A 115,343-nucleotide genomic window follows, 5' to 3' on the forward strand; every position below is an offset into this window, starting at 1 on the left:
ATGGCAACAATGAAAGACATCGCTCGGGTTGCAAAGGTTTCAACGTCTACCGTGAGCCATGTGATGAACAAATCACGTTTTGTCAGTGAAGAGATTGCTGAGCGTGTAAACAGTGCGGCCAAAGAACTCAACTACGCGCCGTCTGCATTAGCTCGCAGCTTAAAAATGAAGCAAACCAAAACCTTGGGCATGCTGGTTACCACCTCTACCAACCCATTCTTTGGTGAAGTAGTGAAAGGTGTTGAGCGTCGTTGCTACGAAAAAGGCTACAACCTCATCCTATGCAACACCGAAGGCGATAGCGAACGCATGAAATCCTCTATCGATACCTTGCTGCAAAAGCGTGTCGATGGCTTGATGCTGATGTGTTCAACGCTTGAAGGTCAGCATATCGATGTGTTCGAGCGCTATCCAGAGTTGCCTGTCGTGGTAATGGACTGGGGGCCAATGCTGTTCGCAAGTGATAAAATCCAAGACAACTCGCATCAAGGTGGCTACATGGCAACCAAACACCTGATCGACAATGGTCACTCGGATATTGGCTGTATTACTGGCCCACTGCATCGCAACCAAGCCTCTTCTCGTTATCAAGGCTATAAACAAGCAATGGAAGAAGCGAATTTAGAGATCAACCCTAAGTGGATTGTTGAATCAAACTTCGAATGCGATGGTGGCTTTGATTCTTACCAAACATTAAAAGCCCGTGGTCAAATGCCTTCGGCCTTGTTCGTCAGTAACGACATGATGGCGATGGGTGTTATTCATGCGGCAGCTCAAGATGGCACATTGATTCCAAATGACCTGTCTATCATTGGCTACGATGACATCCACTTATCTAAGTACATGACACCCGCTTTAAGCACAATCCACCAGCCAAAGCACCGTTTAGGCAAAGCGGCGGTCGATACCCTGCTAAGCCGACTACAAACGCCAGACGCCTACCCGCAAGTCGTTGAACTAGAACCGACTCTTGTAGAGCGAAGCAGCGTAAAAGCGATTTAGGGCTCAACCTGCCCATGATACAATTGAAAGCTAGCTTTTTCGGGCTAGCTTTTTTGTCTTTGGCACATAATTACGACTTTTAGTTGCTCCATAAATACCCTTTATATGCAGGACTTACACCCCCAACATGTGCATTTGCGCGCTTAGTAACTATTTACGCACTTAGCTACTATTTACGCACTTAGCTACTGATTATCATCTACACTAACAATGAAATGACATCGACATGGAGAGCGCTGTTTTATGATCGCGGGTTGGTTTGACAACATATCCCTACAGAAGAAGCTATTGGTTAGCTTTTTTATTCCTATCGCTTTGATGCTTATCGTTGCTTTTTCTGTTCACGACAACACCCGAAATATTGTGAAAGACAATAATTGGGTCGTTCATACACACAAAGCCATCGCTCGGGCTCAAGAACTTCTCAGCTTAACAGTAGACATGGAAACGGCTCAGCGTGGCTATCTGGTCTCCGGTGACCTCGTTTTTTTAGAACCCTACTACTTGGCACTTGATGTGTGGCCTCAAAAAATTCAAACCCTTGCGACTCAAGTGAGTGACAACCCACCTCAAGTCGAACGCCTTAATCGAATTGATGCTATCCACAACACATGGCTAGAAAAATCAGGAGAGAAAGAGATCATGCAGCGCAACCTCGTGAACAGAGGTGAAGCTGAAATGCAGAGTGTTGTCTATCTCACTCAGCAGCAAACCGGAAAAAAACTGATTGATGAGGTACGTCAAGAGATTGCTCAATTTATTGAAATTGAACAACAACTTATCAGTGTCAGAGTCGCCAAGTCCGAAAGCTCAGCCAATCAAACCAGTTATGTACTCATTCTGGGAACACTGTTTTCGGTGTTTATCTCACTCCTTGTCGCTACGTGGTCGTCCAAGCGAATTAAACGAAGATTACACACTCTACTTCAAGCAGCGAACCAAGTTGCCGCTGGCCATTTGAAACAAGGCGCTGCGACTCTCGAACTTGGTTCAAAGAACGACAGTCAAGACGAAGTGGCTCTCCTCACACAAAGCTTTCAAAAAATGACAACAAACCTCGTAAAAAATGACAGCGAAATGCGAGAGAAAAATCAGGAGTTAGTCGAAGAAAGAACCAAAGCAGAAGCGGCGGTAAAGGCTAAGAGCGAGTTTCTGTCGACTATGAGCCACGAGATTCGAACGCCAATGAATGGAGTACTTGGTATCTCCCAGATCATTGCCAGCCAAACCCAAGAGCCGGAAACAAAAGAGAACATCGATCTCATTCTCGATTCTGGCCATCATTTAATGACGATACTCAACGACATATTAGATTTCTCGAAAGTGGAAGAAAATAAGCTTGAGTTAGACTTTGCACCCTTTAATTTTGTCCAAGTAATACAACCTGTACGTAGCGCGCTTAAACCTTTGGCCGATGAAAAAGGCATTCGCCTGTTAATCGAAAATAATATACCAACAAGCATCCAGCTGATCGGAGACTGTGCAAGATTACGTCAGATCATGTTCAACTTGGGCGGTAATGCGACCAAATTTACCAAAGAAGGTCACGTGTCCATTCAAGCGGATCTCAACAGACCAAACAACCAACTTATTCTCACGGTAACAGACACGGGTATTGGCATTCCAAAGGACAAACACGAGCAAATTTTTAATTCGTTTGCACAAGCTGACACTTCAACCACAAGAAAGTTTGGCGGGACGGGGCTTGGCCTCGCGATCGTTAAGAATCTAGTCAACTTGATGAATGGTGAAATAACACTGACGAGCGCTGTCGGGCTTGGCACAAAATTCCAAGTTTCTCTGCCTATCGCATGGCAAGAAGGAAAAACAGGGGATATCGTCACACCAGTAATCAATACAGAAAACCTGACTTGTGATTCATTGCGTATTTTATTGGTGGAAGACAATCGTATTAATGCGATCGTTGCACAAGGCTTCTGTGAAAAGCTCGGCCATCATGTTGATCTTTCGGAGAATGGTAAATTGGCGATTGAACGCCTCAAAACCAATCAATACGATCTGATCTTGATGGACAATCACATGCCGGAAATGAACGGGATCGAGACCACTCAGTACATCCGCGAGAAACTAAAACTCGACACCTTGATATTCGCCTACACGGCCGATGTTTTCCGTGAAGCTCATGACAACTTTATTCAAGCCGGTGTCGACCATATTCTGACTAAACCTCTGCAACAAGAGAGCTTTTTCGATGCCCTGCAACAATTTTCGAATCGATTACCTAAGCAAATAAAAACCGAAGGCTCGACTGACATCAAAAATATCGTCGAACTTCATCGCAAGCCAATTGAAACACTGAGATTAACAGAAGAAGAAATAAGTCAGTCAGAAGTGATACGCATACTTAAAGACGACACGGAAGGATTCAGCTTACTTATCGATTCGACCATTATTGAGTTCGAACAGTCTGTTGATCGAGTCATCGAATACTATTTAGCGAAGGAGTTAGAGCCACTATGTCGCACCTTGCACTCCATTAAAGGTATGTCGCTAAACTTAGGTCTCAACATGCTTTCTAAGCAGGCATTAGAGCTAGAACGGCAAGCAAAAGACCAGCAACTGCCTGATATTGAACTGCTGCAAAAGCTGCTCAATCGACTTACGGTCAACATACATCAAGCTCAGCGGATGAAAGCGGTTAATTCGATTGAGCGCCAGACTCAAATGAATGATAAAACTTAAAAAAATTCACTCTCAAACCAAAGCGCAAGGTTTCATCACTTTGCGCTTTTCGATCTTATGTCGCCTTAATCTTTGTTCTAACGATTTAACGGTTTAACAGAGCGGTTATTTGCTGGATCTCATCTTCGACATCAATACCATTGTATTGCGGCGCAATCGAGAGATCTTGAATAATCACAGTTTCTACAGATTGCTTGTCGTTGAGCTGAAGCATTAAGTCTCCCTTTGGTGAATAGGTTCTACTGCTACCACAATAAGTCGCGGTAAACGCATCAACCACATCCTGCCCAACGCGATTACACGTCACGACATGACACCCCTCTTCTAAAGCTCTCGCTTGAGCAATAGCAAAGCTGTGGTGACCACCAAAGTTGGCCGGGTGCAGAATAACGTCGACCGACTGATACGCTCTCATGATCTCCGGGACCCAAATATCAAAGCAAATCGCAACACCAAACTTTAAGCCCTTGAACTCAAATGTAAGGAGCTCACACCCACGTGAAAAATACTGTTTGTCGAATTTGGTTTGACTGACTTTTCTGTATTTATGAAGTAAACCTGAACCATCAACCACCACGACGCTATTGTAATATTGGCCGCTATCTTTCTCGGCAATACCAGCAACAATCAAGGTGTGATGCTTCGCTGCCATCTGAGTTAACGAATCAATAGTAGTACTGTCGTTGAAGTCTTCAGCCAGTTCATGAATTTCTTCAGCATCGTTAAAAATATATCCTGTAGTGAACAATTCAGGCAACAGAGTGATATCCCCGACTGTCGATTCCGCTTCCAAAAGATCAGAGACCGACTCAATGTTCTTTTGTTTGTTTTTATATTCAACTTCAAGCTGAACAAGGGTGACGCTGACATTATTCAAGATCGAATCCTTGCTAGGTAATACTTCAAACTGTAACGCTTCAAGCTTTAATACTTCAAACTAGAAACTAAGAACGACAGAGTAAGACAACCCCCTATCGCTTTCTTATTAGCACTCCAAAGGTTGAAGCAGGAGCACAGTCCTGTACACATTTCAAATCTGCCTACGGCGCTAATTTAGGCTCTGACAAAACTGGTGGAGTGCTGTCCATATAGGTTAAGAAATTTGCCCACACTTCATGCGTACGCTGCTTGGTTAACGTTGTCTTGCAGGAAAGCGCCATAAGGCCTCGTATTGAACCATCACGCCATTGGGTGTACACAGAGTTACAATGAGCCGACATGTACGCCTGCCAGCTCTCCTGAGCCTTCTTAATTGACGCCACCAGCTCAGCATCATGAGCATTGTGCTCAAAGCTGGCTGTAAGGTATTTATCCAGTTCCGCTTGTGCGGATTCCAACTCAATTGCAGCACAGTGATTAATCTCTAACGTGTTCATAGCATTCTCGCAATCGACTGTCTTTTCAACAGCGAGCACAGAGCACGAGAAGTAAGCCAAACCGAACAGTGTTATCACTCTTTTCATAAAAATCCTTGATTCTGTCATCAATAAATTTGCGACATGTTTCGATTAACTGAAACACAGGTTATTGAGTCAATTTCCTTCAATATCCCAATCGTATATAACTCTAGTCTTTATAGGGTTATAAATATCTTTTATTCGTATTAGTACGGCAAAGCCAAGTAAAATCCACAAAGAAAAATCGGATAAACATCAATATGTTACTGGTAAAATCGAAAAAACATTATCTTTATCAATAATTCATGCGTTCATTCACAATATTTATTATTTTCCTTGCTACCTAATCGTTAAATTTATAAATTAACTTGAATGCTCACCCAAACCGGTAACGCTTCTCCAACTATGGATATCAAGTACCAACATTTTGCCAAGACTTCGTTCTACTTTGCCATTTCTTTCTTTTTTTCTATGGCATTGCTTATCCCTTTTACACCGTCTCACTACCAGAATTTAACGGAAGACACATCGAGGCTTGTCGAAACAAGGCTTGAGAGCATTCAATCAAGGTTTGACCTTTTTCTATCAAGCATCACACCGGACCACACTTGCGACTCGATGGTTAGGCAACTTCGCCAAAACGTTTTTGATGCCGATTGGGTAAAAGAAGCGGCGGTATTCAATAAAGACGATCGTTTTTACTGCTCGACTACCGATGGCGAAGTCTCATTTCGCCTGTACAGCACCATCAGACAAAGGCTCAATGACGCCCCGAACTTAACAACCTTGTCGTATTCAAATTCAGCGATCACTCAAGTGCAATCCATCATGCTGATTTTCTCTAACAAGGAAGAAGCAGGAGTGAGCCTGATGATCCCACCACATTTCATCTATGACATTGTAGAAACAAACCTGAGCAAGCACGGAATTCAGGCCAAAGTTGAGGTGATTAAAAAAGATATTCACCCTTCTGATACAGCACCGTCTATTGCCAAAGTACGAATACAATCGAACGCTTACCCGCTGACCATCACGTCATATATTGGCTATCAGTATTATTGGAACTTCCTGTTGAACTATTTATGGTTTGGCTTTCTGATGGCCGGAATCACCACCATTATTATCCTTTCCATCAAACATAAGAAGCAAAGCCAGCGTAGCTTAGAATACTCACTGTCTAGCGCACTCAAAAACAAACACTTACATGTTCATATGCAGCCTATCGTCAACCAAAACACAACTGAAATTGTAGGCTGCGAGTCGCTGCTCAGGTGGAATGATCCTATTGAAGGCAATGTATCCCCTGCTATTTTCATTCCGCTTGCTGAAAGCTTAGGGTTAATAGAAGACCTCACGTACTTCGTGTTACGTGAAGTATTAGCCATGATCAACAGCAACCAACACCTGTTTCAATCAAGGTATGTCAGCGTCAACATAAGCCGGAATGTGCTATCAAATAGCAACTTCGCAAGCAAGGTGCGTCATATATACAAGAAGAACCCAGACATTCTCAAACAGGTGGTTTTTGAAGTAACCGAAGATGGTGAATGTTCTGATGCCGACATGGTCAAAATCAGAGGCAACCTAACCAAACTATCGAATATGGGCGTAAGAGTCGCGATTGATGATTTTGGTACGGGCTATGCGGGCTTAGACTTTGTGAGACAATTCCCGTTCAGCATTCTCAAAATCGATCGCGTGTTTGTGAAAAACATATCCGACGAATCAAGCCTTGGTATCCCTTTGCTGGAGTCCATGCTTCAGTTGTCCCGAACCTTAGGTATGCAAGTGATCGTCGAAGGGGTTGAGTACGAATCCCAAGTGAACATCTTGTCTAAACTGGGCGTCGACTATATCCAAGGCTTCTATTTTTATAAACCGATGCCAATAAGCCTGACGATTAGTTTGCTCAGACAGCAACATATGGCTGCAGATAATGAAGACAAACTCTCATCCACCTCAACGCCAGAATGGGAACAAGTCTAAGCAGACTCATTGAGGGCAGCCTGCCTCACAATATTTTTACATCTAGTTAGGACTCTCGGAGCGTTTCCAATGAACATAAGAGCGTTGTTCGCGTCCCTAAAATACATGCGTGGTATCTAGATACCACGCATGTGTCTGAGAGTGAGCGGTTTCTTTCAATGTTACGCTTCACTGTTTACTCATAATCAAAACATTGCTGTTTGAGCCAATGGCCTAACGTTCTGATTTCAAACTGCTTAGCTCTCGACTTTTTGTAGACAAAGTACATATTGTCGCCAGTCGGCAAATCGTGCATTGGGATACGAACCAAGTTTTGTTGAAGATCTTGGTCGTTAAGAAAGTAGTCGTTCAGGAATGCAATACCTTGATGATATTTCACGGCCTCAGCGGCCAATACCATGTGGCTGAATTGGCTAATTTTCACATCCTTTGGCAAGCTGAAACCACCCCGTTCACACCACTGAATCCAGTCTTTCGCTTCACCGCCTTCCTTGAAGATTGAATTTACTGAAAGTAACTGCTGATCCCATAGTGCCTCTGGCAAAGGTTTATCTTCGATTCTCTGCCACACCTTTTGGCTACAAAACGGATATAGCTGCTCTTTATATAGGAAGTCACTAACGTAGTTTTTCTTTGGCGGATTAGCAGTGATAAAGCAGTCGGCAACTTGATCCGAGAACTCAGGCTCATCGGCCACCATACTTAACGTTAAGTCGATTTCTGGATGCTGTTGGCGTAAGTTTTCGAGCCTAGGCACCAACCATTTAACGGCCAAAGAACTGTACATTGCAATCCGAATTTTCCCACTTTCACCCTCACGGATTTGGTAGCTGGCTTGCGCGATATTCTGCAATGAATGAGACACCTCCTCGTAGTAACGCTCTCCTATCGGGGTGAGCGATAAACGCCTTCCCTGACGCACAAACAAGGTTTCACCTAAGTAGTCCTCCAGTAAGCGAACCTGATGACTCACTGCACTTTGAGTAACATGAAGCGCTATAGCCGCCTGAGAAAAGCTATTAAAACGAGCGACCGACTCGAAACATTGTATTGCTCTTAAAGGTGGTAATTTCATTATTAGCTCAGCTCATACTAAGTGAATTTTTATCATTATATATGAAACGATTTTATACATTAAGATTACGCCATCACACTTCTTCATTTTCTCTTTAACTCACACTGAACACGCGTCAGTCAATGATAGGAGCTTCATCATGCCTTCAATGTCTGTTGGAATGGCAATGAGTTTACTCATTGTCGGTAATCTAATTGCGGTTTTCTCTGATGCCTTAATTAAAACCTTGGGCGAAGACATTGCTGTGTTTCAATTTGTCTTCTTCAGACAGCTAACTGCCGTGTTAATCCTTTTGCCTTTTTGTTTTGGTGTGAGTAAAAAGAGCTTCACCGACGGGCTGAAATGGCATGCCCTGCGCGCGCATATCTGGTTGCTGGGTGCAATCTTTATGGTGTTTGCCATCAATGCCATGCCATTGGCCACCGCCAACGCGATTTTTTACGCCGCACCTTTGATGATGCTGCCGTTAGCCTTGGTATTTTTCAAAGAACAACTCAGCCGCTACTCCATTGCTGCTGGAATATTCGGCTTCATGGGCGTTCTTGTCATCATTCGCCCAACAGAGATCGATTGGGCGGCCATTGCAGCGCTTATCGTGGCGTTAACCATCGCCAGCAATAACTTGTTGATCCGTAAACTCCCAAAGCACCAAACTGTGGCACAAACATTGTTGTTAACCAACTTAGCAGGAGTTCCGGCATCACTTGGACTCGCCATTTGGGAAGGCCGTGAATGGGATTGGACGCCACTTATCACTGCCGCAGGTTCAAGCAGTTTTATCCTCATATACGCGGCGATATGTGTCGTCACTTACCGATCGGCAGAAAGCAATAAAATCGCCAGTGCTGAATACAGCGGCTTACTCGGAACGGTCGGAGTCGGGTTGATCTGGTTTGGTGAAATGCCTGATATTGCAATGGCGATTGGCACAGCGATGATCATACTGCCACTCATCTGGCTGGCTCGAAATGAGAAGAAGCAAAGCTAACAAAGTTTATTGATACCAGACCCTGAATACCAAGCGAAATAAGTAAAATATCACTTCAGACAAGAGCTTCAATTAATATGAACAATGTGAAGCCGTAACTGTAAAAGTAACGGCTTCACATCTTTGTCTCTTGGTCTCTTGGTCTCTTCGAGCTGAGCTTAAAGAGAAATAGAAAGCGAACAAAGGGATGAGTTAGTCAGCGAATTAGACTAGTTCGTCGCTTTTGAATCGGATGAATTTGCCGCTTTCGTCGCTTCTTCGGCGGTTTTCTTACCAAATACCGTATCCATCATAAAACCAATACGCTTAGATGCATCACCGAACTTGTTCGGGTTAGCCGTATATGGAACTTTAAACTCTACTTCACCTACTCTTTGCCCGTTTTGATAAGCATTGATCTCCGCTTGCTTTAAGAACAACGCTAAGTCCCAGCTCCAATGGCCTTCATACTCCAATGTTAGCTTATCAAGATCGTGCTTCGACTTATCAGGTACGACGGTGTAGGTATAATCGTTATCTTGCAGCCACGTTTCCATGGTATTTAAAAACCCTTCACGTGTTTCAGCGTCTTTAACAATAACAACATCCACTTCAGTCGTAGATTCTGGAATCGCGCTCCCAGTGTAACTAGGGGCTCCACAACCAGCCAAAATTAAAACCGAAAGCGATAATAGTAGGTATTTTTTCACGTTATATATCCATTAACAATTAACTGCGTAAATGATACCACATCAAAAAAATGACATATTATATAAGCAAAGGTTAACCAGACATTCCTTGTTACATAAGACACTCAAAAATAACGAAAGAAAACTCGAATACGATGGGTCTTCTTTGAAGAATATTTAATTTCATCGCATCGTTGAGTGCACTAAAAGGGATATCATGGAAAAGAAACTTCAAACCAAACTGGCTATTAGCCTACTGCTGTTGAGAATCGGCATTTTTATCGTCTTCTTGTTCTGGGGCTTGGATAAGATCCTTGTACCTGAGCATGCAACAAAAGTACTGTCTGGCTTTTACGGAATCGACATCTCGGATAATGCAATAATGGCTATGGGTGTCGCGCAGCTAGGGTTCTTAGGCGCGTTTGTTGTCGGCATGTGGAAAAAGTATACCTATGGCGCAATTTTAATCTTGCACGCAGGTTCCACCTTCGCCTCTTTTGGTAAATATATGGACCCGTTCAACAACCTACTGTTCTTTGCCTCTTGGCCAATGCTCGCAGCTTGTATTGCACTCTTCTTACTGCGCGACTACGACACTTACAGCGTTACCAACTAACACAAAGGGCGCCTGTTATTGGCGCCCTGTTTGGTTGGGTTGATTCTTAAACGTTTGTTATAGCGCTATAGCCTAAGATTTAATACTAACTATCAGTGCAATTACCGACACTACTAATGAAAGCATTGAGATAATAATTGCCAAACCTGGGTTTCTATTTAGCCACTTAAGCAAACGCCCCAATCGTGATTCAGTTCCAACTTCATAACCGAGTTCAGTTAATGAAAATTCCTGATTTGAATATGTAATATAACGATTGCTTTCCAAAATCCGGAGAATCGAATCCATTTCCATTAGCAAACCATTTTTTTCAAAGAAACTGGCTAACTCGCCTTGAGCGAACACAAAAGCATCAAAACGATAAGATTCTATCGTTAAAGCTTCTGTCTTTTTTCTAGCCTTGAAGTCTTTACAAATCATAGCTAGAACTTTTTGGATAAGTTTCTCATTCATACTCTAAATTCTGTCCTGCGCTATAACGCTTAAGTATTTATCCGTTGTCGTAGCACAATGGATAAATACCTGTTGGACTTGGCCGCTTCTATCTATGGAATTTGCTTTTTAGGACTGACTTGCGTTCTACTCTTATCATTAAGACCGGTACCCTGCCAGCCGTCCATTTTCCACTTCTAGCCGCCAATTTATCTACAGCGACTATACCCGTTGCATAATCTTTTTAAAAGCGAACAATGCCCCTCTCTCGCCATAACACAACGATAATTTTATTCATTATAATCAGACAACTAGGTCAGTCGGTGCTCTGAAACGACTATCCTAGGTCTAATATTGATGCACACGAGTACCATGCTGTTGCTATGGCAGTTCGGACAACAAGGTTTCTCTTTCAGCACTTCCGATTTCTCTACGGTTCGCTTTCGTAAGCTTTGCCTAATTTCCGCTATCGCTTTTACCCGTACAGCATTAGCTAAAAAGCCATAGTAGCGTATTCGCATTAGCCCTTTAGGCAACACATGTAAAAGTAAGCGTCGAAGTAACTCGCCCGCATTACAACACATTCTTTGCGTCCCATTGGTTCGGTAGTCTTTGTAACTCATCGTGATACGGCCATCCACGTTATAACTTAATTGGTTGGGATTTAATCCGATACGATTGCAATACCGAGATAGATAACCCACTACAGCTGTAGGCTCGTGGAGTACAGGTTTACTGTACACAACCCATCTCTTACTAGCGACTTCCTCTAATAAATTACTGTGCGTTGCTATCAACTCGCTTACTCGACATAACATCTCTTTCTTAAAGCGAACGGATAAAGCTTTAACCGGAAGCAGGTAACTCTCTTTTCTTGTCGGTTGCCATTGCCGATCTTTTGTAAGCACCCCACTCGGTAACAGGCAATGAATATGAGTATGTTGACTCAGATTTCTTCCCCAAGTGTGAAGAACCATCAATGCACCAAGTTGACCAACAAGATGATGCCGCTCATTAGCAAACGCGCATAACGTTGCCCACACTGAGTGAAACAAGCATTGATAAACCACCTTAGAATGCGCTTTAACCAAAGCATTGAACTCGTGAGGTAAGGTAAAAACCATATGATGGTAGGCCACAGGTAAAATATCTTGGCTTCGCTTTGTTAGCCATTGCTGTCTCATCTGCTCTTGGCAATTGGGGCAATGACGGTCTCGACAAGAGCAGTACCAACGCGTTTCATGACCACATTGCTGACAACGCCAGTCGTAGCTGCCCATACGCTCGGTCCGGCAGTCTCTTAAATGGTTAAGCACCTGCCACTGTCTCGGTGTGACTTTGCTTTTATCAAGCTCTTCTAAGCCTTGTGTTAATACGGCTTGGTAAGGAGATAATGCGTTCATTCGCTCTCCTCCCATAGTTGAGCAACTAAGTCGAACTTACTTCCGTCCGAGCTTTCGTTGTGATGACCTATCCAATGGGTGTACCTCAATGTCGTTTTGATATTCGAATGTCCGAGGTAACGCTGCAGAACATTCAAAGGCATGCCCGATTCAAGCTGATGTGTCGCATAAGCGTGCCTCAAGGCGTGTATTCCTCCTAATTTTCTGACGTTTGCCTCAACTTTTGCTGCTTTGAAGCACTTCTGCAAAGAACTAATACCCAATGGCTTTTCGGGCTCTAGGCTGGGAAACAGCACTACGGTTGGGTGATAATGACGCCAGTAATTTCGAAGATGATTCAGTTGGCTATCACCCAGTGGAACAAAGCGATCTTTTTTACCTTTACCACAATGAATGTGCAGTCGTTTCGCCGTACCATCGATGTCTTTCACGTACAAGCCGACGACCTCACTGACACGTAGGCCACACCCGTAACACATTTCAAGTGCGGTCTGATATTTAAGACTTCGACAATGACTAATGATACTTCTTACTTCCTCGAGATTAAGCAGCTCCGGTATTTTACTGGCACGTTTAATCGGAGGAACCAGTCGCTCTTCAAATTCTCTATTCAAAACGGCACGATAAAAGAACAAGATGGCATTCAAAGCTTGAGCACAAGTACTACTACTTAAGCTCCGCTCTGTGGTGAGCGTACGTAAATACGTACCAATCTGTTGATCGGTGAGTAAATCAGGGGACAGTTCGTAAGTAGTAGATAGATCTTTAACCCAACGTAAATAGCTTGCATGGGTTTTCGGAGAAAAACGGCGAACCGCCATTTCATCGATAAGTTGTTGTCTTAATGGGCTCATGATGTATTCCTTAATCTATGGATACATCATAAGTTTCGTCTATCGGGTAAGTGAGAGGAAAGTCCTCCGCGAAGCGGCTTAGTTCAACAGCTATATTAGACAGAATAATTCTGCATTCTGTACCTGTAACATTTCTGTCTAGTAATCTAAACCGTGCAAGCTCCGTCTAATAACCCATTTAATAACATAATCTTACCTACTTATCTTCACATCAAACATGACGAAAAGCAGAAATTTTCCATATAGTTTCTGCAAAATGCAGAAAACACCTCAATGTGTGAGTTAATCGTTACCTTATTCGGTTGTTTACTGACCAAGTCCTAGGCAGTTTTGACCTAAGTTTTTGGGTTGAATGATGATTGAACCGCAGTTCAGGCAATGAATTGACACGGATTGGGGAGCTGTACACTCAAACAAAAACGCCGACATGATTATCGGCGTTTACGCTATTGGTATGGATGAATGTGAGGTAGTAACTACTTCGCCATGGTACTCAAAAACTCGGCTTCGAATTCTTCATCGGCTTCTCGGGTTAGGCATTCCACCAGCCAGTTGATGCTTTCATGATCTAGGTTACTGTTCACCACGAACGCTTGTTTCACGCCAAACTCACCAAGCTTGGCTGAACCATAGTTCTTGAACGATTTATTGCCGTGATAATGGAGTGATTTAACCGCCTCTGCGTTGGGTTCAGGTAATTCATCCAGTGTGTTGGCAAGCTGAATCACTAGCTCCATCGGATTCTTAGATGACGAGATACGATACAGAAAACCGCCCTCCACTTTCTGCCTAACCCAGTAATCAAAGCTGCTGTAATCCATCACCTTATCACTGACCAGTGCCGCTTCGCTGCGATAAGCACATGCTTCTAACATCACAGGTGTGTGTTTAAATTCTGGCTGTCCTGAATTGGAATCGGTGTTAGGTAAAATCAGGTCACACGGCTTGCTGTCTTTGGCCGTGGTGCCGTTCCAGTGGATCGGCATAAACACCTGCTCTTTACGCATCTCTTGGGTTAATACCAAACGCGCTTGAGACTCACCTTGAGCACTTTTCACTTTAACAACCTGGTTGGTTTGGTTTGTGCTCGTTTCCAATCCAAATTTCCTGGCGGTTTCAGGGTGAACAGCAATGAACGGTTCGGGAGTGTGGTCTCCAAGTGATGAGGCAAGCCCTGTTCTACTCATAGTGTGCCATTGATCGCGCACTCGTCCGCTGTTCATAATAAGCGGATAGTCTGGTGAAGACGTCGTTAATGGCAAAGCATGTTCAACCGCAACAAATTGGGCTTTTCCTGACTTAGTGAAAAACTCGCCATCAGTGAACATTCGTTTATTTACGATATCTTGCTGTAATTCTAATACGGGCCATTGCTGGGGTTTTAGCTCGCTATAACCTTTATCGTCCAATTTGGTTAGACCAATTAAACACAGGTCTCGCGTTTTACCGTCAGTATTATCAAGACCCGTCATTTGACAGTATTCTTCAAATATCTGCCCTTCATGACGATAATCAAAGGCATGTTGATGACCCATTTTCTGCGCCACTTCTTTAATCATCCACCAATCAGGTTTAGCTTCACCTGGGCTTGGCAATATGCGGCGCTGCCTTGATATACGGCGCTCGGAGTTGGTCACGGTACCCGATTTTTCACTCCAACCTTGCGCAGGCAACACAACATCGGCCAAGCGTGTGGTTTCAGTATCGGCAATGCAATCTGACACCACCACAAATGGACAGTTTTCTAGCGCTGCTTTCACTCTCGCACTGTCTGGAAGGCTCACCACAGGGTTGGTCGCCATAATCCACACCGCTTTGATCTTGCCTTCAAGCATGTCGTCAAACAACTCGACTGCTTTCAAGCCGGGTTTGGTTGCTAAGTTATCGGTTTGCCAAAAGTTACTCACCGTTTGGTGTGATTTCTCATCCCCAAACTCAAAGTGCGCCGCTAGCGTATTCGCTAAACCACCCACTTCGCGACCGCCCATTGCGTTGGGCTGCCCGGTCACAGAGAAAGGCCCCATACCTGCTTGTCCGATTTTTCCGGTGGCTAAATGACAGTTGAGAATAGCGTTCACTTTGTCACAACCTTGGCTCGACTGATTCACACCCTGAGAATAAATGGTGACGACTTTTTGTTTAGAAGCGAACGCGCGATAGAAGCGCTCAACCTCTTGTTCCGCTAACCCGGTCAGTTGGCTGACGCTTTGCTCTGAATTGATGCTTGAATCAGCGTGGTAAACATACTTCTTTGCTGACTTGATCGCTTGTTGGAAGCCTTCTGTATGTTTGCTTATGTAGGCTTCATCAAGTGCATCATTATCCGCTAAGTATGAAAGTAACCCGTTAAACAAGGCCACGTCAGAGCCCGATTCAATCGCTAAATGTTGATCTGCTATTTCACATGTGTCGGTATAACGAGGATCTATGACGATCACTTGCAGTTTGGGATTCACTTGCTTAGCTGCTCTTAACCTTTGAAAAAGAACCGGATGACACCATGCTAAGTTTGAGCCAGTTATCACGACCAAGTCGGTGTGCTCTAAATCTTCATAACAAATAGGCACCGTGTCGCTACCAAATGCACGCTTGTGTCCAACAACACTCGATGCCATGCAAAGCCTTGAGTTGCTGTCGATGTTTCCGCTGCCAATAAAGCCTTTCATCAGCTTATTGGAAACGTAATAGTCTTCTGTTAACAGTTGACCAGAGACATAGAACGCAACCGAATCAGGACCGAACTCTTCAATGGTTTGGTTAAACCTATCAGCGATCAATTGAGTGGCGTCATCCCATACGAGTTCGTGTTTTTGTTGATTCTGAATATGAGTAGGCTGAGTAAGACGACCTAAAGGTGTTACGGTTTCACCTAGAGCAATGCCTTTAGTACATAACTTTCCATAATTCGACGGATGTTCTTTGTCACCGCGCACTTCAAGCTTACCTAATGCAGTGGGCCTCGCTTCTATTCCGCAGCCAACACCACAATAGGCACATGTCGATTTTATCCAGCCACTATTTGAATCACTCATCCGTTTCTCGCTCAATTATCCATAATTGTATTTATTTAGATCAAGCAAATAACACGCCATTAAATCAAAGAATCACGAACATAACAAAACACAAATAAAAACAACAACTTAATAAAACAAAAACAATTAAAACTCAGTTACCAAGAAATGCTTGATATGAAAAACTTATTTTTTGCACCATCTTGCTGAATGTTGCACCACAAACGCTCATTTCCATAAATTTAACAAAAAAATTACATACCACTTTAGGGGTAATTGCGTGCCACCCGAAAATCTTAATTGATTGAAAAATATGAATTAAATTTTATTTATTTTGCTAAATTATAATTTGGCATCCTCCTTGCTCCACTAGAAACCAAGAGTTAGAAAAACAATTTTTGTTTTCTTGATAATGATGAATTGAGTGGAATCTCAACCCGGTATTCATTTGTTAACCATTAGAAGTTAAACGCTATAAACGTTAACGCTATAAACAATGAAGCCGAGAATAAGGAATGGATTATGAGCAAGAAGAAGATCGTCGTCGTTGGTAACGGTATGGTTGGACACAAATTTATCGACAACATATTGCAGTCAGAAAGTGATGAGTTTGATGTGATTACTTTCAGTGAAGAGCCAAGGTTGGCTTACGACCGAGTTCAGTTAACGGCGTACTTCAAACGCGGAAATGCTGATGATTTGGCATTAACCAGCGAAGAGTATTACCAAAGCAATGGTGTCAATTACCTTTTAAACTCGAAAGTCGCTCAACTAGATACTGACAATAAATGCGTTGTGACGGAATCGGGACATATCGAAAGTTATGACACTTTGATTCTGGCGACCGGTTCATTCCCTTTTGTTCCCCCTATTCCCGGTAACGACCGAGAACACTGTCACGTTTATCGCACCATCGAAGATCTAGACGCCATTGAATTATCTAGCAAAGGCAGTAAATCGGGCGTGGTGATTGGTGGCGGCCTGCTTGGCTTAGAAGCCGCAAACGCAGTCAAAAACCTTGGCTTGGAAACCCATGTTGTAGAGTTCGCGCCTCGCCTAATGGCCGTTCAATTAGATGACGGTGGCGGTGCGCTTTTACGCAGAAAAATTGAAGACCTTGGCGTCCAAGTTCACACCGAGAAGGCAACCTCTGAGATAGTTGCGGGTGAAAACGCTCGCTACAGAATGAACTTTGCAGACGGCACCCACCTTGAAACCGATATGATTGTGTTCTCTGCGGGTATTCGTCCTCAAGATGCCCTAGCTCGTAGCTCTGATATTGCCATTGGTGAACGTGGCGGTATCGTGATTAACGATCATTGCCAAACCAACATCGAGAACGTGTATGCGATTGGTGAATGTGCACTTTGGGACAACAAGATCTTCGGCTTAGTGGCGCCTGGCTATTCAATGGCGAAAGTCGCCGCAGCGCATATCATCTCTGATGGAGCGAGCGACGCTTCGTTTACTGGTGCCGACATGAGCACCAAGCTCAAACTGCTTGGTGTTGATGTAGCCAGTATTGGCGAAGTACACGGCCAAACAGAAGGCGCTCAATCGTATACTTATAACGACGAAATCGAGCAAGTTTATAAGCGCCTTATCATCTCAGCGGACGGTAAAAAGATTGTTGGTGCAGTATTGGTGGGCGACGCCGAGGCTTACGGGTCACTACTGCAAATCAAACAAAACGATATGCCTCTTCCTGAAAATCCATCCGTGCTTATTCTGCCAAACCTCGCGGACGATTCTGGCTCAGCAATGGGCGTTGAAGCTCTGCCTGATAGCGCCGTGATTTGTTCGTGTTTTGATGTGACCAAAGGCGATATCAAAGACGCCGTATCTGCAGGCTGCACCACCATGGCTGCATTGAAAGAAACAACCAATGCTTCAACAGGTTGTGGGGGTTGTTCTGCGCTTGCCAAACAGGTTCTCGATAGCGAGCTGAGTAACTTAGGTGTGGAAGTCTCAAACGATATCTGTGAGCACTTTGCCTATTCTCGTCAAGAACTTACCGACATTATCCGCGTCAACAAAATCAAGACATTCGATGAGCTATTGGATTCTCATGGCAATGGATTGGGCTGTACCGTCTGTAAACCGGCTGTCGGTTCTATTCTGGCTTCTTACTGGAACGATTACATCCTAGAAGATCAGCACATTGAACTGCAAGACACCAACGATATCTACCTAGGCAACATGCAAAAAGACGGCACTTATTCAGTTGTGCCACGTATTGCAGGCGGGGAAATCACCCCTGACAAATTGATCGTGCTTGGCGAGGTCGCGAAAGAGTTCGACCTTTACACCAAAATCACCGGTGGTCAGCGTGTCGATTTGTTTGGTGCACAGCTCAACGAACTGCCTATCATCTGGAAAAAGCTGATTGATGCAGGTTTCGAAACAGGCCACGCCTACGGTAAGTCGGTTCGTACTGTTAAGTCGTGTGTGGGTAGCACTTGGTGCCGATACGGTATCGACGACAGCGTAGGCTTAGCGATTCGACTAGAGAACCGCTACAAAGGGCTGCGCTCGCCACATAAAACCAAGTTTGCAGTTTCTGGCTGTACTCGTGAATGTGCAGAAGCGCAATCGAAAGACTTCGGCATTATCGCAACCGACAAAGGTTGGAACCTCTACATCTGTGGTAACGGCGGTATGCGCCCTCGCCATGGTGACCTTTTCGCTACCGACCTTGATGAAACCACCCTTCTGCAATACATAGACCGCATTCTGATGTTCTACACACGTACCGCAGATCGCCTACAACGTACATCAGTATGGATGGAAAACCTTGAAGGCGGCATTGAATACCTCAAACAAGTCGTGATTGAAGACAAACTCAATGTTGTTGAAGAACTTGAAGCCGATATCGCCCTCAATATCGAAAAATATCAGTGTGAGTGGAAAACCACCATCGAAAACCCTGAAAAGATGAAGCGCTTCCAGCATTACATCAACAGCGAAGAAATGGACACTAGCCTTTCATTCATCAAAGAACGAGAGCAGCGTTTTCCTAAGCCGAGCTTGAGCGATTCATCTGAGAAAGTTCGAAATGAAGCCCTCGCCAATTCTGAACAAATTGAAGTTACCGAAGTGTCGTAGATGCCTTTCGTCTGTGATCGCCACTACGCCACTTAACCGAATAATGATTATAAAGCTCATCTTTTGACTAGGAGAAAGTCATGAAAAATTGGACAACCGTATGCAGCACTAAAGATTTAACCCCAAATGGTGGCATTTGCGCCAAAGTTGAAGATAACCAAGTGGCTATTTTTTACTGTAAGCGCAGCGACACGCTTTATGGGCTCTCTAATTACGACCCTGTCGGCAAAGCGAATGTGATGTCACGTGGTATCATTGGTTCATTAAGCGGTGAGCCTTACGTAGCTTCGCCCTTATACAAGCAGCATTACCACTTAGAAACTGGCGCGTGCCTTGAACAACCCGATCTCAAGCTCGTGAAATTTGAAGTTCGCAAGCAAGGAGAGCAAGTACAGGTTCTCGCACCGCTTGCTATCGCCAGTTAACTAAACGCCGACATCATCATGTAAACGCTTTATCAGCGTGAGCAATTTCGGCATAGGGTTTAGCCACATGAATGCGTTCGAATTTCGGAAGTAACGCACGAGCTAAAACCGGGTAATTTTCCAGATTTAAAGGATTTAAACCATGGATAACACAAAATTTTCGCTGCTTTCATTTACGGGTAAGATGAAAACCTTACACCTAAGTTGGATGGCCTTTTTTATCACCTTTGTTGTGTGGTTCAACTTTGCCCCGCTACTGCAAATGGTAAAAACCTCACTTGGTCTTTCCACTGAAGAGATCAAAACACTCCTGATCCTCAACGTTGCGTTAACCATTCCTGCTCGTGTCGCAGTGGGTATGTTAACCGACAGATACGGCCCAAGATTGGTCTACTCTTCGCTACTCGCAATCTGTTCAATCCCTTGTTTTATGTTTGCGATGGCAGACTCTTTCATTCAAGCGGCGATTGCACGTTTCCTATTAGGTTTCATTGGCGCAGGCTTCGTTGTTGGTATTCGCCTTGTGTCTGAGTGGTTTCCACACAATGAACTGGGTACAGCAGAAGGTATTTACGGCGGTTGGGGTAACTTCGGTTCAGCAGCGGCAGCATTCACTCTTCCAACTCTAGCTCTAGCATTTGGTGGCGAAAACGGTTGGCGTTATGCGGTTGGTATTACTGGCGTAATGAGCTTAGCGTTCTCGTTTGTGTTCTACAAAAACGTAACGGATACACCAAAAGGTTCGACTTACTTCAAGCCTGCTCAAGTAACAGCGATGGAAGTAACATCAAAGGGTGACTTTTTCTTCTTACTTATTATGAAGATCCCAATGTATGCCGCTCTTGCACTACTGACATGGAAACTATCGCCAACCAACATCAACATGCTGTCTGACATGGCGGTTTACTCGGTTTACGCAGGTTTAGCCGCACTTTACGTATACGAAGTGTCACAAGTTTGGAAAGTGAACAAGAACGTATTTAAAGAAGAAGTGCCAGAGATTCACCAGTACAAATTCAAGCAAGTTGCGGTACTTAACGTACTGTACTTCGCGACATTTGGTTCTGAACTGGCTGTTGTTTCTATGCTGCCACTGTTCTTCTCTGAAACTTTTGAATTAACACCCGTTCTTGCCGGTATGGTTGCATCGGCTTATGCCTTTATGAACCTAATGTCTCGCCCTGGTGGCGGTTGGATTTCAGATAAATTTGGCCGTAAACCAACACTGCTTATTCTAACGATTGGTCTTGCTGTGGGTTACTTCGCAATGGGTCAAGTCGACAGCACATGGCCAGTATGGCTAGCGGTTGTAGCAGCCATGGCGTGTTCTTTCTTCGTTCAAGCGGGTGAAGGTGCGGTATTTGCGACAGTTCCTCTAATCAAACGACGCATGACAGGTCAGATTGCCGGTATGACGGGTGCTTACGGTAATGTTGGTGCAGTAGTTTACTTAACAGTGCTGTCTTTCGTGAGCTACCAAACCTTCTTCTTAGTGATTGCTGCGACCGCCATACTTGGCTTTGTGACTCTACTGTTCATGGAAGAGCCTAACGGTCAAATTGCCGAAGTGAACGACGATGGCAGTGTCACGTTGATTAATGTTTCAAACTAGTCTCAGTACTATGAAGCATTGATATTATTGAATCGGGAGAAGCACCTTAGCAGATACATCAACGCTAGGTGCTTCGTTCAAAGGCTCTAAGTTCACTAGAGCTTTTGTTCTTCCTAGGATGTTATCTCAAGCAAATCCAGAAGAAGACAGTTTAGAAGACGGCAGTTAAGAAGAAGACCAGTTATGACAATTTCATTCAGCCAAGGACAAGTCACCACGCCAGAGTCAAACAACCAAATGACGCTGAAGTTTGGTGGTTACTCAAATAAAGGCATTCGTGATGAAAACCAAGATGCCATCATTGTAAAACACCCAAAAACTCGCGCTGAGCAAGAGTTAAAAGGCAGTGTTGCCTGCATAGCCGATGGTGCGAGTTGCAGTGAACATGGCCAAAAAGCCAGCCATACCAGCGTGATGCAGTTTATTGATGACTACTACGCCACTCCAAAAAGCTGGAGCATTCAGCGCTCAGCACAAAAGGTCTTAACTTCCCTCAATTCTTGGCTATTCAACACGTCTGTTTCTAATATTCATCCCGCACAACAAGTGAACCACAATGCGCTCGTTTCCACTTTTAGCAGCGTCATTCTAAAATCCAACACCGCGCATATATTCCATGTGGGTGACAGTCGTATTTACCTATTGAGAGATGGCGAATTACGACAGCTTACTCGCGACCATACCCGCAAGAATATGGGACAGAAACACTATCTGACGCGAGCTTTAGGCATGGATAATAAGCTCAACGTTGACTATCAAACGCTTCCTATTAAGAAAGATGACTGCTTTATCCTGACATCTGACGGCGTACACGAGTTTGTCTCGCCCAACACATTCAAGGATCACATCGACAAACCAGGAGCGGATTTCGAATACGCCGCACAAACGATCTGTAACACCGCTTTAAGCCACAATAGCTCAGACAACGTGAGCTGCTTAATAGTCCAAGTCAGTCACCTTCCTAAACCATCACTTATTGAATTCCATGAAAAGCTTGCCAAGCGCGCTATCCCACCCGCTTTAAAGCTTGGGCAAAGTATCGACAACTATATGGTACTCGAGGTGTTGTATGCAGGTTCAAGAAGCCATGTATATCGAGTGATGCAGAAAGAGACACAAACCGAATTCGTCTTGAAAGTACCGTCGGTTCAATACCACGATAGCCCCGCACAATTGAGCACCTTTTTTAACGAACAATGGGCAGGGATCCTGCTAAACAACAAGAAAGTAATGAAGGTCTACCCAACGCCAGAACACTCGCAATTCCTATATCAAATCTGCGAATGGGTAGAAGGCATCACGCTGAGACAGTGGATGTACGACAATCCAAAACCTTCACTCAAACAGGTGCGCGATATACTCGATAAAATCACACAAGGTATCCGAGTGCTACAACGTGCGGATATGGTGCACAGAGACTTAAAACCTGAAAACATCATGATTCAACGTGATGGCGAAATTAAAATCATCGACCTTGGGGCTGTATTGGTAAGAGGTATTGAAGAAGGAAGTAAATCAGAGCAAGACTCGGTACCGTTGGGGGCCGTTAATTACATTGCCCCGGAAACCATAAAGCACAATACCGCGACCACAAGTTCGGATCTGTTCTCTATCGCGGTCATCGGGTATGAAATGCTCACAGGCGAACTGCCCTATCCTGAGATGTCTGCACAATCGCTTAAGCAATCTCGTCACCATCAATGGGAATACCAACCGCTGACTCAAAAGCGCACTGACATACCAGCTTGGGTCGATTTGGTTTTGCAAAAAGCCTGTGCCGAATCGCCAAACGAACGCCATCAAGTGTTAGGGGATTTTGTGGCAGACCTTTACACACCAAACCAAAGCTTGGTGAAAAGCAAAGCCAAGCAACCTTTGATAAACCGAAACCCAATCCAGTTTTGGAAGGTGTTGGCTTTGTTGCTCGGCGTTGTTGCCATTGTAGAGTTGGGCTTATTACTGAGTTCAAGCTAGGCGTCCAAGTTCGAGTTAATTCCAAGCTCGATCTAAGTGTCCAAGTCTAACCTAGCTTATATAAACTAACTGGAATTAGCCTCGTTTCACTAAGCTTCTTGGCACGAGTTCAATACCCGCTTGGTAACGCTTGGCCGATGCATTTAGCGCCAAAGCAAAAGCACTATCAGCAATCACTTCGAATTGCTGTGGCAGTGAATGGACTTTAAAAGGCAAGAAGTCGAGCAGTCGGTTATCACCAAAGGTTGCCAGTTTTACTTGATTGATCAGCTCTGGCTTTTCAACCATCACATCCAACACGCCCTCTAACAAGGTGTAAGACATAGTGACGATCGCATCTGGAACGGTGCCCTTCGCAATCCACTCTTCAAAAACCTCGCGTCCAGATTCTCTATCAAAGTGCTCACCATAACCCACAACCATCGGCTTATTTTCTGCTAACCCTGTTTGTTGAGTATGTGCTTTGTTTGCGGCTTCAAAACCTAACTGACGTTCACGTGAGATATTTAAATCAGGCAGTGCGCCTATCAAGCCAACACTATGAATACTGTCATCAAGGATTGAATGCGTCAGTTCAAATGCGGCTTCGAAATCTTCACTGATCACACAAGCAAAATGCTCATCGTCTAACGGACGGTCAATTGCAATCACAGGCGTTCCTGAGTTTTGCAGTTTCAAGTAGAACTCATTGGCGTCTGGCATGGAGCTCGCCACCAGTAAGGCATCGATACGACGACTTACCAAAGCTTCAGCAACCTTGCGTTCAGTTTCAGCATCATCATCAGAACAGCCAATCAAAATCTGGTAGCCCACTTTACGTGAGTTCTGCTCTATCAATTTTGCTAAACGCGCGTAACTGCTGTTTTCCAGATCAGGAATAATCAAACCAAATGAACGGCTATTACCAGCACGCAGCGACGAAGCAGCATGGTCTGGTCGGTAGTTATATTCTTCCACAACCGCCATGACTTTCTGCTGAGTCTTTTCACTGATTCTGTATTTCTGCGCCTTGCCGTTGATGACATAACTGGCTGTGGTTTTCGATACACCAGCCAATTTAGCAATTTCATCAAGTGTCATATGGGTGACCTGTATTTTGTGCGTAGGATCATATAACCAATGATCTGATCCTCGGATTAGTTGAATTATATGCTGAATCGATTCAGTATAAAAGCTGAAAGGATTCAGCAAAATCTGAAAAGTGACTTCAATCATCCTTTTGTATGGATTGAGCGTCATTTGTTGTGATTCAACTTCTCGTTATTAACGAAACTGAAATTACGACGCGCAGCAAAACTATTTTGAAAACCAAAATCGGCTTTGCTGAATTTTTTTACACTGAATGCTGAACCGATTCAGCAAGCATAAGGCAAAGAGTTAAGCTCCATAAATCTTGCTCTAAACTGAATCGTAGCGATACACAAATTCTCAAGCGATACGCTAAAGAGGCACCATGCTTAAATTATCAAAATCTGACATCACTCTTGGTCAAACGGCCGATGACAAATTCAAAGCTATCCAGAACATTGCTGGCGACCTAACCGCGAAAGGCTTAGTTGACTCTGGCTACGTTGAAGGAATGCTGAACCGTGAAAACCAGAACTCTACGTTCTTAGGTAACGGCATCGCGATTCCTCACGGCACCACTGACACTCGTGGCCTAGTGAAAGAGACAGGCGTTGCGGTACACCACTTCCCTGAAGGTATTGATTGGGCAGACGGCAATCGTGTTTACGTAGCAATTGGTATTGCGGCGAAATCAGACGAGCACTTAGGCATCCTTAAGCAGCTAACGAAAGTGCTAGCAGCAGACGGTGTTGAAGAGAAATTAAAGCAAGCTAAATCAGAAGACGAAATCATCGCCCTACTTAACGGCGAAGTTCAGCTAGAAGCCGACCTAGACGCTTCTTTAGTTCAGCTACTGTTCCCTGCAAGCGACATGGTTCAAATGTCGGCAGTGGCAGGCGGCCTACTTAAGAACACAGGTTGTACAGACAACGCATTCGTTGCTGACCTAGTAACAAAAACACCGACTCACCTAGGCCAAGGCCTGTGGTTGTTGGGCAGCGATAAAGGCGTAACACGTACTGGCGTATCTTTCGTTTCAACAACGAACCATTGTGAATACGATGGCACACCAGTGAAAGCATTGGTAGCATTCGCCGCTTGTAACAGCGCACACCAATCTATTCTAGTAAACCTAAGCAAGATGGTTTTCGAAGGTAAACAGCAACAACTGTTAACCGCTGATGCCGCACAAGTGATTGGCCTTCTGAAAGGTGAAGCGGTTTCTACAGCATCTCAAGACGATGACAACTGCGCAGTATTCAAAATCAAAAACGCGCACGGCCTACACGCTCGTCCAGGTGCAATGCTGGTTGCTGAAGCGAAGAAATTCGAATCAACGATCCGCGTTTCAAACCTAGATGGCGACGGAAAAGAAGTGAACGCGAAGAGCTTGATGAAAGTAATCGCACTTGGCGTTAAACACGGCCATCAGCTTCAGTTTGTTGCTGAAGGTGAAGATGCAGCACAAGCTCTTGAATCGATTGGCAAAGCTATCGCTTCAGGCCTTGGTGAAGGTTAAGGAATCGATATGTCTGATAAACAAATCAAAGCCGTTACCGTTACGCTAAACCCTGCTCTAGACCTGACTGGCGCTATCGACGCACTTAACGTGGGTTCAGTCAGCCTAGTGAACAAAGGCTCTCTACATGCAGCAGGCAAAGGTGTAAACGTAGCAAAAGTACTTTCAGAGCTTGGCGCGAAGGTTACCGTAACTGGTTTCCTTGGTCGTAATAATGAAGAAGCATTCTGCCAACTGTTCGAACAGATGGGCGCAACTGACCGCTTCATCCGTGTCGACGGCGCGACTCGCATCAACGTGAAATTAGTAGAGAACTCAGGCCAAGTTAGCGACATCAACTTCCCAGGTGTTCCTGTTGATGCTGACGCTATCAAAGCGTTTGAAGAAACTTTGTTAGAGCTGGCTGAAACACACGATTACTTCGTGATTGCAGGCAGCTTGCCACAAGGCGTATCACCAGAGCTTTGCGCTTCTTGGGTACAACGCTTGCGTGACCTAGGTAAAAAGGTGCTGTTCGACAGCAGCCGTGACGCACTTAAAGCCGGTATCAATACACAGCCTTGGTTGATTAAGCCAAATGATGAAGAGCTGTCTCAGCTTTTCAATGCAGAACTAACCACACGCGACCAATGCCAACACGCAGGCCAAGCCCTCAGTGAAAAAGGCATCGAGAACATCGTGGTGTCACTTGGCGCTGAAGGCGTGATGTGGCTAAACCAAGGTGAATGGCTACATGCTCAACCGCCGCGCATGCAAGTGGTAAGCACGGTTGGCGCAGGCGACACATTAGTCGCTGGCCTATGTTGGGGTCACATGCAACAGATGCCAAAACCAGAACTCATTAAATTCGCAACCGCCTTATCTGCTCTAGCAGTTTCACAGGTAGGCGTGGGCATTACCAGCCAACAAGAGCTGGATTCAGTACTACAAAATATCCAATTACAGTCGCTTAGTGCTCCAACTAGCCAGTTAGACACAAGCAAATAGGACAAAAGGTTTATTATGAATATTACCATTATCACAGCTTGCCCTAGTGGCGTAGCAAACAGCATCATCGCCGCAGGCTTGTTAGAGCAAGCGACAAAAGCACTGGGTTGGAACGCCGCTATTGAATGTCAATCAAGCGTGCTACCAGACTCAACCGTATCGCAAGACACTATCGACAGCAGCGACGTTGTCGTTATCGCAGCCAACACCAACGTTGATAAAGCGCGCTTTGTCGGTAAGAAAGTGTACCAAGCAGCTATCTCTGAGTGCACAGCGGATGCAAAAGCATTTCTTGAGAAAGCGACAGCAGAAGCAACAGTATTAGACGCTTCTCAAATCTCTGACGAATTAGTTGAAAAAACGGTTGCGGTTACTGGCACTTCACCAGCGACGGGCAGCAAGAAGATCGTAGCGATTACCGCTTGCCCAACTGGTGTTGCACACACCTTTATGGCAGCTGAAGCGCTTGAAGCAGAAGGCAAACGCCTAGGTCACCAAATCAAAGTGGAAACTCGCGGCTCTGTAGGTGCGAAGAACCAACTGACAGACCAAGAAATCGCAGACGCTGACCTTGTTATCATCGCAGCCGACATTGACGTTCCACTGGATCGTTTTAACGGCAAAGCGCTATACAAAACAACAACAAGTCCTGCTTTGAAGAAAACAAAGCAAGAAATGGAAAAAGCGTTCGCAGAAGCTAAACCATACCAACATACAGCATCTTCAAATTCAGCGCCTGCTGACGAGAAGAAAGGCGTGTACAAGCACCTAATGACAGGTGTATCGCACATGCTTCCTGTAGTTGTTGCGGGTGGTTTGATCATCGCACTCTCTTTCGTATTCGGTATCGAAGCGTTTAAAGAAGAAGGCACACTGGCAGCAGCATTGATGACTATCGGTGGTGGTTCTGCGTTCGCACTGATGATTCCTGTTCTTGCTGGTTTCATTGCATTCTCGATTGCTGACCGTCCGGGTCTGGCTCCAGGTCTAATCGGCGGTATGTTGGCGAGCTCAACAGGCGCAGGTTTCCTTGGTGGTATCGCAGCGGGTTTCATTGCCGGTTACGCAGCGAAATTCATTGCCGACAAGGTTCAACTTCCACAATCCATGGAAGCCCTCAAGCCAATCCTGATCATTCCGTTTATCGCGAGTTTGTTCACTGGTCTTGTGATGGTTTACATCGTGGGTGGCCCTGTTTCTGGCGTGATGAGCGCAATGACGACTTTCCTAAACAACATGGGAACGTCTAACGCGATTCTTCTGGGTGTGATTCTAGGCGCAATGATGTGTTTCGACCTTGGTGGTCCAGTAAACAAAGCAGCTTACACGTTCGGTGTTGGTCTACTGGCTTCGCAAACTTACGCACCAATGGCAGCAATCATGGCAGCAGGTATGGTTCCAGCTCTAGGTATGGGCCTTGCGACTTTCCTAGTGAAAGACAAGTTTGAAGCAGGCGAGCGTGAAGCGGGTAAAGCATCATTCGTTCTTGGTCTATGTTTCATCTCTGAAGGTGCAATCCCATTCGCAGCGAAAGATCCAATGCGTGTTATCCCAGCTTGTATGGCAGGTGGTGCACTAACTGGCGCACTATCAATGATGTTTGGTGCTCAGCTAATGGCTCCACACGGCGGTCTATTCGTACTACTGATTCCTGGTGCTATCTCTCCAGTACTTATGTACCTAGTGGCGATTGCAGCGGGTACAGCTGTAACTGGTTTCGGTTACGCTGCGCTTAAAAAGATGAGCGACTCTAAGGCAACAGCAGAGGCTTAATCCCCCTACTCTGGTTAACGGTTCAGCCCGATAACCAGAGGCTCTTGATAACCGGTTTCTTGGTAAAACGGCTCCCTAAAACAAAGGCTCCTCATTTGAGGAGCCTTTTTATTGTTCATGTATTTTCCGGTCGGAATGAGTTAAGTGCAATATTGGTATATTTGATTAGCTAGTCAGCGTATCTTCAAACACACCTAGCTCACGACCAAGCCAAATCGCACGTACTGTGTGGTCTAGCGTTTCTTCACCGCCTGTTACTGGGTGAATAAGCACCGACATATCGCCGCGCTCTTGATCAAGCCACTCAACAATACCCGACTCTTTGTTTGCAAAGTGAATCTCAAACATCGGCATCTTATGCGGGCCAACCAAACGCTGTATTAGTGGGAAAGTCTCTAACACATCTTTACGTTCTGATAGAATTTTCTGACGCAGTGTTTCTGCTTGCTCTGCAAAGCGCAGAGGGAAATAGATATGACCGTGGTACATGGCACCATCCTTTAGAATTATGATAGGCGCAGTTTAACCTGCTTTTTCGCATAGATCTCTTTTATGGCTGTAAAAACGCCACACTAAAGTGAAGTGTGGCGTTTAATTCAAGCAATAGGCAGTGTAAACAAAGGTTGTCCCTATTAGATAGAGTCGATCTTCAAAGGACTATTCTTGGGCTTCTGCAAGTTTAATTGCTCTACCAAACTACGACCTTTATCGCTGATGCCTCCACTGTAAGACTTTGAACCGTCAGCATTAGTCATGGAGGTTTCACCTACGTTCCAAGCAACAAAGAAGTCACTTAAATCATAGTTCGAAACATAAGAAGCACACACCATCATTAGGTCTCCACCAGAAAGCCCAGTCTCGCTAGCGCTACAATAGTTAGTATTCGAGTCGCCTTTTCTGTCTCCTCGCGCTTTGCGATGCATAAACTTGAACATGTTCCAGCCTTCATCATCACCATACACATCAGATTGGCTTGCGCCGCGTGTATACCAATCATCAATTGCAAAGTTCGATTTCGCCCAGATTTTTAGCTGACCAAACATAACTAATCGTAAACCTGCATCACCATGTGACCACGCATGTTCATTATTAAGCTCCAACCATTTAGGTGCTTTCTTAATATCCGATTTAATGCGATCCATTTCAGGGTTTGAATTGCGACCCTCTAATTCCTGCATATACAACGCAAGAAGGTTATTGGTGACTTCCGTACTACCAGTCGCTAAGAAAGGAGCTGATGCTAAGTTATGACCAACTTCATGCCACAACAGCCAGTCGTTCACAGGGTTGGTTGGAATGTGTGTTCGATTTGCATTAAAGCTTGAGTTCATCACTGGGTAGCCAGAATGAGCCGCACCAATCGAAATCTGCACGTCATTCACAAAACGATGGCGGAACGCCTTCAGTTCTGGATAAGTGAACCTACGGTGTAAACCATCGTTTTGTATCTCATCACGTCCGTAGAAGTTACTTGCAGCTTCAGCAAATCGATTCATATCTGTTGCGAATTGGTTCAAATCAGCGGATTCTAGATTCCTGATTGGTGTCGTATAAATAAATGAACCCGTATCGACTTCCGCAATAGGCCCCTCTGCCGATTGAACTGGGTTAATCCACTCACCCTCTTTCCACCAAGCCGCTTTTAACGCGCCATCAATGCTAAACGAGACTTCACCAAACTCTTTTACTTTCGGTTGAATGTAAATAAGGCCGCCATATGGAACCTTGAAGGTTAAGTTTGAACCGTCGTACGCATAGTTAATTTGCATACGCGGAGGGCGCTTCAAACTGGTTTCATGATTCGGCTTACCTGTAAGGTCATCCGCCATCATCACAGTGATCGTTGCAGCTACACCATCACTAATAGTTACATCTTGAAGCTGAGGAGCCCATAAACCTGTCGATTGATTGTTCCCAGCCGAATACGTGACGCCCTTGCCATCTGTTTGGATAAGAACCGAACTTGACGAAGATGCTCCTGAAGTTCGACCGGGATACATTGTGGTATCAACAACGATTTCATGATCCCAAAAAGAGCGCCCCAACATAATGCGAGTCAGAGGTTTCTCCATGTAATTTAATGGATAGCTCGGATTCAACTGTCCCGATAACTCACCTTCGCCATGAATCATTCCATTAGCGACTAACGACGCTTTTAGGTCAACAGGACACTGTGCATCAATTGTGTCTGTTTGATGTAAGTCTTCGGTATAACAGTTTAGGAACTGAACAGCCTGCTTGAACCCCAACTCATCTTGTATGTCTGTTTCAAAACGGTATGCGTTGTCATTCCACATCCAAACAGACAGGTTATCAAACGCTTGATTCAATTCGCTGTTAGACAGACGCTTACCTTTAGTGCCCTTCGTGCGATAGTAAATCTCGTGCTCGTAAAGCGCTGTAAAGTTAGAACCCAAGTTTGCTGCTTTCACCATACTGTCGACAACGGTTTTACTCACCTCATAGCGGTCGAAATCGGCTCTATGATAAGCACCACGAACAGTGATGCCGTCTCCAGAACGAGTCTCTATACAGTTAAATTCGTATTCATACTCGTTCTTACAAAGCTCAGTGCTAACGAATGCCGACTGCAGTTCTTTGATTGCCGCTTCACGCTCTTCTGCCGATTCAACAAAGATACGTGCGGATTTTGTCTCCATGACTGGTACGCCAGACTCATCAAGCACTGGTTTCCCTTCAGCGTCTAACTTAGTAACCTCATAAGTCGGGATTTCAAACTTGATTTTGGATTCATCTTTGATCCACTCAACCGTACCATCTTGATTTACCGTGAATGGAGGTTCTCCTTGGTTATCTTGAAAACGCTCAAGAACCACCATTTCCTTTTCGCTCTTCACGTGAAGATTTGGATACGGCGCTTGGCAATAATAAGAGCTACCGCAGAAAGCTTGGTTTGTCGGCGTAACGTTTTCACCACCTAGTGAAACACCAGCGGCATCCGCCAAGCGTCCAATAGGTTCAGGGTTTGTCGTTTGAATCGCATCCATAAACAAGATATTGCCACCGTTATTAACATAGTTGATAAGAGCGGTAATATCGTCTTGGCTTAAGTTCGGGTTATCCAAGTCAGCAACAAACTGATTAGTCATACCATCTTGAACCAACTTAGGGGGATATGCCTGAAGGATCAAAATCGGCGTAGTGCTCATATCCAAACCATCAAAGTCACCTGAACCACGCTTTTCTACTGATGCAAAACCATACTGAGGACTAACAAAAAACGTGTACTGCTTACCCATTGTGGAGTGGTGATAAGCCGAATAAGCTTGGTCAATATTGGTGACTGCATTCATCCCTGCAATAGGCAGACCATTATTGAACCACTCAAACAAGTTCGAGAAAAACAAGCTCATGCTGCCTTGGTCATCATGCAGTAGGTTTTCGAACTTCGAAACAGTGCACTGTTGTTTGTTGCTATCGATATACAATGTTCGATTGGCCCAATAATTTTCAGGGCATGACAGAATACTTGGATATAAGCCATTACCCATGAACACGACTTTACCTTTGCCTATCTCGCCTGCTGTAACGAATGGAAAACCATAAGTCGCGTTGTCTTCAGAGACTAAAGGAATCGGAGGCATCGAGATACTTGGGTGTTGTGCGATGTAAGGTTTGCCTTCACGAGTCCAAGCCTGCTTCTCACCAAAATAAAGCTGACGGTTTTTATCAGTTCTTGGCATCATCACAGGGAATGCTCTGTTCGATATGTTCAGAGCTCGCATACCACGGGTATACCCCGTCGCACCGTAAAAACTACCATTGTCATTGAAAACATGGAATGTGGTGACGTTGTGGAAGATTTGCTGCAGAGACTCCGTAACATACTGACCAGAATCCATAGATAAAACGGCAGGTTGACGAACATAATCCATAAACTGAGGCGTTTGGCGCAGCTGCTCATCGATTACTGCCGTTAACCCTTGGCTAAACTGACCAACAAACTCATTAGGAAGTTCAAAGTCTGTACCCTCTATTAATCCCCCATTTGGCAGAGTTAGGTTGATCAGTTCATTTATAACGTTAGGGTACTTTGAAAAGGTACCTTGGACTTCTTCAGATATCTCATAATGACTTACATGATCAAGCGCGTAGCGCTCTAGTAATGACTGGATATTCGCTTTCTCAACCACATTATTGGTCACATCAGACAATTTATAAGCAATCTGATTACCCGTAATGGAGCCAAACTCAAACGTATCAATACCAAAAACGATTCTGTCGCCCCACAGGTACTCAAAGATTCCCTCTTCATCCGTCACGCCCGTCGCGTTAGCCGAAAAGAAACTGATCCCAGAAATCGCTTTACCATTAGCGTCTGTAAGCTTACTGCGAGTTAACACCTTACCTTCAACACTTGGCTTATAAGCATAGGTAGACTCTGCGTCTGCAGAAACAAAACCAGCGTTAAGGTTATTGTCCGCATTAGGGTCAACCGCAGGAACAACTGTTGTGTCTACGTGTGAACTAGGAGCCTTACCTACTTCATCTGTAGACTCTTCTTCTTTCGATGAAAAGTACGCATCGACAGCATCTTGATCATCAAGTTGCGAGAACACACCTTCAATATCAAAAGCATCCAGTTCTTTTAAACAGATAGCACTTTCAGTCTCACAAACATCAATTGATTCGAGTACCTTAGTAACGTTGTCTCCATGTAATTCTGTCAACTCAAATGCCGCATGAAGCGCATCATTTGAAATCGTGCTTTCTGTAACTTCAGGGAAAGGAGCAGTGAAATCACCTAAAGTAAGGTGACCCAAGGTACAACTAAAACTCACGCCTTGTTTAACACTGAACGTTCCGTTTTCAAGATGAACGCCGTCACAGTATACATCTCCAGACACAAACGCCCCACTCGACAACAGTGAACCTATGTAAGTTGTTGGGGGGATAATATCTGTTGGTGGAATAATGTCAGTCGGCGGAAGAATATCCGTTGGTGGAACAATATCTGTCGGTGGAACAATATCCGTTGGTGGAATAATGTCTGTTGGAGGAACCGTATCAGGGCCGTCACTATAGCTTAGTGAATCGTGATTACACCCGGAAAGAGCCGCGGATATGATAGCCAGCGCAATTAAGTTTTTTTTCATTGAGCGAAGTTGATCGTAATTTTAAGTGGACCGTTATCTTATAGATTTACTCCATCTCGATGACTATTGTTTTTTGTCTTAACCACAAAGACCATTTCTCATAAGCGATTGAATAAGATAAACAAAATGATAATTGAGACTCTCATTCCAATTGCAAAACCTCTCCCTACCTTAAAATGGAAAAACGCCATATCTCGATTGAGATATGGCGTTTCTACTCAATAGCTCTTAGCCAATTTAGTATCACGTTAGTATCGGCGCAACTGCATCACAATATTAAACATCACCCCCACCAAAAACAGCGTGATGACAATACTCGCGCCACTCGGTAAATCGTAGTAAGCCGACATCGCTAAGCCCGATAAAATGCCAACGGTACCAATCCCAATACTCGCGATAAAGAAGCGAACGCCTTTATACGCAGCTGCACATAACGCAGGTATCACCAGTAACGCAAACTCCAAATATATCCCAGTCAGCTTTACCGTGATCGGCATCAATATAGCGAAGATAAGATAAAAGCCACTACCCTGCATAAATTCAGGCTTTACGCTAATCAACACCAACATCGCGGTCGTGATTATTGCCAATGGCCAGACATCATCCCAGGTAGACCACAACAGCTGCCCGTTGAGAATGCCTTGAATAAAGTCGGCGCCATGCGGATCTTTGCTAACCAATAGAATAGCCAACGAAGCAGACACCACAAACAAACTACCTATCATTGGTTCTAAGTGTTCTTTGTAATGCTTTTCCATGAGTGCGATTAATCCGCAAAGCAGTAATGACATAACCCACGGGCCAATCATCTCTGCAAACCAAGAACCGCTAAACAGTGCATATCGGCTCAACCAATACTGACTCAAAGCAGCGCCAAGGGCAGCCACTTGCGCGACAGCGAGATCAATAAAGATGATCTGGCGCTTGAGGACTTGCTCTCCAAGCACGATGTTCCCGACTAATGCAATTAATCCACACAATACCGCAGGTGCTAGCCAACCATATTCATTCAACATTACGATCTCGTTAATGTTTCTGGGTTAACGAGCGTTCTCAGCAACTCATCAATGACTTGATCGTACATTTGCTCAAGGCTCTGACCTTCTGCAACCGTCAATGGTAGCTGTATCGTAGGCTTGTTGATTTGCTGGTTAAGCCAATGAGCAGGACGCTGGTCTTGGTGTGATGAATACACAATCGCATCAAACGAAGCAGGATCCAACTTGGTCAATGACTGTAAATGTGACGTAGTCGGTGATATCCCAGGCTTAGGTTCTAAATCAGCAATTTGCGCCATATCTAACCAGTCAAAGAGGTAACGATATGTAGCATGATACCCGACCACTTTTTTACCTTGTAACGGCTCTGCTTTCGTTTCCCACTCTGCCAATTTATTACGCCAGTTGGCACGAAACTTCATACCATTTCGCATGTAGATATGTGCATTGTCAGGATCAACCAGTTGTAGACGCTTGGTGACTTCTCTAGAGATAGGAATCATATACTCAGCAGCAAACTGAACATGAGGATTACCATGGGCGTGGATATCTCCCATGCTTCGATCTACATGAGCATGAGTATCGAGCATACCCACCAAATCACTCGCGTATAACATGCCTGATGAGCTATTTTGAACCACAGGGTTACCGCTGCGTGCTTGCAGCATTGGCAGCCATCCTACTTCCAGTTCTGAGCCAGAGCACATCACCATATCAGCCTGTCGCATCTTGGCAATCAGTGAAGGTCGAGCTTGCACATAGTGAGGATCTTGCTTCGCAGTGGTGGCTGAGTAGATCTTAGCGTCAGGAGCATGGCTATGGATAAGTGCTTGCCACTCAGGCTCACACACGAAGATGTTCAACGCCATCGCAGGCGAAGATACAATTATAGATGAAGATACAATGGCAACACCTGCTGCCATTGTAAGTCGGAGTTTCCTAGAATGCATGAGCACCGTGCGCCCCAAAGGTCATCACATACTGAAGGGTAAATACGTTATCTGTCTCTTTACTTTGGTTTTCAACGCGAGAGTATTGCGCTCTAACTGTACCAAAATGAGATGAATCCCAAGCGATCATTGCATCTGCTTCTTTGTCGTTCATTGCAGTAAAGTGCATGTGGTCACCATGTGCGTGTCCATCATAGCTTTCCGCTTCACCGTAGCGCAGGCCTGCTGACCAGTTTGGGCTAAATCGGTAAACACCCGATACATAATAGCCTGCTAGCGCATCTGGTGATTCTGCGTCATTTTTGTACTTATCATCAACGATGCCGTCTAACAGCATGTACTCAGCTGCAAGCGTGAAGTTTTGGTATTTGTAGTTACCGTTCGGAGCCCACTTCCATACAAAATCAGCACCGTATAAGTTTGAGCCCGTTACCGCCGCGCCGTGGCTATGATCGTGGTCATGGTCATGCCCGTGATCATGATCTCCAAACTCACGAACTTTACCGTTTTCATTGCGTAAGTAGCTCAAACCAAACTGCCAGCTTGATGACTCTGAAAAGTCGTCACCCAGCTTAAGAGTTGTAGTGTAAACACCAACGTCAGAGCCATCATCAACAGAAGACATCTTGCTACCACTTAGCGCTTCAACACCGAACTTCACATACAGATCTGTAGGAAGAACGATGTTCGCACGAACACCATCATCGTAATAATGGGAGCCTAAAAATGTACGGTAAGCGGCAGGACGCTCAACAAAGCTATCGGTATGCATATGTTGGTTATTTAGGTAGCCGAAATCAGACAAGAAACGACCACCTCGAATGCTTAAACCGTAAGGCATCGTCAGTGTTTCAATGAAAGCTTCTTCGAGTAGTAATTCAGTCTCATCATCGTGAGTTTCAATAACCGTAGTCAAAGAGCCATGGAACTTATCATCAATATTCGCCGACATGTTAAGTTCTGTATGACCAAGACCAAAACCTTCGCCGCGCTCTGAGTTATTACGTTGACCGTCTTGATAATACCCATCAAGAACGACACCGATTTGAGGGTTCGACAACGTGTCGGCAAAAACAGGGGAAACGAGAATGCTACCAACCGCTAGAGAAACCAATTTTTTATTCACAACTTTTTCCTTTCTAAGATACATCACCAATTAATTTATTGTTATGTTATAACATTGCAATAAATAATTAATCGTTGAAATGTAACAAAGTATGAAACAACTCTAATAGCAGGGCTATTAAGTAGGGTAAAAATCATTAATATTCAATTACATAAACAAAAGCAGCAATTGACAAGTGAAAGCGAATATTAACTGTATTTATCGAAAGACTGATATAAGGAAGGAATGATTCGATGGAACAAAAAACTAGAGTTTGAGTTAACGTTGGCCGCTAAAACAAACTCTAGAGATACTGGTGGCGACTATCGCTTTAAAATCACTACGGGCGTAGCTTTAAAACTCTGTCAATGTCTTCCGCGGAATGGCGCTCTGGAACTTGCTCCCACTCTTCGCCAAATGAACGGTTCACTACTCGACCGCGCTGAAAACCTTCACGCGCTTCAAGTTGCTTCGCCCAACGAACAACATTGGTGAAAGACTCAACTTGTAAGAACTCTGCTGCGTCGTAAATTTTGCCAAGTACTAAGTTACCGTACCAAGGCCAAATTGCGATATCTGCAATAGTCAGCTCTTCTCCCGCAACAAAAGTGTTATTCGCTAACTGTTTGTCTAACACGTCTAGCTGGCGCTTCGCTTCCATCGCAAAACGGTTAATTGGGTACTCTTGCTTTTCATCAGCGTAAGCGTAGAAGTGACCAAAGCCACCACCTAGGAATGGTGCTGAGCCTTGAGCCCAGAACAACCAGTTAATGGTTTGTGTTCTCGCTGCCCCTTGTTTTGGCAAGAAGTGACCAAACTTTTCAGCTAAGTGCATCAAGATAGACGCAGATTCAAAAACATTGACATCTTCATCGCCAGATTTATCAACAAGAGCTGGAATCTTCGAGTTTGGGTTTACGCCAACAAAGCCAGAAGAAAACTGGTCCGACTCACCAATATTGATCAAGTACGCATCATATTCAGCTTCTTTAACACCCGCAGCTAACAACTCTTCCAGCAAGATGGTGACTTTTTGACCGTTAGGTGTACCAAGGGAATACAATTGAAAAGCATGATCACCAACAGGAAGCTCTTTATCAAAGCGAGCGCCAGATTCAGGACTATTGATATTTGCCCACTTGTTACCACCATCAGTATCGTTAACCCAAACTTTTGGCGGTGTGTATTGTTCTGACATGATATTTCCTTATTAATATAGGGTAGCTTTAACTGATATTAGGTCACACTCCCTTGGTTAAAACCCCTAAATACAATTTCTTTTCAAACTGTTAAGCATGGCTTATTCCAGAAAGACATAACCTGCTTTCAAAGGAGTCTTATGCAAAAGGTAAGTGAGCGCTCAAAACCCTACTCAAATGTTGGTTAGTACAAAGCTTGATTTAGTGACGACATTTCTACAGCTTCAAGAAAGCTGTGATAAAATCGGCGTATTACAATAAATAGGAATTTGACAATGTCTTCAGATTTTACAGGATCGAGTGCAGCGTACGCTCGCCAAGAGAAAGGCTACCGCGAAAAGGCTCTAAAACTGTACCCATGGGTTTGTGGTAAATGTGCACGTGAATTTGTTTACTCAAACTTGAGAGAGTTAACCGTCCACCACGTGGATCACGACCATACAAACAACCCTGAAGATGGCAGCAACTGGGAACTACTGTGCTTGTACTGTCACGATCATGAGCACTCAAAATACACGGATCATGACCGTTACGGTGTTGATGCAAAAGCCCGTTTAGACGACCATCAATCAGCAACGCACAATCCCTTTGCCGATCTAGCGAAGTTGATGAGGAAGTAACACGCGTTAAGGACTGTATTTGCTAGATGATAGCGGCTAGATATCAGATAAATAACAAGAAACCCCAGTATGTCACCATACTGGGGTTTCTTTTATCTGCCTTATAGCTAGAGTTCACTCGAGTTAAGGCCAGATCAAAAAGAGCCTTCCGAAGAAGGCTCTTTTTAGAATTCTGTATTAGGTCTGCAATTATGCAGCCGCTTGCTTGCGGGACTCTTCTACCTGCTTAGCGCGTTTTTTTAGCGTCAACTTATCGCGGTATGCAAACCAAACGTAAGACACAACCACTAAGAAGAACAGGTATGACAATGAGAAAATGAACGGCGATTGAATGATATCGTTCGAGATCCCCCAAGAAACACCGACAACTGTCACTGCAATTTTCGCGAAGAAGCCACACATTAATAGCATCAAAGCCAACGGTGGGAAGCGTGTGCTGCGGAATGCAAGCCAGTAACAACTACCCACCGCTAACGCAGCGATATAGAAGCCGAATAAGAAAGAGTGAATATGGTCAGCTGCCGCTAAACCACCAGAAATTGACATCAATAGAATTAAAAACAGTTTCATAATACTCGCCTCACCATAAGTTGGAAACGCATCCTTTCAAATTTGGAATCTTTGTTTGCGTACTATTTTCCCACTTTTCACGGACAACACAACCCCTCAAATCGAACAAAATGTAAGCAAAGGTGCTAACAAAAACCAACCGTAACAACTGGTTAACATTTTGTTTTTAATAGAACTCCGTTACTCCTTGTCTCATATGGATAAAGCTCCACTTCGATTTATTTTGTTACACAAAATTAACCTTAGAAAATAATTAAAATAATTCGTAACTCTGTGATATCCGCACGGAATACGTGGTAATTCAGAAATACTTATCGAAGAACACCTTAAAAAATAGGCTCGCCACGTTAAAAAGAACAAAACAGAAAGGTATTAAACACAATTGCAAAACCAATAAAAAACAACTCATTAACAAGTTTGAGTTTATTTACCAAAAATGGAAAAAGAGATTCCAATCACATTTTTATTGGTTATAATCCGCGCTCTTTTGCGCCGTCTGTTGATAAACGCAAACTAATTTTGAAGAAACAATCACAATAACCCGTCTTTAGTTAAGTGGCTCACCACTAACCAACGACAAAACTGAGAATAAAAATGAGCAAGATTGATAAAGCATCACGTATCCTGCTAGCAGGCTTCTGTATCAACCTTTGTCTTGGCATCCTGTATGCTTGGAGTGTATTTAACAAGGCGCTAGTCACCGAAGCTGGCTGGAGTGCTGCTGAAGCATCTGCACCTTACGCTATTGCAACTATCACATTCTCTGTTTGTCTTCTTGTTGCGGGCATCCTACAAGACCGTATGGGTCCACGTAAGATCCTTATCTTAGGTACAGCGCTTACTGGCCTCGGTATGATTGCTTCTGGTTTCGCTACGACTCCTATGATGCTAAATCTAACGTTTGGTGTGATGACAGGTGCTGGTATCGGCTTTGGCTACGCATGTCTTTCGCCATCAGCAATGAAATGGTTCCATTCTTCTAAGAAAGGTATGGTTAACGGTCTAATCGCTGCAGGTTTTGGTCTTGCTGCTATTTACCTAGCACCACTCACTTCTGCGCTAATCGACAGCATGGGTATTCAAACAAGCTTTATGATTCTTGGTGCCGGCGTGCTTGCGATTGCAGTACCTCTAGCAGCAACAATCAACAACCCACCAGCGGATTACACGCCAGCTGAGCCTAAAGTAAAAGCAGGCCAAGCACCTAAGGCAGTTAAGAAGACTGAAGACCTAACGTGGAAAGTAATGCTGAAGACTCCTCAGTTCTACTCTCTATGGATCATGTACGCATTTGCAGCTTCTGTTGGTCTTATGATCATCGGTAACATCACTACGATTGCTAGCGTTCAAGCGAACCTACCAAACGCAGTTTACCTAGCGTCTATCCTTGCTGTATTCAACTCAGGCGGCCGTGTTGCTGCAGGTATGCTTGCAGATAAAATCGGTGGCGTACGTACTCTACTTCTAGCGTTCATCCTTCAAGGCGCGAACATGGCTCTATTCGCTACGTTCAACTCTGAATTCACGCTAATCATTGGCACGGCTATCGCAGCTGTTGGTTACGGTACGCTTCTAGCAGTATTCCCAACACTTACTGCTGAGTTCTACGGCCTGAAAAACTACGGTACTAACTACGGCGTGCTTTACACTGCATGGGGTATCGGCGGCGCTATCGGTGCAGCAGTTGTTGGTTACTCAATGACAAACGGCGAAGGTTACGGCCTAGCTTACACAATCTCTGCAGCTATGATGGCAGTGTGTATTGTTCTTGCAATCGTCACCAAGCCAATCTCTGAAGCTAAAGTTTCTGAACTAAAAGCATCTCAAGCTTAATCGTCAGAAAAGATTGAATTTGTTACTGAAGAGCTTAACCTTAGGGTTAGGCTCTTTTTGTATCAAGCGACTACCCATTGACGATAGAAACCACTCTTCAGCTCCCCCCTACTTATTATCTCGACAACTTCAATCGGTTGGTTGAACACGCTCAAACGCTCTACCCCGACCTTCTGAGTAACGACGAATGTCGTTGGTTATCTGAATACACACGTCTTTCTGAACCTAGCCAATGTTTGATGGTTCGTTTACTTTCTCGTAAAGGCCGTTGGTTTCGCAGCGATAAACTCAACTATGTTGAGATTTCTGATTTGAATACCGCACTACAAGAGCTAAGCACCGCAGGCTTTATTGCGTTGAGTCATCCCGCCGAGCGACATGACCTTGTCGTTAGCAATGTCGAACTCGGATTGCACTTGCTCACCAAACCAGAGCTGTTGAATGTATTCCCTGCCTTTAAGAGCAACAAAACCGCGAAGAAAGACGAACTCTTGGCGTTGCTCGATCACCAACCTTTTGATCAGTTCCAAAGCCTAGCATTCGATTGTATTTACGTTGTCGAATCTGAAGTTATTGATGTCTTGCTGTTACTGTTTTTTGCTAATACTTATCAAGACTTAAGCCAATTCGTCTTAAGCGACCTTGGGCTCAATACCTTCGAAAACTACACATTAAGCAAGCAACGCCGCTTTTTTACCTCTAGAGAACAACTCAACCAGCTACTCCAAATGCGCGATGTACAACGCTTGTATTTTGAGGGCGATCGTAAAGACTCTGAGTTTCTTGAACATCTTTTACAGTCGATACCCGCTGAATCGGATCACAAAAGCATAGCCAGAAAAAGATCTCGTTTGATCAACGATATTGCACGCGATCTTGAAAGGCTTAACCAAAACGACAAAGCTGTCTTTTGGTTCAAACAATCTGTACTTCCTCCGAGCAGAGAGCGACTTGCACGCATCTATGACAAGCAAGACGAGTTAGACTCAATGTGTGACATTGTCACGCAAATGCAAACTACTCCATCGGATGTGTTAGAGTTGGAGGTCGCTGTTAAGCTTGAAGACAGGCTACTACGGAAACAGGGGCACAAAGTTTCACGAACCATAAAACCGATCTGCAAAGAGATAAAACTGGAATTAGACCTCAGCCAAACGCGAGTTGAGCTTGCGGTAAAGCAACACTTTGAAAGCCAAGGATGGGATGTTTACTTCTCTGAGAACAGTTTTCTATGTGGCTTATTTGGTTTAGCCTTTTGGGAGGTCATTTTTGCAGATGTTGAAGGCGCGTTTATCAACCGTTACCAGCATCGACCACAGGATCTATACCATTCCGATTTCGTAGACAAACGAGCCGAACAGGTCGAAGCGGTGTTTCAGACTATATCCAAGCATGGGCTGAACCACGTATTGGATATCTACGACCACAAGCACGGTATTGCCAATCCATTTGTCCATTGGAACTACTTCCACAGATCACTCGTCGAGCACAGCATGGAGGCCATTCCCAACGGCTTGATTGTTGATCTTTTCAAAGTGATATTGAGTGACTTAAAGTTATTTAGAACTGGGATGCCGGATTTGATTGCGTTCAAGGACGATGAATTTCATTGGATTGAGGTCAAAGGGCCAGGAGATAAACTGCAAGACAACCAGTGGCGATGGATCAAAGAGTTTGAGCGACTGTCTGTTCCATTCTCGGTTTGTTACGTCAATCAATATTAAGCCTAGCTAAGCTTTCTAAACCCTGAGCTGAGTCAAGGGTTGACGTAATAAGCTATCCTCTCCTATCGATATCTTGTCTACAAAATTTTCAGAACATGAGCATTTTCAAATATTTTTGATATAATTAGAGGAATTAACCAATATTTAAATACGTATGAATCTTAAAAAAATCTTCATTTTAGCTTTTGTCAGTCTATTCTCAGGCTGTGCCGTCTACGCGGGGTTACACTTCGACCAACTGTTCGGCGAACAACAAGTACGTGATCGCCAAGCCCCTATTCACTCGGCTCAAGCACAACATTTCATTGATGAAGTGAAGCCCATCATTGATAACCGATGTGTGGTTTGTCACGCTTGCTATGACGCACCTTGTCAGCTCAAAATGTCTTCCGTGGAAGGTATAGACAGAGGCGGTAGCAAAGAGCTCATTTACCACGGAAACCGTTTAACAGCGTCTACTCCCTCTCGTTTATTCGAGGACGCAATAACCACACAAGAGTGGCGCGATGCGGATTTTCACCCTGTGCTTAACGAGCGTATGCAAAATTCAACGGCAAACCTTGATGCAGGCCTTGTCTCTCGCATGTTGATGCAGAAAGAAAATCACCCTCTTCCAAATCAAACTCAATTAGAAGGCTTCGACTTTTCGACAGATCGCGATCAACAATGTCCAACTATTGAAGAATATGCTGAATATGAAAGAGATTATCCTACTTGGGGAATGCCTTATGGTATGCCTAACTTAGATAAATCCGAGTACGCTACCTTAATGAGCTGGCTGGAAAATGGCGCACAGATGACTGAACATGTTCCTCTCAATGATAGCGAACAAAAACTAGTCGATACCTATGAAGACCTTCTCAATAAAAGTGATCTTAAGAACCAAATATCAGCCCGCTACATCTATGAGCACCTGTTTCTATCACACTTGTATTTCTCTGACCTATCGCAGCCAACTCGCTTCTTTACGCTTGTTCGTTCTACAACACCACCAGGGCAAGCAGTTCAACGCATCAGCACTCGTCGTCCTTACGACGACCCTAAAGTCGATCGCGTTTACTACCGACTCATTCCCGAACAGGGCACAATTGTTAATAAAACACACATGCCCTTCGCTCTCAATAAAGAACGCCTACAAAACTGGAAAACATGGTTTATTGATGCGGATTACACTGTTAAACAATTGCCTAGCTATGATATAGACGTGTCAGCTAACCCGATGACTTCTTTCGAAGCGATACCCGTTAACTCTCGCTTCCACTTCATGTTGGACAATGCGCAGAACACTATAATGGCATTTATCAAAGGGCCAGTATGTCGAGGACAACTCGCCCTCAACGTGATCAATGATAGGTTTTGGGTAGTATTCATCGATCCTGATAAGGCCGATAGTACAGAAATAAACCAGCTCTTCGCAAGCCAAGAGAAAAACTTAAAACTACCTGGCGAACTAACCAGTAACACTGTTCCTGTGAAAAATTGGGTAAAATACTCGAAACAACAAGCGCGATACTTGAAAGCTAAATCTGACGCCACCAATCAGCTGTTTAAGAATGGTGAATACCTAAACACAGATATTATTTGGGATGGTAATGGCACCAATCCAAATGCTGCTTTAACTATTTTTAGACATTTTGATAGTGCCTCTGTCGTTCAAGGATTAGTTGGCCCGCAACCGAAAACAGCATGGATTGTTGACTACGCCTTGTTAGAAAGAATTCACTATCTTCTTGTTGCTGGATTCGACGTTTACGGTAACTTTGGGCACCAGTTGATCACTCGTATGTTTATGGATTTTTTACGTTTGGAAGGCGAAAGTAACTTCTTGGCCCTTTTACCTGAAGATGTTAGGCACAAAGAGCATTCGAGTTGGTATCAAAATCAAAGCACACAATTAAGTGACTTTTTACAGCGTAATATCACTCACTTCAACCAACCAACCAGTGTCGTTTACAAAACAAACAAGCCTAAGCGTGAACTGCTGAAAATGATCAAAGATAAACTCGAGCCAGTGCTCGATAATCGTTTTGATATTGTTGAAACTGGTTTTGGTAAGAAGAACGAAGCAATGCTGAATCAAGTGAGTTTGATTCGAGGGGAAGCCTTACGCCATGTACCTCAATTAATTATGGTCATGATTGAGGGGAAAAACGGTGAAGAGCAGTTATTTACACTCATTCACAATAATGCGCACAGCAACATTTCAAGCTTGTTCAATGAAGAAGGCAACAGAGATTACGCCAACGATGATTTAACGTTAGTGCGAGGTGTTGTAGGAAGTTATCCAGCCGCTTATCTATCCTTAACAGAAGAACAGATACCCACTCTAGTATCGACGTTACAAAAGCTTAATTCAGAAGAAGACTATGTAGCTTTACTTGATAAGTTTGCCGTCAGACGCAGCTCTAGTGAATTCTGGCCGTTCAGTGACCGTGTGCATCGTTGGTATCAACAAGACCAGCCCGTTGAGTTTGGTTTGCTCGATTACAACCGCTTTGAGAATAGATAATTTATCTCAAACAGGCTCCATTTAACCTTTGGACGTCTAAAAGACAAATCCGCTGAACGAGGTCTCGTTCAGCGGATTTTTTAAATCATCGCCAACTAATCACAGTTAACGGTTTAAAGCTTATAAATGAGCGTTATAAAACGTGTTGCTTCAGTGCCTCTAAAGAGTCTCTCGTCAGTTGAGTCAAAGACTCACTACAGTCTCTGTATTCCTGCAATGGGTCCTCGCTTGCTTCAATGCTATGACAGAGATTCAATAACGCAGATAAACCTAAGCTACCCGCAGAGCCTTTCAACTTATGAGCCAGTGATTTGACTTCTCGCCCATTATTGGCCTCACTTGCTTGAATCAATTCATGTAAAGTCTGCTGGCTACTGTCTTCAAATAGCCCAACGATTTGCTTCATTTTCTCCAAACCAAGAATCGATAGGTCACCCTCTATCACTTTGGAATCAATCAGTTTCACTGGAGTGTCTCCTTCATCTTGGGAATCCGTTGTCGTCGTGTACTTGGCTAAAACATCTACCATCTGTGTCGAGCACTCATCACTGTTACCATTAATCATACGATTACCATTTTGCTTACAAACAGCATCGTTTGGATCGGGCTGTGGCAACAATAGTGTTTTACCATCGAGTTGAGCAACAATGAGCTGAGAAAGAGCCTCTTTTTCTAGCGGCTTAGGCAAGAAGCCATCAAAGCCAGACGACAAGTAGCTTTCCACTTCCTCGTTAAACACGTGAGCCGATACTGCGATCATTGGTGGTACTTTGCGTGTTACGTTTTCTTCATTCTCATGCTGAAGCGCATCGTCTTTGAGATGTTGAATCAGCTCTACGCCATCGCAGTCAGGTAAATTGATGTCCACCAGCGCAATATCAAACTCTTGTCCACTGAATATTACTCTCGCTTCTTGTCCGGTTGTCGCTATCACAACATCGTGGCCCAGGTTATTCAAAAAGCCTTCGGCAACAATACAGTTCACAGGGTTGTCTTCAATCAGAAGTACCTTCGCTCGGATACAAGCTTCAATAACCGTTGCTTTCATTTCAATTTTCTCACCTACTTCAAGTGGCAATGAGAACCAAAACTGACTGCCCTCGCCTTCTTCGGAATGAACACCAATGTCACCATTCATTGCCAACATGATGCTTTTACTGATCGCTAATCCAAGCCCTGTGCCACCGGTTTTGTTGCGACCGCTATCGGTTTGGGTAAAGGCATCAAACAGACAAGCTTGTTCGCTAGCGTCAATACCGACACCGGTATCTGACACTTCAAACATCACTCGATTTTCATCTTCGATATCTAAACTAATGAAGATATCGACCGAGCCACTTTCAGTAAACTTAATCGCGTTACCGACCAAGTTATTCAATATTTGACTGATTCGAGTGACGTCACCACGCCAATAGCGTTGCACGTCACTTTCGATATGAAAATCAAAATTAAGCTTCTTCTCAGCGGCGCGCCCTTCCATTAACTGATAGGTATCTTGAACCATCTGGTAAAGGTCAAAAGAAGCCGCGCGTATTTCTAGATGTCCCGCTTCGATCTTTGAATAATCCAGTACGTCATTCAAAATCGCGAGTAGATTCTTACCACTGCGGTTAATGATGTCCGCATAGCCTGATTGCAGCGGGTCTAAGCCGGTATCTTTAAGCAATCGAGCCGTGCCTAATACGCCATTCATTGGCGTTCGTATTTCATGGCTCATCGTCGCAAGGAAAGCAGACTTGGCACGGCTTGCTTGTTCTGCCGCATTGCGAGCTTTAGCGTGGTTACCCACCTCGACATTCAACTTCTCATTGGTCTTTTGCAGTTGATAGGTTCGGTCTGTGACCAACTCTTCTAAGTGCTCTTTGTGCTCTTCGAGCTCACGTTTTGCCTTAGCTTCGCCAACCGCGACCACTTGTAGTGCTTGCGCGGTGTTTCTGGCGGTGATGATTGCCTCGCCCATATGAGCCAACTCATCATTACCCTTAACCGAGATATCTATATTCAGGCGACCTTGTGCGATAGACATCAAGGCCGATGAGTATTCAGTAAGGCGTTTAACAACCGAGATATAAACCACTCGCCAAACGATAAATGCGACGATAACCAAACCAATAACCGAAATCACAGACAGCGACCATTGAGCCAGATTCAGCGTGCTCGTCAGCTCATCAACCGCTTTTTTGGTGCTTCGGTTTGAATCATCAACCAGTTGGTTAACGGTTGTATTCAGCTGAGAGAACAACTCCAACGTATTTTGCATCAGAAACTCTGACTTCTTGGTGTTCTCATATTGTTCTAGCGAGATATCGAACACGACCTGGCGTTTTCTCAACTCTTCAAGCAACTGAGACATCTGCGCAGAACGAGTCGGATCTTCCACCGCTTTAACGCGGCGCACCATGATTCTTAGGTTGGATTCGAACTCAGACTGGATTTGATGAATACGTTCAACATTGGTGACGGTCTGAGTTTCTTCAATTTGATTGAGCATCTTGAACGCCAGCAAATGCAATTCGTGCAGACGCTCAGACAAATCAAGATCAACTTCAACAAGTGCGTCTAAAGCTTGGTAGGCTCTATCGGTTTCTTTGGTTTCTAGCAGGTCATAGATATGCGTTACGTTAGCAACCGCAATGGTAGCCGTGTTCAAAACTTGGGTTCGCGTGAGCTGCTCTAACTCTTCTGCGAGTAGACGCATCTCTTCAACACGAGACGTCAATTCCTTGCTCAACCAAAGCTTACGTTCGACCGAGACACCCAGTTCAGCCAGTGTGTTAATAACGCTTTGAACATTGTTTTCGAGTTTATTGAGAAGTTGGGAATCAAAACTGTCGACACCAAGCTCTTTGATATGCTGAAGAAGTGCTTCAAGCTGGCCAAACAACACAGTGCCAGCCTCTTTTCGCTCGGCCTCGTTTCTCGCATTAGAAAGCGTTTGTACCGACGAAATAATACGGTTACTCAACTCAGAAACTTGACGAGCTTCGATCATGGCAGGAAGCGCTGAATCGACGACGTTTCTTTCCGTTTTTGCTACAAAGCTAAAACCAGAAACACCGATCAATGCAGACAATAGAACCAACAGTGCCATCACTAAGAATGAGGCCAGTAGCTTGCGTCCAATACTCGCTGAGGCTAACAACATAAACTTTAAACCTTAAAACGTTCTTCTTTACCCATGCAGAATACGCTATATTTTGCAGTGTTTCTTATCTAAAACCAATAAAACGGCAATTCATGCTATCTAGACCTTTAGCTTCAAAAATCATTCTCTCACTACTGGCCTCAGTAACCTCTGTCACGAGTGCTAGCGAGCCTTTGAGCCCAATAAAACCTGCCGAAGCCACATCACATAAAGAGAAAATTTGTGCCATCTATCCGCACCTAAAGGATTCTTACTGGTTGTCTGTTAACTACGGCATGATCTCTGAAGCAGAAAAGCAGCAAGTTGAGCTAAGAGTATTAGAAGCTGGCGGGTACCCAAACATTGGTAAGCAAGCCTCACAGCTGGTGCTTTGCACACAATGGGGAGCCGATGCCATTATTTTGGGCACAGTTTCACCCGATGCTTACCATGACAATCTTACGGATTGGGTTGGCTCGACGCCTGTGTTTGCTACTGTCAATGAGTTAACCGTCAATGAAGAACAACAGAAGGTACTGAAAGGTACGGTCGGTGTCGACTGGTATCAAATGGGATTTCAAGTCGGAGAGTTTTTGTCGAAACGACATCCGAAAGGATCAGGCGAAACACCTATCGCCTTGTTACTTGGCCCACAATCAAGTGGCGGTACTAAGCCTGTAGCTCTTGGGTTTTATGATGCAATCAAATCGAGCGATATCAAAATTGCGATAAGCTATTGGGCAGACAACGATAAAGAACTGCAAAGAAACTTGGTACAACAAGTCATCGAGCAACCAGATATTCAATATATTGTCGGAAGCGCAGTCGCGATTGAAGCTGCGATAAGTGAGCTGAGAGCAGCCGGTAAAACCAAAGAAATTGGATTAATTTCAAGTTACCTAAGTCACGGAACCTACCGCGGCTTGCTTCGTAACAAGGTGCTTTTTGCACCAACAGATAAAATGGTTGAGCAAGGTCGCTTGTCGGTAAAACAAGCCACCAGTTACTTACGCGGTCAACCTTATGAAAAACACAGTGCACCCATGATAGAAGCACTGACACCTGCAACACTCAAAGATCAAATTATCGCCGACTCATTGTCACCTTCTGAGTTTCGTCCGGTATTCAGTGTGAATCCTTAGTGCTATATTGGCTGAAGAACTCAAAACAATAAAAACGAAACAATCATTTAGGGAACATTCATGCAAAAAACGACGCGTACTATGCCAACGCATAAGAATATCGCTTTGGTCGCTCATGACCATTTCAAACCTGAGCTACTTAGATGGGTCAAAGAGAACAAAGAAAAACTACAAAAGCACTTCCTTTATGCAACGGGCACAACGGGTTCTCTACTCAGTAAAGAAACAGGCCTAGCAATTAAGAGCATGATCAGCGGCCCAATGGGCGGTGACCAACAACTTGGTGCGCTTATCTCTGAAGGCAAGATCGATATGATGATTTTCTTCTGGGATCCACTGAATGCCGTACCACATGACCCAGATGTAAAAGCACTGCTTCGTATCGCAAGTGTTTGGAACATCCCAGTGGCAACCAACCGTGCTACCGCTAACTTCCTATTTAACTCTTCACTGCTTGAAGAAGAAGTGATCATTGAGATCCCAGACTACGAAGCGTACCTAGCTGAGCGAACTTAATGGTTCAGCGCTCTTAACTAAGCAGAACGCTTCGTTAAGAACCAAGATAACGTCACAGACTAAAAAGCCTGCTTCATTGCAGGCTTTTTGTTCACCAGAATCTCAACTCGCTACTTGTCACTCCATACCGCCATTTCGTTGCCACTTGGCTCTCTAAAGTGGAAACGTCGCCCGCCTGGGAAACTAAATATCTCACGATTTACCTCGCCACCAGCATCAAGCACGTCACGCTCGGTTTGCTCAAGATCTTGGCTATAGAACACCATCAGCGCTGCGCCAATTTCAGCATTCGACGCCAGATCCGCTAAATAGAACCCACCCATTAAGCCTTTACCTTCAAAAGCAGAATACTCAGGGCCATAGTCTTCGAAGGTCCAACCAAACACTTGGCTGAAAAACGCCTTAGTTGCGGCGATATCTCGCGCAGCAAATTCAATGTAGTTAATAGAGCCGTGTTCCATAGCGGATTCCTTCTGCTTTATGCCTTTTTCCTAATGATAATAGCTTACGTCCTAATAAGAATAGGTAGCGGGCTTGAAGATCTAATCTTAGACAATTACGCCAAGTGACATCACTTTTTACGAACGACGGGGTAATCAGATCCATGCAGTTCTTGTACAAAACCAGAACCGTCGCCACTGTGCGTGATCCATACTTTCTCTTTCGCTCGCGTCATTGCCACGTAAAATAAACGACGCTCTTCTGCATAAGGGAAGGCGTCTGATGATTCAGTCAATGCGCCATCTATATGCAGCTGTTTCTTCTTCGTCGGAAACTGCCCTTCATCAACACAAAGAATAATCACAAAATCTGCTTCTTTGCCTTTACTGGCGTGGCAAGTCATAAAATTAATGTTGATGGATGTGAAGATTTTTTTCCAATCTTCCAGCAATTCTGGTTTATGGTAATGGTTACGTCCAAGTAGTAATACTGACTTGCTGGCTTTACCTTTTACTTGCCGATTAATCTGATCCAGGATCTTCTCAACTTCTTTGCTTGGCGCACTGTACACCGCCTTCTGCTTCTGTTGTTTGAAGCTGTTCAGTTCTTTCGGAAGCTGAATCGGGTTTTCCTGCACAAAACGATTGGCAACTGCACCTAACTGATTGTTAAATCGGTAAGTCGTATCTAGGTGATGAATCGTCGAGCTCTCAAAACGATCCTTAAAGCCCGTCGTTAAATCCACATCTGCGCCCGCAAACTGGTAAATCGACTGCCAATCATCACCTACCGCAAAAATAGAAGCTTGGTGTTGCGCTTTCGACTGATTACACAGTGCCTCAACCAAGGCAAGGCGATCTGGCGAAATGTCTTGATACTCATCGATCATGATGAACTTCCAAGGCGAGATAAACTTGCCTTTTTCGACATACTGAGTCGCTCGGCTGATCATGATTGAGAAGTCGATGTGATTCTGTTCCTTCAGTTCTTTTTGCCATGCTGTCACGCATGGCCAACACAGTGAAAGCTCGCTGTTGAGACGCGTGTAGTCTCTGTGATCAATCAACTGCTGTTGTACTTCCTTCTTCGATAAACCCGATGCATTCAACTGCTCAAGCTGCTTTTCAAGCCAACCAATCAACTTGAGGTTTGAAACATGACTACCAAGTTCGTCATCACCTGTTAAATAAGCGATTGGCCACTTAGACAGGTGCTTTTGCCAGCGTTTGAAGTTAGTCGGCGTCATCCAGTGCTTTTTCAACCAATCAATGCACCATGCTTGGCGTTGATTGTCATCGAGCGCTAACGGAGAGATAACCACACGTTCAGGTTCAACCTGATTAAGGATCTTTAGACCCAACTGGTGGAAAGTACTCACTTGCACCTTCTCTGCTGACAAACCAATTTTGCTGTTAAGGCGCTGTTTCATCTCTTCCGCTGCTTCGCGACCAAATGCGAGCAATAACAACTCTTCAGCTTGAGCTTGATGACTTTGCAGTAAATACGCGACGCGAGCTGTAAGAACACTGGTTTTACCCGAGCCAGCGCCCGCTAAAATAAGGTTGTGATCATCATTCATCAAGACCGCATATTGCTGAGATAAATTGAGTGGTGACGATTCACATTGAGCAAACAATACTTCCCAGTTTTGTCTTTCTGTTTCTAACCACTGCTGATTTCTTTCGGCTTGCTTAATTTCCGTCTCAGATAACCATGGCTGCATTCGAGCAATGCGGTTTGGCATACGCTGCGCCGCTTCTTCTAAAGTCATCGTCATATTTTCTAAACTTGAGTTAACCATGTCGACCCAAGTCTTAACTTTAGAATGCGCTAGGAAAGCAGGAAGTTGCTCAAGACGTGTCAATTCAGCTTCCCATTGAGGAACGTGTTCAGCCAATTGTTCACATTGTGTGTCATGCCACTTCTGATAAGCAGCAACCGATGCGCGTGCAAATTGACGGCATTGTTCCCAAGGTAGGCCTTGTACTAACCAGCTGCGCTGTTTGCCATCTTGCTGATTAGCAAAGAACTGTAACGATCCCCAAAACAATCCGCGTTTTATCGCGATCTTGCCACTCCAAATAGTAAACGGGATTCGTTCTTCACTGCCTACTGAAGATAACAGCAGGCGTGGACCATCAAGTTCGACTTGATGATATTCATTTTGAATAAAAAACTGTGCAGTCTTGTTAGCGCTTAGCTGCATTGGAGTGTGCTCTCTAATTGGGAATATTGAATTTATATCATGATGCTGTGAGAATTAATAATGTCTCACATCTTATCGATGCTTTCATGACCATCTAGGGGCAATTATGGATAAGTATCAAATTCTTGTGCTTGATTTCTGTTAGGATTATGGTTTTAGTGTGTCAAGTGAGCGACTGTGGACTTCTCAGCCAAATTGCGCCTCTATTGGGCGAATAAAACCATAAATTACAGCGTACTAATTCTCATCACTCTACTCGGTGTTGTGGTTCCTGCTTGGTATTATGGACAAAACACACTCATCACACCTTTGATCTTAGGTGTTATTGCTGCGGCTCTTGCCGAAAGTGATGACAGCTTTACAGGGCGTTTGAAAGCACTCACGCTAACCTTTATCTGTTTTGCCGTTGCAGCCTTCTCTATTGAGATTCTGTTCGATACACCGTGGCTGTTCGCGATAGGGCTTTTCGTTTCAACCTTCTCTTTTATTATACTCGGTGCAATAGGCCCTAAATACGCCAGTATCGCGTTTGGTTCACTGCTTGTTGCTATCTATACCATGCTCGGCGCCCATGAGAGCACCAACCTTTGGTTTCAACCGCTTCTACTTTTAACCGGCGCCGCTTGGTACTACTTCATGTCGATGATTTGGCAGATTGTCTGGCCGATGCAGCCCGTACAGCAAAACCTAGCCACGGTGTTCGACCAAATCGGCAATTACATCGGATCAAAAGCGGAACTCTTCTACCCTGTATCTGACCTTATTCCTCAGCCACATCGCATTATTGAAGCTAAGTTAAACGCCAGTACCGTTAATGCACTCAACATGTGTAAAGCAACACTGCTTAACCGATCTAAGCGCGGGCACATTGATGGTCCGAGTGACCGATTCCTAAATACCTATTTCATCGCACAAGACATTCATGAGCGCGTGAGCTCTACCCACTACCGCTATCAAGAGCTGGCAAAGCACTTTGAACGCTCTGATGTGTTGTTTCGATTCAAGTATCTACTCGAAGCCCAAGCCACAGCCTGTAAAGAAGTGGCGAGCTCATTGAAAGTCGGAGCTGAATACCAACATGGCGATAAATCTGTATTAGCACTTGATGAGTTAATGTCTTCGCTTAACCATCTTAACCAACAGAACAAGCCCGAGTGGAAATCACTGCTCAACCAATTAGATTACTTATTCAATAACCTCGCTACCGTCGAGAAGCAGCTCTCGAATATCAGTAACCCGGATGCGGAAAAGTTGGAAGAAGATGTATTGGACGATACCAACCCTCATACTTTGACGGCAATGTGGCACAAGATCAAAGCCAACCTGAATACCGACTCGATGCTGTTTCGTCATGCGATTCGTATGGCAATCACATTGACGCTCGGCTACGGGATCATTCAAGGTTTTGACATAGAGCGTGGCTATTGGATCTTGTTAACGACACTGTTTGTATGCCAGCCAAACTATAGTGCAACACGACAAAAGCTGACGGCTCGTGTCATTGGCACCGTTGCAGGCTTGTTGATTGGAGTACCACTACTGACCTTCTTCCCGTCTCAAGAGAGCCAGTTAGTTTTCATTGTGATCAGTGGCGTGATGTTCTTTGCATTCAGAATCAATAACTACGGGTTCGCGACCGGCTTTATCACGCTGCTTGTACTCTTCTGCTTTAACCAATTAGGGGAAGGCTACGCGGTGGTATTGCCAAGACTAGCGGATACCTTTATCGGTTGTGCCCTCGCCGTACTTGCTGTCATTTACGTGTTGCCTGATTGGCAATCAAAGCGATTGCACAAAGTCATGGCAGATGCGCTCGATTCCAATAAGAACTATCTCGCTCAGATCATTGGCCAGTATCGTGTAGGTAAAAAAGACACCCTTAATTACCGTATTGCGCGCCGCAGTGCACACAATAACGATGCCAACCTGACTGCGGCCATCAGTAGCATGTTGGTTGAACCAGGTAAGTATCGTACCTCTGAAGATGAGAGTTTCCGATTCCTAACCCTTAATCATGCTCTACTCAGTTATATCTCTGCTTTAGGTGCTCACAGAACACGTATCGATGATGAAGCAACACATAAACTAGTGTTAGATGCACATAGAGTAATCCACGAACATCTCGACGCTCTAAATGATCAGCTCTACTCCCACCAAGAACAGTGTGAAGTGAAAAACGCTTACGACCCTGAACTGGATAAACGTCTGAGTGAGTGGCGAGAAGAAGACGAGAGTTCTGTCAGAATGGTTCTACAACAGCTGCATTTGATCTATCGAATGCTTCCAGAATTGCATACCTTAGCGACCAAGTTTGCGGTTAAGGTAAAGATAGATAAGCCGTTTGAAACAGAAGCTTCTTGAACAACAAACAAAATACTGTAAAAACAAAAAGATACCGCCAATCGCTCACCTTTTGATCATTGAGTGTATTTATACATTGCTCTATCCATACCCCAAACTGGGTAGAGCAATTGCTTACCTACCCTTTCATTACAAGGGATGCGGGGATTTTTACATTGTAGGAATTCTCTGACTTTGATTGACCCAACCATAACTTTGCCTAACATTTCTCGGACAAAAAACGACCACAGAAATTTATAGTTGTCTTAGTTTTAGGAAACTTCAAACTTCATTTAATATTCACTTAATCTTGTTTGATTTCCTGAATCAGTAGGCTATGCTCTATAGAGCATATGGATTTGAACAAAGGTCACATTATGAATACACAGCAATTTGAAGTATTTAAGCAGCAAATACAGCTTCTTAGCCCACAGCAATTGAAAGCACTTCAAGGTGAAATCGACGGCAACCTTGAAACAGACCAGCCTTCTCTGCTTACTGATGAAGAGTTAAACGCACTAAATGACCTGTTTAATTAATAGACAGACGTCACTATTTTAGCTTAAGTTCACCGTTTCACCGTAAATTTCACCTGTTCACCATTGCGCTCAAAATATCGTCCGCCTAGACTCATTCAATACGTCAATAAAAGGTTCTGCTATGTCGATATCTGGTATTCAATCTGGTTACGCCATTATTCAGCAGTCAACCAACATGGCTGAAGAAGCCGCAATCGAGCTCAACCAAGCCTCCAAACACTCTCTAGAATCCGATGACGCTTTCCAGACCAGCGATTTCAGCTTTAACCAAATAGAACCTGAACAATCCATTTCGTTTAAAGAAAAAGAACCGGAACCATCTTCATCCTCAACGGATGCACTCATCAAACTGACTCAAAGCGCAAGTTATAACCGCGTTGGTGCGAGTGTGATTGATCGTCAAAACGAAGCCATCGGCAGCCTTCTCGATATCCATATCTAGTTCAATCTCATAGTGAGCATTTTTTGACGAAGTTGTCTTGCTTAGGCGAACAAATTGCTGTTAAACCCATACAAACTGTAACTCATTATATCAGGCGCTTGTTTCTGGTTTATTACTCGGTAGAATCAGCGCAAACCAATTTTGCTGCACAAACTTTACTTCATACTATTTATGCCAAAACTAAATCTGCATCGCCGTGACTATGTTTCTATTTTAGGAGGCGACATCTCCGCAGACGCATTAGAAAAAAAGCTTCAGCCTCATTTTGAAAAGCCAGTAAATAAGCTGACTCCTAGCCCCTATCTGACAGAAAAAAATCTAGCACGTCGCTGGACAGCTCTCGACAATTCAGATTCTCAACAAGAGCTTCTCGACCCTCACACACAAAGTCAGATCCAAGCTTATGAGAAAAACATTGAGCACTTTATTGGCACCGTTAAAGTCCCTGTGGGAATATCTGGCCCTTTAAGAGTCAATGGCCTATTTGCTACGGGCGATTACCTCGTACCACTCGCAACCACAGAAGCTGCGCTTGTTGCGTCTTACAATCGCGGTTCCAAGTTGATTACAGCTTGTGGTGGTGCAAGTGCTATGTTGCTCAATGAAGGTGTAACACGTACTCCTGGTTTCGCATTCCAAGGATTAGTTGAAGCCGGACAGTTTGTGGCTTGGGCTGTGACCCAATATGACCAGTTCAAGATCTTGGCAGAATCAACAACATCACACGGCAAGCTAACCGACATCAATATCAACATCGAAGGTAACCATGTTTACTTGGTGTTTGAATTTCTAACTGGTGATGCTTCTGGTCAAAACATGGTGACCATCGCCACCAATGCAGTTTTTGAGTACATCATAGAAAATACGCCAGTTAAGCCCGATCATGCTTTCCTAGATGGCAACTTGTCAGGCGATAAAAAAGCCAATACTCAAACCTTGCGCAGCGTTCGTGGTAAAAAGGTCACAGCCGAGGTTAATATCTCTGCCGAGCTTGTCGCTAAGTACCTCCACACCACACCAGAGAAAATGGTGCAGTTCGGACAAATGACCACAGTCGGTGGTACTTTGAGCGGTACGATTGGTATTAATGCTCATTATGCAAATGCACTTGCTGCGCTCTACATTGCTTGCGGACAAGACGCAGCCTGCGTCGCTGAATCAGCGATTGGTATGACTCGCATGGAACTCAATAAAGAAGGTGGTTTATACGCGAGCGTAACACTACCTAACTTAATGCTAGGAACTGTTGGCGGTGGGACCGGCTTGCCAAGTCAAAAAGCATGTTTGGACTTGCTTGGGCTTCATGGCAACGGTAAATCACAAGCACTCGCTGAAGTTTGTGCTGCACTGTGTTTGGCGGGTGAACTGTCGATTGTCGGTGCGTTTTGTGCTGGCCACTTTTCACGAGCGCACCATAAACTAGCTCGTTAATAACCTTTGTCAGATTGGCTTGTTGTTTTGTGTGTTGCGCCAAATATCAAGCCATTCTCAATGTATGAGTCATAAATGGATTACTTACACTTATCTAGAGTGAGCCTTAAGCACCTCACTGCGCTTCATATTATGCTGAACACCCACAGCGTTACTCAAACCTCAGAACAACTTTGTGTAAGCCCTTCGAGTGTGAGCAAAACCTTGTCTCAACTGCGTGACATTCTTAATGACGAACTGTTCTATCGAGATGGCACCAAGCTGATCCCGACGCCATTTTCCTTGCAGGTAGCTCCGACTGTTCACGCGATTCTTTCAAGCATGAACGGACTGCTTCATCAGAAGAGTTTTACCCCTCAAGAATACCAAGGCAGCTTTTCACTTTCGATGCGCGAAAGTACCTTTGAAGTATTCGCATCAAAGCTCAGCAAAATTACCACTGAACTCGCACCAAAAGCCAAACTCAACATCTATTCAAAGCAACAGCTTGGTTTTGATGCTTTGCTCAGCGGTAAGATCAACTTGATCTTATTGCCCCATGATATTTCCCAGCCACCGACCGATAATAAGGAGCTGGTTTGGGAAACGATTCTTCCAGACGAAATGGTTTGTTTGATGGGCGCAGACCACCCTCTTGCTCAGCAAGAGCTGACGATTGAAGGCTACTTAGATTACAAGCACATTGGGATTTTAGATAACGAACTGTCTCAGCCTTACTTTGAGCAAAACTTAGTTCAATGCCACCAGCCAAGAGAGATGGCAATATCGGTCGCGGACTTCGGTGCAGCGGCTGTACTGTGTCACCACACGCCTTTCCTGTTCACTTGCTCTAAACAGTGGGCTGAACATGCTAAACAAGCTCAGGGTTTAGTGAGCAAACCCTTGCCTTTTGATTACGGTAAGGTGGCGTATAGCTTGGTGTGGAACAAGCCCAACATGAATGATCAAGCGATTAAATGGTTGTGTGACCTGTTTTTAGAGGCTTAATATTTTTAGAAGCTTAATATCTTTAGAAACTTAACGTTCTTAGAAGCCTGATTAACCGCCTAAGAAACTTAAAAACTAAATATAAACTTCAGGGGTTTGCATTGGCCTTTTAACGATCGTGCAGAGCTTATCGTGAAAGCTCTGCATCTGTTGTTCGGTGCATTTAGGCCAATCTAACGCTTCACCAATCACACCATGATGTTGAAACGCATTCAGTCGAATTCGAACATCATTTGGTAGCGTCTTCAAGTAACGCCCCACTTGTTCAACTTCATCTTCAAGATCGCTTTTATTCGGAATATGCAGCAACCTAACTTCATGCAGCTTTCCTTTGCCTGCAAGATAATTGATGGTTTCAAACACCCGATGATTTCCTCTGCCCACTAACCATTGATGTGTTTCCGATTGCCATGATTTTAGGTCAATCATCGCGCCATCAAGATAAGGCAACACCTTGTCCCAACCTTGCAGTGACAGCGAACCATTACTATCAATAAAGCACGTAAGGTGCGCTAGCTGCGGATCACTTTTAATCGCTTGAAATAGCTCAATGATAAACGGCAACTGCATGGTCGCCTCGCCACCTGAAATAGTGATTCCGCTTAAGAAAAATTGGTTATGCCTGACGAGTTCAAGCACCTCTGAGACCGTCATCGTGGTAATTTTCGGGCTCGACTTATGATCGCAGACATCAATGCACTGATCGCAGTTGGTGCAAACTTCTGGGTCCCACTTAACTTTGCCATCAATCATGCTTAAAGCATTGCTTGGACAGCCACTAACGCAGTCTCCACAATGGTTACAGTGATTGATTGTATGAGGGTTATGGCAAGTAATGCAGTCAAAATTGCAGCCCTGAAGAAACAGCACCAAGCGGTTTCCCGGGCCGTCAACACAAGAAAAGGTCAGCACACGGCTGACCTTCGCTTGTTTTTCTGTCTTATTATTTTTAACCCTAGCCATTTGAGTTGTTAGATCAGAAATTTTCATAATTCACATTGTTCGTATTCGAAACGAAACGCAACACACACATAACACACGCACGTTAAAGCTATTCGTATGTCGGCGACATCTCTAAGCTCGCTACACGTGGTTTACGCTCTAATATGCCCGTATTTTTAGCGGCTTCAGCACCAAGAAAAGTAGTATTGGTGCGTGAACCTTGCTCGTCATATTTAGCAATATCAGACAGCTTAATCATGTAACCCGTCACACGAACCAAATCGTTTGATGCAACGTTAGCCGTGAACTCACGGTAACCCGCCTGAATCGCGCCTTTACACAGGTTAAACATCGCTTCAGGATTTGATTTCACTGTTTCGTCGATGGTTAGAATGTCACTGATACCCGAGGTGTAGAACTTATGGTGACCCGCGGTAGCACGAACGTAAGAGACTGGATCTGGTTCGGTGCCATAAGGAATGCGGACACCCGGAGTTACATCTTCATCTAGGCTAATACCGCCTTGAGCATGCAGCAGAGCTTTACCTTCCAGCCCATATTTCACTTCAGAGCTTTCGACGATATCAGCCAGCTTTTCAGAGATACGGTGACCGAGTTGATTCGCCTGTTCATCGTGACCATAGCGCCCTGCTTGGCCCTCTTTCTCCAGCAAGATGTTGACGGCTTCCGCCATGCCATAAATACCAAACATTGGCGCAAAGCGGTCTTCTTCGATAAGGCCTTCTTTGGTCAGGAAGCCTTCAAAGAAGTTAGACTCTTCATGCAAGAAGCGGCTACGTGCGTTCATCAGTTCGATCATGATGTTGCTGTAGTTAGGCAACACTTGCTGCAAGAAATCTACGCTGTCCTCAGATTTTAGAGCCACTTGCTTGAGGTTCATACGCACCAAGGTGTTTGAACCACCCGCTAAAGGCAAAGAGTTATAGCAGCTCACAATACCAAAACGCTTGTCGCCGTAAGCCTCGGCATGCGCTGGATAGTTTGCGATATGTGGTTTACTGCACTCACAGATATTGCTTGCCGCATGACGAAGTAGATCATCAGGTGTCACAGCAGGGTCATACATAAAGGTTAGGTTTGGTGCGATCTGCTTCAGTTCAGCATCTACGCGCAAAATCGTACGACACACAATGTTGTCGGTCGGGCCGATATTCACATGCATAAAGGCATCTGGCAGTGTGCGGTCCAGCATAATCCAGAACAGCTTAAGCTTTTGATATACCTGCTCATCCGTCAAGTCGCCAACAAATGGCATCAACACATCATCCAACTGACCTAGGTATACAGGAATTGATGTCACAGACGGAACATGGTGGTAAAGGATGGTCAGCATGTTCAATGCTTCATCGAAATTAGTGGCCGCGCTAAGCTCTAAATACTTTGAGCCTTGATGTAAGTATTTAGAATAGTCTGGAAGTACATAGCGCGGCTTAAATGGTGCATGCCCTTCAAACATGTCACATAGCACACCTTGTTGTAGGGCTTGCTCTACTTCGTTGCTTACCAGCATATACGGCAAGCTTGCTTCAGCTTCTAAGGCAAGATAACTCGACTTCTGCTTTGGAGACAGGTGGGCATCTGAAATGATATTGCTAAAGCGTTGTTGTTGCTCTGAAAGTTGTGGAGAAGCAGATTGGTGGCTCATGATGAAACCCTTAATATTATTATGGGCTTATTTTATATCTCACTGTTACATTTCCACTAATGAAATGTATGCAAGACTATATTTCCAAAATGGAAATGATTGATTTGTTAATTGCCTGAAATTTGCTTATCCATTAACGAAATGGGAAGAAAGAAGCCAGTGTTGGCGTTGGTAGTGATAGTGATAGTGATAGTGAAGATCTTGAAAGCACTCACTGGCTCGCCTGTTTGAAATACAAACGACTAAAAATAGAAAACCCACATAACTGACCTTAAGATCGTTGATGTGGGTTTCGTTATTTTAGATGAGCATTACCGAGGCTAGCTCTAGGCATACACACGATTACAGATAAGGAAGCACTTGTTTACGTCCAACACCCATCAATACCTTTAACTCTCCTTGTGGAGTGTTGATCGAGAACGGCGTTGACACTTCAACCACTGCAAAGCCAGCTGCACTCAATACATTCTCTGAGCGCTGTTGGCTTACACCGTAGTCTTCGCTGTCGTTCTCTAAGTACCAATCCCAGTGTACAAACGTGCCGTCGTTTTCAAGCAGCGTGTAAATCAGACTGACTGTGTCTTGTAGGTTCGGGATAAAACCACACACCGAAGAAGCTACCACTAGGTCAAACTGGTTTCTGAATGCTGGATGCTGCGCTGCAAGCCCGCGCGATAAAAGATCAACAACAGGTTCAACGTTGGGTAACTCTTTCTTATCTAACTCTTCAATCATCCCTTCAGAGATATCAAGTGCGATGATCTCTTTTGCTAAAGGAGATATTTTCTGGCTGAGTAGTCCTGTACCACAACCAAAATCAAGGACACGGGTTCCGTTTAAATCAACGAGCGGTGTTAACTGGTCAAATACGGACTGTGCGAATACTGCGGTCGCGGGATCTTTATCCCAATCAACGGCGTACTCGTCCCATTGTTTTGCCATCATGGCCTCCATCTTTACTTCTTGTAGGTTCGGAACTTCCCCAGAATAAACCAAATTAGTCAATTCGTCATAGAGTTATCATGCAAAGATGGACTATTTCTAAGATAGTCAGCACAATATTCAGATAATATGCACCGACCCCCGCTCAATATGGAAATGAAATGAACCTTTCTCAAGTCCAAGCCTTTTGTTCCGTTGCTGATTTAGGATCCGTTTCTGAAGCTGCACGCCAGCTAGAATGCAATCGAACCAAACTCAGCATGTCGATTAAAGCCTTGGAAAAAGAGTTAGATGTCGAGCTGTTCGTGCGCAGCGGAAACCACGTTGAACTTTCTGAAGCGGGCAAAGCCATTTACAAAGATTGCGAAGGCTTGTTGGTGACAGCAGCGCGTATTAAACAGACCTGCTTGCATGTTTCAGGTGAATTTAACGCGGAAATTTGGATTGCACGAGATGACTCCCTACCCGATGGAATGTGGCAGGATTTATCTCACGCCTTAAATAACAAGTACCCTTCTACCTCATTCAACTTCGTTCTCGCGTCGAGCGGCGACTTAGCTAACTTGGTTGAAACTCAGCAAGTCGACTTCGCATTTGGCGTCGATTACGAACGTGTCGATGACCCAAGAATTATCTACAATCCACTTGGTAAGATTCGAATGATGTCTGTGTGTAAGAAAGGACATGATCTAAGTGCGATGCGACGAGTGTCGGATGAAGTATTGAGAAATTCGATGCAAGCGACCATGGTTTATCTCAATGAGAAGGATAATCCTGAGCTTGAGCCCTTCTCTCGCCGTTATATTGGTTTCTCTAGCTTTGACTTCATGTTGGATACAATTTTGCGTGAAGAGGCGTGGGGCGTAATGCCAGAACCATTGATTCGCCATTTATTGCGTGAACAAGAGCTAGCAGTGATCAAACACACGTACGGCTTAACACAAGAAGACTATTGTATGTTTACCGCAGCTGGGATGGCTGAACACCCAGGTATGAATTGGTTAGCGGATCAGATCAGCGATTACTTGTTTGATTTTTAAAGTGTCATATAATGTTCTATCTCGACACTTTAAATCATCTAACAGATAGAGAGCCCTCTCTTTAAAAGACCATCACGTGATCAACTAAATAGCGTCCGTCTTCTTCAACCAACACCATTTCAGCCACAAACTCGCCTTTCGCAATGGTATACGCTTGCTTCCACACAAAGGCGATAGAATCTGAGCGTCTAAATAGTGCGACCTGCTTTCGTTCAGCAAAAAAGCCATTGCTGTGTTGATAATGGTGACATACCTTTTCTAAATATTCCGGCGTAACAATGTCTTTCATCCTTTGGGTAAAGTCTCGACAGTGCTGAGCATGATCAACCTTAGTTGAACCGTCCATCAAGTTATCCATGATCGGGTTAGCAATCACCCACAATTCGTTATCACTGATATCGTCAAACTTCATATTGATCCATTCCTTGCCCATTTCAATCCGTTCAGTCTCAGCCTCAGCCTCAGCCTCAGCAGAGTCTAGGAAATCAATGAGACCCTAGCGACTAATGTGTTTTATTAATCATAAACGATCCTATTTCAGTTGCACACCATCCCCAAGAAACACTCAACGTCAATTTTACTGACACCGAAAGTTATCAATAAGTGATTGAATAATAACAACTTGAGTATAAAACGAGTTACTGACATATAAACATCATCAGATAAAGTTTGTAAAGTTAGCTCAATATCAGAACAATGAAGTTATCAAAAACATCTGGAAAATTTTATGTGTGACAGGAAAAGCCAAAACGAAAATCGAGTACTATTGTTCTCAGCCCTTTTAGCATCAGGCTTCGCAGTTGGCGGATTGGTGTTGGGTCTTCTCGTTGGCTCTCTGGTCATAGTATTTGATGGTGTTTATTCTCTTATCAGCTTACTGCTAACTTTATTGTCACTAGCTGCATCGAAATACATTAACCGTCCTTCAGATACCGAGTTCCCGTTTGGTCGAGCTATCATTGAGCCAATTGTGATTGCGATTAAAGCAATTGTGATTCTGCTAGTGGTTAGCTATTCACTTTACTCTGCGATTGGTGCGTTGATGACGGGTGGTCGTGAAGTTGATGCTTCTATCGCGACTCTGTTTGGTATTTTCAACGTACTGGGTTGTGGTTACGCTTGGTGGTACATCGCTAACAAGAGCAAGCGTATTTCTTCAGGTCTGATTCAGGCAGAGTCTAAGCAGTGGCAGATGGATACGCTACTGAGTGTGGCAGTAACGGCTGGTTTCGTAGCAGCTTGGTTAATTACCTTTTCTCCACTTGCAGAATACGCAGTGTATGCCGACCCAATGATGATGTTGCTGATGTCTTTCTACTTCATCAAAGTGCCTTTCGACATGTTACGTGAAGCAATGCGCGAACTGCTTATGATGTCGGCAAACAAAGATATTTGTGACGCGGTAGATAAGAACGTTGTCGCGGTAGACAAAGAAGCGGATCAAGATTTGGAGCTGATGGGTGTGACTAAGGTTGGCCCAGAACTAAGAATTAACGTTGATATTCATACCAACGACCAACAAGCCATTGCGGTCGATGATATTGAACGAACGCGCCGACAGCTTAAGCGACGCCTATCTAAGATGCCTTATGAGCTTCAATTGAATCTCAATGTTGCGAGTTAAGTTTTCCATAGCAAACGAGAACACACCTCACCTAAGTAAATAAACTCAAATTAAGAGTGAGATTGAACCTTTTTAGAAGCCGACGCCTTTAACGTCGGCTTTTCTCTTGTTACCCACCAGCAAGCGAGTGAACCAACGGTTACCATACAAACGCCCTGCCAAAATGTCATGGTCAACGACAAGCCTAAAATCAACGAAGATAGTACGGTTGCGAAGATTGGCGTAAAGTAAGACATGGTTGCAAGAAACACCATATTCCCCCCCAGAATCGCCGTGTTCCAAAGCGCATAGCCTGCGCCCATACAAGCGCCAGCTAACGCTAAGTCAATCGCCGCACTCGTTGTCATCACCATGCCTGTTTCATCACTCAACGCGTATTTAATCCACAGAGTGATCGCCGTAGCGATAAAGAAAAGCACAATCGCATTCTGTCCTTTAGCAACGCGCTGTGTGTAGTTGCAGTAAACAGCCCAAATAATCGCACCAAAAAACGCCATAGAATAGGTTTTAGGGTTAGTCGCAATGTTGGCAGCAATTTGATCAACAGATAGACCTTGATCACCACTGATGCTCCAAGCCACCCCAAAAAATGCCAAGAAGATACTTGGATAAACCAACCAGTTAATCTTCTTATCGCTCAGTAGCACCGCAAATAACACCGTCAGTGCCGGCCATAGATAGTTGATTACTGCCATCTCTATGGCTTGATGTCGGCTGTTCGCCATTCCCAAAGCCAGAGCCAGGAAAATCTCATAACAAACGAACAAGGCGCCGCCAATCAGCAAGTAAGATTTAGAAAAGCGTGACAGTTTTGGTAAACCCATAACACAGACCAACAAAAGCGCACTTACCGTATAAAGACTGGCTGCACCACCAATTGGACCTAGCTGTTCTGAGACACTACGAGACAGAGCAATCAAACAGCTCCATAATAAAATGGCGATAATACCGTAGCAGCTATAACGATGAGATTTCAGCACGCCTTTTCCTTCTCTCTATTGTAATTGGGTAATCAAAATGAGCTTAAAGCAAAGATAAGCTTAAACACCACTATCGATAAGTTGCAGTAAGTAAAAATAAGTAGCCGAGCACATAACTGTACTCGGCTATCAATCATTCACTCAAAAATCTAAAAGCAGTTAGCAATTAGCAATTAGCAATTAGCAATTATGCCAACAAAAGTGCTTGCAGGTCAGCCAGAGACTTAACCTGATAATGAGGGTTAATTCCTGCTGGCGTCGCTTTCTCTTGGCTGTTCAACCAACAGGTCTCAATACCAAAATCCAAGCCACCTAAAATATCAGAGTGTGGGTTATCCCCGACCATCAATATTCTTTGTTTCGATGGCAATCCAATCAGCTTATGTGCATGTTCAAAAATTTCCGCGTCTGGTTTAGCAACACCGACTTCCTCAGAAATGATCACATGGTCAAAGTAGTCTGTCATTCCGGTACGCTCTAAACGGATAGACTGAAGCTCTGTAAAACCGTTAGTAATGATGCCCATATTCACTTTGCCTTTTAAAGACTCCATCAACTCTTGTGCACCCGGTAACAAAGAACAGATATCCGCCATTGCCGTTAAAAATGCACTGTTTAAAGCAGCGGTTGTTGTTTCAAGTTTTTCAGCCCAGCTTTCGAAGCGCGTATGTTTCAGTTGATCTGCAGTAATGCGGCCATCTTGGTAATCGACCCAAAGTGGTAAATTAACCTTTTGATAAGCCGAATAATCTTGCTCGCTGAAATCCACACCAAAGCGAGAAAACATCAGCTTCATTCCTTGATAAGCATCAAAATGGAACAAGGTTTCATCTGCATCAAAGAATATCCAATCGTACTTCATTTTATTTCCTATTATTCGCGCTGTTGAGCAGTGCATGCACTGTTTTTGTCGTTGTTTTTATCGTTGCCTCAAAGGGCGGAGCATCACTTTACCCTCAATTTTGTGAGCCTGTATATAAATCTAATAATTTATAGAAAACAAGTCACAAGTCATGATGTATCGCAAATTTTGCCACATATTAAACCAATACCATACAAGAAATACACTTAGGTACCGGGAGGTACTATGAAGCACTTTTTACCGTCGTCTGTCATGCTCACCCCTTTTCTTGTCAAATACTATGACGAGGAGCCAGAAGACACGCTTGATTCTGAAGAGTCACAAGAACCTCAAATTGAATGCAGTGATAACTCAGATAAAAAGTCAACACAAGCCTAACTAGAGCAGCTTTCAATGAAAAACCTTACTTTTCATTGTTATAGAGCACCATTCTGCTCTTGGTTAAGTCAATTTATCACTATCCATTACTGACAAAGAACACAGCCAAAAACCATGAAAACGATTGCTATATGAGCCCTATCACAACGACTAGCCACAAAGTGGTAGTTCGGAATCAAAGTTGTTCCAGATCAATGGTCGACCACTTGAATGCCGACAACATGTAGGAAATTAAAAATCATAATTAACGGAGTTTTCCAATGTCTACTGCATTTTACATCCCTACAATCAACTTCATGGGTACTGGCTGTTTGAAAGATGCTGCTGATAGCATCCAATCTCAAGGATTCAAAAAAGGTCTGATCGTTACGGATAAGATCCTGAATCAAATTGGCGTAGTTAAGCAGGTACAAGATCTTCTTAGCCAGCGTGGCGTAGACGCAGTTATATTCGACGGTACTCAACCAAACCCAACCATCACTAACGTGAACGATGGCCTTGAATTGCTGACTGACAACAATTGTGATTTTGTTGTTTCTCTAGGTGGCGGTTCTCCACATGACTGTGCAAAAGGTATCGCTCTGGTTGCTTCTAACGGCGGCAAGATTGCTGATTACGAAGGCGTAGACCAGTCTGAAAAGCCAATGATGCCACTGATTGCTATTAACACCACGGCTGGCACTGCATCTGAAATGACACGCTTCTGCATCATTACTGATGAAGCTCGCCACATCAAGATGGCTATTGTTGATAAGCACACAACACCACTAATCTCAGTAAACGACCCTGAGTTGATGCTTGCTAAACCTGCATCACTAACGGCTGCAACAGGCATGGACGCGTTGACGCACGCAATCGAAGCTTACGTTTCTATCGCAGCAACGCCAATTACAGACGCTGTAGCAATTAAAGCAATCGAGCTTGTGCAAGCACACCTAAGAACCGCGGTAGCGCACGGCGAAGACATTGAAGCTCGTGAACAAATGGCTTACGCACAATTCATGGCGGGTATGGCTTTCAACAATGCTTCACTGGGCTATGTTCACGCAATGGCGCACCAACTGGGCGGTTTCTACGACCTTCCACACGGTGTATGTAACGCTATCTTGCTTCCACACGTTCAACGCTACAACGCACAAGTTTGTCCTGAGCGTCTACGTGATGTGGCAAAAGCAATGGGTGTAAATGTTGAAGGCATGACTGCAGAACAAGGCGCAGAAGCAGCAATCAACGCGATTGTTCAACTTGCAAACGACGTGAACATCCCAACAGGTATCGCTCAACTTGGTGCGAAGCTAGAAGATATCCCAACTCTGTCTGACAACGCACTAAAAGATGCTTGTGGTTTCACTAACCCTAAACAAGCAACACACGAAGAGATCTCAGCAATCTTCGAAGCGGCAATGTAATCTAGATACAAGTCACTTCTTATAGCTAACACAAACGGGCTCACCTTCTGAGCCCGCTTTCTTATTTCTGTACGATGCCTTTCAAATCTTTTCCTTTTCCACTAGCCACTAATCACTAATCACTAATCACTAATCACGAAAAAGTCGCATTGTTGCAATCGCTTAGTTATAGTTAAACTATTGATATATAGAATGACAAACAGGTTCCATTGAGTCGTAAGATAGCTAGCACCTCATTATTAGCATCACTTCTTGCATACTCCGCTCAAGCAGAGGAGCAAAATGAGTGCCACAGTCAGCCGTTAGAAGACGTCCCTGTCGAAAAAGCTTACCATTTCCTAAACAGTAAATTTTGCCAACCTGCTCTGTGGTTTGACAGCTTTTTTGTTGATGACCGCATTACCGAAGATGCCAGAGCTGGCACGTCCGTCCGTTGGTATAACGATTTTATTTACTCGGTAGGTGGCGATGTCGACTACTCAACAAAACTCAAGGCGCGTCTGCATCTTCCCTTTGTGAGTAAACGCCTAAAGTTGATCTACGAGTCTGTCAGCGATGAAGAGTTCTTGGATTTTTTTCCGAATGATTCAGATGAATTGGAAAGTGCGTTAGGCCTGCGCTACGACGCCTATGCCAAGGGATATAGTAGCTTCAATATTAAGGCAACATTACGACCACGCATTGAAGCTCGCTATCGTTTTACCTACCCTCTCACAACCGATGTGGTATTCAGACTTACCCAGCGGGTATATCAAGAAAAACAAGAAACTGGCGAGATCACTGACGTCGATTTTGATCTTTCTTTAAGTGATGATTTCTTGGCTCGATGGTCAAGCTTTGCGGGGTATAACGACGATCTCAAAGGTTGGAACTATGGTACGGGATTAACCTTGTATCACTACCTTGCCCAAGACCAAGCACTTCAATATAGCGCTACAATTAATGCAACGGATGAGCCTCATAATCATTACGAATACGCTCAGGTTTCGGTTACTTACCGACAAAACGTATGGAAAGAGTGGCTGTTCTACGAACTCATTCCTCGTTATCAATGGGAACGAGAACCCCATGAGAAACATACCGAAGAAGCCAACATCACCCTTCGGCTTGAAGTCCTGTTCAATAATGTGTAGCTCTATAATGTTTAGTTCAACAACGTATAGTTCAACAGTCTCTAGCTCAACAACGCCTAGTTAGTGTTTGATATATAAGCATCGAGAGATAAGAACAGAGGCACAAAAAAAGCACATCATACGATGTGCTTTTTCAGTTCGATCAAGGCTTAAACTGTAATCTTAACCTTTGTAATTTCTTACTCGCGCCGCTTCTGCTTCACGTTTATCGACAACTGTCTTACCGATTGGCGCTAGGGAGATAACCGCGAGCTTAAGATGTTGAATCGCGAACGGAATACCAATGATGGTAATGAAACACGCCACAGCTGACATGATGTGGCCGATTGCTAGCCAGATACCCGCAAATAAGAACCAAATCACGTTACCAATCACGCCTAGCGGGCTCGTACCTATGTCCATTTCATTGGTCAGCTCATCACGAGATATGGCTTCCTGACCAAATGGGAAGAATGAAAAGTTACCCATAACAAAACACGCTCTACCCCATGGAATACCAACGATGGTAAGGAATGCGAGCAGTCCGAAGAACCACCAAGCTAGTCCCATAAATACGCCACCGAACAGAAACCAAATGATGTTTCCTATTGTTTTCATTCTGTATTCTCCAAATCTTGTAATACTGTTTATTTCATATGCCGAGTAAGGCAATACTTGTTCTAATAGGTTCATTATTGTTGAACCTTTATGAACCGTTTATGAATCACTTACATTTTATGTGATTGATACACGCCACGAAACGCCAAATCCACATAGGGCTCATCGATTTTATTTGATACCATGCTCTTAGATTTTTAGTACCACAAAGCTAAACAGCTACAACAACTAATTGAAGGCCGAATTTATGAACAACACTGAGCAACCTAAAAAGAAAATGAAAAACTGGGTGCCAATCGTCTTCTTCGGACTTCTCAGCACAGTCCCAGTGTTCATGTTCTTAGTCGACGTGTACATCAACCAGTATATGTAACAGAGCCGGACATCCTAGCTGTATAAATGGATATAAGAACCCTTTCCTGTATCCATTTCAGTTCCAATTAGATCAGTTTTTCTTCAGTCAGCTCTTCGTTAATCAACTCAGCTCTTCGTTAATCAACTCAGCTCTTCGTTAATCAAATCAGCTCTTCGCTAATAAAATCTAGAATGTCGATCAGCTCATGATCTGGCAAATTTAGTAGGTTATCCCCTACATACCATTCAATCTTACATTGGTTTGGCAACTCACTGATCGCTGGGTTTCCTATCCAAATCTTGTGTTTCTTCGCTATGTTATCTCTCACAATAATGCCGTCTTCATAGCTCACAGGCAAATATAGATGAAGCATGTTGACCTGCGGTTGCTGCGGATTAACAGTGAACAGAGGATAGTCCAATAAGATTTGGTAGATCTGTTTTGTTCGCTCAAACAGCGATGGCATCAACTCTAATCGCTCATCAAACTGCATTGCAGCTGAAACCACATAAGGCGTTCGGTGATAAACGTTACCGCCCTGACGCTTCATCCACGCAGATGCTCTCGCCACAAAGGCTTTATCACCCAGTAACAGTGAACCACCGAGGCCGTTCAGCCCCTTATAAAGCGAAACATAGGCACTATCAAAACCCTTAGCAATTTCGCTGTATGGTTTTTGGTAATACGCGCCGCATTCCCACAAACGCGCACCATCCATATGAAGGTGAATTGATTGTTCTTTGCAATACTGCTTGATCGCTTCAAGCTCATCCCATTCTGGTAATTGGCCGCCGATTTCACGCATGGGTAATTCATATAGAGCGGCTGCAATCTCATCAGGCCACGCCTTTAAGTCATCAACATTCCAAGTGCGAAATACGTTGCCGAGTGGAAGTACATTGAAGCGGTTTTGGAGCTGATACCCTTGGCGTTCATGACGCATAATATGACTCGATTCATGCATCGCCACTATTGGGTTTCTCTTCTCTTGGCACGCAATTTCTAATGCTGTTGGTTGATTCATAGTGCCGGTAATCACAAATACAGCCGCTTCATAACCTAGCAGTTCCGCGACTTTGTTTTCGAAGCTCTCGATAAAATCGCCATCACCATAGGTGTCGTGCGCCACATCATGTGTTTCGCACCATTCAGCCATTTGCGCGAAGGTTTGGGCTGGTGTTGGATCGAAGTGACCAGAAAGCAGCAAATTACATTGTTGACGCAAGTCCGTGCTCATACCTTTTCCTTTATTCATTGTCGTTCTATGTAGGGTGATTGAATTATTTACGTTAGCCTTTAACGGTGACATAAAGTGCACCTATTCGCTTTTATTATTAGCGAATAATTAGTTTTACTTAGTCATCGGCGGCTTGTACCGGAAATACTCAAATTGATGGTTGTTTTATATAATTAAGTCCCTAAAAACACACGCATCTAAATAGATAAGTATGGGCTAATTCGTTGTTGTTCAACCATTCTTCTATTATTGTATATCTATAATTCCAATAAATATTATTCGTTAATGGACAAAGAGGGCTATATGTCGAAAAATCGAGTCTTGGTGCTATTCGCCCACCCTTCTCAGCATCGCTCTGAAGCTAATAAACCCTTATTTGAGCAAGCCAAACGCATTAACGGGGTTACCTGTGTCGACCTCTATGCTGAGTACCCAACCTTCAAGATCAATATCGACCGTGAACAGAAACGCCTGTTGGATCATGACATTATCATTTTTCAGTTCCCACTATATTGGTACTCAACACCCGCGATTCTTAAAGAATGGCAAGACCTTGTTCTCGAATATGGTTTTGCCTACGGTACCGACGGTAATGAACTGCAAGGTAAAAGCTTGTTATGCAGTATCACCGCTGGCGGCAAAAAAGATGCTTATCAGACTGACGGTTATAACCACTTCACCATACGTGAACTGCTTCACCCAATCGAACAAACGGCATCTTTGTGCGGTATGAACTACTTGGCTCCATTGGCTTTATTTGGTTCACGTACTGCGTTGGAAGAAGGCCGAATTCAAGATCACGTAAATAGCTATAAAGTGCTTTTAGAAGCTTTTGTTACGGGCGAAGTCGACCTTAAAAAAGCAAGTAAGGCTGAAAAGCTAAACCACTACGTTGATGAACTGATGAGCAGAGGTTAGATCATGACAGGATATTTTCTACAAGCATTTATCTATTTGCTTGCCGCAGTCATCGCGGTCCCTATCGCCAAAAGGCTTGGCCTCGGCTCTGTGCTTGGTTACCTGATTGCCGGTGTTGTGATTGGTCCAATTATTGGATTAGTTGGCGAAGAGACCACGACCATTCAACACTTTGCCGAATTCGGTGTGGTGATGATGCTGTTCTTAGTCGGGCTTGAACTTGAGCCTAAGATGCTTTGGGCAATGAGAAACCGTCTTATGGGACTTGGTGGTTTGCAAGTTGGCGGCACTACCGCGATTGTTATGGGTATTGCTCTGTTCTTTGGGCAGCCTTGGACGATAGCACTCACCATCGGTTTGATCTTTGCACTGTCATCAACCGCGATTGTTCTACAAACATTCAATGAAAAAGGATTGTCCAAAACCGAAGGGGGCAAGAACGCTTTCTCTGTTCTGCTTTTCCAAGATATTGCCGTCATCCCTATGTTGGCGTTCATTCCTCTATTAGCGTTGCCAGAATTAATTGAAGCCGCACAAAGCGCGGTCGCTTCAGCTTCTGATCACCATGAAGAGCTAAGTCTCGTTGCGGGCCTACCCGGTTGGGCTTATGGCCTTGTGATCACGGCATCTATTGCGATTGTTGTTGTCGGCGGGCACTTCTTGAGTCGTCCACTGTTCCGCTTTGTTGCAAGCTCAGGTCTGCGTGAAATCTTTACTGCAACCGCACTGATGTTGGTGATTGGTATTGCAGCACTAATGAGCCTAGTCGGCTTATCACCGGCTTTGGGTACCTTCCTTGCGGGTGTGGTATTGGCGAACAGTGAATTCCGCCACGAACTTGAGTCTAATATCGACCCGTTTAAAGGGCTGCTACTTGGCTTGTTCTTCATTACTGTAGGTGCGGGCATCAACTTTGATGTTCTATTCAACGACTTTGGTTTGATCATTGGCCTCACCCTTGGCGTTATGCTGCTCAAAGCCTTGGTGCTATTTACGTTGGCGTTAATCTTCAAAATCAAAAACAGTGACCGTTGGCTGTTTACATTGAGCTTAGCGCAAGCCGGTGAATTCGGTTTTGTCCTACTGAGCTTCTCATCCCAAAACCATGTACTGCCAGCCGATATTGTTCAAACACTGTCGCTGGTTGTTGCACTTTCAATGTTCCTAACGCCAGGATTATTCATTCTATTTGATAAAGTGATACTTCCTCGTTATGAGCAAAAGTCTAACGATCGCGAAGAAGATACCATCGAAGAGAAAGGTACGGTGATCATTGCTGGTATTGGCCGACTCGGTCAGATTGTTAACCGCTTATTGGTATCTAATGACGTCAATACTGTGGTTTTGGATCATCAAGCTAATCAAGTCGACTTACTACGTTCAATCAACATCAAATCTTACTTTGGTGATGCGACTCGTCATGACTTATTACATACCGCTGGTATCGAAGAAGCCGCAATGTTGGTTGTGGCTATCGACAACCAAGACTCAAGCGTTGAATTGGTCAAATACGTTAAACACAACTACCCTAAAGTGAAAATCTTAGCGCGTGCATTCGACCGTGGTCATAGCTACCGTTTAAGAGAAGCAGGTGCAGACTTTGTGGAATCAGAGACCTACCATTCAGCTCTTGAAATGGGCGCAGAAGCCTTGCGTTCTTTGGGTCATCACCCATTCTTTGTTGAACAACAAAAATCGACGTATCAACGTGTTGAAAGCCGTAAGTCTGAAAAGCTCTACCAAGCTTGGTCTGAGGCAGAAGAGAACCCGCGCTACGACAACAACTACCGACAAATCTTCATTCACCTTGAAGAAGCAATGAAAGAAGATATGAAAAAAGACCGTTCAGACAAGCACTCTCGATCTGAGCGAGGTTGGACACCGCCACCGAAAGGCTATGCAGATGGCTTTGAGGAAGAAGAGTCCTAAGCAGAACTCTAAATAACGGCGCTAGGTAACCATACTAGGCAACCATCAAAAGCGGCTATTTAGGCCGCTTTTTCTTTCATTGACCCCCTACAAAACGTCAAATGAGCATGAGTCGCGGGTGCTAAAACTAGTAATCCAAAAGATTTATGTGATCTAGCTAAAATTTTTAATTTCTGACCACATGGCAAAAGTGAATTCACTTTTTACATTATTGAAACATTCCAACCTCGCATAAACCACACCATAAACATGGCTATATATGCACTCATTTAAGTCATTCAATCATCGCCCCAATTCATAGCGACCACCCTCCAAGGTTTGAGTTACATTGCATATATCTAAATACGCTGCACAAGCCCCAATCCAACCATTCACCACACAAATATGTAACGCGCTACATTCACAAATTCAACCCGTTAAAATTAACATAAACATTTCAAAACATGTCTATCGTTACAATTTGTAACGAATAGCGGTTATCGGTATAGTCCTGCAATTCAAAAAGTGAGACCTTTGCGCTCACCTTAAAGGAGATATAATAATGATTACTAATGATGCTGTAATAATGGGCATGTTAGCTGTTATTCTTGGCGGTGTTTTTATCACGGAAAGTAGCCAAAATAGCGCACTGAAAAAATTCTACTCGTTCGTTCCGGGTCTATTGCTCTGTTACTTTGTTCCTTCTCTACTGAACAGTTTAGGCATCATCGACGCATCAAACTCTAAGTTATACTTCGTTGCAAGTCGCTACCTCTTACCAAGCGCACTCGTTCTACTGATCATCTCAGCAGACCTCCGTAAAATCTTTGGCCTTGGTTCAAAAGCCGTCATCATGTTCCTAACTGGTACTGTCGGCATTATCATCGGTGGCCCGCTGGCTATCTTGATCATCGACCAAATCAACCCTGACCTTGTATCTGGTGATGTATGGCGTGGCCTAACAACGGTTGCAGGTTCTTGGATTGGTGGTGGTGCAAACCAAGCCGCAATGAAAGAAGTGTTTGAAGTAGACGACCAACTGTTCTCTGCGATGATTACTGTAGACGTAATCTGTGCCAACATTTGGATGGCAATATTACTTATCATGGCTGGCCGTCAGAAGAAGATTGATGCGTGGTTAAAAGCCGATACTTCATCTATCGAAGACCTAAAAGAAACCGTTTCTAAGTACCAAGAAGAAAACGCTCGCCCGACGACGACGACTGATCTCATGAAGATCACGGGAATCGCATTTGGTCTTACGGGCTTAGCACACTTTTTCAGTGACATGATCGCACCATGGATCTCAACTAACGCTCCTGAGCTAGCGCAATACAGCCTGACTTCTGGGTTCTTTTGGTTAATCGTAATGGTGACTACGTTTGCGCTGATCGCTTCATGTTTCAAATCAACGCGCAGCCTTGAGCACAGTGGTGCATCTAAAGTAGGCTCAGCATTCATCTACATCTTAGTTGCAACCATTGGTATGCAAATGGATATCACGGCTATTTTGGATAACCCTGGTTACTTCTTCATCGGTATCACTTGGTTAACTATTCACGCGATTATCATGATTGTGATGGCAAAACTAATCCGTGCACCATTGTTCTTCATGGCTGTAGGTAGCCAAGCTAACGTAGGCGGTGCTGCATCGGCTCCTATCGTAGCTGCTGCATTCCACCCAGCATTAGCTCCAGTAGGTATCCTAATGGCAGTATTGGGTTACGCACTGGGTACATACGGCGCTTACATCTGTGGCCTAATCATGCAGGCTGCAGCACTAGGTTAATAAGCCTCTTAAAACAAAGATGGCTAAAGCAACAACAAGAAAGGCTGAACAATGATCGTTCAGCCTTTTTCGTTTCTAAAACTGTATTTCAAATAACGGCTTAATCGAACAAAGACGCCAGCTTATTTTCCACAACTGGGCTGATATTAAAGCTCAACATAAAATCTGGACGCGTTTCTTCGTCTTTCTCAAGGTAATAATTCGCTTCAATGCCAAACTTCCAAGGACGCCCATTCAAAACCGTTGTTTTACTTACGCTTATATTTAACGGAATTTCCGCCTGATTATTATTCCAATCATACGAGAATGTCGGAGCAGAACCTATCGTCCAACCTCCACCTAATATCTCTACCCAAAATACTTGTGTCGATGTCTTATTGATTTGAGTATCAGAATCGTCAGCGCCATCTCCAGAAACACCGTATAAGTGATTTGGAAAAACACCTACAACTCGCTCGCTGCTTGCCTTACCGAACATAAACTCAGGCCCGACAGCAAATTGATCAGCCGTTAAGTCATTACTGCCCGTAGGCAAAGAAGCAAAGAGACCGAAAGCGACAATAGTACCGCCCTCCATTTTAGGCGCATAAGCTAAATCAAATGAGATGTCTGTAACGCCGGACTGATCCATACGCTGCGAGCTTGCTGGTGTATCCATATGGAAATCGTTCTGTACATAAGAGATAGCAGGGCGGAAGATGACTTTGTCGCCATTATCCATTGGAAACGGTAATGTCGGCTGTAATACGGTCGCGAAAGCATCCCCTCCACCATCGTAACCACCTGAATACTGAAGCTTTAAATTAAGGCTAGCGTAAGCTGTGTTTGGGTTTGCAAGTTCCTTTGCTGCCTGTTCTGCCGCTTGATCGCTTTCAGATTTCGAAATGTCGACCTTAGCGCTAGCAAAATTCGGCGTTAATAATAGTCCAGTTATTATCAGTGCAAGTGGTTTACAAGCCATGAGCCCTCTCTTCAATAGTAAAACAATAAGGTGTAACTGCTTATTGAGTATTTTAGAGATTACTGGACAGTAAAATGGCCATTAAGTGACAGAAGGGAATTAGCGAAGCCTAGATAAAGAAACAGACAAAGTATGGATACAAAAATGCCCCAAATCGCTTTGAGGCATTTTTAATGAATCAGGAAGCTCGGGAGTAGTTACTCCTTTAGCTTATTCCCAATCAAGAATTACTTTACCAGACATACCAGAGCGCATCATGTCGAAGCCTTTCTGGAAGTCGTCCACTTTGTAGTGGTGAGTAATGATTGGTGTTAGATCTAGGCCAGACTGGATTAGTGAAGCCATCTTGTACCAAGTTTCGAACATCTCACGACCGTAGATACCTTTGATAACCAAGCCTTTAAAGATGACTTGGTTCCAATCTACTGCCATGTCTGATGGTGGAATACCTAGTAGAGAGATCTTACCGCCGTGGTTCATGTTAGTCAGCATGCTGTTGAACGCAGATGGGTTACCAGACATTTCTAGACCTACATCGAAGCCCTCAGTCATGCCAAGATCAGCCATTACGTCTTCAAGCTTCTCTTCCATTACGTTTACTGCGCGAGTTACACCCATTTGACGGGCAAGATCTAGGCGGTATTCGTTTACGTCAGTGATTACAACGTGGCGAGCACCAACGTGCTTAGCAACAGCAGCAGCCATGATACCGATTGGACCAGCACCAGTAATTAGCACGTCTTCGCCTACTAGGTCGAAAGAAAGCGCTGTGTGTACTGCGTTACCAAACGGGTCAAAGATTGATGCTAGATCGTCAGAGATCTCTGCAGGGATCTTAAATGCGTTGAACGCAGGGATCACAAGGAATTCAGAGAACGCACCAGTGCGGTTTACGCCAACACCTGTTGTGTTACGACAAAGGTGAGTACGGCCGCCACGACAGTTACGACAGTGACCACATGTGATGTGACCTTCGCCAGATACACGGTCGCCAATTTCAAAACCACGAACTTCTTGACCAATGCCAACAACTTCACCCACGTATTCGTGACCTACTACCATAGGTACTGGGATTGTGTTTTGTGACCATTCATCCCAGTTGTAGATATGTACGTCAGTACCACAAATTGCAGTTTTCTTAATACGGATAAGAAGATCATTATGACCCATTTCAGGTTTTTCAACCTCGGTCATCCAGATGCCTTCTTCAGGCTTAAGCTTAGAAAGTGCTTTAATTTTCATAATGTTATCCAGTTCATCTCGCCTAACTGTAAGGCGAGAATCAAAAATCTATATGTTCGATTAGGTGTTGCTCTATCTAATCAAAGGACGCATAAGGCATCCCTTAAAATTAGATGATAGCCATGTCTTTACCAACTTGAATGAACGCATCGATTGCGCGATCCAGTTGCTCACGAGAGTGTGCAGCAGACATTTGCGTACGGATACGAGCTTGGCCTTTTGGTACTACAGGGAATGAGAAACCTACTACGTAGATGCCTTTCTCTAGTGCGCGCTCTGCGAATTCAGCCGCTACTTTTGCATCACCCAGCATGATTGGGATGATTGCGTGATCAGCACCGCCCATAGTGAAACCAGCTGCTTCCATGCGAGTACGGAAGTGAGCAGAGTTTTCCCATAGTTGAGTACGTAGGTCGCCAGATTCCGCTAGAAGATCTAGAACGCGAATAGACGCAGACACGATTGCAGGTGCAACAGAGTTAGAGAATAGGTATGGACGAGAACGCTGACGTAACCAGTCGATCACTTCTTTCTTACCAGCAGTGTAACCGCCTGAAGCGCCACCCATTGCTTTACCAAGCGTACCTGTGATGATGTCGATACGGTCAACAACGTTGTGGAACTCGTGAGTACCCGCGCCGTTTTCACCCATGAAGCCAACTGCGTGAGAGTCATCAACCATCACTAGTGCGCCGTACTTGTCAGCAAGGTCACAAATAGCAGGAAGGTTAGCGACTACGCCGTCCATAGAGAACACACCGTCAGTTACGATAAGCGTGTGACGAGCGCCCGCTTCTTTAGCTGCGATAAGTTGCTGCTCTAGCTCTTCCATGTTGTTGTTCGAGTAACGGAAGCGCATTGCTTTACACAGACGAACACCATCAATGATAGATGCGTGGTTTAGAGCATCAGAAATGATCGCGTCTTCTTTGCCTAGGATCGTTTCGAATAGGCCAGCGTTTGCATCAAAACAAGATGTGTAAAGGATAGTGTCTTCTTTACCAAGGAACGTAGATAGCTTTTGCTCTAGTTCTTTGTGAGAGTCTTGAGTACCACAGATGAAACGAACAGAAGCCATACCAAAACCGTGTTGATCCATACCGTCTTTAGCCGCTTCGATAAGGTCAGGGTGGTTAGCAAGGCCTAAGTAGTTGTTTGCACAGAAGTTTAGTACTTCTTCACCAGTCGAGATAGAAACCGCTGCTTTTTGAGCCGAAGTGATAATTCGCTCAGACTTGTAAAGACCTTCTTCTTTAACTTCTTCGATTTGAGTTTGAATCTGTTGGTAAAATGCAGAAGACATTGTCTATTCCTTCCTAGTTATTATTCAGCAGCATCGTGCGCCGCATTATGTAGGGGATGTAAACGATTTCAATTCGATCATTTACACTGTAAAACTTATACCCCTATTCTAGTTGAACATCCCCTTCTCGATTATCCCTTTAGTTGGAAAAACATTAATGAATCACAGGCACTAATAATAGTTCATCCCAGTGACGCAGGGCACATAAACGCTTCTTACCTGTTCTTTTTAACGTCAAATTACCTTCCGTCTCTGTCTAATTTCACATTCATATCAAATATCAATTTTTCATCTCAGAACGATATAGTGATGATTCTCCGATTCTCTCAGAATGTGCGACCGTTACGCCGCGATGCAAATGAGACAAGATGAGAAACAAGCAAATGACCCTATCTGACAACACCATACAAGAAGCTTTCAAGAATGACTGGCACACCTGCTTTTATCAGCCAAAGGTTCAGCCTAGTGTCGAGAAAGTGACTGGGGTTGAAGCGCTATTTCGCCTAGACATTCCAGAAGAAGGGATTTTCTCTCCGGGCGTATTTATCGATCGTGCGTTTGCATTGGGTTATGAAGAAGAGATCTTTTTTAGTGTGCTTGAGCAATCATTAACAGAGGTAAAATCGCTTTCTGTTCACCTGAACTTAGCCGTGAACATCAGTAAGAAAGTACTGGCGAACCCTGATAACGTGCAGAAAGTTCGTGAGTTACTTTGGAATGCGTCTTTCAAGGCAGAACAGCTTACCTTTGAGCTAAGTGAAAATGATCAGTTGGATGAGCAGCTTTGTGAGCAAATTAAGCGCTTTAAGTCTCTGGGCGTCAGAATCTCTATCGACGATTTTGGCATTGGCTATTCAGACATAAATAAGGTGATGGGCCTTAATGTCGATGAAGTGAAGTTCGATAAATCGATTGTGAACAGTATTGAGCCAGCAAGCTCCGACTTGGTTAAGCGCACTCTGGCGTACTGCAAAGAGTCTGGAATCGAAACCGTTGCGGAAGGCGTTGAAGACACAGATACACGTCAACTAATCCACCAGCTAGGTTTTGACAGCTATCAAGGCTTTCTATACTCAAAGCCACTGCCTTTAACTGATCTTAGATTTGTCATGTAGATAGTTGGAACTCAAGTAACGTTAGCTTAAAACAAACTCGACGCTTTTTTTCTTCTGCTTAAGGTCGTGATATCGAATGTACTTGAAGTAGATATCGTGTTTGTTTTGGATGTTTTGAGAGAACGGATTATTCACTAATTTCTTTATATCAGCCTTGAAAAACGGCATGCCGAGCTTGCTCATGTATGGCTCTAAGTAAAGATCATAGAGGAACTGGGACATTGCAGGATCAAGAGTCGGAAAGCGAAATTCAATGCCTGCCAAATTATCTGCCATGTAATCGAAGATCTTGCGTCGAATCACGATGCTAACCGCGCCAACACTGCAAAGCATCTTACTGAGGCCATCGTAAACCACATGACCAATAATGACTCCCTCGAACAAGAAGCAAAGCACCTGCATATCGTCTTTTCTCACGCCAAGATACTGAGCTACCTCGATAAAGTCTTTGCCATAAGTTTTGAGGTGCATCCCTTGAATCGACTTAAGCCTTTTCGCAGGAAGCGAGCCCATGTTGTATGACTCTACGCTTGTGACCTCATAGTCGTAGCCAATATCGGCATTAGACGGACGTTCCATATTCTTTGTTGCGGCTTTGACTTGCACCATTTCTTCTACCGAAAAATCATAGTCGACCTGAAAGAAACTCGCGATACCAAGGCGACGAACAAAACTAGGCAGCGTCTTTGCCCTTTCCCACTGACTGACCATTACTTGATTAACACCAAAAAATGCTCGATGAGAATTGGAAAGCAATTCTGAAAATTCTTCCTGTGAAATGGACGCTGATTCACGAAGTCGTTTTAGCTCAATTGGGAAATTGTCTTTATTCATCTGTCACTTACCTAGCTTTTTAACTAGTGTAGTTTACTTATCTCTACTATGACATGATGCATTGGGCATAACCTCGTTTAACCAAAACTCCCCCAGAACTTGGTTGGTATTTGTAGGCAGGTCGCTACAGATAAATGTTAAATCTCGTAGGCCCAGCACTCTTGTTGTATGTCGAGCAGATCCGACTTACCGCTCTCTAGCTGATAGAGATGGAATTGGCTTAAAGGGGGCGAATACACATGTAACGTAATGAGCGGTTCATCTCCAGCCTGTAGATTCGATATCTGATGGATATCATTATCTTTACTGACGGTCACACTCCCCTCTTGGAAATGAGTCGACTGAGAAGCAAAAATGTGACCATTAGCCGCCGTTTCAAACAAGGTTTCCGTTGCTTGCCCATGTAGAACCTTTACGCCACAAGACGTATTCAAATGATCGTGTATTTTACTTCTTTGTCCATTTAGCCAACTCAAAATTAAAACTTCACAGTGGTCATTTTTGAAAAGCCTTTGTCGACAGTATGTTTCTTTATCAAAACTCGCCAACGACTTGATCTCTTCTTTACTCAGCTCGATGTTATCCAATATGAACCGAATGGAAGCCAGAGACATGGGTTTATTCGCCAGCTGTATTTGGTCCATAAACTCTTGGAAATTAAGCTCATAATCGTTATTAATTAACGCGGCTAACGCGGGAGATTGCGTTGGGGTGATATCAGTACGTTGCAAAATACTTACCTCTGATTATGTTTTTGCTCTTCCGAACTCGAAGTTGAAGTTGAAGTTGAAGTTGAAAGCTCTCTTCGAACGATGAAATATGGCTGATTCGATTCAGCACAAGTTGGGAGGATACTAACACCGTTTAAATTAAAATTTAACAAGCAATCACAAGCATTTACATTCATATAACAAAAGCATCTAACAACCAATTTGAAGCAACGGAATCGCCATATTGACTTGAGATGTGAATAACTGAGTAATATGAAATAGGAACAACAAAAGAGCGGCTTCCATCACGACTACTATTGCGCGTATCAATTGATGAAATTGATTCACAAATTAGAAGATATCACTCACAATCAAGGTTATGGCCACCGTTGAAATCAGTCTAACTGGATACTTATGATTAACCCAAAACTCATCGCCCTACTTCCCGATCTCGCCTCGTTTATCTTAGTTGTGAATGAAGGTAGCTTTACCGCTGCAGCAAAGCAGCTAGGCGTGACACCTTCAGCGTTGAGTAAATTGATCACACGTCTAGAAAAAGCACTCTCAGTAAAGCTGTTCGAGCGAACCACTCGTACATTGATCATCACACAGGCCGGTCAATTGGTATACGACCAAAGCGTGGTCATGATTAATGCGGCGCAACAAGCGGTTGAGCTGTCTACCTCCGATCATACTGAACCTGCTGGCTCAATAACAGTAGCGGCGCCAGAAGCCTTCTTGAACTCCGTGCTACAGCCTTTCGTTGTTCCATTCTTGAATCAGTACCCTGAGATTCAACTCAAATTAAGAGCCGCCGATGGCGACATCGACATATTGCGCCAAGGCATCGACATTGCCTTTCGCCTTACCGACAAACCTGACGAGAGTTTGGTATTGAAAGAACTCGGAAAAACGAACCTTGTACTTTGTGCGAGCCCCGACTATTTAGATGCCAAAGGAATCCCTCACCACCCTACCGAGCTTTCTGAGCACGACTGCTTATACCTTGCAGAAACAGATAAAGACCACATTTGGGACTTCCTTAAAGATGATGAGTTTTATACAGTCCCCGTCAGCGGACGTTACGCTGTGAACCACTCTCAGATGCGATTGAAAGGTGTTAAAGAAGGGCTTGGAGTGGGTATTTTCCATGACTTCGTGATTCAAGATGCATTGGCTGAAGGTTCTGTAGTGCAAGTACTGGAAGATTGGACTATCAAGAGTAACTACCATGGCGCTATCGCGATGCAGTTTGCTCAAACCAAGTACATGCCTGCCCGATTGCGTGTGTTCATTGATTATGCGATGGAACACTTGGGTGACAAGCTGGCAGGAGAAATAAACTAATGCTGAAAGGAATACACCACGCCGCCATTATTTGCTCAGACTATGAAGTCTCTAAACGCTTTAAGTCTCTAAACGCTTTTATACAGAAGTTTTAAAGCTTGAAGTGGTTGCGGAGAATTATCGTGGAGCGCGTCAATCGTACAAACTTGACTTGGCACTGCCTAATGGCGCTCAAATAGAATTATTCAGCTTCCCTGACGCACCTGAAAGACCAAGCTTTCCGGAAGCTCAAGGGCTGAGACATTTGGCTTTTTGTGTTGATGACGTTCAACATGCCAAAAGCTATTTGGAAGAACAAGGTATTGAAGTCGAACCGATTCGAGTTGATGAGTATACGGGGAAATCATTTACGTTTTTCGCAGACCCAGACGGCCTGCCGCTAGAGCTTTATCAGATCTAAAGCTTTATCAAATCTAGCGCTGAATCAAGTCTAAAGCCTCCCTCACAAAAGAAGCAATCATCTGATTAATAAAACGGACTTTCTCAAGTCGAGAAAGTCCGTTTGCATGTCAATTAACTCAACGCGGTCTTGAATTTCTCAACGCGTGAAAACAGTAACCAATCCAATAGCATTGCAGTCACAATCGTTGCACCCGCGAGTGGAAACAATATCGAAATAATAACCACAGTCACTAAACCCGCTTTCCATAAGCCTGCATCGCCAAACTTCGGTGGCGTTCCCAACTTTCTCTGGCCTGAAGGTCTGCGCATCCACCACATTACTCCACCAGTCACTGACACCAAAATGAATGCCAGACAGAACAACGCGTTTAGAAGCTTGTTGATGATACTGATATCACCTTGGTGCAGAGAAATACCCACGGCTAAGGTTTTGGCGAATAAATTGTAATCTTGCCACGTCACCTCTCCTAGGATGCGCCCTGAATATTGGTCGAGGTGAGTCGTGCGATCTTGGGTTGGATCGATAATGTCACCGCCCATGGTATTCGCAGCCACGGTGTAAACACCCGTTTCTGAGCGCGGGAAATTGACTTTATATTGCGTAAAACCAAGAGATTGAGCTTTTGCTATCACATCATCAATCGAGAAATTACTCGCAGATAATACATGCTGAGAATGATCCTCACCCATCTTAGAATGATCATGAGCTTCAGACGCTTCTTCTACTTGGTGGACGTGTTCTGCTGGCTTATCTTGAGACAAAGGCAGTGGCGTTTGCTCTAGGTTCCAAGGCATTTCCTCCTCAGACCCGTGATTTAAAGAAGCATGCGTTTCGTTAGACAGAGGAATGTCGTCCCACATTTGAGCAGGAAAAGTACTCCATGCTTGCACTAGCTTACCGCCCCAAAAACCTGTCCATGACAATCCCGAAAGAATAAATAACAGAAGAATGAATGACAGTGTTCCACCGATGTTCGCATGCAGATCACGCATTAAAATACGCGTTCCTGAACCAAATCGAAGCTTAAGAAAACCAGCGCGGCTCGCGTTATCTCTCGGTAACCATAAGTAAATGCCACTGATGAGCAACAGAATAGACAAGCTTATTGCGACTTCAATTAGATAATCACCCCAATCACCAATCAACAAAGTGCCGTGAATGTCATTCGCCAGTTGATACAGGCTATCGCTGCGCGGGATTTCTCCTACCACTTCACCAGTATATTGATTCACCGTGGCGAAAACGGAAATGCCATCTTCAAGTGATACAGAAAATCGGTTAGCCAGATCAGGGACTTTGCTCGGTACAAACTGTGTCACCGTACCTTGTGGGTATTGATGTTGTACGGCAGCTAATTGTTGTGACACCTTGATCGGTTCGCCCGATGCAACAATTTCAATCGCGTCTTGATGGAAAGCAAGTTCGATTTCATCATCAAACAGCATCACCAAACCAGTAATACTCAACATCAACATAAATGGGATAACGAATAGCCCGGCATAGAAGTGCCAACGCCACGTAAGGAAGTAGAGAGTTTTATTGCGGTCTTTTCTTTTTATATTGGTTTCCGAACCAGTTGTTGCACTGCTTGTAGACTGCGAAGTCGCTTGTGCTTTCGCAGAGCTTTGAGATTCATTTCTCAACATTATTATTTCCTTTGACACACGCAAACATACCTTCTGAAAAATCAGAAAGTAATCTGAGCATGTTTAACTTTACTTAATACTTTATTTTTAAATTATTTTAGTGGGTTAGTTTTAAGCAATATCAAAGGGAGGGCCGCGCGGGGCTTGCCTCATATAGCGTTCGCTTAGAGCCAAAAAAGCGTAGCTGTCTGAGACAATAGAACTCAGTCGAGTTGTCAGTAGTGTAGTTGGAAGTTCGTCTTGGTGAAACGTGGAAAAATGGCTAAATGGACACGGCTTTCCTTTGTGAGTATTGGGCTCGCCTTCATCAATTTGAACCAGTTCAAAGCCGTTGACCGTACATAACGACGCCCATACTCCCGCACTATTACCATGAGCATTGATAACAGGCATTAATGTCACTAGCACCCAGCTTAATGCTGTAGCAAGTAACATGGAGAAATTGAACGAAGTTCGGCGCATTATTCCTAATCTTTATAAATTCCCCTTATTATGAGGCACTTGTTATATAGGTAAACGTAAAGATTAACATCAGGTTAAAAAATTGAAGCTAACGCACACTCTTTTTAGTTAAAAACTGGTTACAACCAAAGAGCCAAAAGAATGTTACGCACCTATTAGCAGTAACATGTCTAGAAAATAGCAGTAAACTGTTTAGAAAAAAGACAATAAAAAACGCCGCGTTACATCTTCCTCTAATGAGAGTAATGTAAGGCAGCGTTTTAGAAATCGAATCTTGAGGCTCTGCTCTTTGTTACGTATCTAGCAAACTCAATTGATTAGCAAATTAACCGAAGATCTTGCTCCAAATGCTTGGATTGCGCTTCTCGTGATACTCTTCACGAAGGCCATCGATAGTACGAAGCTCTTGCTGTGCAGATTCAAATTCACCTTGGTCTAGCTTCTTCTCAATACTATCAATCGATGCACTGATCTTTTTGAAACCTTCCATGAAGTGTTCTTCTTTCTCAATTGGGTAAACACCCGTTTTGAGCTCAGCAACTAGCGTGTCGATACGTACGATAGGCTTTTGCATCTCTTCAATGTTTTGAGCTTCTGCCGCTTGTTTGAACGCAAGCTTCATTTCTTGCATGTTTTTCTTAAGGTCAACATTAGCAAAAGCGTTGCCAGACAATAGCGAAGCAGCGATTAAGCCAGATAAAAGGATTGAGCGAGTTTTCATTGTTTCTCCAGGTGAAGCGATGTCTTTGAAGATAGCGCCATCGTTATTGTGGCACTTCGACTTTATTATTTTCGGCTAGTGTATACAAAAATCCGTCGGGTACAAAAATTGATTGTGTCGAAATGCAAACTAGCTAGCTAATTACTGACAAGTACCAGGCAAACCATCATTCAAATACCGAAAACTCGGCAATCGATTGACGACCACGCAATGCCAAAAAAGCTAAGAATTGCTGTGGTGAATGGGTAATAACCTTGCTCGAATCCACGCCCACCTCATCAAGTAGTGAAGACACGAGATCCAACCCGCCCACATCTATGCAGAAATGCGCATCGCTACCTGTCGTAATAAACGCACCTTTCGCTTTAGCAATTCTTGCGATCTCGTAACAACGATCAACACTGCCAACGCGACTATTGCCTTTAAGCGTGGTGTTATTAATTTCGATCGCAACGTTATGTTCCGCCGCACATTGAATCACAGCTTCAAAATCGAAATCAAAATTTGGGTTTCCTAAATGACCAAGTGCATCAATTCGACCACCTTTAATCACATTCAACAATGCTTCTGTATGGGTAGCGACATCCGATGGACGAAATACTGGCTCATGAAAACTCGCGATCACCCAATCCAAGTTCTTATCCACACTCGGATGAATGTCGATTTCACCCTGTGTATTCATGATGTTTGACTCGACACCTCGAATAATTGCGACATCTTCAATAAAACGAGGGAGCACACGCTGATTGCTGAAAAACCAATAGTGTGGAGCGCCCGGCATGGATTCTGAATGGTCAGTAGTACAAAACATGGCTAAACCGTTTTGCTTCGCCGATTTGGCGTTTTCGATCAGCGTGCTGTAAGCATGGCCACTTGCGTATGTGTGGGTGTGGGTATCTACTTTGAGTTCCATGAATCAATGCTCTCTTCGCTTGGTCAAAAAACGTTTTTCAGAAAGTAACTCTGAGTCTCTTTCTGGAAAGGAGTGCCTGCACCTTTTTCTGAAAAGGAGTGCTTCTGAAAAGGAATGCTTAATGGCAACAATTCGACCAGTTTATCAGCTGAAAGTGACAATTAGCACCTAAACATAAGGGTTTCTTGCGAGTTCATTTACACAGCACGATAATACGTGGCTAACCAGAAGACACTAACGCTTTTCTTATCTGAGTAAAATCGAACATACTCGGTAATTACGCCAATTTTTTGCAACCTACCCAAGTTCGTCAATACTTAAACCAGTCTACAAACTGGAGTGTTAGATGAGAAGAAGACGATATCCGCTGAGTATCCACATCACTAGCCTTTTCTTAATTTTGACCACTCTTGTCGGTACCATACTGATTTCGATAAGTTATCGGCACTCTCAAGAACTGCTTTTAGGCACCGTGCGCGAAGTCAGTAATGAACATCGCGATAAGTTGGAATCGGTATTTAAACAAGCTATTGCCCCAGTCATCACAACCTTAAACGTGATGGCAGTGAGCCCGTTTGTTGCTCATCAAACCTCCTCCGTCGAAAAAGAATCTTGGCTTGCTTCGGTCGATATCATCTTCAAACAAAATACTAACTTAGTCGCTCTATTCTATGGCTCTGAAGATGGTGATTTCAGAATCTTTCGCCCTCTGAGTTCCATTAAACAGAGAGCCGATAACAACGCTCCCGCTAAAGCGACCATGATGGTCAGCAGCACCAATCTAGATGGTGAAAACTTTATTACCTTTCTCGATGGCGCACACCAAGTGATCAGTACCCGACAAGCCGAGAGTAAGTTCAACCCCACGACTCGACCTTGGTTTCGTAACGCAAAGCCTGACGGCTCAATACAACTCTCTGAGCCCTACCTGTTCTATTTCCTGCAAACCAATGGCATCACTCTTTCTAGACGTTCTTTGGATGGCAAGCATGTCGTTGGTGCCGACTTCACGTTGAAATCTCTCTCTTCCCAGATCAGTGAATTGGCCTACTCTCCACAAACCCGACTCGCTCTGTTCGATCAACATTTCAATCTTCTCGGCCAACATCAACTTGATCTATCGATTCCCAAGCTTACCTCCCAGCCTAACGACACAAGTAAAACTGAGAAAACGAATAACCAAACGACGGGGAAACTCTCTGGCAGTGAGCAAGACCAAAGCTTCTTTAATGTGCCCAAACGTGAACAGATGGAAGCATTGAAAGCATCCGTCATAGCACCACTTATCTCCGACGAGGAGAAATTAAACCTCAACCTAAAAAACGTTGAGTACAACTTAAACACTTGGGCATTGACGCTAACGCCTGTTGAGCTCACTCAGAATGTCACTTTATATTTGGCAGAGGCTACGCCACACAATGAGTTGCTCTCTGATCTTATCTCAATGCGAGACAAGCAAGTTGCGGTCGCGATTGGTATGTTGTTCATCTGCTTCGCTATCGTATGGTTTGTTGCTAATCGACTGTCTCAGCCGCTCAATACACTGATGCAACTCACCGACAACATCGCACGATTTGACTTCAGGCGAACTCATTATCCCAAAAGCATGATTCAAGAAGTGGCTAACCTCGCCCACTCAATTGAGCTGATGGAACACACACTTCATGATCTTATTACGCTACTTCGAGACACGGCAGGTAATCAGGAATTTTCGATCTTAGCCAAAAATATTGCTCATCAAAGCTATTTAATTACCAAAGCAGAAACCATTGTCCTCTTCACTCAATCAAAAGAGAAAGATGTGTTTGATACGGCCGCGAACCTCGCCATTCTTCCCTTTAAGGCCGACATCAATGACTTCATCAAGCACACGCCTTGGTTGCTGTGCCAACTTAAATCTGGAGAAACCATCCACTTAAACCGAGAAGACAATGTTCTCAACTATTACCAAGATTCGATCTTCAATTCAGATCTGTACCTGTTTCCACTATTAAATCGTGAGAAGTTGTTGGTGGGTATCGTCGCAATTGGCTATGAAAGACCGATTACCAAGATGCAGTCAGACAAGCACGCCTTCTTACGAGAACTGCTCAGCTTTGCGGAAATAGCCAAAGATAACATTGACCAAATGCAGCAACAGAAAGACATGCTTAATGCCTTTATCGAGTTGATTGCATCAGCTATTGATACCAAATCACCTTACACGGGTGGGCATTGCCAGAGAGTGCCTGAACTCACCAAATGGCTGACTCAAGCAACCATTGATGATGACCGTTATTACCCGCAATTCTCATTGGATAGTAAACAGTGGGAAGAGTTAATGCTCGCCGCTTGGCTTCATGACTGCGGCAAGGTAACCACACCCGAGTATGTCGTAGACAAAGCGACTAAACTTGAAACCATTTACGACCGAATCCACGAAGTGCGAATGCGTTTCGAACTGTTAAAACAACAGGCTGAAACCGACTACTGGAAAGCCATAGCGAACGGAGCGCTTCAGGAGGATCAGCTTAAGGTCCTCGAACAAAGCTTGTCAGAATTGGATGAAGAATTTGCCTTTGTTGCTGAGTGCAACCTTGGTGGAGAGTCGATGACGGACGAACAGCTAGAACGCTTAGACCGAATAGCCAAGCGCCAATGGAAACGAACACTCGACGATCAGCTAGGGTTATCTTGGTCTGAAAAAGAGAGATTCAATGAACAACAAGACACGACAGAGAAGAGTGAAGCTGAGCCAGCAAGAAAAAACCAAATACTACCGGTGATGGAACCGCTACTTGCCGATAAGCCTGAGCATAAAATACCGTGGGATAATGGCTTTAGCCCTGCTGATGTATGGCAGGAAGCGTTTGTGCTTAAGCCAGGAGAGGTCAAATACAACCAAGGTGAACTGCACAATTTGAAAGTTCGTCGTGGTACGTTAAACGATGAAGAACGTTTCATGATCAACGATCATATTATTCAAACCTTCACCATGCTTAACAAGCTGCCTTATCCGTCTTACCTCCAGAATATTCCGGATATCGCCAGCGGACACCACGAGCGTATCGACGGCAAGGGCTACCCAAGAGGCTTAAGCGAAGACCAATTACCTCTGCCGTCCAGAGCGATGGCCATTGCCGATGTATTCGAAGCGCTCACCTCCAGTGATCGCCCGTATAAGAAAGGCAAACTCCTAAGCGAATCACTCAATATCATGACCGACATGGCCACCAGCGGTCATATCGATCCCAAGTTGTATTTGCTGTTCTTAGAAAACAAAATCTACGACAAATACGCTGAGCGATTCCTAGAGACTAAACAACGTTGCGAGATTGAACCAAACGAACACATCGACCGAGTAAAAGAGTACATACGCTCATTATTTTAAGTTTGAGCTAACCATTTAGTCTTTAGGCTATAAGATCAATGATTAGCTTTTAGCCGCAGAATCCAGCACCGCAACGTCCACTACAGCGGCTACCGTCGCTACAGCCACTGTGACTCGCGGTGTTTGCTTGGCTTTTGCTTTGCTGTGTCTCTTCGCTAATAGCGTGTTGGTAATGCTCGCCACAACAATCAGGTTAATGCCAATCATCTGCTGAGTAGAAAACACATCATCAAAGAACAAACCCTGCCATAAGGCGCTAAACAGCATGTTAGTAAAAATCAGTGGCGCCAACTGGGAACCGCTGTCTGCAAGCTTATAAGCTTTGGAGCGGAAAATTTGAGTATTAATGGTAAACAGTGCGAGTCCAAATGCACCAAGTCCAATCCAACGCAAGTCATCAAACGACAGCAAAGTCGTTAAAGATCCATACACACTATCCCCCTTAAGTACATCTGGTACAGCAGAAACAGAAGTAAACACGAGCATAGGTATAACGAGTATTGCTGCGACTAAAAAGGTCCATGCGTTAAGCTCTGCTGGTGTCAGGCTGGTTTTAGATGCTCGGTACAGACTCACTTGCGAGCCAGAATTAAACACACCCGCTAGAAGTCCAAGCAATAGCGCAGGTCTAAAGAACTCCGAACCAAACTCAAACTGCGACCAATCCCCTGCCATCATCACTACGCCGAAGAATGTAATTGCTAAACATGCGATAGTCGTTGTATGAATCTTGGTTCCGAATATTAATTTTTCTAACAATGGAATAAACAGAGGCCCCGTACTGAATAACACCACACCTTCAACCAGCGTTAAGGTTTGTAGTGAAGTAAGGAAACACCACTGACACGCCACCATAAAGATCGCCCGCATCACTAAAGGTTTCCACATATCGAGTGAAGGTTTCGTTATTTTGTAGAACATCAAGAATAAGAATAAGAACAGACTGGGTAACAAAAAACGCACAAAACTGAGTAACGAGATTGGCATCACTTCAGATAGATACTTGGCCATCAAGCCACTCAAAGACAAACTGAACGTCGACAACAACATGAAAGTCGTCGCCTTGGTAATATCAGACATAATTATCACCTCCTATGACACCTATTTTAGAAGCGTGACGTGATGAAAAATAGCGAGTAATATTAACCATAACTGTAAGGAAAACTTACCAATGAAGAAACTCGTCCCGCTTAAATCCGTTTATGCTTTCATTGCTGTTGCTGAAACCGGCAGTATGACCGACGCTGCTCGAGTGTTGTTTGTCAGTCATTCTGCAGTAAGCCAAGCCATCAAATCACTAGAGCAACTGGTTAATAAACCGCTATTTCAGCGAGTAGGTCGTCGTGTTGTTCTTAATGCCGCCGGTAAGCGATATTATCGAAAGGTCGCGCCCGCACTTGAGCAAGTGATAGAAGCCACCGAAGAGCTTGCCAGAACGCCTAACGATCACCGTATCACTCTTAACATGGTGAACTCACTCGCGATGCACTGGTGGATCCCTCGAGTCCCCGAATTCCAAGCATTTGCTCCCTCACTTGATATCCGTATTTCGACATTAACCGGCCCTTTCGATATCGAACAAGAAGGTGTCGATATTGCCCTCGTACATGGTAAGCCAAACGAGTGGGAACAATATTACAGCGAAAAGCTCGGCGACGATGACCTGGTCTTGGTGTGCAGCCCTGCTCTATTGAAAAACCAGACCGGATTAAACGTCCAGCAACTCGTCAAACAAAACCCGACTATTGGCGTTTTTAACCTCAGGCGACAACACGACTGGCAAGTCTGGTGCGACAATTACCAAATCCCAATACCCACATTCCATAGCAATCTAACGTTTGATGTCTCTATTCAAGCGGTTCAAGCTGCAATTCGTTCGTTAGGCGTATTGGTCACGCATCGCTTGTTTGTGAAAGATGACATCAGCCATGGGATGCTAGTGGAGTTGGGCGAACCCGTCGCGAATCCACACCAAGATTTCTATTTTGTTTGCCCAAAAAACAAATTAAAACAAGAAAGTGTGCTAAAACTGAGAACATGGTTGAGGCATGAATTCACACGCTCAGAGACAACACTGAGCGATGTTATTCAAGAGTAAGACCAAACTATCAATCCATACAGCGAGTAACAGCTCATCAAGCTTACAAGAGGCCATTATGATTATTACCACCACTCAATCTGTTGAAGGCAAACGCATTGTCGATTACAAAGGGGTTATCGCCGGAGAAGCCATTCTAGGGGTGAATGTTTTCAAAGATATGTTTTCAGGAATTCGTGACTTTGTGGGTGGACGTTCTGGCACCTACGAGAAAGAATTAGAAAAAGCACGCAACTACGCCTTCAAAGAGCTAGAACAAAAAGCCATTGAAGCAGGCGCGAACGCGGTTGTGGGCGTAGATATCGATTACGAGGTACTAGGAACGGGTAATGGCATGCTAATGGTATCGGCGAGCGGTACAGCGGTTGTCGTCGCTTAATCGCCTAGTCGCTCAATCACTTAGTCACTTAGTCACTTAGTCACTTAGTCACTTAAGATTTCAACACATGAGCACTTAATCTATTAGGATACTGAGCAATCAGGCAGCCTAATGAAAACTCGTTCCAACCCTTTGATGATTAACCGCCAGAGGGTTAGAACGGTTTTAAGCTGACACTTAGCTTGATGTTACTGGTGCAACCTTTTGCCCTGAGAGCATGTCATCAAACGAGGCAACTCTCGACAAGAAGGCACCTTTATTTTCAGGTAAGATAGAACTCGCTAAAGGTAAGTTCGCTTTCATCGAATCCACAGCTCTTCCTCGCACCAGTACTTCAAAATGCAAATGCGGCCCGGTTACGCGACCAGTCGTGCCTGACAACGCAATTTTCTGCCCACGCTTAACCTGTTGCCCCTTCTTAACCAAGAATCGGCTCAAATGCAGATAGCGAGTTTTGTAAACACTGTTATGTTCAATCACTATGTATTTCCCCGCATACGGGTGGTTACGAATAGCAATAACTCGACCGTCACCGGTTGAATAAACTGGCGAACCTACAGGTGTTGCGAAGTCAGTACCATTATGTGGAGATATACGTCCGGTCACTGGGTGCTTACGGTACGGGTTAAATGGCGAAGTAATTCTTCGGAATTGTTTGTCTATTGGGTAGCGATTGAACGCTTGCTCAAGGCTGTTACCCTCTCTGTCGTAAAAGCGTCCATCTGGAGCAAGAAACGCGGCCACTTCCTTACCTCGTAACGTAATCGATATGCCTTGGACCTCTGTTTTTCCTGTTAGATGGTCGCCTGTGTATTGCTCCTTAACCAACACATTAAACTCATCGCCCGCTCTTAACTGCTTTGAGAAGTTAATCTTGTCTCTTAACGTTCGAGTAATATTGGCGATCTGGGCGGTTGTTAATCCCGCTTTGTATGCTGACGTTGAAAAACTGCCATGAACGGTGCCCTTATAGAGCTTTTCTTTCCATTCGCCAGGCATTTCATGGAATTGGTAATTAAAGCTTCCATCATCATTTTTAGTGAAGACAGCTTTCTCTACGAGACTTTCATGGAAAATCAGCTCTACGAGTTGTTTAGAGTCACTATCCAAAAGCAACTCTAGATGATCGCCAGGCTTTATTGTATCGAGCTTCAAAGACTCAAGATCCGCTTCCATCACTTTTTGAACTGTCTCATAAGGCAGTTTCCATGACGAAAATATGTTGCTGAGTGTATCTCCAACCTTCACGAAATAATGAACTTTTATCAACGTTCTTGAGCTTGCCTCTGAATCTGTATATGAGTTTGATGCCCCCTCTTGATGAGTTAATAAATCTTTATAAGGGGTGACTTGAATTGAGATTTCTTCTGGTGCTTCGGATTGAAAATGGAGCAAAACGGAAAGCGAGAATACACTGATAGCGATTACGATCAGGCCAATAGGGAGGAACTTAATAAAATACTTAGCGGTTATAACAAGGAACTTGGCAAGTGTTATAACATAACAATTAATTCAAAAGAATAAACGAAATGTAAGAAACCGTTCCACAAAAGTTGCCAAAATATGGTGGGCGTGTGAAGCCCACCACCTTAAGTGACATTACTCTTCACAAAGCGCTTCAAAACGATCTAAGCCGCGCAGCATCTCAAAGTCTGGCTCTTCAGCTAGCAACTCTCTCATTGAACCACTCGCTTCAATAGAACGCTCTAAGTCATCGATAGCCTGACCTTCTGCTCCTAACCTTGCATACGAACAAGCACGTTGATACAAGGCGTGGGCATTTTGGTCATCCACTTCTAACACGCGGTTACATAGGCTCATTGCCCAGTGGTATTCCTGCATATCCATCGCAGCATCCGCTTTATAGGTCAACGCTTCTAAATCACCCGGACGAACCTTCAATATCTCATCGTAAATTTCAATCTTCTGCTCGGCGGTTTGAGCGTTTTGCGCTCTGAGCCATAAATTGTGAATCTCATTGATGATTTCGATTTCTCGGTTGTTCTCTGAGATAATTCTGGTCTTACGCTTAAGATCCCTTTCAAGAACATTGAATTTCTTCTCGTAGTCTTGAGCAATCGAATTAAGTCGCTGGTCAGCCATTTCTTTGGTGGTGTGTTTGAGGTCTTTCAGTGATTGCCAACCAACCAATGCAATAAGAGAAGCAACACCCGCAATAATGTAGAAGAAATACGTGACCGTGACATTGGCATAATTCAATGACTTATCGGCGACTGTAAGCTCACGATCGGTCATCTGAATGGTCAAGCGCCTTTCCAGATCTTGCTGTTCCATTCGCAACTGCTTCAACTCATCTAAGATGTAGCGTTCCATCAATGGTCGGTCTACATACTCTTTCTCTGAGTATTTAACCTCCTCGCTTGCAAAGCTCATGGTCGTGACCAGTGATAACACTGCAATCAATAGGGTTCGAAGCATTTATACATTCCTTATATATTTAATCTTTGTTAACTGTATCTCTTAATCGCAAGACAAGCTAGAAAGTTGGCAATTCTGCCTTCTCCTTATTGGAATTAACACTCTAAAACATCATTGATTATTATAAAACACCTGAAGCAACATCATTAATTTCTAAATTATAAAAATACCGCGTAATACTGTTCTATATAATTAATTCGCGATGCGAATATACCAAGAGTTGATTTATTGCATCGAGATGAATCTTATATTAATAACGATCAGAGCGAGGTTAATTTGAACAATCCACGATACGATTTAATGAGCCGGGTGCTGCACTGGATCATGGCATCTGTCATCATCTATGCAACAGTCGCAGGGTATGTGATGCACTATGTCACCAGTCATCCAGAGCTATTTTCTTTTCTGTCAGTGCTCAACATGTCATTGGCGACCATTGCGACGCCATTATTCGTGGTTCGTTATGTCTGGAGCCACTTCCGGTCATCACCAACCATGCCACTGTCTGTACCTGAAGGGCAAAAATGCGTTGCTAAACTTGCTCACTCCCTGATGTATCTAGTGATGTTTATGGTTTTCAGCACCGGTTATTTGATGCTGAAAGAACCTTATTCGTTATTCTGGTTAGTGATCGTGAATAACCCAATTACCGATCCTGCAATCAACGGCTTCTTTTTCTATTTACATCGTGCCAGTTGTATTGCCCTAGCCTGTTTAGTTGTTCTTCATGTTTGTGCTGCACTTAAACACCACTTTGTCTCTAGGAACTATGTATTGAAGATGATGATTTAAATTTTGTAGGGATATTTAAAGTAATATCAGTGATGTTCTCAGTATTCGAGGTAATCATCTGCTTTAAAAAATTCAGCATGGTTTACACAAACAAAAAAGCCATAGCATGTTTCGCTATGGCTTTCTTATTTCAATTTGATTACTTGGTTTGGGTATCAAGCATCACTTGCCAGTATTCACATTTGGCCAAGAACTCTTTTAAATATAGCTCTGGATTCGCAAGCTTCTCACCGCCTTTAACATCAGCCCCAGTCACTCGCCAAAAGCAACGAGTTACCAAGTTTCGGTGGTAAATAAAATCGTTAAGTTCATTGGCCTTCAAAGGAAGTTGCTCACCAAACGTCTGTTCGTATAGGCTCAGCATAGAGGCTTGCTCACTTGGCTTTTCCCTTAAAAAGGTATCCAAATCCAAACCTAGTGACTGTTGTTCCTTTGGCAGTGCTTTAGCTAATTTAGAGATAACACTGAACAGAGCCAACTCAACTTTTTGAGACGCTAATAACGATGCCCCTAAAAGCGCATGTTCATTGGAAATGTGTTGCTCTGGTGATGAAGCGGTTGCTGTTGTCACTGTGTTAACCTCAAATAATCATAACGGGTGTTACTAAACTGGATAGAGCCTTTTCATTACGCTGAATCTTATTCTTGTAATTAAGAAGAATCTTACAGTTAAGCAGAGTCTTGTATCTAAGCAAAGTCTTGTATCTAAGCAAAGTCTTGCAGCTAAGCAGAGTCTTTTAGCAGAACGCGGTCAGCATCAATAATGGTGAAGCCCGATGCATCTTCATTCTTTTCGACTTGCACTAAACCTTTAAAACCAACCTGCGACAACTTCTTCGCAAGGTGATCCGGTGCTGTTTCAAAAACAACATCCATAAAAGGTAAAGACTCAGCATCAACAAAACCATGCTCGTTAAACAGTTCCATTGCTTGAGATAAATGGTCTGAGTCGGTTAATTCGATAATTTCTACAACTTCTTCCAACAACATTTTCGATTCCATATTCGCCAGAAAGTGACTGACACAAGCACTTACGTTTTGCTCGCATACATCCCGATGTACGAAGACACCCCTTTAGTAGTAGGGAGATCATAACATATTAATAATCGAAAAATATGTTTAATTTCCCTAACCTCTTGGGAGTATTAGAAAACAATAGAAACTGGTGAAGCATAGACAAGGCCAATTTATCTCATCGAAAGCAACAGCCTAAATTTGAGGCAATCAGGCTACCGTAACTTGGGAATCGCCCGTTTCGACAATCGATTCATTCAACAACCCTGCGTAAATTCCATTGTATGCCACCAGCTGTTGATGATTACCTTGCTCAACAATTTCACCCTTTTCCAATACCAGAATCGTATCCGAGTGACGAACGGTACTCAAACGGTGCGCAATCGCAATCACGGTTTTTTCCTTAAACAGACGCTGCATCGCTTTTTGGATGAGGTCTTCGGTGATTGAATCTACCGAACTGGTCGCCTCATCAAGCATCATCAATTGACCACCCTGTGCAACCGCTCGTGCGAACGAAATAAGCTGCGTTTGCCCCACAGACAAATTGGAGCCGTTCTTTTCCAAGTGGAAGTCATAACCTTGTGGCAATTGTTCAATAAACTTATCGGCATAAACATAGCGCGCTGCCTGCTCAACCTCAGTTCTAGATAAATGCGTTTTACCCAGCGCGATATTGAATTGGATTGTCTCTTCAAATAAGTGCACGTCTTGCATCATCATTGAGAACAAATGAGCAGAGTCTTCACTAGAGATCTGCGACAGCTCTATTCCATTCAGTAGAATGCTGCCTTCATAGTCTTGGTAGGTTTTAGAGATTAGACGCAGAATTGTCGACTTGCCCGATCCCGTAGAACCCACAAGCGCGATTTGATGCCCTTTCTCCAATACAAACGAAACATTCTTTAGAACGTAGGGAGAGTCGTCTTTGTAACGGAAGCTCACGTTCTTAAACTCCAGGCTCACAAACTGTTCGAGCTGTTTTTCAACCTCGTTAGATGGCAGCAGGTTACGTCCTTCCTCTTCTGTCGGCTCAACAAACAGCTCTTCAATATGGTCAAACGCTGCAAATGAACTCTGAATCGAAGCAATCTGTGAAGTAAAGTCACGGATCGGAACAAACACTTTTTCTAAGGTGTTGATGAACGCAATCAGCACACCTAAGGTGAGTGCCCCTTCTATCACTTGCTCAGAACCATACCAGATCATAATTGCGATCGTGATTGAGGTAATGCCCGAGATAAACGAGAACAAAATCGCATCGTATTTATTGATTTTCTTCTGTGCTCTCAGAAACTCATCAGTATAGCCTTGGTAGCGTTGTTCGACTTGTTCTTCGGCTCGATACATCTGAACCGTTTTCATACCAAATAAGACTTCTTGTAAAAAGCCAATACCACGAGCGAGCGAAGAACGAGTCACCTTATACAAAGCACGAAGTCGGTTTCTCACATACACCGTCAAGTACATCACTGGCGGCATGATAATCAACACAATCATCGTTAACTGCCAGTCAATGAAGAACATCATTACCAACAGAGCAATGGTGTTAATACTATCCTTCACTAGACCAACAACCGATTGAACAAACGTCTCGCCGATGGTTTCCAAGTCACTGGTTAATCGTGAAAGCGTGACGCCAATCGGTGTGTTATCAAAATAGCTGCGTGGCAATTTAAGCACGCGAGCAAACAACACTGAACGCATGTCGGTTATCGTATATTGACCCGTTTTACGCAGGTTATATGAATAGATAGTATCCACCACATAACTAGCCACCAGAACTGCGACTAGATAGAAGACGTACTCGAGCAGTCCATCCATATCCCCATGGCTCAGATGTACATCAATCACTTGAATGATCAGCCAAGGAAACAATAAGCTTGTAATGACAGAGAGCGGAAGCATAGCGATGCCCAGAATCGCAGAGCGTTTGTATTTCTTAGCAAACTTAAAAAAGTGCTTGAGGTACTTAAGATCAACACCTTTTAACATGCTGCTGCCTCCGTTTCATTCTGCTGTAACTGCCATGTATCGTAATAGTAATCACATGTTTTCAATAACGTCGCATGGTCACCCTTCGCGATCACTTTACCTTCGTTCAACACGATGATTTCGTCCATATATTCAAGGGCATTAACACGGTGTGAAACCACAAGTACCGATTGATTTTCCAAGCGCTTAAACAGGCCTTCCAAAATCTTACGTTCTGTTTCATAGTCGACAGCCGATAGAACGTTATCCATGATGATCAGGTCTGTGGGTTGCAATAAAGCACGCGCAATACTTAAGCGCTGCTTCTGGCCGCCTGACAGCATGATCCCTTTCTCACCGACTAAGGTTTGGTCACCATGCTCAAAACGAGTAACGTCACTCGCCAACTGGCTGAGCTCAAGCACTTCATCAACCTGACTCTTTGCCAAGTCAGTATCTAAGCAGCCAAAGCGGATATTGTCCTCGACGGTTGCTGAAAACAGGAAAGGGTCTTGAGTCACGGTTTTTACATAACGACGCAAGTCACTGCGTGAGAAGCTAGTGATATCCCTTTCGCCAAGGAAAACCGAGCCTTCTGGTACATCCAAATGATGGTTCAAGCAGTTCACTAATGTCGTTTTACCCGCTCCGATCCCGCCTAGCACACCCACTTTCTTACCTGCTGGAATGTCAAAGCTGATGTCATCGAGAATCAGGCGGTCTTCACCTGAATATCTGAAACTGAGGTTGCGAATAGAGAACGTTTTTCCCTTCAGCGATTCAACATCTAGCTCAGTGAGCTTAACTTCATCAAGCTCTGGAATTTTGGCATTAAGAATGGTTTGTACACTTTGAATACCTACCATGCCACGCTGATAAATGGTCGCGATTCTGCCTAATTGCATCAATGGCATAGCGAGCAAAACCGAGTAAGTCAGAAAGGCAGTAATCTCACCAAGTGTGAGTTCCTGTCTCATTAACATGTAGCCACCAAGCCCTAGAATGATGATTTTCATCAGGTCATTGGCGTAGTCGAGTACTGGCATAAAGAAGACTTGAATACGTGTAATTTTAAGGCGGCATTCAAGTAATAACTGATTAAGCTTTTCAGTTTCAGCTTTGACCCAAGGTGACATCTGCTGGCTCTTAATCAAGTCAATCCCAGACAGGTAACTCATTAGCTGAGCAGACAAGTTTTGTAGACGTTTCATGTGCTCTAAATGCAGTATTTTCATACGCTTGAAGCCCACTCGGAAAATCACAAAAGCGATTGAGATAGGAATAATCGAATACAGTGTGAGTTCTGGTGATATACGCCACATATAAAGAGGTGTCAGCGATAACGCGAGTAACGCGTTGAAAAACTGAAGAAAACCCACACCAAACATCAGTCGAATGCCACTAAGGTCATTATTCATGATTGAAATTAGCCGACCCGACGCAAAGCGTTCATGAAAACTGCTCGGTAAGCGATTCAGCTTTTGTAGAAGTGTACTTTTGAGCGCTGCTTCTGTAATTCGCCCCGGATTAAGCGCATAGATACGAGACAGAATTCTCACCACCACCATGGCGACAGACATGCCGACTACAATCCAGACATAGCTTTGCAGCTGCTGATGGCCAGTTGAAGAAGCGTCATCAATCAAATCTATCGCCAATTGGATATAACGAGGGATCTCTACTTGTAACCAGTTGACGAGAAAAATGAACACAATCGCTAGTAAGTACGAGGTGCGATTCATGCGCAGATAATGGGCAATAAACTGTCTTTTATTCATAGTATTCTTTGTTTAGGGCAGGCTCACAGCGAGAACTAGAGATATGACCGGGCAGCTAGCTAGGGTCATCACTGAGCTAAAGATACATTAAAACCACTTGGTTGATAATATCAACTACATTCAATAATTGATTACCGCTATTACATTTTAGCATTGCTAGAAACAACTTTGCCGCCAAAAGTGGCGGCAAATAAATAGCTTAACAGGTTTGTACTGATAAAGGCTAAAGCATCTCTTTGGCAATTAAATGCAGCAAAAAGGTTTCACGTTCAATGCTCATACCCTTCTTAGAGCTCTCAGCCATGGTCTTTTCGTTGTGAGCGATCGCTTCATGGATATTCATCCACATCGGCTTCATCCCGTTTTTCACTTCATAATCTTCGTAAGCCGTTTCACCAAGCTCACGATCGATCTTGCATGAGTAGCAGTAAGAGATCATATGCATCATATCCGCATCGTCTTTATGCCAAGGACGGAACTCTTCAAAAATACCAAACGGCTTAATGCTATGGATATTCTTCGCGCCTGTCTCTTCTTCGAGTTCACGCACCATACCAGCAATCACATCTTCACCTTCATCCAAACCACCACCAGGAATGGTGTAGTCGTGATAACGCTCTGTATAGAGCATCAGAATGTCTTCACCATCTAATACAATGGCGCGGGCAGCATTACGCTTGTATACCGTTTTATTGTCTAGATGATCGATATCAGGGTGGATGGTGGTTTTTAGGTGTCTCATGATTCTGACTGCTCTACTGAATTTGGCGGCATCATATCATAATCATCAATAGATTCGAGGTTCACAACCGACAACAAGAACTGATCGGACGGGGATATTCCAACGGCAACTTAAATCCACTTAGCTTGATCTAACACTCAAAAAGTCGTTAAACATGAAGAAATATCAACCTATTTCAATATCTTGACCAAATTAGGACAACCTTTTCTGAAATCTAAAATATACTAATTTCATAGAGCTTCTAATCTGGTTCTGTAGAACTTAACGCATTCGATTATAGAGTTATCACGTAGGAGATAAACATGAAGAAACTTGGTTTGATGGCTGTATTTGCCGTTGTGTTGGGCGGTTGTGCAAACGACTATGCAGAATATAGCGAAGGCCAACGTGTTTCAGTCGCTAACCCAGCCGCGGTTTATTGTGTTCAACAAGATGGTGAATTAGAAACCGTAACTGAAAACAATCAACGCACCACTTATTGTGTGTTTGATGACGGTGAACGTATCGAGCAATGGGAATACTACCGCAACAACCATGAGCAAAAAGAAGAAAGCTAAACTGCGACATCGTGAACTGATGACGTCACACCAGTAAACGACATTATTCTGTCACGAATCCCATCAAATCACATAACATTACGTAGACTGACCGCTACCAAGCGGCAGTTTACCGTATCCCCACACCAATTGAACGGTGTTTTATTTATGACATTCCTCTGACATAGCCCTAACCGAGGCCGATAGAATGCCAGCCCGTTACAAATGTTTACACATTGAATTACTATGAAAAACCAATAAACAAACTCCAATGTCGTTTGAACTGCCAGAGTTCAACCTTTCCCAATCGACATCTCAAGTGATCTACAAACGATGCCAAACCGCTCTCGTTGTTTTAGCGATAGGCATTGTCGCAAACCTTGCACTTCGAATTGATTTTGTATTGTTGAATGGCAATGTTGGTGAGGTCTCGGTGACCGAGATGCTGCAACAGTTACTGCTTATTATCTCGTCTGGGTCTTTTGCTTATCTAGCAAAAGAGAAGCGCGAAGTTAAGCACGCAACTCTTCTTATCAGCGCATTCTTCGCGGTGTTGTTCATTCGTGAAATGGATTTTTGGTTCGACAAGATCGTACATGGTGCATGGGTTGTCCCTGCCCTATTGGTTGCTGGCAGTGCAATTTTCTATGCGATTAAGAATGGTAAAAGAACCATTGATCAGCTTGCGCTTATTCTTGCTTCCCCACACATGAACTTACTCGTTACTGGCGTAATGCTACTGTTGGTGTTCTCTCGTCTATTTGGCATGGGCAGCTTTTGGCACAATGTTATGGGCGATGATTATGTTCGCGTGGTTAAAAACATCGCAGAAGAAGGCACTGAACTTTTGGCTTACTGCTTGATTGCGTTTGCGAGCTTAAAGACCGTTATTGGCATCACGAGAAAGAAATAAACATCTACCGCCACCAGCGATGTGTGTGATCCGATTCTGGGTCTAAATAACGATTCAATAAAGTCAGGTTAGTATCGAGTAATGCTAGGCACTCCCTGACTTTTTTTATGTCGGTACCCACTGAAGTCTGCTGGATACAGCGACCCAATACTGGGAGTAAGCTGTCGACGATGTCAAAATGAGGCGCCCCCTCTACTAACGCCTTTACAGCTATCAGTGCCTCCAACGATAGCCTTTCAGGCTCCCCTCTAACTAACTCCAAATCTCGCTTAAATGTGCCCGCAGAAACACCTTCAAGATAAACTCGATAGGTTGTCAGCACATCCATCAATAGAAACAATTGCCCTTGAGTATTTTGATGAGGATATGGCACCGCAACATGAGCTTCTAGCTGAGGATCGATTTGTAGTTCCACCCCAAGTGCAAAGCACTTCTCGACCAAAACCTTAAGCAAGCCTTGTTCGTCCATGAGCGATTGGACCTCGAAAATACGTTGTAAATGGTAGTCATTCGAAACGAACGTCACCTTCACACTCTGCCCACGGGTAAACAGTCCACTTTCAATCATCTCTGAAGCTAAGTTCTGAATGTTCTCAACCGTATTTGTCGAGTTCTGTTCTAGCAAAATCGCCCCCAAGGAAAACGGATATTCTCGCTGGCTTTCCAGAATTCGAAAATACTGGTGCATTGCATCCGCTTCAGAGGTAGTTTGACCTTTTGTCACCCCGCCACAAAATGCAACACCCGTTTTCTGAATAGATTCTTCTGCCAAAGGCCCCGCCAGATACTCCACCAAAGCATCAACTCGACTGATGCCTTCATCAGTCAATTTATTCCCATTAAGTCGCTTACCTAGCACAATAAGGAGGTGATTAATGCTCATTTTATGTTCAAGTCTCGTTTTAGTAATTAGATGGAGTGAATTATGTATACAATAGTTCTTAACAAAAGTATTTTTAAATTCCTAAATGTAGCTCGCAATAATGCTCACTATTGATAGCAACATCTTAAGGTACACAAGAATCAACGTGCAGCTATATAAAGCAAAAATAGCACGGTCTTGTATTTCATCGAACTACACGCTTGTTAACATTAATCTCATTGAAAGAATACGCTCACTCAAAGAAGTGAGGTTAACAAAAGATATACTTTAACCAGAGTTCGTTCATCGAACCGTCTTCACAGGAAGTTACTATGCTGTCTATTTTTGATATCTACAAAATTGGGGTTGGCCCGTCCAGCTCCCACACAAATGGACCAATGATCGCTGGGTTTAACTTTACCCAAAAAATTGATGCTCAGCTTAAGCAAGTGAAGCGTATTCAAATCGACTTATACGGCTCGTTATCATTGACGGGTATTGGTCACCACACAGACAGAGCAACTTTGTTAGGTTTGCTCGGTAACCGCCCCGACACCATCAAAATTACCAGTGCTAACCAAGCAATGCGTAAAGCGATTGAAGATAAATCTTTAATGGTTAGCGGTAACCACGAAATTCATTTCGATGTAGAAAGCGACCTACTCTTCCACAAAACCAATCTTCCACTTCATGAAAACGGCATGACCATCTCTGCCTTTGACGCAAGCGGTAGTCTTCTAGATATGGAAACGTACTACTCGATTGGTGGTGGCTTTATCGCAACCGCTGATGAGCTACAAAACGGCAAGCAAGAAGCAGAAACACGAGTTGAGTTCCCTTTTTCTTCTGCCGATCAATTACTTGAATTGTCAGAACAGCAAGGGCTTAGCCTTGGTGGCTTAATCCTGCGCAATGAAGTGTCTTTTCAAGGCATGGACGTGATTGACCAAAAAGCTGACCAAATTTGGAAGGTGATGTCTCTGTGCATGCAGCGTGGCTTTGACACCGAAGGTATTCTTGATGGCGGTTTAGAAGTGACGCGTCGAGCGCCTGCTCTTCTGAAAAAGCTTGAGGCGAATGCTTCGATTGAAAATGATCCAATGGAGATCATGGATTGGATTAACCTGTTTGCCTTTGCTGTAAGCGAAGAAAACGCAGCGGGTGGCCAAGTGGTAACATCTCCAACGAATGGTGCGGCTGGCGTTATTCCTGCGGTATTAATGTACTACCATCGTTTCATTAAAGAGCTCGACACCAAGCAGTTGAAAGACTTCTTGGCAGTCTCTGGTGCTATCGGCATCCTATACAAAACCAATGCTTCAATTTCTGGAGCAGAAGTAGGTTGTCAGGGTGAGGTCGGCGTATCTTCATCAATGGCTGCTGCTGGCTTAACCGCTTTGCGCGGTGGCAGCAACGAGCAAATCTGTATCGCAGCTGAAATCGCAATGGAGCACTCTCTAGGCATGACATGCGATCCGATCGGTGGGCTTGTTCAGGTACCGTGTATTGAACGTAACGCTATGGGTGCAATGAAAGCCATCAACGCATCACGTATGGCGCTGAAACGTACCAGCAAGTGCCTTATCTCGTTAGATAAGGTTATCGCAACCATGTACCAAACAGGTAAAGACATGAACAAGAAGTACCGTGAAACGTCTTTAGGTGGTTTAGCGGTGATCCACATGGCGCCACCGTGTGAATAGCTAGTTGCGGTGACCAATTAGATGCGGTGAATAGTCGAGATACAGAGAATAGTTGAAACGCAATACATCGTTGACACGCACGACGAGAAATCGCCTCACTCAGAACCGCTATTGTAAACTTAGTTTTCGATACCCAAACAAAAGCCAGCCACCATGAACCTTTTTTATTGGCTAAAACCCAACAGCCAATAAAAAGTGACACTCACTTGAACATTTTACAAGATGACCAATGTTAACTTTTCCTTTATCCGTTCATTACTTAGCCACAAATGAAGGTAGTTGAACTTCTCACAGTTATGTATCCATTATCAAAATCTAACATTGCAAATTTCATTCATGAGAAATATCAATGCACTCATAAGAAAAGGTATATCGAGTAAAGTTCTGTTTGGGATGCATGTTTCATTTTATGTATTGCTAGTGATGGTATTATAATTAGGTTATTACACTACATCTTAATACTAATGTGAGAATAAAATAATGTGGAATAGATTAAACAAATCAATGATGTTCTGCCAAATGATGTTTGGACTTTCGTTCTATGGCGTCATGGTGATCTTGACTCGTTTCTTCCTTGAAGATCTTAACTACAATGAAGCCGACACAATGATGGTTGTTGGTGCTTTCTCTGCAATCGGACCGCTATTTGCTATTGCAGGTGGCTTCATCGCCGACAAATTCTTAGGCGCATACCGATCGTTGACCATTGCCTTTCTAGGGTTCGCAAGTGGTTATGCTCTACTGGTACTCGGTGCCGCGGCGACCAATGTTCCAATGGCATTATGTGGTATTGCTTTAGCGAGTTATGCGCGTGGTTTGATGTCCCCTTCTTACCCAAGTCTTTACAAACGCACGTTCAAAACTCAGGAAGATTTCGAAAACTGCTACCCTATCAACTACTCAGTCAACAATATTGGTGCGCTTTTAGGTCAGTACTTGTTCCCGATGCTAGTGCTGGTTGTTGGTTTCCACGGTGGCTTCCTTCTTTCAGCTGCACTAGCAGGTGCCGCACTTCTGATGATGCTCTTTGTTCGCAAAGGCCTTGTTGAAGCAAGTGCTGAAATCGACCAAAAACCAGTAAGCACTAAACACTGGGGTGCATTCCTTGGCCTTTCTGCTGCAATGATTGGTTTGGTATTCTTCATGTTTTCTAACATGGATATCGGCCAGAACATCGTGTACGCAATTGGTGGTGCAGCGATCATCTACTTTGTCTCTTTGATGATGAAATCGAAGAAGTCAGACATGCTGAAAATGGGCACGATCTTAATCATCACATTCCTGACGACATGTTTCTTCGTGTACTACGGTCAAATGATGACATCGATGACAATGGTTGCAATCAACACAATGCGTGGCGATCTATTCGGTTTCATCCCTGTAGCACCTGAAGCGTCGATGGCAATGAACCCACTTTGGTGTATGGTTGCAGGCCCTATCATTACGGGCATCTTCTCTAAACTAGAAAAGAAAAACATTCATTTCTCTACCGCAACCAAAGTAGGTTTCTCTTTCATTCTGACGGCGATCGCTTTCGGTATCTTAACGATGGCAGTAACGACCGTTGGTGAAGATATTCTGATTCGCCCAGAAGTGTTCCTAGCAATCCACTTCTTCCTAGCATTTGGTGAGGTTATTGTTGGTTCTATGGTTGTAGCATTCATTCTGTCTGTTGCACCTAAGCACATCGAGAACTTTTCAGTAAGCTTATTCTCTGTCGCAATCGCACTATCAGGCATTGTTGGTGCTGTATTCTCAACGTCTATTGCACTTGAGAAAGGCCAAGAGATCACACAAGAGATCGTTCAAACGGTTTACGGTGATTACTTCCAACTATTAACTATCCTAGCGGTAGTGATGGTGGGTATCGCAATGGCAGCATCGTTCGTTATTCGTAAGATGCTAGACGCAGCGAAAGCCGCTGATGAAACGATTGAACTAGAGCAAGCAAACAGCTAATTCTGCTCACGTTAAATAGCTCTAACACTTCAAGCCCTTTAGTTTTCTAAAGGGCTTTTTTGTCGATATTTTTGTTTCTATTGATATCGGGTTCAAGTTACGTTGCGCTTGTGTAAATAAAAGTAAATGATAATTATTAGTATTGAGTGTTTTCTTGTTCAGGATTATGATGTGGAAATCAAAATCTAAGAGAGCCTTATATGAGCAAGCCTAGCCCTATCACATTAACCGTTACTCAAACCTCAACCATTACACCGAATATGCAGCGTATAACGCTTAGCGGTGAAGGATTAAGTAAGTACCCAACCGAATGTGCCGGCGGCTACATCAAGCTTTTGTTCTCGCCACTCGGCACCACAGATTTAAGTCAACTGAACGAAGGTGAGCGCCCAACCATGCGCACTTACACCATTCGTCAGTACAACCCTGTCGAAAAGTGGATTGAGGTTGATTTCGTACGCCACATCACCACAGATCTGCAATGTGGCTTTGCTGCAAGATGGGCAATGAACGCAGAAGTAGGTGACACGGTTTCAGTGGCAGGCCCTGGATTAATTCAAGGGCTGAATCTAGAATCGGATTGGTTCTTCTTGGTGGCAGATATGACTTCGCTACCTGCGCTCTCTGCAAAAGTAAAAACGCTTCCGGAACACGCAGCAGGCCACGCTGTCATTCAGATCAATTCAGCAGCAGACAAGCAAACACTTGAAGTACCTCAAGGTATAAAAGTCACTTGGTTAATTGAAGATGCAACTGAAGAAACACTTTCACAAACCGTGCGTAACACAGAATGGTTAGAAGGGCAGGTTTCAGTATGGACGGCGTGTGAATTTGAAAGCATGCGCGAACTAAGACAGTACTTCCGTAACGAAAAAGAAGTCGCGAAAGAGAACATCTACATTAGCAGTTACTGGAAGCGTGGCGTCACTGAAGATGGCCACAAAGTGTTGAAGCAACAAGATGCTCAAGCTTTAGCGGGTTAAGTCTTTTACTACCTACAGCTTCTTACTAGATAAATAGAAAACGCCCTTAGCAAAGTTCATCTCGTTAAGGGCGTTTTAGTTTGAATCCGATGAAGATCAAAGCCGAAGTGTAAGATTAGATACTCTCACCTACTTCAATCTCATAACCAAGATCCAGCTTCGCCACCCATTCATTGTTGCCTTGTAAACGCGCTACAACTTGCTCTGCAGCGACTTTACCGATCTGCTCCCTAGGTGTTACGACAGTCGCTAAACGCGGCGTCATCGCCACCGTAATGTCGTGTCCGTGGAAGCCTGCAATCGCCATCTTCTCTGGTACTTGAATACCACGTCGTACACATTCGTAAAAAGCACCAATCGCTAAATCATCGTTAGTACAAAAAATGCCATTCACTTCAGGGTGCTTATCAAGTAACTCACCAATCAATTTTGCTCCAAGAGTAAACGAGGAAGCGTCTTCCGTTTGCAGTGTCACAGGCGTTTTATCGGCTTCTTGCATCGCATGCTCGTAGCCCGCCATCTTCAAGCGAGTGCGTTCATCCATACGAGCCGCTAAGTAAGCGATATTGGTGCGCCCCCGGTCGAGCATGGTTTTGGTCATCGCTCTTGCCGCTTCGAAGTTATCAAAGCCAACCGCTTGTTCAATACGGGGAGACACCGAATCCATAATTTCAATCACAGGGATAGAAACAGTCTGCAGCATTTTACGCGCTCTATCAGTGTGCACGTTTTCTGAAAGGATAATCGCGTCAACGTTGTAAGAAAGCAGCGAAGCGATGCTCTGCTCTTCCAGTTCTGCGCTATAGCCATAGTGAGCAATCATGGTTTGGTAACCCGCAGGCGCGGTGACTTGCTCAATACCACGAATAACTTCAGCAAAAACTTGGTTAGTTAACGAGGGGACCAAAACACCAATCGCATTGCTTTTTGCGTTGGAAAGAATGTCTGGTGCGCGGTTAGGGATATAACCTAGCTCGTCTACTGCAGCGCTGATCTTATCTCGCAGTGCTTCTGATACTTGAGAAGAGTCTCTCAGGCAGCGACTGACGGTCATTTTGGTGACACCAACTAAGTTGGCAACATCTTGTAATGTTGGACGTTTTTTCTTATTCGACATAATTAGTAATTATTATTTTTGAGTTATGTTACTGGTAACAGTGTATCCGACTGACGTGGAATTTGAAGCCTAATTTAGTAAAATGTTGATACAGCGTCAAAATTACAAACGCCCTCTTGTTGAGGGCGTTATTGATTGTTTAAGCGTTTACTTTTACTTCAGTTCTCGGAGACTGACTCCAAGTCACGTGAAACTTTTCAGCTTCATCTCTATCGACTCGTGAATAGGTATGTGAGCCAAAATAGTCACGTTGCGCTTGCAATAGATTCGCTGGTAACACTTCACAGCGCAGAGAATCAAAGTAGCTTAATGCTGAACTGATCCCCGGCATCGGCACACCATACAAAGCTGAGTTAGCAACGGCGATACGCCAAGCAAGCTCACGCTCTTCCACTTGTTTGATGAAAACCTCGTCAAACAACAGGTTCGCCAGCTCACCATTTTGTTGATAAGCCGATGTTATACCTTGTAAGAATGCTGCACGAATAATACAACCTGCTCGCCAGATCTTAGCTATCTGAGTAAAGTCGAGATTCCACTCCTCTTTGTCTGACGCTGTTTTCAACAAATCAAAACCTTGCGCATAAACAGACAACTTGGCGCAATACAAAGCATCATGAAGCTCAGAAATAACCTCTGTTTTATCCAACTGACTCGCATCGGCAACATTGCCTTTTAGCAGTTTGCTCCCTTGAATACGTTGTGATTTTTGACCGCTCATCGCACGTGCATAAACCGCCTGTGCAATGGTTGGAGTTGGGCAGCCTTCCTGAAGACTGTTAACTGCTGTCCATAAGCCTGTGCCTTTCTGGCCAGCCTTATCAAGCACAACATCAACAAATGGCTTACCCGTCGCCAAATCTTCTTGTTGAAGAATGTCGGCGCTGATTTCCATTAGGTAACTATTAAGTACACCGTTGTTCCACTGTTCGAAAACTTGGCCAATCTCTTGAGCTGGCATTTCAAGTACATCACGCATGAACTGATACACTTCGCAGATAAGCTGCATGTCGGCATACTCCATACCATTGTGAACCATCTTAACGTAATGCCCAGTACCCGAAGGTCCAACATACGCCGCGCATGCTTCACCCGCTTCAAACTGAGCAACCGGTAGTCCATTAGCATCCACTTTTGCAGCAATAGCTTCCCACATCGGTTTCACATATTGCCAAGCCGATTGGTCACCACTCGCCATGAGCGCAGGGCCAACACGAGCGCCTTCTTCACCACCAGAAACGGCGGTGCTAAAGAAGCGCAGTTTGCCTTTGTAGCCCACTTCACGCGCCTCGGTATCTGTCCAAAGGCTGTTACCCGTATCGATAACAATGTCGTCATTTTCTAAGCCAGCATCAAGCAAGCTATTCACGACGATATCGACAGGTTTTCCAGCAGGAACAGACAAAGCGATTACACGCGGCTTAGCTAGCCCTTGCAACACATGCTCAAGGCTAGTCCCTTGTGTGAACTGACCTTTACCAGTAAACAATTCATTAAGCAGCTTTGCTTCTGAACTAGCGCGCTCAATGTTGTCTATATTCAAATCAAAGCCAGCAACGTTAAAGCCGTTATCCAGTAAGTTGAGTGCAAGGCTTTTGCCCATCACTCCTAAACCAATCATCGCGATGTCGTTTTTTAACTGAGTCATGGTTTAGCCTATCTGCTTAATTTGCTTGAGTGCACTTTCTACTACCTGTTCGACATCTTGTGAGATATCAACAAACAACGCATCGGCTTCATTCGGTTCAACCAAGGTTGCGAATTGGCTTTTCAACATTTCTTGACCATTGAAGTAATGGTTCTCGCGCGCTTTATGGCGGTTCCAAATGGTGTCGAAGCTACCTTGTAGGTACACGATAACTAAGCCTTCATTGTTCTTTCGTAGAATGTCGCGATATTGAGGTTTCAATGCAGAACAAGCAATCACAGCACTTGGCTGTTCGATATATTGCTTATTCAGTGTTTCTAGCCATCCTTGACGATCTTCGTCAGTCAGCGGAATACCTTGACGCATTTTTTCTACATTACTTTGCGGATGGAAGTCATCCCCATCAAAAAACTGAAGCGTTAATGCTTCTGCGATACGGCTACCAATCAGGCTCTTTCCGCATCCAGATACGCCCATCACGAGTATTTTTTTGCTTTTCATAAGGCAAGCCTTCCCTAAGCCCCAACCAAAACAGGGGCTGACAATCGAATCTAATAGTTAAACTTGTGTTGCTGTTGATAGGTTCCTGAACGTTAAACTCACTCAGGAACCTTCGCTGTTATTGCCACCAAAGCGCGAGCTGAGGAAAGATAATAACCAATGCCAGAACCAATACTTGAAGTGCAATGAACGGCAGTAGTGAAGAGAAAATCTCACCTAAGCTGATGTCTTTTGGTGCTACTGATTTCAAGTAGAAAGCGGCGGGACCAAACGGTGGTGACAAGAACGACACCTGCATGTTTAGGCAGAACACAACGCCGAACCATACTGGGTCAAAACCAAGGCCAGTGATGATTGGAACGAAGATTGGCATTGTTAGAAGTGCTACACCTACCCAGTCAAGGAACATGCCTAGTACCAACAAGATAGCCATCATGATTAATAGCGTTACTGTCGCATTACCGCCACTGAGCGCAAGAATAGTTTCTTCAACAAAATCAATGCCGCCCATCAGGTTGTAGATCCCAACCAATGCGCTTGCACCGATACCAATCCACATGATCATGCCGCAGGTACGCATGGTTGCGATGGCACTCTCTTTCAACATGCTGAAGTTCAGTTCACCACGGATTAACGCACTGATCATGATACCAACCACACCCAAAGCAGACGCTTCTGTTACTGATGCGATACCTGTGTAGATACTCCCCAAAACCGTTGCGACAGAAAGCAATGGGAAGAACAGAGCTTTGAAGTAGCTTGGCTGATTGGCGATGTCTTCTTCTGTCTCATCATCGCTTGGAATTGGCGCAAGAGAAGGGTTCAGCTTACAGCGAATCAACACGTAGCCGATGTAACAGCCCGCAAGAATAAACGCTGGCAAGAAAGACGCTTTGAACAGGTCTCCAATCGATACGCTGGCTGTCATACCGTAGATGATCAGTACGATACTTGGCGGAAGCATAGTACCAAGTGCGCCACCTGCACAGGTTGTACCGATAGCAAGCTTACGGTCGTAACCTAAGCGAAGCATTTGTGGCAGTGCAAGAATACCCAGTAGTACCGTTTCACCACCGATAACGCCTGACATCGAAGCCAATAGAACCGCGACTAATAAGGTTTGTACTGCCACACCACCACGAACTTTACGGCCGACAGATTTCATTGCATCAAACAAATCGCGAGCAATGCCCGAACGGTCTAACAAAGCGGCCATCAACACGAACATCGGGACTGCTAAGAACACATAACCAGAAGCAAAACTGTAGGTACGGCTTGCGATCAAAGGTAAGGCATCAGGGCCAAACCAGCATAGAGTGAAGAAAATCGCGACAAAGCCTGTTACGAACGCTAGCTGCATACCGGTCAGTAGCAAGCCAATCATCATAACCAGCATGAGCAAGCTGCCCCATGCGATACCAATAGAAGATAAATCAAACATCGTCATTCTTCCTTAGACCCATCAACTCTTGGATTAGGTGCAATACAAACTGGACAACAAGAACACACAAAACGACAAAAATCAGGCCTTTCAGCAGCGCAGGATAAGGCGCGTTTAACACTGAACCTGATGTTTCAAGGCGGAATTCACCCCATGGTGCAAACCATGCTTCTTCTGCGGTGAAGTAAGCCGCATAAGCGAGCATGCCAGCAAAGGCTAAACCCACAATGTGGTGAACAAGATTAAGATACTTGCGTGCTTGGTTAGACACTGAGTCGTAAATAAGAACCACACGCACGTGCTTATTCGCAGCAAACGCGTAGATACCACCAATAATGAATAAAGAACCGCCGATGAAAGAAGCTGTTTCATGTACCCATGTGGTCGGGGCATCGAATGCGTAACGCATCACAACTTCATAAAATGAAATCAATACAGTAAAAATAAAAAACCAGCTCACGAGATTACTGAACTTTATAACAAAACGATCAAGCACATTTCTTGGTTGCTCGTCGTTTTCAGCTGGGGCATGGGGAGTTTTGTCTGTCATGGGCCAAATATCCTGGGAGAATACGGGAGAGCAATGCCCTCCCCCGTCAGTAAACTAAGTTTAAATTACAGTAAGCCGTTTTCTTCTAGGAACACAGTCACTGAGGTGTAAACTTTCCCTGCATTATCAGAACGCTCTGCAAATACTTTCCATTGGCCTTTCGCGATTTCACGGAACTTCTTACGCTCTTCTTGAGACCAGTCGTGGATAGTGATTTCTGGGTTCGCTTGAGCTTCTTTAAGCGCAGCCTGGTCAGCCATTTTCAGCTGAGTCGTCATGTCGTAAGAGAAGTCACGCACTGATGTTTGCAGCATTGTTTGTAGATCAGCTGGCATCTTGTCCCATTTCTTCTGAGAAATAGAGATATCGATAAGCGGCAATGAGTGGAAACCCGGTTGAACTGGATGTGTTGCAATGTCGTTCATGCCCGCTTTTTGGTTGGTAGAAAATACCGTGTAGTCCGCGGCATCAATTACGCCTTTACTTAGACCGGTAAATACTTCAGAACCCGGTAGGTTTACTGGAGTCGCACCCGCCGCTGCAAATACTTGTTGAACTAGGCCCTCAGGCGCACGTAATTTCAGGCCTTTAAGATCCGCAACACCATCGATTGGTTTTTTGGAGATGAAAGACTCAACACCCGTTGTAGATGCTCCGACGAACTGAACCCCGTAAGGCTTGTACAGTTCAGTCATTAGCTCGTTACCGCCGCCGTA

94 protein-coding genes and 1 pseudogene (1 of these 95 running past the window's edge) are annotated in these 115,343 nt (G+C 44.1%); 43 read left to right on the forward strand and 52 right to left on the reverse strand.

The annotated features are described in order from the left end of the window. Entirely contained in the window at positions 1-1,002 is a 1,002-nt protein-coding gene (locus AC3CHU_RS16105; RefSeq protein ID WP_004730338.1) for a substrate-binding domain-containing protein, read from the forward strand. Between the two features lie 243 nt (positions 1,003-1,245). Then, positions 1,246-3,705 carry a CHASE3 domain-containing protein gene (locus AC3CHU_RS16110; RefSeq protein ID WP_488525900.1) on the forward strand — a complete coding sequence of 820 codons (2,460 nt, stop codon included), beginning with the start codon at positions 1,246-1,248 and terminating at the stop codon, positions 3,703-3,705. A gap of 85 nt (positions 3,706-3,790) precedes the next feature. Here the strand turns inward: AC3CHU_RS16110 and AC3CHU_RS16115 are convergent, their stop codons facing one another. Beyond that, positions 3,791-4,582 (reverse strand): carbon-nitrogen hydrolase family protein, encoded by a 792-nt coding sequence (locus AC3CHU_RS16115; RefSeq protein WP_488525901.1) that lies wholly within the window; start codon positions 4,580-4,582, stop codon positions 3,791-3,793. A 163-nt stretch (positions 4,583-4,745) separates the two neighbouring features. Continuing rightward, entirely contained in the window at positions 4,746-5,168 is a 423-nt protein-coding gene (locus tag AC3CHU_RS16120; RefSeq protein ID WP_488525902.1) for a lysozyme inhibitor LprI family protein, read from the reverse strand. A gap of 339 nt (positions 5,169-5,507) precedes the next feature. Here AC3CHU_RS16120 and AC3CHU_RS16125 point away from each other — a divergent pair, with 339 nt between their 5' ends. Further along, on the forward strand, positions 5,508-7,088 hold the full coding sequence (locus AC3CHU_RS16125; RefSeq protein ID WP_488526338.1) for an EAL domain-containing protein: 1,581 nt from the start codon (positions 5,508-5,510) through the stop codon (positions 7,086-7,088). Positions 7,089-7,263: 175 nt separating this feature from the next. Here the strand turns inward: AC3CHU_RS16125 and AC3CHU_RS16130 are convergent, their stop codons facing one another. Continuing rightward, the gene (locus tag AC3CHU_RS16130; RefSeq protein WP_488525903.1) at positions 7,264-8,163 is read right to left on the reverse strand and encodes a LysR substrate-binding domain-containing protein; all 900 of its coding nucleotides are present in this window, start codon (positions 8,161-8,163) and stop codon (positions 7,264-7,266) included. Positions 8,164-8,302: 139 nt separating this feature from the next. On the opposite strand from AC3CHU_RS16130, the gene AC3CHU_RS16135 reads away from it, so the two are divergent. Next, positions 8,303-9,151 (forward strand): DMT family transporter, encoded by an 849-nt coding sequence (locus AC3CHU_RS16135; protein ID WP_488525904.1) that lies wholly within the window; start codon positions 8,303-8,305, stop codon positions 9,149-9,151. Positions 9,152-9,360: 209 nt separating this feature from the next. Here the strand turns inward: AC3CHU_RS16135 and AC3CHU_RS16140 are convergent, their stop codons facing one another. Beyond that, a complete protein-coding gene (locus AC3CHU_RS16140) occupies positions 9,361-9,840 on the reverse strand; it encodes an Sbal_3080 family lipoprotein (RefSeq protein WP_488525905.1) in 480 nt (159 codons plus the stop codon). A gap of 196 nt (positions 9,841-10,036) precedes the next feature. On the opposite strand from AC3CHU_RS16140, the gene AC3CHU_RS16145 reads away from it, so the two are divergent. Further along, positions 10,037-10,435, forward strand: coding sequence for a hypothetical protein (locus AC3CHU_RS16145; RefSeq protein WP_488525906.1), 399 nt, complete (start codon positions 10,037-10,039; stop codon positions 10,433-10,435). Between the two features lie 72 nt (positions 10,436-10,507). Here AC3CHU_RS16145 and AC3CHU_RS16150 read toward each other — a convergent pair whose 3' ends face one another. From AC3CHU_RS16150 to AC3CHU_RS16165, 4 genes are all read right to left on the reverse strand, one after another. After that, complete coding sequence (locus tag AC3CHU_RS16150; RefSeq protein WP_263223132.1) at positions 10,508-10,888, reverse strand: hypothetical protein; 381 nt, start codon at positions 10,886-10,888, stop codon at positions 10,508-10,510. A 290-nt stretch (positions 10,889-11,178) separates the two neighbouring features. Continuing rightward, positions 11,179-12,270 carry an IS91 family transposase gene (locus tag AC3CHU_RS16155; RefSeq protein WP_488525907.1) on the reverse strand — a complete coding sequence of 364 codons (1,092 nt, stop codon included), beginning with the start codon at positions 12,268-12,270 and terminating at the stop codon, positions 11,179-11,181. Continuing rightward, positions 12,267-13,124, reverse strand: coding sequence for a tyrosine-type recombinase/integrase (locus tag AC3CHU_RS16160; protein ID WP_488525908.1), 858 nt, complete (start codon positions 13,122-13,124; stop codon positions 12,267-12,269). The genes AC3CHU_RS16155 and AC3CHU_RS16160 overlap by 4 nt, the downstream gene beginning before the upstream one ends. A gap of 476 nt (positions 13,125-13,600) precedes the next feature. Further along, the gene (locus AC3CHU_RS16165; RefSeq protein WP_488525909.1) at positions 13,601-16,156 is read right to left on the reverse strand and encodes a molybdopterin oxidoreductase family protein; all 2,556 of its coding nucleotides are present in this window, start codon (positions 16,154-16,156) and stop codon (positions 13,601-13,603) included. Between the two features lie 501 nt (positions 16,157-16,657). On the opposite strand from AC3CHU_RS16165, the gene nirB reads away from it, so the two are divergent. The 4 genes from nirB (at position 16,658) to AC3CHU_RS16185 (ending at position 23,251) form a co-directional block, all read left to right on the forward strand. Then, positions 16,658-19,240 carry a nitrite reductase large subunit NirB gene (gene nirB / locus AC3CHU_RS16170; protein ID WP_488525910.1) on the forward strand — a complete coding sequence of 861 codons (2,583 nt, stop codon included), beginning with the start codon at positions 16,658-16,660 and terminating at the stop codon, positions 19,238-19,240. An 80-nt stretch (positions 19,241-19,320) separates the two neighbouring features. Continuing rightward, positions 19,321-19,665, forward strand: coding sequence for a nitrite reductase small subunit NirD (gene nirD, locus AC3CHU_RS16175; protein WP_488525911.1), 345 nt, complete (start codon positions 19,321-19,323; stop codon positions 19,663-19,665). 142 nt (positions 19,666-19,807) lie between these two features. Beyond that, positions 19,808-21,277, forward strand: a complete 1,470-nt coding sequence (locus tag AC3CHU_RS16180) for a NarK family nitrate/nitrite MFS transporter (RefSeq protein ID WP_488525912.1) — start codon at positions 19,808-19,810, stop codon at positions 21,275-21,277. Between the two features lie 183 nt (positions 21,278-21,460). Further along, entirely contained in the window at positions 21,461-23,251 is a 1,791-nt protein-coding gene (locus AC3CHU_RS16185) for a bifunctional protein-serine/threonine kinase/phosphatase (RefSeq protein WP_488525913.1), read from the forward strand. 75 nt (positions 23,252-23,326) lie between these two features. On the opposite strand, the gene cra is transcribed toward AC3CHU_RS16185, so the two are convergent. Then, positions 23,327-24,331, reverse strand: a complete 1,005-nt coding sequence (gene cra, locus AC3CHU_RS16190) for a catabolite repressor/activator (protein WP_108195909.1) — start codon at positions 24,329-24,331, stop codon at positions 23,327-23,329. A 373-nt stretch (positions 24,332-24,704) separates the two neighbouring features. On the opposite strand from cra, the gene fruB reads away from it, so the two are divergent. From fruB to fruA, 3 genes are read left to right on the forward strand one after another with little or no spacing between them, the layout of a single operon-like run. Further along, positions 24,705-25,838 (forward strand): fused PTS fructose transporter subunit IIA/HPr protein, encoded by a 1,134-nt coding sequence (fruB, locus tag AC3CHU_RS16195; RefSeq protein WP_488525914.1) that lies wholly within the window; start codon positions 24,705-24,707, stop codon positions 25,836-25,838. 9 nt (positions 25,839-25,847) lie between these two features. After that, positions 25,848-26,825 (forward strand): 1-phosphofructokinase, encoded by a 978-nt coding sequence (gene pfkB, locus AC3CHU_RS16200; RefSeq protein WP_488525915.1) that lies wholly within the window; start codon positions 25,848-25,850, stop codon positions 26,823-26,825. Between the two features lie 15 nt (positions 26,826-26,840). After that, positions 26,841-28,598: a PTS fructose transporter subunit IIBC gene (fruA, locus tag AC3CHU_RS16205; protein ID WP_488525916.1), complete on the forward strand. Its 1,758-nt coding sequence runs from the start codon at positions 26,841-26,843 to the stop codon at positions 28,596-28,598. Positions 28,599-28,763: 165 nt separating this feature from the next. On the opposite strand, the gene AC3CHU_RS16210 is transcribed toward fruA, so the two are convergent. The 6 genes from AC3CHU_RS16210 to yghU form a co-directional block, all read right to left on the reverse strand. Beyond that, positions 28,764-29,087, reverse strand: a complete 324-nt coding sequence (locus AC3CHU_RS16210; RefSeq protein ID WP_065105444.1) for a DOPA 4,5-dioxygenase family protein — start codon at positions 29,085-29,087, stop codon at positions 28,764-28,766. A 143-nt stretch (positions 29,088-29,230) separates the two neighbouring features. Continuing rightward, positions 29,231-33,715, reverse strand: coding sequence for an SslE/AcfD family lipoprotein zinc metalloprotease (locus tag AC3CHU_RS16215; RefSeq protein WP_488525917.1), 4,485 nt, complete (start codon positions 33,713-33,715; stop codon positions 29,231-29,233). A 248-nt stretch (positions 33,716-33,963) separates the two neighbouring features. Then, the gene (locus AC3CHU_RS16220) at positions 33,964-34,728 is read right to left on the reverse strand and encodes a metal ABC transporter permease (RefSeq protein WP_488526339.1); all 765 of its coding nucleotides are present in this window, start codon (positions 34,726-34,728) and stop codon (positions 33,964-33,966) included. 2 nt (positions 34,729-34,730) lie between these two features. Beyond that, positions 34,731-35,636, reverse strand: coding sequence for a metal ABC transporter solute-binding protein, Zn/Mn family (locus tag AC3CHU_RS16225; RefSeq protein WP_488525918.1), 906 nt, complete (start codon positions 35,634-35,636; stop codon positions 34,731-34,733). Between the two features lie 16 nt (positions 35,637-35,652). Further along, positions 35,653-36,789, reverse strand: a complete 1,137-nt coding sequence (locus AC3CHU_RS16230) for a hypothetical protein (RefSeq protein WP_488525919.1) — start codon at positions 36,787-36,789, stop codon at positions 35,653-35,655. 319 nt (positions 36,790-37,108) lie between these two features. Continuing rightward, the gene (gene yghU / locus AC3CHU_RS16235; RefSeq protein WP_488525920.1) at positions 37,109-37,966 is read right to left on the reverse strand and encodes a glutathione-dependent disulfide-bond oxidoreductase; all 858 of its coding nucleotides are present in this window, start codon (positions 37,964-37,966) and stop codon (positions 37,109-37,111) included. A gap of 276 nt (positions 37,967-38,242) precedes the next feature. On the opposite strand from yghU, the gene AC3CHU_RS16240 reads away from it, so the two are divergent. Beyond that, positions 38,243-38,587 carry a YajD family HNH nuclease gene (locus tag AC3CHU_RS16240; protein ID WP_488525921.1) on the forward strand — a complete coding sequence of 115 codons (345 nt, stop codon included), beginning with the start codon at positions 38,243-38,245 and terminating at the stop codon, positions 38,585-38,587. 189 nt (positions 38,588-38,776) lie between these two features. Here the strand turns inward: AC3CHU_RS16240 and AC3CHU_RS16245 are convergent, their stop codons facing one another. After that, the gene (locus AC3CHU_RS16245; RefSeq protein ID WP_488525922.1) at positions 38,777-39,157 is read right to left on the reverse strand and encodes an NADH:ubiquinone oxidoreductase; all 381 of its coding nucleotides are present in this window, start codon (positions 39,155-39,157) and stop codon (positions 38,777-38,779) included. Positions 39,158-39,751: 594 nt separating this feature from the next. Here AC3CHU_RS16245 and AC3CHU_RS16250 point away from each other — a divergent pair. From AC3CHU_RS16250 to AC3CHU_RS16260, 3 genes are all read left to right on the forward strand, one after another. Continuing rightward, entirely contained in the window at positions 39,752-40,990 is a 1,239-nt protein-coding gene (locus AC3CHU_RS16250; RefSeq protein WP_017079765.1) for an L-lactate MFS transporter, read from the forward strand. 77 nt (positions 40,991-41,067) lie between these two features. Continuing rightward, complete coding sequence (locus tag AC3CHU_RS16255) at positions 41,068-42,714, forward strand: VRR-NUC domain-containing protein (RefSeq protein ID WP_488525923.1); 1,647 nt, start codon at positions 41,068-41,070, stop codon at positions 42,712-42,714. A gap of 154 nt (positions 42,715-42,868) precedes the next feature. After that, on the forward strand, positions 42,869-45,223 hold the full coding sequence (locus tag AC3CHU_RS16260; protein ID WP_488525924.1) for a fatty acid cis/trans isomerase: 2,355 nt from the start codon (positions 42,869-42,871) through the stop codon (positions 45,221-45,223). Between the two features lie 133 nt (positions 45,224-45,356). Here AC3CHU_RS16260 and torS read toward each other — a convergent pair whose 3' ends face one another. Further along, positions 45,357-48,368 (reverse strand): TMAO reductase system sensor histidine kinase/response regulator TorS, encoded by a 3,012-nt coding sequence (gene torS / locus AC3CHU_RS16265; protein WP_488525925.1) that lies wholly within the window; start codon positions 48,366-48,368, stop codon positions 45,357-45,359. A 64-nt stretch (positions 48,369-48,432) separates the two neighbouring features. Beyond that, positions 48,433-48,597 carry a hypothetical protein gene (locus AC3CHU_RS16270; RefSeq protein WP_488525926.1) on the reverse strand — a complete coding sequence of 55 codons (165 nt, stop codon included), beginning with the start codon at positions 48,595-48,597 and terminating at the stop codon, positions 48,433-48,435. On the opposite strand from AC3CHU_RS16270, the gene torT reads away from it, so the two are divergent. Continuing rightward, positions 48,542-49,489 carry a TMAO reductase system periplasmic protein TorT gene (gene torT, locus AC3CHU_RS16275; protein ID WP_488525927.1) on the forward strand — a complete coding sequence of 316 codons (948 nt, stop codon included), beginning with the start codon at positions 48,542-48,544 and terminating at the stop codon, positions 49,487-49,489. The genes AC3CHU_RS16270 and torT overlap by 56 nt on opposite strands. Before the next feature lie 60 nt (positions 49,490-49,549). Further along, positions 49,550-50,005 (forward strand): methylglyoxal synthase, encoded by a 456-nt coding sequence (locus AC3CHU_RS16280; RefSeq protein ID WP_009844869.1) that lies wholly within the window; start codon positions 49,550-49,552, stop codon positions 50,003-50,005. A gap of 110 nt (positions 50,006-50,115) precedes the next feature. On the opposite strand, the gene AC3CHU_RS16285 is transcribed toward AC3CHU_RS16280, so the two are convergent. Together AC3CHU_RS16285 and helD are read right to left on the reverse strand one after the other, a co-directional pair. Further along, positions 50,116-50,466, reverse strand: coding sequence for a VOC family protein (locus tag AC3CHU_RS16285; RefSeq protein ID WP_488525928.1), 351 nt, complete (start codon positions 50,464-50,466; stop codon positions 50,116-50,118). Between the two features lie 110 nt (positions 50,467-50,576). Beyond that, positions 50,577-52,652, reverse strand: coding sequence for a DNA helicase IV (gene helD / locus AC3CHU_RS16290; RefSeq protein WP_054547042.1), 2,076 nt, complete (start codon positions 52,650-52,652; stop codon positions 50,577-50,579). Positions 52,653-52,829: 177 nt separating this feature from the next. Here helD and yccS point away from each other — a divergent pair, with 177 nt between their 5' ends. The 5 genes from yccS to AC3CHU_RS16315 all read left to right on the forward strand — a co-directional run bounded on the left by yccS (position 52,830) and on the right by AC3CHU_RS16315 (position 58,391). After that, positions 52,830-55,013, forward strand: a complete 2,184-nt coding sequence (gene yccS / locus AC3CHU_RS16295; protein ID WP_004730255.1) for a YccS family putative transporter — start codon at positions 52,830-52,832, stop codon at positions 55,011-55,013. A gap of 332 nt (positions 55,014-55,345) precedes the next feature. After that, the gene (locus AC3CHU_RS16300) at positions 55,346-55,531 is read left to right on the forward strand and encodes a hypothetical protein (RefSeq protein WP_004730253.1); all 186 of its coding nucleotides are present in this window, start codon (positions 55,346-55,348) and stop codon (positions 55,529-55,531) included. Positions 55,532-55,652: 121 nt separating this feature from the next. After that, positions 55,653-55,973, forward strand: a complete 321-nt coding sequence (locus tag AC3CHU_RS16305; RefSeq protein WP_004730251.1) for a hypothetical protein — start codon at positions 55,653-55,655, stop codon at positions 55,971-55,973. A 171-nt stretch (positions 55,974-56,144) separates the two neighbouring features. After that, entirely contained in the window at positions 56,145-57,404 is a 1,260-nt protein-coding gene (locus AC3CHU_RS16310; protein ID WP_371705942.1) for a hydroxymethylglutaryl-CoA reductase, read from the forward strand. Between the two features lie 75 nt (positions 57,405-57,479). Beyond that, positions 57,480-58,391 (forward strand): LysR family transcriptional regulator, encoded by a 912-nt coding sequence (locus AC3CHU_RS16315; RefSeq protein WP_488525929.1) that lies wholly within the window; start codon positions 57,480-57,482, stop codon positions 58,389-58,391. A gap of 75 nt (positions 58,392-58,466) precedes the next feature. On the opposite strand, the gene AC3CHU_RS16320 is transcribed toward AC3CHU_RS16315, so the two are convergent. The 3 genes from AC3CHU_RS16320 to AC3CHU_RS16330 form a co-directional block, all read right to left on the reverse strand. After that, a complete protein-coding gene (locus tag AC3CHU_RS16320) occupies positions 58,467-59,381 on the reverse strand; it encodes a YjjW family glycine radical enzyme activase (RefSeq protein WP_488525930.1) in 915 nt (304 codons plus the stop codon). Positions 59,382-59,442: 61 nt separating this feature from the next. Next, entirely contained in the window at positions 59,443-60,999 is a 1,557-nt protein-coding gene (locus AC3CHU_RS16325; protein WP_488525931.1) for a YjjI family glycine radical enzyme, read from the reverse strand. A 342-nt stretch (positions 61,000-61,341) separates the two neighbouring features. Next, entirely contained in the window at positions 61,342-61,941 is a 600-nt protein-coding gene (locus AC3CHU_RS16330; protein WP_065205939.1) for a class I SAM-dependent DNA methyltransferase, read from the reverse strand. 161 nt (positions 61,942-62,102) lie between these two features. On the opposite strand from AC3CHU_RS16330, the gene AC3CHU_RS16335 reads away from it, so the two are divergent. Next, complete coding sequence (locus tag AC3CHU_RS16335; RefSeq protein ID WP_004730238.1) at positions 62,103-62,981, forward strand: LysR family transcriptional regulator; 879 nt, start codon at positions 62,103-62,105, stop codon at positions 62,979-62,981. 61 nt (positions 62,982-63,042) lie between these two features. Here the strand turns inward: AC3CHU_RS16335 and AC3CHU_RS16340 are convergent, their stop codons facing one another. Further along, on the reverse strand, positions 63,043-63,393 hold the full coding sequence (locus AC3CHU_RS16340; protein WP_004730237.1) for a hypothetical protein: 351 nt from the start codon (positions 63,391-63,393) through the stop codon (positions 63,043-63,045). A gap of 315 nt (positions 63,394-63,708) precedes the next feature. Here AC3CHU_RS16340 and AC3CHU_RS16345 point away from each other — a divergent pair, with 315 nt between their 5' ends. After that, the gene (locus AC3CHU_RS16345) at positions 63,709-64,605 is read left to right on the forward strand and encodes a cation diffusion facilitator family transporter (protein WP_065205937.1); all 897 of its coding nucleotides are present in this window, start codon (positions 63,709-63,711) and stop codon (positions 64,603-64,605) included. Between the two features lie 50 nt (positions 64,606-64,655). On the opposite strand, the gene yddG is transcribed toward AC3CHU_RS16345, so the two are convergent. Together yddG and yjjG are read right to left on the reverse strand one after the other, a co-directional pair. After that, on the reverse strand, positions 64,656-65,585 hold the full coding sequence (gene yddG / locus AC3CHU_RS16350; RefSeq protein WP_488525932.1) for an aromatic amino acid DMT transporter YddG: 930 nt from the start codon (positions 65,583-65,585) through the stop codon (positions 64,656-64,658). A 187-nt stretch (positions 65,586-65,772) separates the two neighbouring features. Beyond that, complete coding sequence (gene yjjG, locus AC3CHU_RS16355; protein ID WP_102449787.1) at positions 65,773-66,447, reverse strand: pyrimidine 5'-nucleotidase; 675 nt, start codon at positions 66,445-66,447, stop codon at positions 65,773-65,775. 638 nt (positions 66,448-67,085) lie between these two features. On the opposite strand from yjjG, the gene yiaY reads away from it, so the two are divergent. Further along, a complete protein-coding gene (gene yiaY, locus AC3CHU_RS16360) occupies positions 67,086-68,234 on the forward strand; it encodes an L-threonine dehydrogenase (protein ID WP_004730228.1) in 1,149 nt (382 codons plus the stop codon). A gap of 209 nt (positions 68,235-68,443) precedes the next feature. Further along, a complete protein-coding gene (locus AC3CHU_RS16365) occupies positions 68,444-69,367 on the forward strand; it encodes a hypothetical protein (RefSeq protein ID WP_488525933.1) in 924 nt (307 codons plus the stop codon). A gap of 162 nt (positions 69,368-69,529) precedes the next feature. On the opposite strand, the gene AC3CHU_RS16370 is transcribed toward AC3CHU_RS16365, so the two are convergent. Beyond that, a complete protein-coding gene (locus AC3CHU_RS16370; protein ID WP_004730224.1) occupies positions 69,530-69,964 on the reverse strand; it encodes a YccF domain-containing protein in 435 nt (144 codons plus the stop codon). 247 nt (positions 69,965-70,211) lie between these two features. Between AC3CHU_RS16370 and AC3CHU_RS16375 the strand changes: the two genes are divergently transcribed. Beyond that, the gene (locus tag AC3CHU_RS16375) at positions 70,212-70,337 is read left to right on the forward strand and encodes a hypothetical protein (RefSeq protein WP_017060906.1); all 126 of its coding nucleotides are present in this window, start codon (positions 70,212-70,214) and stop codon (positions 70,335-70,337) included. A 142-nt stretch (positions 70,338-70,479) separates the two neighbouring features. On the opposite strand, the gene AC3CHU_RS16380 is transcribed toward AC3CHU_RS16375, so the two are convergent. Further along, entirely contained in the window at positions 70,480-71,556 is a 1,077-nt protein-coding gene (locus tag AC3CHU_RS16380) for a threonine aldolase family protein (RefSeq protein WP_488525934.1), read from the reverse strand. A gap of 303 nt (positions 71,557-71,859) precedes the next feature. On the opposite strand from AC3CHU_RS16380, the gene AC3CHU_RS16385 reads away from it, so the two are divergent. From AC3CHU_RS16385 to AC3CHU_RS16395, 3 genes are all read left to right on the forward strand, one after another. After that, a complete protein-coding gene (locus AC3CHU_RS16385; protein WP_054547052.1) occupies positions 71,860-72,474 on the forward strand; it encodes an NAD(P)H-dependent oxidoreductase in 615 nt (204 codons plus the stop codon). Between the two features lie 3 nt (positions 72,475-72,477). Next, complete coding sequence (locus AC3CHU_RS16390; protein ID WP_488525935.1) at positions 72,478-74,403, forward strand: monovalent cation:proton antiporter-2 (CPA2) family protein; 1,926 nt, start codon at positions 72,478-72,480, stop codon at positions 74,401-74,403. Between the two features lie 541 nt (positions 74,404-74,944). Then, complete coding sequence (locus AC3CHU_RS16395; protein WP_171307935.1) at positions 74,945-76,171, forward strand: DUF819 family protein; 1,227 nt, start codon at positions 74,945-74,947, stop codon at positions 76,169-76,171. Positions 76,172-76,271: 100 nt separating this feature from the next. On the opposite strand, the gene AC3CHU_RS16400 is transcribed toward AC3CHU_RS16395, so the two are convergent. The 3 genes from AC3CHU_RS16400 to AC3CHU_RS16410 form a co-directional block, all read right to left on the reverse strand. After that, the gene (locus AC3CHU_RS16400) at positions 76,272-77,132 is read right to left on the reverse strand and encodes a transporter family protein (RefSeq protein ID WP_488525936.1); all 861 of its coding nucleotides are present in this window, start codon (positions 77,130-77,132) and stop codon (positions 76,272-76,274) included. 210 nt (positions 77,133-77,342) lie between these two features. Beyond that, on the reverse strand, positions 77,343-78,374 hold the full coding sequence (gene tdh / locus AC3CHU_RS16405) for an L-threonine 3-dehydrogenase (protein WP_004730216.1): 1,032 nt from the start codon (positions 78,372-78,374) through the stop codon (positions 77,343-77,345). 109 nt (positions 78,375-78,483) lie between these two features. Further along, a complete protein-coding gene (locus AC3CHU_RS16410) occupies positions 78,484-79,677 on the reverse strand; it encodes a glycine C-acetyltransferase (protein WP_102464641.1) in 1,194 nt (397 codons plus the stop codon). 368 nt (positions 79,678-80,045) lie between these two features. On the opposite strand from AC3CHU_RS16410, the gene AC3CHU_RS16415 reads away from it, so the two are divergent. Beyond that, complete coding sequence (locus AC3CHU_RS16415; protein ID WP_237289176.1) at positions 80,046-80,792, forward strand: EAL domain-containing protein; 747 nt, start codon at positions 80,046-80,048, stop codon at positions 80,790-80,792. Positions 80,793-80,813: 21 nt separating this feature from the next. Here AC3CHU_RS16415 and AC3CHU_RS16420 read toward each other — a convergent pair whose 3' ends face one another. Both AC3CHU_RS16420 and AC3CHU_RS16425 read right to left on the reverse strand, forming a co-directional pair. After that, complete coding sequence (locus tag AC3CHU_RS16420; protein WP_054547057.1) at positions 80,814-81,626, reverse strand: helix-turn-helix domain-containing protein; 813 nt, start codon at positions 81,624-81,626, stop codon at positions 80,814-80,816. Between the two features lie 137 nt (positions 81,627-81,763). Beyond that, positions 81,764-82,357 carry a cysteine dioxygenase gene (locus AC3CHU_RS16425; protein WP_488525937.1) on the reverse strand — a complete coding sequence of 198 codons (594 nt, stop codon included), beginning with the start codon at positions 82,355-82,357 and terminating at the stop codon, positions 81,764-81,766. Positions 82,358-82,750: 393 nt separating this feature from the next. On the opposite strand from AC3CHU_RS16425, the gene AC3CHU_RS16430 reads away from it, so the two are divergent. Next, positions 82,751-83,683 (forward strand): LysR family transcriptional regulator, encoded by a 933-nt coding sequence (locus tag AC3CHU_RS16430; RefSeq protein WP_004730200.1) that lies wholly within the window; start codon positions 82,751-82,753, stop codon positions 83,681-83,683. Continuing rightward, positions 83,683-84,083: pseudogene (gloA2, locus tag AC3CHU_RS16435) on the forward strand (SMU1112c/YaeR family gloxylase I-like metalloprotein). Before AC3CHU_RS16430 ends, gloA2 begins: the two are co-directional and overlap by 1 nt. Positions 84,084-84,196: 113 nt before the next feature. On the opposite strand, the gene AC3CHU_RS16440 reads toward gloA2, so the two are convergent. The 4 genes from AC3CHU_RS16440 to AC3CHU_RS16455 all read right to left on the reverse strand — a co-directional run bounded on the left by AC3CHU_RS16440 (position 84,197) and on the right by AC3CHU_RS16455 (position 87,828). Continuing rightward, positions 84,197-85,732 carry a PepSY-associated TM helix domain-containing protein gene (locus AC3CHU_RS16440; protein WP_488525938.1) on the reverse strand — a complete coding sequence of 512 codons (1,536 nt, stop codon included), beginning with the start codon at positions 85,730-85,732 and terminating at the stop codon, positions 84,197-84,199. A 111-nt stretch (positions 85,733-85,843) separates the two neighbouring features. Further along, complete coding sequence (locus AC3CHU_RS16445; protein WP_488525939.1) at positions 85,844-86,194, reverse strand: hypothetical protein; 351 nt, start codon at positions 86,192-86,194, stop codon at positions 85,844-85,846. 325 nt (positions 86,195-86,519) lie between these two features. Next, positions 86,520-86,915, reverse strand: coding sequence for a cytochrome b562 (locus AC3CHU_RS16450; protein WP_004730193.1), 396 nt, complete (start codon positions 86,913-86,915; stop codon positions 86,520-86,522). Positions 86,916-87,081: 166 nt separating this feature from the next. Next, on the reverse strand, positions 87,082-87,828 hold the full coding sequence (locus AC3CHU_RS16455; RefSeq protein ID WP_054547061.1) for a phosphatase: 747 nt from the start codon (positions 87,826-87,828) through the stop codon (positions 87,082-87,084). A gap of 346 nt (positions 87,829-88,174) precedes the next feature. Here AC3CHU_RS16455 and AC3CHU_RS16460 point away from each other — a divergent pair, with 346 nt between their 5' ends. Continuing rightward, entirely contained in the window at positions 88,175-91,198 is a 3,024-nt protein-coding gene (locus AC3CHU_RS16460; protein ID WP_488525940.1) for an HD domain-containing phosphohydrolase, read from the forward strand. Between the two features lie 42 nt (positions 91,199-91,240). Here the strand turns inward: AC3CHU_RS16460 and AC3CHU_RS16465 are convergent, their stop codons facing one another. After that, positions 91,241-92,278, reverse strand: coding sequence for a DMT family transporter (locus AC3CHU_RS16465; protein WP_488525941.1), 1,038 nt, complete (start codon positions 92,276-92,278; stop codon positions 91,241-91,243). A gap of 91 nt (positions 92,279-92,369) precedes the next feature. Here AC3CHU_RS16465 and AC3CHU_RS16470 point away from each other — a divergent pair, with 91 nt between their 5' ends. Both AC3CHU_RS16470 and AC3CHU_RS16475 read left to right on the forward strand, forming a co-directional pair. Then, positions 92,370-93,296: a LysR substrate-binding domain-containing protein gene (locus tag AC3CHU_RS16470; RefSeq protein WP_488525942.1), complete on the forward strand. Its 927-nt coding sequence runs from the start codon at positions 92,370-92,372 to the stop codon at positions 93,294-93,296. A 58-nt stretch (positions 93,297-93,354) separates the two neighbouring features. After that, positions 93,355-93,675 (forward strand): heavy metal-binding domain-containing protein, encoded by a 321-nt coding sequence (locus AC3CHU_RS16475; RefSeq protein WP_004730185.1) that lies wholly within the window; start codon positions 93,355-93,357, stop codon positions 93,673-93,675. Positions 93,676-93,852: 177 nt separating this feature from the next. Here the strand turns inward: AC3CHU_RS16475 and AC3CHU_RS16480 are convergent, their stop codons facing one another. After that, entirely contained in the window at positions 93,853-95,130 is a 1,278-nt protein-coding gene (locus tag AC3CHU_RS16480) for a peptidoglycan DD-metalloendopeptidase family protein (protein ID WP_488526340.1), read from the reverse strand. Positions 95,131-95,274: 144 nt separating this feature from the next. Next, positions 95,275-96,114 carry a tetratricopeptide repeat protein gene (locus AC3CHU_RS16485; RefSeq protein WP_065205922.1) on the reverse strand — a complete coding sequence of 280 codons (840 nt, stop codon included), beginning with the start codon at positions 96,112-96,114 and terminating at the stop codon, positions 95,275-95,277. 300 nt (positions 96,115-96,414) lie between these two features. Here AC3CHU_RS16485 and AC3CHU_RS16490 point away from each other — a divergent pair, with 300 nt between their 5' ends. Beyond that, positions 96,415-96,906, forward strand: coding sequence for a cytochrome b (locus AC3CHU_RS16490; RefSeq protein ID WP_108150412.1), 492 nt, complete (start codon positions 96,415-96,417; stop codon positions 96,904-96,906). Between the two features lie 139 nt (positions 96,907-97,045). Here the strand turns inward: AC3CHU_RS16490 and AC3CHU_RS16495 are convergent, their stop codons facing one another. The 5 genes from AC3CHU_RS16495 to AC3CHU_RS16515 form a co-directional block, all read right to left on the reverse strand. Beyond that, a complete protein-coding gene (locus AC3CHU_RS16495; protein ID WP_488519271.1) occupies positions 97,046-97,477 on the reverse strand; it encodes a hypothetical protein in 432 nt (143 codons plus the stop codon). 152 nt (positions 97,478-97,629) lie between these two features. Then, positions 97,630-97,896 carry a hypothetical protein gene (locus AC3CHU_RS16500; RefSeq protein WP_054547069.1) on the reverse strand — a complete coding sequence of 89 codons (267 nt, stop codon included), beginning with the start codon at positions 97,894-97,896 and terminating at the stop codon, positions 97,630-97,632. Between the two features lie 234 nt (positions 97,897-98,130). Beyond that, complete coding sequence (locus AC3CHU_RS16505; RefSeq protein ID WP_488525943.1) at positions 98,131-99,915, reverse strand: ABC transporter ATP-binding protein; 1,785 nt, start codon at positions 99,913-99,915, stop codon at positions 98,131-98,133. Further along, positions 99,909-101,672, reverse strand: a complete 1,764-nt coding sequence (locus AC3CHU_RS16510; protein ID WP_488525944.1) for an ABC transporter ATP-binding protein — start codon at positions 101,670-101,672, stop codon at positions 99,909-99,911. The genes AC3CHU_RS16505 and AC3CHU_RS16510 overlap by 7 nt, the downstream gene beginning before the upstream one ends. A gap of 223 nt (positions 101,673-101,895) precedes the next feature. Further along, complete coding sequence (locus AC3CHU_RS16515; RefSeq protein WP_488525945.1) at positions 101,896-102,414, reverse strand: NUDIX hydrolase; 519 nt, start codon at positions 102,412-102,414, stop codon at positions 101,896-101,898. A 302-nt stretch (positions 102,415-102,716) separates the two neighbouring features. On the opposite strand from AC3CHU_RS16515, the gene AC3CHU_RS16520 reads away from it, so the two are divergent. Then, a complete protein-coding gene (locus tag AC3CHU_RS16520; RefSeq protein ID WP_102442190.1) occupies positions 102,717-102,971 on the forward strand; it encodes a putative hemolysin in 255 nt (84 codons plus the stop codon). Positions 102,972-103,221: 250 nt separating this feature from the next. Next, positions 103,222-103,863, forward strand: coding sequence for a hypothetical protein (locus AC3CHU_RS16525; protein ID WP_488525946.1), 642 nt, complete (start codon positions 103,222-103,224; stop codon positions 103,861-103,863). A gap of 4 nt (positions 103,864-103,867) precedes the next feature. On the opposite strand, the gene AC3CHU_RS16530 is transcribed toward AC3CHU_RS16525, so the two are convergent. Further along, entirely contained in the window at positions 103,868-104,746 is an 879-nt protein-coding gene (locus AC3CHU_RS16530; protein ID WP_488525947.1) for a YdcF family protein, read from the reverse strand. A 311-nt stretch (positions 104,747-105,057) separates the two neighbouring features. Here AC3CHU_RS16530 and AC3CHU_RS16535 point away from each other — a divergent pair, with 311 nt between their 5' ends. The 3 genes from AC3CHU_RS16535 (at position 105,058) to AC3CHU_RS16545 (ending at position 109,370) form a co-directional block, all read left to right on the forward strand. Continuing rightward, complete coding sequence (locus AC3CHU_RS16535) at positions 105,058-106,428, forward strand: L-serine ammonia-lyase (protein WP_488525948.1); 1,371 nt, start codon at positions 105,058-105,060, stop codon at positions 106,426-106,428. 480 nt (positions 106,429-106,908) lie between these two features. Continuing rightward, entirely contained in the window at positions 106,909-108,387 is a 1,479-nt protein-coding gene (locus tag AC3CHU_RS16540) for a peptide MFS transporter (protein WP_488525949.1), read from the forward strand. Positions 108,388-108,587: 200 nt separating this feature from the next. Further along, positions 108,588-109,370: a siderophore-interacting protein gene (locus AC3CHU_RS16545; RefSeq protein WP_473577879.1), complete on the forward strand. Its 783-nt coding sequence runs from the start codon at positions 108,588-108,590 to the stop codon at positions 109,368-109,370. Between the two features lie 115 nt (positions 109,371-109,485). On the opposite strand, the gene gntR is transcribed toward AC3CHU_RS16545, so the two are convergent. The 6 genes from gntR to AC3CHU_RS16575 form a co-directional block, all read right to left on the reverse strand. Beyond that, positions 109,486-110,487, reverse strand: a complete 1,002-nt coding sequence (gene gntR, locus AC3CHU_RS16550) for a gluconate operon transcriptional repressor GntR (RefSeq protein ID WP_488525950.1) — start codon at positions 110,485-110,487, stop codon at positions 109,486-109,488. Between the two features lie 139 nt (positions 110,488-110,626). Beyond that, positions 110,627-112,135, reverse strand: coding sequence for an NADP-dependent phosphogluconate dehydrogenase (gndA, locus tag AC3CHU_RS16555; protein WP_488525951.1), 1,509 nt, complete (start codon positions 112,133-112,135; stop codon positions 110,627-110,629). 3 nt (positions 112,136-112,138) lie between these two features. After that, complete coding sequence (locus AC3CHU_RS16560; RefSeq protein WP_146456138.1) at positions 112,139-112,636, reverse strand: gluconokinase; 498 nt, start codon at positions 112,634-112,636, stop codon at positions 112,139-112,141. A gap of 118 nt (positions 112,637-112,754) precedes the next feature. Beyond that, entirely contained in the window at positions 112,755-114,077 is a 1,323-nt protein-coding gene (locus AC3CHU_RS16565; RefSeq protein WP_010428786.1) for a TRAP transporter large permease, read from the reverse strand. Then, entirely contained in the window at positions 114,070-114,627 is a 558-nt protein-coding gene (locus tag AC3CHU_RS16570) for a TRAP transporter small permease subunit (protein WP_065205906.1), read from the reverse strand. The genes AC3CHU_RS16565 and AC3CHU_RS16570 overlap by 8 nt, the downstream gene beginning before the upstream one ends. A 65-nt stretch (positions 114,628-114,692) precedes the next feature. Continuing rightward, positions 114,693-115,343, reverse strand: partial view of a TRAP transporter substrate-binding protein gene (locus AC3CHU_RS16575; protein ID WP_009845626.1) — the 3' portion only. 366 nt of this gene lie beyond the right edge of the window; 651 of the gene's 1,017 nt are visible here — the last part of the coding sequence; its start codon lies off the right edge, out of view — the gene reads right to left on this strand; it ends in the stop codon at positions 114,693-114,695.

The sequence above is a fragment of the Vibrio sp. QJM3NY_39 genome (assembly GCF_057785895.1).

Bases quoted from the DNA above. Each gene is read 5' to 3' on its own strand.
- AC3CHU_RS16135 (WP_488525904.1), top strand. From the start codon at position 8,303: ATGCCTTCAATGTCTGTTGGAATGGCAATGAGTTTACTCATTGTCGGT.
- AC3CHU_RS16180 (WP_488525912.1), top strand. From the start codon at position 19,808: ATGGATAACACAAAATTTTCGCTGCTTTCATTTACGGGTAAGATGAAA.
- AC3CHU_RS16570 (WP_065205906.1), bottom strand. From the start codon at position 114,627: ATGACAGACAAAACTCCCCATGCCCCAGCTGAAAACGACGAGCAACCA.
- AC3CHU_RS16310 (WP_371705942.1), top strand. From the start codon at position 56,145: ATGCCAAAACTAAATCTGCATCGCCGTGACTATGTTTCTATTTTAGGA.
- AC3CHU_RS16215 (WP_488525917.1), bottom strand. From the start codon at position 33,715: ATGAAAAAAAACTTAATTGCGCTGGCTATCATATCCGCGGCTCTTTCC.
- AC3CHU_RS16535 (WP_488525948.1), top strand. From the start codon at position 105,058: ATGCTGTCTATTTTTGATATCTACAAAATTGGGGTTGGCCCGTCCAGC.
- AC3CHU_RS16125 (WP_488526338.1), top strand. From the start codon at position 5,508: ATGGATATCAAGTACCAACATTTTGCCAAGACTTCGTTCTACTTTGCC.
- AC3CHU_RS16155 (WP_488525907.1), bottom strand. From the start codon at position 12,270: ATGAACGCATTATCTCCTTACCAAGCCGTATTAACACAAGGCTTAGAA.
- pfkB (WP_488525915.1), top strand. From the start codon at position 25,848: ATGTCTGATAAACAAATCAAAGCCGTTACCGTTACGCTAAACCCTGCT.
- AC3CHU_RS16120 (WP_488525902.1), bottom strand. From the start codon at position 5,168: ATGAAAAGAGTGATAACACTGTTCGGTTTGGCTTACTTCTCGTGCTCT.
- fruB (WP_488525914.1), top strand. From the start codon at position 24,705: ATGCTTAAATTATCAAAATCTGACATCACTCTTGGTCAAACGGCCGAT.
- AC3CHU_RS16450 (WP_004730193.1), bottom strand. From the start codon at position 86,915: ATGAAAACTCGCTCAATCCTTTTATCTGGCTTAATCGCTGCTTCGCTA.
- AC3CHU_RS16165 (WP_488525909.1), bottom strand. From the start codon at position 16,156: ATGAGTGATTCAAATAGTGGCTGGATAAAATCGACATGTGCCTATTGT.
- AC3CHU_RS16520 (WP_102442190.1), top strand. From the start codon at position 102,717: ATGAAGAAACTTGGTTTGATGGCTGTATTTGCCGTTGTGTTGGGCGGT.
- AC3CHU_RS16530 (WP_488525947.1), bottom strand. From the start codon at position 104,746: ATGAGCATTAATCACCTCCTTATTGTGCTAGGTAAGCGACTTAATGGG.
- gntR (WP_488525950.1), bottom strand. From the start codon at position 110,487: ATGTCGAATAAGAAAAAACGTCCAACATTACAAGATGTTGCCAACTTA.
- AC3CHU_RS16565 (WP_010428786.1), bottom strand. From the start codon at position 114,077: ATGTTTGATTTATCTTCTATTGGTATCGCATGGGGCAGCTTGCTCATG.
- AC3CHU_RS16380 (WP_488525934.1), bottom strand. From the start codon at position 71,556: ATGAGCACGGACTTGCGTCAACAATGTAATTTGCTGCTTTCTGGTCAC.
- AC3CHU_RS16490 (WP_108150412.1), top strand. From the start codon at position 96,415: ATGAGCCGGGTGCTGCACTGGATCATGGCATCTGTCATCATCTATGCA.
- AC3CHU_RS16385 (WP_054547052.1), top strand. From the start codon at position 71,860: ATGTCGAAAAATCGAGTCTTGGTGCTATTCGCCCACCCTTCTCAGCAT.
- AC3CHU_RS16210 (WP_065105444.1), bottom strand. From the start codon at position 29,087: ATGTACCACGGTCATATCTATTTCCCTCTGCGCTTTGCAGAGCAAGCA.
- cra (WP_108195909.1), bottom strand. From the start codon at position 24,331: ATGACACTTGATGAAATTGCTAAATTGGCTGGTGTATCGAAAACCACA.
- AC3CHU_RS16130 (WP_488525903.1), bottom strand. From the start codon at position 8,163: ATGAAATTACCACCTTTAAGAGCAATACAATGTTTCGAGTCGGTCGCT.
- AC3CHU_RS16160 (WP_488525908.1), bottom strand. From the start codon at position 13,124: ATGAGCCCATTAAGACAACAACTTATCGATGAAATGGCGGTTCGCCGT.
- AC3CHU_RS16445 (WP_488525939.1), bottom strand. From the start codon at position 86,194: ATGCGCCGAACTTCGTTCAATTTCTCCATGTTACTTGCTACAGCATTA.
- AC3CHU_RS16150 (WP_263223132.1), bottom strand. From the start codon at position 10,888: ATGAATGAGAAACTTATCCAAAAAGTTCTAGCTATGATTTGTAAAGAC.
- AC3CHU_RS16420 (WP_054547057.1), bottom strand. From the start codon at position 81,626: ATGAATAAAGACAATTTCCCAATTGAGCTAAAACGACTTCGTGAATCA.
- AC3CHU_RS16110 (WP_488525900.1), top strand. From the start codon at position 1,246: ATGATCGCGGGTTGGTTTGACAACATATCCCTACAGAAGAAGCTATTG.
- AC3CHU_RS16335 (WP_004730238.1), top strand. From the start codon at position 62,103: ATGAACCTTTCTCAAGTCCAAGCCTTTTGTTCCGTTGCTGATTTAGGA.
- AC3CHU_RS16325 (WP_488525931.1), bottom strand. From the start codon at position 60,999: ATGAGCCACCAATCTGCTTCTCCACAACTTTCAGAGCAACAACAACGC.
- AC3CHU_RS16305 (WP_004730251.1), top strand. From the start codon at position 55,653: ATGTCGATATCTGGTATTCAATCTGGTTACGCCATTATTCAGCAGTCA.
- AC3CHU_RS16340 (WP_004730237.1), bottom strand. From the start codon at position 63,393: ATGAAGTTTGACGATATCAGTGATAACGAATTGTGGGTGATTGCTAAC.
- AC3CHU_RS16370 (WP_004730224.1), bottom strand. From the start codon at position 69,964: ATGAAAACAATAGGAAACATCATTTGGTTTCTGTTCGGTGGCGTATTT.
- torS (WP_488525925.1), bottom strand. From the start codon at position 48,368: ATGTTGTTAGCCTCAGCGAGTATTGGACGCAAGCTACTGGCCTCATTC.
- AC3CHU_RS16525 (WP_488525946.1), top strand. From the start codon at position 103,222: ATGTCGTTTGAACTGCCAGAGTTCAACCTTTCCCAATCGACATCTCAA.
- AC3CHU_RS16330 (WP_065205939.1), bottom strand. From the start codon at position 61,941: ATGGCAAAACAATGGGACGAGTACGCCGTTGATTGGGATAAAGATCCC.
- AC3CHU_RS16105 (WP_004730338.1), top strand. From the start codon at position 1: ATGGCAACAATGAAAGACATCGCTCGGGTTGCAAAGGTTTCAACGTCT.
- AC3CHU_RS16515 (WP_488525945.1), bottom strand. From the start codon at position 102,414: ATGAGACACCTAAAAACCACCATCCACCCTGATATCGATCATCTAGAC.
- AC3CHU_RS16465 (WP_488525941.1), bottom strand. From the start codon at position 92,278: ATGTCTGATATTACCAAGGCGACGACTTTCATGTTGTTGTCGACGTTC.
- AC3CHU_RS16500 (WP_054547069.1), bottom strand. From the start codon at position 97,896: ATGTTGTTGGAAGAAGTTGTAGAAATTATCGAATTAACCGACTCAGAC.
- AC3CHU_RS16440 (WP_488525938.1), bottom strand. From the start codon at position 85,732: ATGTTGAGAAATGAATCTCAAAGCTCTGCGAAAGCACAAGCGACTTCG.
- AC3CHU_RS16400 (WP_488525936.1), bottom strand. From the start codon at position 77,132: ATGGCTTGTAAACCACTTGCACTGATAATAACTGGACTATTATTAACG.
- AC3CHU_RS16485 (WP_065205922.1), bottom strand. From the start codon at position 96,114: ATGCTTCGAACCCTATTGATTGCAGTGTTATCACTGGTCACGACCATG.
- yiaY (WP_004730228.1), top strand. From the start codon at position 67,086: ATGTCTACTGCATTTTACATCCCTACAATCAACTTCATGGGTACTGGC.
- AC3CHU_RS16470 (WP_488525942.1), top strand. From the start codon at position 92,370: ATGAAGAAACTCGTCCCGCTTAAATCCGTTTATGCTTTCATTGCTGTT.
- AC3CHU_RS16245 (WP_488525922.1), bottom strand. From the start codon at position 39,157: ATGAAACTGTTTTTAATTCTATTGATGTCAATTTCTGGTGGTTTAGCG.
- AC3CHU_RS16240 (WP_488525921.1), top strand. From the start codon at position 38,243: ATGTCTTCAGATTTTACAGGATCGAGTGCAGCGTACGCTCGCCAAGAG.
- AC3CHU_RS16270 (WP_488525926.1), bottom strand. From the start codon at position 48,597: ATGGCACAAATTTTCTCTTTATGTGATGTGGCTTCGGCAGGTTTTATT.
- AC3CHU_RS16280 (WP_009844869.1), top strand. From the start codon at position 49,550: ATGCAAAAAACGACGCGTACTATGCCAACGCATAAGAATATCGCTTTG.
- AC3CHU_RS16285 (WP_488525928.1), bottom strand. From the start codon at position 50,466: ATGGAACACGGCTCTATTAACTACATTGAATTTGCTGCGCGAGATATC.
- AC3CHU_RS16300 (WP_004730253.1), top strand. From the start codon at position 55,346: ATGGATTTGAACAAAGGTCACATTATGAATACACAGCAATTTGAAGTA.
- AC3CHU_RS16390 (WP_488525935.1), top strand. From the start codon at position 72,478: ATGACAGGATATTTTCTACAAGCATTTATCTATTTGCTTGCCGCAGTC.
- AC3CHU_RS16185 (WP_488525913.1), top strand. From the start codon at position 21,461: ATGACAATTTCATTCAGCCAAGGACAAGTCACCACGCCAGAGTCAAAC.
- AC3CHU_RS16560 (WP_146456138.1), bottom strand. From the start codon at position 112,636: ATGAAAAGCAAAAAAATACTCGTGATGGGCGTATCTGGATGCGGAAAG.
- AC3CHU_RS16430 (WP_004730200.1), top strand. From the start codon at position 82,751: ATGATTAACCCAAAACTCATCGCCCTACTTCCCGATCTCGCCTCGTTT.
- AC3CHU_RS16410 (WP_102464641.1), bottom strand. From the start codon at position 79,677: ATGTCTTCTGCATTTTACCAACAGATTCAAACTCAAATCGAAGAAGTT.
- AC3CHU_RS16315 (WP_488525929.1), top strand. From the start codon at position 57,480: ATGGATTACTTACACTTATCTAGAGTGAGCCTTAAGCACCTCACTGCG.
- helD (WP_054547042.1), bottom strand. From the start codon at position 52,652: ATGCAGCTAAGCGCTAACAAGACTGCACAGTTTTTTATTCAAAATGAA.
- yghU (WP_488525920.1), bottom strand. From the start codon at position 37,966: ATGTCAGAACAATACACACCGCCAAAAGTTTGGGTTAACGATACTGAT.
- AC3CHU_RS16460 (WP_488525940.1), top strand. From the start codon at position 88,175: ATGAGAAGAAGACGATATCCGCTGAGTATCCACATCACTAGCCTTTTC.
- AC3CHU_RS16225 (WP_488525918.1), bottom strand. From the start codon at position 35,636: ATGGCAGCAGGTGTTGCCATTGTATCTTCATCTATAATTGTATCTTCG.
- AC3CHU_RS16395 (WP_171307935.1), top strand. From the start codon at position 74,945: ATGATTACTAATGATGCTGTAATAATGGGCATGTTAGCTGTTATTCTT.
- gndA (WP_488525951.1), bottom strand. From the start codon at position 112,135: ATGACTCAGTTAAAAAACGACATCGCGATGATTGGTTTAGGAGTGATG.
- AC3CHU_RS16505 (WP_488525943.1), bottom strand. From the start codon at position 99,915: ATGTTAAAAGGTGTTGATCTTAAGTACCTCAAGCACTTTTTTAAGTTT.
- AC3CHU_RS16415 (WP_237289176.1), top strand. From the start codon at position 80,046: ATGAGAAACAAGCAAATGACCCTATCTGACAACACCATACAAGAAGCT.
- nirD (WP_488525911.1), top strand. From the start codon at position 19,321: ATGAAAAATTGGACAACCGTATGCAGCACTAAAGATTTAACCCCAAAT.
- AC3CHU_RS16345 (WP_065205937.1), top strand. From the start codon at position 63,709: ATGTGTGACAGGAAAAGCCAAAACGAAAATCGAGTACTATTGTTCTCA.
- tdh (WP_004730216.1), bottom strand. From the start codon at position 78,374: ATGAAAATTAAAGCACTTTCTAAGCTTAAGCCTGAAGAAGGCATCTGG.
- AC3CHU_RS16475 (WP_004730185.1), top strand. From the start codon at position 93,355: ATGATTATTACCACCACTCAATCTGTTGAAGGCAAACGCATTGTCGAT.
- AC3CHU_RS16320 (WP_488525930.1), bottom strand. From the start codon at position 59,381: ATGAAAATTTCTGATCTAACAACTCAAATGGCTAGGGTTAAAAATAAT.
- AC3CHU_RS16145 (WP_488525906.1), top strand. From the start codon at position 10,037: ATGGAAAAGAAACTTCAAACCAAACTGGCTATTAGCCTACTGCTGTTG.
- fruA (WP_488525916.1), top strand. From the start codon at position 26,841: ATGAATATTACCATTATCACAGCTTGCCCTAGTGGCGTAGCAAACAGC.
- AC3CHU_RS16540 (WP_488525949.1), top strand. From the start codon at position 106,909: ATGTGGAATAGATTAAACAAATCAATGATGTTCTGCCAAATGATGTTT.
- nirB (WP_488525910.1), top strand. From the start codon at position 16,658: ATGAGCAAGAAGAAGATCGTCGTCGTTGGTAACGGTATGGTTGGACAC.
- AC3CHU_RS16510 (WP_488525944.1), bottom strand. From the start codon at position 101,672: ATGAATAAAAGACAGTTTATTGCCCATTATCTGCGCATGAATCGCACC.
- AC3CHU_RS16455 (WP_054547061.1), bottom strand. From the start codon at position 87,828: ATGGAACTCAAAGTAGATACCCACACCCACACATACGCAAGTGGCCAT.
- yjjG (WP_102449787.1), bottom strand. From the start codon at position 66,447: ATGAAGTACGATTGGATATTCTTTGATGCAGATGAAACCTTGTTCCAT.
- AC3CHU_RS16545 (WP_473577879.1), top strand. From the start codon at position 108,588: ATGAGCAAGCCTAGCCCTATCACATTAACCGTTACTCAAACCTCAACC.
- AC3CHU_RS16375 (WP_017060906.1), top strand. From the start codon at position 70,212: ATGAACAACACTGAGCAACCTAAAAAGAAAATGAAAAACTGGGTGCCA.
- AC3CHU_RS16260 (WP_488525924.1), top strand. From the start codon at position 42,869: ATGAATCTTAAAAAAATCTTCATTTTAGCTTTTGTCAGTCTATTCTCA.
- AC3CHU_RS16250 (WP_017079765.1), top strand. From the start codon at position 39,752: ATGAGCAAGATTGATAAAGCATCACGTATCCTGCTAGCAGGCTTCTGT.